Genomic DNA, 110,765 nt, shown 5'->3' with positions numbered 1-110,765 from the left:
GATCCGGGCCGAACGGTCCTTGATCGTCGGATCCTCGATTTCCATCTTCAGGCGCTCATCGGGATAGAGCGGCGTGAGGTTGTCGAAAGCGACCTTGTGGCGCGCCCTCTCCGGCTCCTCGAAGTTGATCCTCTCAACCTTCGTTAACGCGAAATACCGCTCGTTCTCGCCGGGCGCGCGGATCACGCCTTCGACGGTATCGCCGGTGCGCAGGCTGTGCTGGCGGATCATGTCGGGCGAGACGTAGATATCGTCGGGACCCGGCAGATAGTTCGCCTCGGTCGAACGCAGGAAGCCGAAACCATCCTGCAGAACTTCGAGGACGCCATCGCCACCGATGACCCAATCATCCTCGGCATGCTCCTTCAGGATCGAGAACATCATCTCGCCCTTGCGCATGGTCGAGGCGTTTTCGATCTCCCATTCTTCGGCCAGCGCCAGAAGTTCCTTCGGGCTCTTGGCTTTCAAGTCGGAGAGATTGAGGCGTTCATCGCTCATCGGATTACCTGCAGCTGGCGCCTCACCAGAGCGATGGGCGCAAAGATTCGTCTTGTCTCAGAAAAACCGGTCGGCCAGGACGGCCGGGGCTTGGCGAGGCAGATAAGCGCAAAGCGTCGCTGAGTCAACGAAAGTCAGAATTTCACGATCACCGACGCGACGATAACGATCATGAAGATCGTCGGGATCTCGTTCATCATACGGTAGTAGCGCCCGCTGCGGTTCGCCCTGCCCTCTGCAAGCGCCTTGCGTTCCCTCGCGCACCACATGTGGAACCATGTCATGCCCAGAACGGCCGCAGCCTTGGTCCACGGCCAGACGCTCGACCAATCGACGATGCCCGGCGTGAAGACGAGCATCAGACCGAAAAGCCAGCTCGCGATCATCCCCGGGTTCATGATGGCCTTGAGAAGAAGCCGTTCCTGGTGCCGGAACAGAAGCTCCTGATCGCTATCGCGCACCATGCCCGCCTTGTTCAGCCCCTCGACGTGGTAAACGTAAAGCCGCGGCAAATAAAACAAGGCCGCCATCCATGTGATGATCGCCATCACGTGGAGCGCTTTGATCCACAAATACCAAGTGCTCAGGAAATCGGTCATCTCGCCTCCGGCTGACAGCTGCCATCATCTTCAAAAAAGATTCTTTAAAGAAAAAGATGATGATGATGTAGGGCCTGTTGATGATGTGGATTAACACTTTATCAAGAGTTTCTCCACAGGCGGAAAACATCTGGTGGGAAGGAATCTTTCGGCTGGCTAGTTTCTCCTAAAACATTGATACTGCGTGCTTATGTCTCGAAGAGTCTCAACGTCATCCTGTGGATAACTCTTTGGAGAAAATTGTGAAGTCCCCACCGTGTCCCCAACGGCTCGAATCCGAATTCCACAGGTGGACAAGTTTCGTAAATCTGCCATGAAACGTGCCGATCCGGTGGAGTAATCCGCCGATCCGCGTTATGCCCAATTCGACCCCGAGACTTCTGCGCCTGCTTATCCACAAGTTCATGAACATCCTCCTTGCCTCCGCTTCAGAAATCCGCGCGCAGCTTCTGCGCAACGCCGGTCTGTCGGTGACGGTCGCGCCCGCGCGCATTGACGAGGACACGATCAGGCGGAGTTTGGAGGCCGAAGAGGCAAAGCCGCGCGATGTCGCGGACCTTCTCGCCGAGATGAAGGCTGCGAAACTGTCGGCGCGCCATCCCGGAGAACTGGTGGTCGGCGCGGATCAGGTTCTGGAGCTTAAAGGCACGGTCTTGTCGAAGCCGGAGACACCGGAGGACGCGAAATCGCAGTTGCGTGCCCTCTCCGGCCAAACCCACAAACTGCTTTCCGCGATGGTTGCGATCCGGGATGGCGAGCCGCTTTGGCGTCATGTGGGCGAAGTGCGTCTGACGATGCATGAGCTTACTGCGCCCTTCATCGACGATTACGTCGCCCGGAACTGGGAGAGCATCCGCTGGTCCGTGGGCAGCTACAAGCTCGAGGAGGAAGGCGTGCGTCTTTTCTCCCGTGTCCAAGGCGATTATTTTGCTGTCCTGGGCCTTCCCTTGATCGAATTCCTTAACTGGCTTCATGCCCGAGGAGATTTCACGACATGACGGATCATCCGCGCATTCCCCTCGCTGGCGTCATCGGATCGCCGGTCGCGCATTCGCGCTCGCCGCTTCTATTCCGCACATGGTTTGCAGAATACGGGATCGAAGGGTTCTATGTTCCGATGGATGTGGCCAGTGACGATCTGGAAACCGTGCTTCGGACCTTGCCCAAGGCGGGGTTCGTCGGCACGAATGTGACGATCCCGCACAAGATCCGCGCGCTCGAGATTGCCGATGTCATCTCCGATCGCGCGGCCCTTATCGGCGCTGCGAATACCTTGGTGTTCCGCCCGGATGGCAAGATTTACGCAGATAATACAGATGGTTACGGTTTCATCGCTAATCTGAGGCAGAATGCCCCGAACTGGGACCCGAAGTCTGGCCCGGCTGCCGTTCTCGGCGCAGGCGGGGCCGCGCGCGCCATCGTCGCTTCGCTTCTGGAAAGCGGAGCGCCGGAAATCCGTATCTCGAACCGGACGCGGGCGCGCGCCGATGCGCTGCGTCAGGAATTCGGGGCGCGTCTGGTCGTTTACGATTGGGTGCGGGCGGGCAATATGCTCGAAGATGCGGCGACGGTGGTGAACACGACGTCGCTCGGTATGATAGGCAAGTCGGAGTTTCGCGTTCCGCTCGATGCATTGCGTCCCAGCGCGACTTGCTGTGATCTCGTGTATACACCCCTTAAGACCAAATTTCTCACCGAGGCCGAAGACGCGGGATGCACCGTGGTCGACGGGCTTGGCATGCTCTTGCATCAAGCCGTCCCGGGATTTGAGCGTTGGTTCGGCCAGCGCCCGGAAGTCGGCGAAACCGTCCGCAACGCGGTGCTCGGGGGATGAGCAAGCCTTTCCTGCTCGGTCTGACCGGCTCCATCGGGATGGGGAAATCCACGACCGCCGCGATGTTCGCCGAGGCCGGCGTGCCCGTGTGGGATGCGGATCAGACGGTGCATGATCTCTATGCGAAGGATGGTGCGGCCGTTGCGCCGATCGCCGCCGCTTTTCCCTCTGCGATCAAGGCGGGCGCAGTGGATCGGGTGGAGCTGAAAAAACTGCTCGCGAACGACAAAACGGCTCTAAACCGCGTTGAAGAGATCGTTCACCCACTCACGACGGCCTCTCGTAGCCAGTTCATCGCGGATCACTCAGAGGCGGATCTGATCCTCCTCGACATCCCTCTTTTGTTCGAAACCGGGGCTGATGCTGCTTGCGATGCCACTCTTGTCGTTTCCGCGCCGGCGGAGGTTCAGCGCGCGCGCGTCCTGGAGCGGCCGGAGATGACCGAGGCGCAGCTCGATTTCATCCTGTCGCGACAGATGCCGGACGCAGAGAAACGCCGCCGCGCGACCTTCATCATCGAAACCGTCGATCTTGAGCAGACCCGCCAAGATGTGCGAAACCTGATCGCGCAGATCAGGGGTGAGCAAAATGCGTGAAATCGTTCTCGATACCGAAACCACAGGTTTCGAGCCGGAAGACGGCGATCGGATCGTCGAGATCGGCGCGGTTGAGCTGTTCAATCACATGCCCACCGGTAACACCTATCACCAATACATTAACCCCGAGCGCTCGATGCCGCAGGAAGCCTTCCAAGTGCATGGATTGGGCGACGAATTCCTGTCGGACAAGCCCAAATTCGCCCAGATCGGCCTCGATTTCCTGAATTTCATCGGCACGGACTCGGTCCTCGTGATCCACAACGCCAAGTTCGACATGAAATTTCTGAATGCCGAGCTTCGCTGGGCCGGAATGCCTCTGATCCCGGATGAACGCGCGCTCGATACGCTCGCGATGGCACGGCGTAGATTTCCTGGCTCGCCCGCGACGCTCGACGCGCTCTGCCGTCGTTTCGGCATCGACAACTCGTCGCGGACTTTGCACGGCGCGCTGCTCGACAGTGAGATTTTGGCTGAGGTTTACCTTGAGCTGATTGGCGGTCGGCAGCCGGGCTTTGGACTGCAACCCGTTGAAACCGGTCAGAAATTGCAAGCCGGCGCAAATCAAAACTGGCGTCCGAAGCCCCGTCCGGAGCCCCTGCCCCCACGTTTGACTGCTGAAGAAGCAGAAGCCCATGCTGCCTTTGTCGCCAAGCTGGGAGAAGCGGCGATCTGGAACCGTTACGACTGACGTCGGCGCCTTTTCTATCAAAATAAACAAGTTTCCCATTTAACCGAGCGTCAACCTCCCTTAAATCGGGGGCTTCTTAGGGAGAGAGCGGGAGTACCGTCCATGCTGGACCTGACTGAAATGCGTGCCACGCTGGCCGAGACCTATGATCTTGCGCCGTCCATCGAGCTGGCCGAGGAAATGCACGAGATCCACGCAAAGATGGATCGCGTTATCCCCCTTCCGGATTTCGCGCGTTACGCGCCGTATATCCGCGCAATCAACCAGTTGAAGAGAGAGAAGAACGCGGTAATTCTTGCTCACAACTACATGACGCCGGAAATCTACCACGGCGTGGCAGATGTAGTAGGTGATAGTCTGCAGCTTGCTATCGAAGCGACCAAAGTTCAGGCGGGCACGATCGTCCAATGCGGTGTGCACTTCATGGCCGAAACGTCAAAAATCCTGAACCCGGCCAAGACCGTCCTGATCCCAGATATGAAAGCCGGCTGCTCGCTGGCGGAGTCGATCACCGCTGACGGCATTGCGGAGATGCGCTCGAAATACCCGGGCGCGCCCGTGGTAAGCTACGTTAACACAACAGCCGAGGTGAAAGCCGCGTCCGACATCTGCTGCACCTCGTCCAACGCCGCGCAGATCGTGCGTGCGATGGAGAGTGACACGGTCATCATGACCCCGGATCAGTACCTTGCGCAGAACGTGGCGAACGAGGTTCCCGAGAAGAATGTGGTTTGGTGGGAAGGTTCGTGCATCGTCCACGAGCAGTACACTGCCAAGGATATCAGTGACTTCCGCGCGATGCACCCAAATACCCGGATCATCGCGCACCCGGAATGCCCGCCGGATGTTGTCGCGGCCTCCGATTTCTCGGGCTCGACGTCGGGGATCATTAAATACGTCGAAACCAACAAGCCAAAAGAGGCCATGTTGGTGACGGAATGCTCTATGGCATCCAACATCGCCGACGCGCTACCGGAAGTAGATTTTGTGGGTCCGTGCAATATGTGCCCCTACATGAAGAAAATCACGCTCGAAAAAATCCTGTGGTCGCTGCATACCGGGACCGAGGAAGTGATCGTCGACCCGCAGATTGCCGAGAAAGCGCGCGTCGCGGTCGAGCGGATGATCGAACTCTCCCGGACGCTGGCGAAGTGATCGAAACGCAGCGGATCGTCATCGTCGGCGCGGGCTTGGGCGCACTTTACGCGGCCCTAAGCCTCGCGCCCCGCCCCGTTCTCATCATCTCGCCGGAAACTCTGGGCGAAGGCGCATCATCGGCTTGGGCCCAGGGGGGTGTCGCGGCGGCGATGTCGGTCAGCGACACGCCTGCGGCGCATGCACGCGACACGATGATCGCCGGAGCAGGCACTGTTTCACCGCAAATCGCCCATTTGGTCACCGAAGAAGCACGTCAGCACATCCTCGCATTGACCGAACTCGGAACGCCCTTCGATCGCGATCTCGAGGGCGACTACGTGATGTCGCGCGAGGCAGCGCACAGTCACGCGCGGGTCGTCCGGGTGAAAGGCGATCAGGCGGGTCGCGAGATCATGCAGACTCTCGTCGCGGCAGTCCGGCAGGCACCCTCGGTTCAGGTTCTCGAAGGCGTCCTGGCCACGTATCTGGAGACCGAAGACGACCGCGTGACCGGCGTGTGGATCGAACGCGCATTTGAGCCTTCGGGGCCCGTTCTGATCAAAAGCCCGGCGGTTTTGCTTGCGGGCGGCGGGTCCGGCGGGCTGTTTTCCGTTACGACAAACCCGCCTCGGATCCGTGGGCAGGTCATCGGGATGGCTGCGCGCGCTGGCGCGCGGATCGCCGATCCGGAATTCGTACAGTTCCACCCGACCGCGATCGCCAGTGGCGAAGACCCTGCCCCGCTCGCGACCGAAGCGCTGCGCGGTGAAGGTGCAATACTCGTTAACGCGGATGGCGAGCGCTTCATGCTCTCCGTTCATCCCGACGCGGAGCTTGCTCCGCGCGATATTGTGGCGCGGGCGGTTTACCTGGAGCGACAGGCCGGGCGCGAACCCGCTTTGGATACGCGTGCAGCCCTAGGGGCCGAAGTCCTGACCCGCTTCCCCGCCGTTGCCGAAGCCTGCGAACGGGCCGGAATAGACCCTGTTTCCGGCGTCATCCCCGTTGCGCCGGCCGCACATTATCATATGGGCGGAGTGGATACCGATACGGAGGGACGCAGTTCGCTCGACCGGCTCTGGGTTTGCGGCGAGGCCTCGTCGACCGGGCTGCATGGCGCGAACCGTCTAGCGTCGAACGGGTTGCTTGAGGCTTTGGTTTTCGCACGGATTTGCGCTGTCGGTATCGCTGCTGAGCTTGGAGATATCGCCGACGCTGAGCCGGTAACCCCCGCGTTTCCCGACGGCGATGTCCCGGTGAACGAGGCAGCCGTGCAGGTGCTGCGCAACGCGATGACCGATGGTGTCGGTGTCGTGCGCGATGCGGAGGGATTGAAGGCGGCCCTGCGCGTCATTGCGAAGATTGAGGCTGAGGCCCGCACGGAAACGATGCGGAACATGACCGCTACGGCCACGTTGATCGCTGCAGCGGCGCTTGCGCGCCAAGAGAGCCGCGGCGGCCATTTCCGTTCCGATTTTCCGGACATGGACCCAAAATTGGCGAAAAGAACGAAAATCACGCTGGAGGAGGCGCTGAAAATTCGCGCCGCAGCCCTGGAGGACTGATATGTTGCCCGATTTGCTGATCGAACCGATTGTCCGCGCCGCGCTGGTCGAAGACCTTTCGCCGATGGGCGACGCGACGACGAAGGCGGTGATTCCGGCGGGCAAGACCTATTCCGCGCGACTGAAAGCGCGGGAAGATGGCGTCGCTTCAGGGATGCAGGTCGCGGCGATGGCGTTTCGACTGATCGATCCGACGTTGCGCGTCTCGATACTGATCGCGGATGGTAAACCGTGCCAAGCCGGGGAGACCTTGCTGACGGTCGATGGCTCGGCCGCCTCGATCCTGATGGCGGAGCGGGTGGCGCTGAATTTCGCGGGACGCCTCAGCGGGATTGCCACGAAAACCGCGAGCTTCGTCGCGAAAACCGAAGGCACGAAGGCGCGTATCACTTGCACCCGGAAGACCACCCCGGGTCTACGCGCGCTCGAGAAAGCAGCGGTGACCCATGGTGGCGGTTTCAACCATCGTTACGGCCTGTCGGACGCGATCCTGATCAAGGATAACCATATTGCGGCCGCCGGGAGCGTGCGCGCGGTGCTCGAAGCGGCGAAAGCGGCGCGCAGTCACATGATGCGGATCGAGCTGGAAGTCGACACGCTGCGCCAGATGGAAGAGGCGCTGAAAATCGGTGGCGCCGATGTCATCCTGCTCGACAATATGGACAGCGCGGAGCTGCGTGCGGCCGTGGCGCTTAATGCGGGCCGCGTCGTACTGGAAGCCTCGGGGAACATGACGCTCGAGCGGATTGCCGAAGTGGCAGCGACCGGCGTGGATTACATCTCTTCCGGTGCGCTCACCCATTCGGCGCGGACGCTCGATCTGGGCCTCGATTTCTAAGAATTCAGCCGAGATAGTCTCTGAATTCGGCGCGAACGGCCTCGTAGACCGAGCGTTTGAAGGGGACGATCTTCTCGACCAGTTCGTCGAAGGGCATCCACTGCCAGACCGAGAATTCGGGATGGTCGGTGTCGATGCGCACCTGATCGTCGGAGCCGAGGAAGCGCATCAGGAACCATTTCTGCTCCTGCCCGCGCCAGCGACCGTTCCAGATTTTCGGCACAAGATCGTGCGGCAGGTCGTAGCGTACCCAACCGGAGGTTTTCGCGACGATTTCGACGAGATCGGGGTTCACCCCGGTTTCTTCTTCCAACTCGCGCAGTGCGGCTTCTTTCGGCTTTTCACCCTTGTCGATCCCGCCCTGCGGCATCTGCCAGGCCGGTCCAGGATTGTCGATGCGCTGGCCCGCGAAGACGAGGCCCGCGGGGTTCATCAGAACGACGCCGACATTGCGGCGGTAAGGAAGTTTAACGATTTCTTCGGGAGTCATATGAAAAAGGGGCCCGAAGGCCCCTTCCCCTCAATTCTGCTGCGTGTCGGTTTTGCTGTCGGCGCTCGGCGCTTCGGCTTGCTGCGTCGACGCGGTGTCAGCCTTGGCTTCCGGCGCGATGGCCGAGAGGCCTTTGATCAGGTCAATCGCGTAGGACATCTGGAAATCTTCCATCCGGCGCTTCGCGGCCTCTTCGGCTTTCGCGCGCTCGTCCTCGGCCTGTTTCTTCTCGTCCTCGGTCATCGAGTCGTTGGTGATTGCACCTTTCAGATCGGCCTCGGAGGTCATCTTGCGGGCGTTGTCGCCTTCAGCGGCCGCCTTATCCTGCGATTTCGGCTGATCGGGCTGCGGCACGACAACGTCGGGAGCAATGCCCAGCGACTGAATCGAACGACCCGACGGCGTGTAGTAGCGCGCGGTGGTCAGACGCATCGCGCCCTCGCCCTGGATCGGCATGACCGTCTGGACCGAGCCTTTCCCGAAGCTCTTGGTGCCGACGACGATCGCGCGGTGATGATCCTGCAGCGCGCCGGTCACGATTTCCGAAGCCGACGCCGAGCCGCCGTTGATCAGCACGACGATCGGCTTGCCGTCGGCCATGTCGCCCGCGGTCGCGTTGAAGCGCTCGCTATCCTGCGGGTTCCGACCGCGGGTGGAGACGATCTCACCCTTGTCGAGGAACGCATCCGCCGTCTTGATCGCCTGCGTCAGAAGACCGCCGGGGTTGTTGCGCAGGTCGATGATGAAGCCGTCGACCTTGTCCATGCCGCCGACCTCTTTCACCTGCTCCTTGATCGAGGATTCGAGGTTCGGGAAGGTCTGGTCGTTGAAGGTGGTGATGCGCAGAATGACGGTATCGCCGTCATGGCGCCCCTTCACGGCGGTCAGCTTGATCGTGTCGCGGGTCAGCGTGACGTCGAACGGATCCTGCTCGCCTTCGCGGACGATGGTCACGGTGATGTCCGAGCCGACCGGCCCACGCATCTTGTCGACTGCCTGATCGAGCGGGATACCCATCAGGGACTCGCCATCGACCGCGGTGATGAAATCGCCGGACTGAATGCCGGCTTCGGCCGCGGGCGTGCCGTCCATCGGCGAAACCACCTTCACGAAGCCGTCTTCCTGCGTGACCTCGATACCGAGACCGCCGAACGAACCGCGCGTCTGCACGCGCATATCGCTGTAATCGGAAGGCGGCAGGTAGCTGGAATGCGGGTCGAGAGAGCTGAGCATGCCGTTGATTGCGGCTTCGATCAGCTTCTTGCTATCGACCGGCTCGACATAGTCCTGGCGGATCTTCTCGAAGATGTCGCCGAACAGGTCCAGCTGCTGGTAGACGGTTTCGTTGCGTTTCGTTTCCTCGGCCATCAGCGGCGCCGCGACTTGCGTGGACAGAAGCGCGCCCGCAAGCGTCCCGCCAACCGCTGCCATCATGAACTTTTTCATACTCAACCCTTGTCGTCTTTTGTCTGGATGAACCACGGCGTCGGGTCCACGGGCTTGCCGCCCTCTCTCAGTTCCAAATAAAGCGTCTCGCTGCGATCTGCACCAGCGCCATCTGTCGCCGCCTGCACGAATTCCTTGCCGAATTCCTTCGCTCCCGGCTGAATTCCGCCCATCAAGCCGATGGGCGTGCCCTTTGGCAGCACGTCTCCGACCTCACCATAGACGGTTCCGAGGCCCGCAAGAACCAGAAGATATCCATCTGCGGGTTCGAGGACCATCACATTTCCGTAGTCGAGCAAGGGACCGCGGTATCGGATCGTCGCAGCCCAAGGCGTCGTGACCAGAGATCCCGGCTCACTGGCAATCACGAGGCCGGGACGTTTGATCCCTGCCGCATCCGGTTCGTTGAAGCCACGCAGCACCGAGCCGATAACCGGCAAGTTCAGCGTGCCCTTTGCGCCCGCGAAATCTCCGCGCGGCGGACCGATATCGTTTTCCATATCGCTCAACCCGGTCGCGAAGCCTTCGAGCGTATCGGCGCTTTGCACCAGGGCGGTCAGCTCCTCGGGTTCCTCGAGATAGCGCTGCGGCAGCTTTTCGCGGCGCTCGGAAATGGCCTCCGATAGCGCTGTGCGGGCCTTGGTCACCGAGACCATCCCCTTTTCGAGCGTCTCGCGCGCGTTTTCCTGCAGTTTGCGCAGGGTCGCAATTTCCTCAAGGTGGACGCTCAGCTTCTGCGCCTCGTCCTGCAAGGCGGGCGCGACCGAGGACAGTACCATCCCGGACCGCGCCGAGCCTTCGGGACCGGACGGATGCAGCAGCAGCAGCGGCCCGTCGGATTGCTGCATGGTCGACATGACCGCCAGCAAACTGCCAAGCTCTTCGCGTTTCGCGTCGAAGCCTTGCTTGATCTCGCGCTCGCGGATCGCTGCGCGGCGCAACCCGTCGCGCAGCGCGCTCAGCCCTTGTTCATAGGCATGGATCGTTTTCGTTAGTGCTGCAATGCGATCCGACTTCGACTGCGCCGCGTCGAGCGCGGTGATCGCTTTGCGCAGATCGGCCGAGGCCTTGAGTGCGGCGTCGCCCGATCCGTCCGCCCAAAGCGGCCCGGCCGAGATCAGAAGAGCTGCGAGTGCGGCGCGGATCACGATACGATCAGGCTCTTTCCGGTCATTTCTTCGGGTTGGTCGATCTGCATCAGGTCCAGTAGCGTCGGCGCGAGATCCGCAAGCCGCCCGTCGCGCAGCTTGGCGCCCTCCGGCCCGCCAACCAGAGAGACCGGCACGAGGTTCGTCGTATGCGCGGTGTGCGGACCGCCGGTTTCCGGATCGATCATGGTTTCGCAATTGCCGTGATCGGCGGTGATGATCATCGCGCCGCCCGCAGCCTCCAGCGCCTCGACGACGCGGCCGATATCGTGGTCGATCTCTTCCACCGCAGCGATCGCGGCTTTCAGCGAGCCGGTATGCCCGACCATATCGGGATTGGCGTAGTTCACGATGATCAGGTCGTACCCGGTCTCGATCGCCTCGACGAACTTGTCGGTGACTTCCGGCGCGCTCATCTCGGGCTGCAGGTCATAGGTCGCGACCTTGGGCGATTTCGGCATGTAGCGGTCTTCGCCTTCCCACGGCTCTTCCTTGCCGCCGTTGAGGAAGAAGGTGACGTGCGGATATTTCTCTGTCTCCGCCAAGTGGAATTGGCTAAGCCCTTGTTTTGATATCCACTCTCCGAGCGTGTTGACGATTTCGCGCTTCGGATAGGCGGTCTTCATATAGGCGTTATGCTTGTCGGAATACTCGACCATCCCCAGCAGCGCCACCCATTTCGGACGCGTTCCCGTCTCGAATTCCGAGAAGTCCGGCTCGCCGATCGCGCGCAGGATTTCGCGCGCGCGGTCGGCGCGGAAGTTGAGGCAGAAGAAGCCATCGCCATCCTTTGCGCCCTCGTAATCGCCAATCACGGTGGGCTTGATGAATTCGTCCATCTCGTCCTTGTCGTAGCTGGCTTCGACCGCGGCCACGGGGGTGTCTGCCCCCTGCCCTTTGCCGTTGATCATCGCGTCATAGGCAAGGCCGACGCGGTCCCAGCGGTTGTCGCGGTCCATCGCGTAATAGCGGCCATCGACGGTGACGACGGTGCAGCCTTTGGGAAGCCGGTCGCAAAGATCCGAAACGAAGGACTTCGCGCTATCGGGGGCGACATCGCGCCCGTCGGTGATCGCGTGGATCAGCACGGGGACGCCTGCCTCCGAGACCATTTTCGCTGCAGCGAGCGTATGTTCGATATGGCCGTGCACACCACCATCCGAGATGACGCCCATCAGATGCGCGCGCCCGCCGCTCTCTTTCATCGTGTCGATGAAGGACAAGATCGCCTGGTTCTCGAAGAAAGAGCCATCCTCGATCGCCAGATCAATCTGGCCCAGATCCATCGCCACCACCCGTCCCGCGCCGATATTGGTGTGGCCGACCTCGGAATTGCCCATCTGACCGCTCGGCAGACCGACATCGGGGCCGAAGGTCACCAGCGTCGATTTCGCCGGGTTGTTCCACAGGACACGGTCGAGGTTCGGGGTGTCGGCCAGCAAGGGCGCGTTGCCTTCGCGCTCCTTTCGCTCGCCAAAGCCATCGAGAATGCACAGGACGACGGGTTTCGGGCGGGTCATGGCGGCCTCCTAATCTGTTGCCCCCTCATACGCCTCGCGGGCCGTCGCGGCAACCGGGGGCATGCGAGGCTCAGGCCTGGAACATGAACCGCCGGGCCTTCTTCTCGTAGCTGAGTATCTCGGTCTGTCGCGTGACCTCGAGCAGCGAGGCGAGCGCCGCGTCGGGCTTTTCCATATAGCGCCGACGCAGGTCCAGCACGACAGCCCCACCGTCCCGGATCACCCGCATCATCAGGTCGAGATAATCGCCGATCGGATAATGGAAGCCGCAGGAAATCAGGCTGGTGACAAGATCGCCCGTGACTCCGTCCAGCGCATCAGGCTGCTTGACCGGGTTGAGTGTCTCGACCGCGCGGGCGCCATTGTCGCGCAGGAACGCCGCTGCGGCGTCGAGCGAGGCATAGCCTGCACCGGTATCGCTCCAGAAATGATATTGCTCCGGGGTTTCCTCGATATCGATCAGGGTCACGGCGCAATCGTAATCCTTGATCAGCAATGCGTCGTTGAGCCCCTGCCCACAGCCGATGTCGACCACATGGGTCGGACGGCGGCCGGTTTCCTCGAGCGTCTTGCGCAGCGGTAGATACTCGGTGAAGACCTCGGCGAGCGCGCCGCGAAAGATCTCCTCGTTGCGGGTCTCGACTTCTTCGAACGCGGGCCCCCTGTCACCGTCTTCCCAAGCCTTTCGCGCAGTGCCGGAAATGTGGCGGGTGCGCTGGAATCCTAGTAGCATCATTGCCTCGCGGGCAATGGACGCGCCGGATATGTTCATGTCTCGAAGAGTATTCATCGGGCCTGACCTGCTGCACATCATTTTCGGACGCAGCGTAACGTCGTCGTGATCTGGTGCAAGCTGTCGATGGGAGCAGAGGTTAGTGACCTGTCGATCAGACGCGGTGATAGGGTGTGCCGGCGATGATCTGTCCGGCGCGGTAAATCTGTTCGGTCAGCATGACGCGGGCCAGCATATGCGGCCAGACCATCTTGCCGAAGGAGATGGAAAACTCGGCGCGGCTGCGCAGGGCCCGGTCGATCCCGTCCGCACCGCCGATCACGAAAGCCACGTCGCGCGACTGATCGCGCCAGCCTTGCAGTTTCGTGGCGAATTCCGGCGATGAGATCAGGCTGCCGCGTTCGTCGAGGGTGACGATGACCGATCCCTCGGGAATGGCGCGGCTGAGCAACTCTGCTTCCGCGCCCTGCCCCAAGCCTTTCTTGTCTTCGACCTCGACGACGGAAGCCGGGCCGAGCCCGAAGGCGCGCCCGGATTTCTCGAAGCGTTTCAGGTAGTCGTCGATCAGCTCGCGCTCGGGCCCCTTGCGCAAGCGGCCCACCGCGCAGATCGTGATCTTCATGCAGCCGAACTCAGACGGGGGCGCCCGCAGGCATCCACATCTTTTCCAGCTGATAAAACTCGCGCACTTCCGGGCGGAAGACGTGAACGATGACGTCGGAGCTGTCGATCAGCACCCAGTCGCCCTGATCCTTGCCCTCGACTTTGCAAGCCCGGTCGAATTCGTGCTTCAGCCGCTCGGTCAGGTTTTCGGCTATGGCGCTGACCTGACGCGTGCTGCGCCCGGAACAGACAACCATATAGTCGCCGATCGAGGACCGACCGCGCAGGTCGATGGTCACGATATCTTCGGCCTTGTCGTCTTCGAGGGAAGAGATGACGCGCGCGAGGATTTCTTCGCTCGTCGCTTCGGCGTTGACGGCCCGTGTATTCATGGCCGCTGCCTTTGTGCCGGCATCACTCGGCACGAGGGAAAGATGAGACAGGACATGGTCCTCCAGATGTTACGCGCCACAATAGTCCCGGCGCTGGACGTCTTTCAAAAGTAGCATTCCGCAGGTCCGATTTCAATTTTCCTGCGGCGAATTTTCGCTATGCGTTTCCGGAGCCTGTTGCAAGTCAAGCTGTGACCCTTCGAGCACGCGCACTTCGCGCTGCGGGAACGGGATCGAAATGCCGTTCGCCTTGAACGTATCCCAGAGCGCGAGAAACACTTGGCCGCGCACATTGGTCAGTCCCTCGACCGGGTCGGTGATCCAGAAGCGCAGGAGGTAATCGACCGAACTGTTGCCGAAACCGGTCACGTGGCAAACCGTCGGGCGGTTCTTCAGGACGCGGTTCACCGATTGCGCGGCCTCCACCGCGAGCTTGCGCACCAGATGCGGGTCGTCGTGATAGGAGGTGCCGAAGGGCAGGTCGATCCGGACGAATTCGTTGGAATGGGACCAGTTGACCACCTGCCCCGTGATCAGGTCTTCATTCGGGATCAGGTATTCCTTGCCGTCGCGCGTGACGACCGAGACATAGCGCGCGCCCAGCGAATTGATCCAGCCGAAGGTTTCGCCAAGGCTGATCACGTCGCCGGGCTTGATCGATTTATCCAGCAGGATGATCACGCCCGAGACGAGGTTTGACACGACTTTCTGCAGACCGAAGCCAAGGCCCACGCCGATCGCACCGGACAGAACCGCAAGCCCGGTCAGGTCGAAGCCTACCGCCTTGATCCCGATGAACAGCGCCGCGCCGTAAAGCAGAACCTGCATCACCTTGATGACCAGCTCCGACATCGACGGGCTGATATCCTCGTTGGTCCGCAGCCGCGCCGAGGTCTGCCCAGAGATGATCCGCGCCACCGACAGAAGGATCGTCGTCAGCACCAGTGCCTTGAGAACCCCGTAGGCCGTGATGCGGAAATCACCGAATTCGACCGCGGTCCCGTTCAAGAGCCGCACCGTTTCGTCCCAAAGCCCGAGGTAATAGAGCGTGACCCAGATCCACGCGCCCCAGCGCACGATACCGCGCAGGAGCGCATTTCGGATCAGCCGCGCGACGAGGCCGACGACGAGCCATGCCGTGACGAGCGTGGCGGCCAGCACCACGAGGAAGCGCCAGGAATAAAAACCCTTGGTTGCCTCGAGCACGAACACCGACGCCCATGCGAACACAATGAAGAGAAATCCGCGCAGACGCTTCCGGAGCAGGATCAGCCAGCGAAGCTGACGGGTCGAGAGCTCACGCCTCCGCCCCCAGTCGTCGACTTTCGGCGCGAGCCAGATGCGCCCGAGATGGGCCAGCGCAAAACACGCTGCGATGATCCCGAATTGCCAGAGCCGCGAGGGCAAGACCATAGAATTGAGGAAGATTTCGATCTGCGCCCAGATCGAACTCAAAATCTTGACGATGTCCCCGTTCGCGAAATCCATGGAAATGACGTTAGCCCGGTTTTGCGATCAGGCCAAACACGGACTCTTCGATTGCCTCAGCGCCGGATTCGCCGTATTTAGCGCCCCATGACACTCGTTTTCGACATGGATGATCGCGCCCGCCTCCGCGAGCGCTTCTACGGCGAAAGCCGCTCGGTGCTGGCACGACTTTGATGCTCTGCGCCCGCGGGCGCATATCTGCGCCTGCTGTCCCATGTCTGACAAACGGCCGTTTTATAGGCCAGCCATCCAAAGAAAGTGAGAGCCATGTCTGCTCCGAAGACCCTCTATGACAAGATCTGGGACGCGCATGTCGTGTCCGAAGACGAAGACGGCACCAGCCTGCTCTATATCGACCGCCACCTCGTCCACGAAGTGACCTCGCCGCAAGCCTTCGAAGGGCTGCGCATGGCGGGCCGCAAGGTGCGCGCGCCGGAGAAAACCATCGCCGTACCGGATCACAACGTGCCGACCACGCTCGACCGCGCGAAGGGGATCGAGAACGAGGAAAGCCGGATTCAGGTCGATGCGCTCGACAAGAACGCCAAGGACTTCGGGGTGAACTATTACCCGGTCTCCGACGTGCGTCAGGGCATCGTGCACATCGTCGGTCCTGAACAGGGCTGGACGCTGCCGGGCATGACGGTCGTCTGCGGCGACAGCCACACCGCGACCCATGGCGCGTTCGGTGCGCTCGCTCACGGCATCGGTACCTCGGAAGTGGAGCATGTTCTGGCGACCCAGACGCTGATCCAGTCGAAGTCGAAGAACATGAAGGTCGAGATCACCGGCAAGCTGCGTCCGGGCGTCACCGCCAAGGACATCACGCTGTCGGTCATCGGCGCGACCGGCACTGCCGGCGGCACTGGTCATGTCATCGAATATTGCGGCGAAGCGATCCGCGAGCTGTCGATGGAAGGCCGCATGACCGTCTGCAACATGGCGATCGAAGGCGGCGCGCGCGCTGGCCTCATCGCGCCGGACGAGAAGACCTTCGAATACGTCAAAGGCCGGGCTCACGCTCCGAAAGGCGCGCAATGGGAGGCGGCTCTGCATTGGTGGAAGCAGCTCTACACCGACGAGGGCGCGCATTTCGACAAGGTCGTCACCATCAAGGCCGAAGAGATCGAGCCCGTCGTGACCTGGGGCACTTCGCCCGAGGACGTGCTGCCGATCTCGGGCTCCGTGCCCGCGCCGGAAGACTTCAAGGGCGGTAAGGTCGAAGCGGCCAAGCGCGCGCTCGACTACATGGGCCTCGAAGCGGGCACCAAGCTGACTGACATCAAGATCGACGTGGTCTTCATCGGCTCGTGCACCAACGGCCGGATCGAGGATCTGCGCGCCGCCGCCGAAGTCGTCAAAGGCCGCAAGCTGGCCGACGGCGTCCGCGCGATGGTCGTGCCGGGCTCGGGTCTCGTGCGGGCTCAGGCCGAAGAAGAGGGTCTGGACAAGATCTTCCTCGACGCCGGGTTCGAATGGCGCATGGCGGGCTGCTCGATGTGTCTCGCGATGAACCCCGACCAGCTGGCAGAGGGCGAGCGTTGCGCGTCGACCTCGAACCGTAACTTCGAGGGGCGTCAGGGCTACAAGGGCCGCACCCATCTGATGAGCCCGGCCATGGCCGCCGCCGCTGCCGTCACCGGTCATCTGACGGATGTTCGGAAGCTGATGGAAATGGAAGACGCGTAAGGAGCGACGAGAATGGAAAAGTTCGAAAAAGTTACCGGGATCGCCGCCCCCATGCCGCTGGTCAATATCGACACCGATATGATCATCCCCAAGGGTTTCCTGAAAACCATCAAGCGTACCGGGCTCGGCGTGCATGCGTTCGACGAGATGCGTTACGACCGTCAGGGCAACGAGAACCCCGACTTCGTTCTCAACAAGCCGCAATATCGGGAAGCGCAGATCCTCGTGGTCGGCGACAACTTCGGCTGCGGCTCCTCGCGTGAGCACGCCCCGTGGGCGCTCGCGGATTTCGGCATCAAGGTGATCATCTCGACCTCCTTCGCCGACATCTTCTACAACAACTCGTTCAAGAACGGGATGTTGCCGATCGTGCTGCCGCAGGAGCAGGTCGATATCCTGATGAAGGATGCGGAGAAGGGTTCGAACGCGCGGATGACCGTCGATCTCGAGAACCAGGAGATCACGACCTCGGAAGGCGAGACGATCAAGTTCGATGTCGACGCTTTCAAGAAGCATTGCCTGCTCGAAGGTCTCGACGATATCGGCCTGACGCTTGAAAAGGCCGCAGCCATCGACAGCTTCGAGACGCAGATGCATCAGGCGCGTCCCTGGGTGTAATACCCGATACGATAAGAACAGGAAAAGCCGCCCCGACCCGGGCGGCTTTTTTCGTGAGGAGGGGGCGCGGGAACGCACCGCCCGTGGTATCGTTCATCATTTGACGTAGACCGAGAGGATGATGCGATGCGCGTTTCGACCCTGTTTCTGATGACCGGCCTCGTGCTGATTGTTCTCGGCGTCGCGGCCATCACGAATCCCTTCGCAACCTCGCTGGCCCTGACTACCTTCGTGGGCATCCTGTTCCTGATCGCCGGGGTGGTGCAGGCGTGGCTCGCCTTCAACGACCGAGACGGGGCGCATCGCGCGTGGCACGGGCTGATCGCGCTTCTCAATATCGTCGTCGGCGTCTGGCTGATCGCCGATCCGATGTCCGGCACAGTCTCGCTCGCAGCGGTGGTCGGCGTGCTCTTCCTGCTGATGGGGGCGTTGCGCCTGCTGATCGGCCTGCGCCTCGCGGCGCCGCGCCTGCGCTGGATGCTGGTCCTGTCGGGCGCGGTTTCGATCCTTCTCGGGCTTTTGATCTTCGCGGCCTTCGATCAGATCGCGACGCAGATCCTCGGGCTTTTGCTGGGCATCCAGCTTCTCGCGGATGGTGTCGGTCTTGCCGCACTCGGCTTTGCCAGTCGCGACTCCTGAGGTCTTTTGACCGGCTAAGCCCTTGATCCACAAAATATGGTTCGGCTCCCTAGTTTGCCACAATTTTGCACCTTTATTGATGCAATGTCGCACCAGGTCTTTCCAGAAAACGCCCGAATACGGCAGAGAGTCTGAAAACAGTATTTGCTTGGATCGGGAACTTGGGCAAAATCATGGCAAGTTTGAGGCGGCGGGTCACATTTGGCGCGCGTCTTGCGGGTAAAAGGATCGGCAATGTATCGAATCCGACCGCAGGGAAGGGTAGGGTAACTGTGTTTTCACGTCTCTCAGGGGCGCTCTTTCGCGCGATCCTCGTTGCGGTGGTGATTTGCATTCCAGCGCTCATACTGCCCGATACCAGTAGCGACACCGCCCAGATCGTGGCGTTGATGGCGCTGTTCGGATTTGCGCTGACCCTGTTCGAATACGCCTCGGTCTATCCCGGTCTGATCGAGTTTCGCGATGCGCCGCCCTTCAACCGCATTCGGTTCATGTCGCTTTTTCTAACCGTCGGCCTGCTCTCTCTCGCGGTACAGTCGCAATATCACGCGTCGACGCTGACCCGGTTGATCGAGGTTCTAGGCACAACGGTCGCAAGCTCCATCGACGTGCCTTACAGCCCCGTGCGCCTGTTACAGCTCGCGCTTCCGGCGGATGCCTCTTTGCATCAGGTCGCGCTGGTGCGCACCGCGGCGGGGATGGCCTACCTGATTTCGCTGCTGACCCTCGGCTATTTCGTCATCGTCATGCGGATCATGGGCTGGCCGCAGGCGCATACCAAATTCAACGTCTGGGTAAATCTGCCGACCTTCGACCCCACCGCGGGCGGCGACGTGGTCGAGCGCCTGCGCCGCGACGCGTGGTTCAACATTGCACTCGGATTTCTTTTACCCTTCCTTATTCCGGCGGTGCTCAAACTCGTTTCGGTCAGTTTCGTGATCGTGACGCTGGAAGTGCCACACACGATGATCTGGATGGTGACGGCATGGGCCTTCCTTCCCGCAAGCCTGTTCATGCGCGGCATCGCGCTGGCCCGGGTTGCGCAAATGATCGAGAACAAGCGTCTCGCCTCCGGGGCGAGCGATTACTTGCCGGCCTGATCGCGCTCTGTTTCGCACTGCCAGCCATGGCCGAGACTCTGCGCGTGGCGACATGGGATACGGGGCTGTCGCGCCGGGGTCCGGGCCTTCTTCTGAAAGATATCCGCAAAGGCGAGGCGCAGGTCGCGGCGGCGACGCGGATCGTGGACACGATCGCGCCGGACGTTCTGCTGCTGACCGGGATCGACTGGGATCTCGACGGGCTGTCGCTGGAGGCGCTGAACGAACGCTTCGCGCAGCCCTATCCGCACCTTTTCGCGCCGCGCCCCAATAGCGGCTGGCCGAGCGGGGCCGATCTCGACGGCAACGGAAAGCTTGGCGAAGCGCGGGATGCCCAAGGCTACGGACGATTTCCGGGGCAGGGCGGCATGGCGCTTCTGTCGCGTTATCCGATCGAGGCCGACCGTGTGCGCGACTTCTCCAGGATGCTGTGGAAGGACCTGCCCGACGGGAGGATCGCCGGGGCGAAGCTGTCGCCCGAGGCGATGGCGGTGCAGCGCCTCAGTTCGACGGGGCATTGGGACGTGCCGCTCAAGTTGCCGTCGGGCGAGCGCCTTCATCTTCTGGCCTTCTCCGCGACGCCGCCGGTGTTCGATGGGCCGGAAGATCGCAACGGACGCCGCAATCGTGATGAGATCGCCTTCTGGCTGCGCTATCTGGATGGGGAGCTCGACGCGCTGCCGCCCGAAGCGCCGGTGATCCTGATGGGCGACGCCAACCTCGACCCGAAGGACGGGGAGGGGCGGCGCGATGCGCTCGATTTGCTGCTGAACGGTCCGCATTTCCAAGACCCCCAGCCGCGGAGCGCGGGGGCGAAAGCTGCGGCGGATCCTGATCATAGGGGCGACTCGAGCCTTGATACCGCCGATTACGACGGCCCGGGCAACCTACGGCTCGACTACGTTCTGCCGTCGAATGATCTGCATGTAGAGGCGGCGGGCGTCGTCTGGCCCGAGCCGGGCGCGCCCTTGGCGGAGGCGGCACGCGCCGCCTCGCGTCACAAGATGGTCTGGCTCGACATTGTATTGCCCTGATCGGGCACGACCTTGAGGCCCCGGATATAGAGATGCTCGAACACCACGCGCTGCAGCGTCTTCGGCGTGAATTCCGGGAAGCGTGCGTGGAAATCGGTGCCGTCGATTTCGTGGCTCATGTCGAACAGGTAGCGCATCTCGCGTAGTTCGCGTGCCAGTTCCCACGCGGGCGATGCGAGCAGAAGCGCCGTCCACGGGAATTTCTTGATCGAGATGTCGCGCCCCATCTGGCGGGAGAATTCCTCGGCCAGCTCGCGAACGGAGAACCGGGTTCCGGGGAACCCGAGATCGAGAAGACCGGGCGAGTGATCTTCGGTCTCGGCCAGTTGCACCGCGACACGCGTCATGTCCTCGAGATCGGCGTAGACGCGCTGCGCATCGGGCTTGCCGAGCGCGGTGATCTTGCCCTTGCGCAAATCCTTCAGCATCACCCGGTTGAGTAGTGTGTCGGGCGCCTCGGCATTGATGAAATCGCCGCCGCGCAGGATCACGACCGAACGGCCCTCCTCGGCATGGGCGCGATAGCGCGCCTCCATCTCGGCGCGGATATTGCCCTTGCGGGTGCAGGCGTGATGCGGGGTCGAGGCGCTCCACGGAGACGGCTCGCGCCCGTAGACATAGACGTTGCCCGGCACCATCACCGATGCGCCGCTATCGCGCGACGCGGTCAGAACCTGCTTGGTGATCTGCGGGATCTGGTTCGCCCAGTCGTGGTAATTCGGCGGGTTCATCGCATTCACGATCCACCGCGCGCCGCGCGCCGCGATCGCCATATCGGTGCCCCGGCGATAGCGATCGACGTCCCAGCCAGCCGCTCGGAAGGACCGTGCCGCAGCTGATCCGAACAAACCGCCCATTCCCAGGATCAGTACCCTGCGATTCATTTCGCCCTCATGTGTCGTCTGCCTGCTCTAAACTCTAGCATGCGCTCATACGCGCGCGGGGGCCACTCGCCAACCACTTGATCCGCAAAAGCCCGCCGAAGCCTCGGCAACCGCTTGCCGATCGTCCAGACACGGTTTCGCGACCTGTGCCGCTTGACCAGGGGGCGGGCAGGGGATACCCCCTTCGAGACCCTGTTTTCTCGGGAGATTATCCTAATGACCAACCCTTCCATCCTCATCCTGCCCGGCGACGGGATCGGCCCCGAAGTCATGGCCGAGGTTCGCAAAGTCATCGATTGGTACGGTGCCAAGCGCGACCTCGCCTTCGACGTGAGCGAAGACCTCGTCGGCGGCGCGGCCTATGACAAGCACGGCGTGCCGCTGGCCGATGAGACGATGGCGAAGGCGCAGGAAGTGGACGCGGTTCTGCTCGGCGCCGTGGGTGGTCCGAAATACGACACGCTCGACTTCTCGGTGAAGCCGGAGCGCGGCCTGCTGCGTCTGCGCAAAGAGATGGACCTGTTTGCGAACCTGCGCCCCGCGCAATGCTTCGACGCGCTCGCCGATTTCTCCTCGCTGAAGAAGGACGTGGTCGCAGGTCTCGACATCATGATCGTGCGCGAACTGACCTCGGGCGTCTATTTCGGCGAGCCGCGCGGCATCTTCGAAGAAGGCAACGAGCGCGTCGGCATCAACACCCAGCGCTACACCGAGTCCGAGATCGAGCGTGCCGCGCGCGCCGCGTTCGAACTGGCGATGAAGCGCAACAAGAAGCTCTGCTCGATGGAGAAAGCCAACGTGATGGAGTCGGGCATCCTCTGGCGCGAAGTCGTGACCCGCGTCGGTCAGGACTATCCGGAAGTCGAACTGAGCCATATGTATGCGGACAACGGCGCGATGCAGCTCGTGCGCGCGCCCAAGCAGTTCGACGTGATCGTCACCGACAACCTGTTCGGCGACATCTTGTCTGACTGCGCGGCGATGCTGACCGGTTCGCTCGGGATGCTGCCCTCGGCGAGCCTCGGCGCGCCGATGGCGAATGGTCGCCCGAAAGCGATGTACGAGCCCGTTCACGGTTCCGCGCCCGATATTGCGGGGCAGGGCAAGGCCAACCCGATCGCCTGTATCCTCAGCTTCGCGATGGCGTTGCGCTACAGCTTCGATCAGGGCGACGAGGCGACCCGCCTGGAAAACGCGATCGAGAAAGTGCTGGCCGATGGCGTGCGCACCGCGGACCTGATGGGCCCCGAAGGCGGCACCCCGGTCTCGACCACCGAGATGGGCGACAAGATCATCGAAGCGCTCGACGCCTCGCTCTGATCCAAGAGAAAAGTCTCATGAAAAAGGCGCGGGTGAAAGCTCGCGCCTTTTTCATGCCGCGGCCTTGCAACTCCCGAACATCCGCCCAAGATGCGAGCGATAACACCGGGAGCCTTCCATGCCCGATTTCGGCGGAAAATCAAACGCGCGCGGCGCCGCGCTTGGCCTGACATCGATGGCGATCTACGCCACGCATGACGTCATCATCAAACATCTGGGCCAGACCTATTCGCCGGTTCAGATCGTGTTCTTCGCGGCGCTTCTATCCTTCCCGCTGCTCTCGGTGATCCTGCTCAACGACAAGCGCGAGGGCAGCCTGCGCCCGGTTCATCCCGGTTGGGTCGTGGGGCGTGTCGTCACCACCGTCGTCACTGGGCTCTGCGCGTTCTACGCCTTCTCGACCCTGCCACTGGCGCAGGTCTATCCGCTTCTCTTCGCGATGCCACTGCTGGTCACCGTCTTCTCGATCCCGATCCTCGGCGAGCGGGTCGGTATCCACCGCTGGGCCGCTGTCATCCTCGGCCTGATCGGCGTGGTGATCGTGGTCCGCCCCGGACAGGCAGAACTCGCGCCGGGCCATTTCGCGGCGATGACGGCGGCGGTGACCGGCGCCCTCGCCTCGGTGATCGTGCGCAAGATCGGTTCGGAGGAGCGCTCGGTCGTCCTCCTGCTGTCGCCGCTTCTGGGCAACGTGATCGTCATGGCGATCCTTCTCCCCTTCGTCTGGCAGCCGCTTCAGATTACCGATCTCGGCCTGATGGCGGTGATCGCGATGTTCGGCCTGACCGCGTCCTTCCTGCAAATCCTCGCCTATCGGGCGGGAGAGGCCGCAATCGTCGCGCCGATGCAATATTCACAGATCCTCTGGGCGGTCTTTTACGGCTGGATCATTTTCCACGAGAGCGTGGATATCCCGACGCTCGTCGGCGCCGGCGTCGTAATCCTGTCCGGCATCTACATCGTGATCCGCGAGACCCGCGTCTCCACGAACCAGCCGGTGCTGCGCACGCGGGGACGTTCGGAAACCGCGACCGCGCCGCGTTCGTCGCTTCTGGGCCGCGTTTTGGGCCTTCGCGCACCCAATTCAAGAAGCTGATCAAGACCCCCTTGCAAAACCCCGCGCAAGCCGCTAATTCCCCGCCCACGGTCGGAGCGTAGCGCAGCCTGGTAGCGCACCTGCTTCGGGAGCAGGGGGTCGGAGGTTCGAATCCTCTCGCTCCGACCATTTCCCGATTTTCCCTGATTTCTTGGCTTTTGGCGATGTCGCTGGCCTTTCGGCCCGTGCTTTGGCACAACTTTCCCGAAGCAATGAAGGCAGGGCGCATGCAGGTCGAAGCAACACCCCTTAGCGGCGTTCTTGTGATCACCCCGAAGCGATTCGGCGATCACCGCGGATTTTTCTCGGAGAGCTATTCGGCGAAGCGATTTGCCGAGGCCGGGATCGATATCGAGTTTGTGCAGGATAACCATTCGGTCTCGGAGGCCGTGGGCACGGTGCGCGGGCTGCATTTTCAGGCGCCACCCCACGCTCAGGCGAAACTGGTGCGCTGCGGACGTGGGCGGCTCTGGGATGTCGCGGTCGATATCCGTGAGGGAAGCCCGACCTTCGGCCAGTGGTTCGGCACCGAGCTGAGCTTCGAGAACGGCAAGCAGCTGCTGATCCCGGCAGGCTTCGCGCATGGGTTCGTGACGCTCGAGCCGGGGACCGAAATTGTCTATAAGTGCTCGGATTACTACGCGCCCGAGTGTGAAGGCGCGATCCGCTGGAACGATCCCGATCTGGGCATCGATTGGCCACTTTCCGCAGGAATAGAGCCTGTTTTGTCCAGCAAGGATGCCGAGGCGCCGCTGTTTGCTACTTTCGATGGCCCCTTCAGCTGGGAGGGCGCAGCATGAAGATCCTCGTCACCGGGGGGGCCGGGTTCATCGGCTCCGCCGTCGTCCGCCTCGCCGTCTCGCGCGGCCATGAGGTCGTGAATCTCGACGCGCTGACCTATGCCGCCTGCCTCGAGAATGTCGCGCCCGTCTCGGGCAGCCCGCTTTATGCGTTCGAACAGGCCGATATCCGCGATCCCCAAGCTTTGGCGGCGATCTTCGCCCGTCACAAGCCCGACGCGGTGATGCATCTCGCCGCCGAAAGCCACGTGGATCGCTCGATCGACGGTCCCGGCGCTTTCATCGAGACGAACGTGATGGGCACCTACAACATGCTGCAGGCGGCGCGCAGCTTTTGGGAGGGAGCGGGCCGCCCCGAGAGCTTCCGCTTCCATCACATCTCGACCGACGAGGTCTATGGCACGCTTGGGGCCACCGGCCAGTTCACCGAAGAGACGCCTTACGCCCCAAATAGTCCCTATTCCGCCTCGAAAGCGGGCTCGGACCATCTCGTGCGCGCCTGGCACGAGACCTATGGCCTGCCGGTCGTGCTCACGAACTGCTCGAACAATTACGGCCCCTATCACTTCCCGGAAAAGCTGATCCCGGTCGTGATTTTGAACGCGCTCGCGGGCAAGCCGCTGCCGATCTATGGCGACGGGTCCAACGTGCGCGACTGGCTCTATGTCGAGGACCACGCCGATGCACTGCTTCTGGTGCTGGAGAAGGGCACTTTGGGCCGCAGCTACAATATCGGGGGTGAGAACGAGCGGTCGAACCTCGAACTGGTCCAGACGATCTGCACCATTCTCGACAAGCTGCGTCCGGGCGACGCGCCCTATGCCGATCTGATCACTTTCGTCACCGACCGCCCCGGCCACGATGCCCGCTACGCGATCGACCCCACCCGCATCCGCGAGGAGCTGGGCTGGCGGCCGAGCGTCACCGTTGAAGAGGGGCTCGAGCGCACCGTGCGCTGGTATCTCGAGAACGAGGACTGGTGGCGCCCGCTGCTGGACCGGCACGGCGTCGGTGAAAGGCTGGGCAAGGCATGATCCTCGTCTTCGGACAGACCGGCCAAGTCGCGCAGGAGTTGCAACGCCTCGCCCCCGATGCGGCGTTCTTAGGCCGGAATAGGGTCGATTTGCGTGATCCCGGTGCCGCCGCAGAGGCGATCCGGGAAGCCAAGCCCGAGGCGGTGATCAACGCCGCCGCCTATACCGCCGTGGACAAAGCTGAAGAAGAGGAGGCGCTCGCCCAGGTGGTCAATGGTGATGCGCCCGCGGCGATGGCCAAGGCCTGCCGCGACCTCGACATCCCGCTCATTCACATCTCCACCGATTACGTCTTCGACGGCTCGGGCGACGCGCCGTTCGAGCCGACCGATCCGACCGATCCGCTGGGCGCCTATGGCCGCACCAAGCTCGCCGGAGAACAGGCGATCCGGGCCGCAGGCGGCCCCTTCGCCATCCTGCGCACGAGCTGGGTCTTCTCATCCCATGGCGGGAATTTTGTGAAGACGATGCTGCGCCTGTCGGAAAGCCGCGAGCGCCTGACGATCGTCGCCGACCAGATCGGTGGACCGACACCGGCCAAGGCCATCGCCGAGGCTTGCCTGACCATCGCGAAGGAACTGCAGCGCGCGCCCAAGAAGAGCGGCGTTTACCATTTCTCAGGCTCTCCCGATGTAAGTTGGGCAGGCTTCGCGCGGGAGATCTTCGCGCGGGCCGGGCGCGGCGTGACGGTGGAGGATATCCCCACCGCCGATTATCCGACGCCCGCGAAACGGCCGCTCAATTCGCGGCTCGACTGCAGCGATCTGGCCGTGTTCGGCCTGAACAGACCCGATTGGAGTTCGGGATTGGACGAGGTTTTGACCGAATTGGGGGCGATATGACGCGCAAGGGGATCATTCTGGCGGGCGGCTCGGGCACGCGACTCTATCCGATCACGATGGGCGTCTCAAAACAGCTTCTGCCGGTCTACGACAAGCCGATGATCTACTACCCGCTGACCACCCTGATGCTGGCCGGTATTCGCGAGATCGCGGTGATCACCACGCCGCATGATCAGGAGCAGTTCATCCGCACGCTCGGCGATGGCAGCCAATGGGGGCTGAGCCTGACCTATATCACCCAGCCCTCGCCCGACGGTCTGGCGCAGGCCTATCTGCTGGCTGAAGATTTTCTCGCGGGCAGCCCTTCGGCGATGGTTCTGGGCGACAACATCTTCTTCGGCGCGGGTCTCGGCAAGATCCTGAAAGCGGCGAATGCGACCACAGAGGGCGGCACCGTCTTCGGCTACCGCGTCCGCGATCCCGAACGCTACGGCGTGGTGGATTTCGACGACAGCGGCAAAGTGCGTGCGATCATCGAGAAGCCCGAAGTGCCGCCCTCGCAATTCGCGGTCACGGGGCTCTATTTCCTCGACGAGACCGCTCCGGACCGCGCCAAGACGATCACGCCGTCCGCTCGGGGCGAGTTGGAGATCACCTCGCTTCTGGAAACCTACCTACATGACGGCGCGCTCTCGGTCACCCAGATGGGCCGGGGCTTTGCCTGGCTCGACACCGGAACGCATGGCAGCCTGCTCGATGCGGGGAACTTCGTGCGAACGCTGGAAGAGCGACAAGGCCTGCAAAGCGGTTCGCCCGACGAGATCGCCTTCGAGAAAGGCTGGATCAGTGGCGAGCAACTGAAAGATCGCGCTAATGAGTTCGGCAAGAACAGCTATGGCGAGTATCTGCTGCGCCTGATCGAGTGATGGTCAATGGCACGGGTCACGATCCTGATGGCGACACGCGATCCGGGCCCGGAGTTGCGCGATCAGCTCGAAAGCCTCGCGACGCAGACGCATCCTGAGTGGCGGCTGATTGTTGGGGACGACAGCCGAAGCGATGCCGCACACGATCTATTGGCAGAGTTCGCGCGGAGCCATGAGGTAAGGATTGTAGCCGGGCCGCAAAAAGGAGCGGGGGTGAATTTCCTATCTCTTCTGAGCGGCGTGGACCCCGCCACGACCGAGTTCATCGCCTTCTGCGATCAGGATGATGTTTGGTTGCCGGATCGGCTCGCGCGGGGGATTGCGGCCTTGGACGAGGGTAAACCTGCTCTCTATTGCAGCCGCACATGGGTCTGTGACGCTAATTTGGGAAACAAACACCTTTCGGCGCGACATCCACATCGGCCATCGTTCCGTAACGCTCTGGTCCAGAATATCGCGGCCGGTAACACGATCCTCCTGAACCCGGCCGGGGCCGAGCTCGCCATCTCTGCGGCGCGCGAATTGCAGGTCGCGCCGCGCCATGACTGGTGGATTTATCAACTGTTCACTGGCTGCGGCGTCCGGGTCGTCTATGATGCGGAACCTACGCTTCTCTATCGACAGCATGGCCACAACGCGGAAGGTGCGAACCTCACGATGCGTGCAAAGCTCTCTCGGTTGAAGCGGCTGCTGAAGGGTGAATGGCGTGGTTGGATCGATGTCCAATGCGCGGCGCTTACCGCCTCCGCGCATCGGTTCACGCCCGAAAACCGGACCATTTTCAACCGCTTCTTGAATATGCGCGAGGCAGGTTTTTCGACCCGAATGAAAGAGGCCGCCCGGCTGAGGCTCTATCGCCAAAGCCGGGCGGCTACGCTTGCCCTTTGGATTGGGGCCGTGTTTCGCCTGATTTAGGGTCTCAAATCCGGAAAATCGGCTGCAGTAGGCGCGGCAGGAGCCCCTTGAACTTCAGCGGCGCATCGGTCGCGGCGAGGCAGATGCAGACATCTTCCATCCCCGCGATCGGCGTGTGGTCGAGATCGTCATCCGCCACTTCCACATCGCCCACGCCAAAGCGCCCGGTTTCGTCCGAGAAGGAGCCCTGCAGAACCATGGTCAGTTCCAGGCCGCCATGGGTATGATCGGGCACCGCCATTCCTGGCGGGATGTAGAGAAGCCGGGCCGACCCCTCTTTGTCCTCGCTCAGAATGGCCTGCTTGATGCCGCCGCCCAAGGCACGCCAGCGCGGGTTGTCCGCGCCCATCGCCTCGACCACGGCGCCCGGATAGATTCCTGCGCGCGCGGGTTGCGCCGCGACGATCACATCGTCGTCGTCCAGCCCATCAAACACACGTCGCCGCAAATCGTCGCTCGGCGCCATGCCTTCAAGCTCGTCCAGAACCAGCCCGCCTGCCAGTTCCTCTGCTTCAAGCCGTGCGCGACACTCGTCGCACTGGCTCACATGCGCCGCGACGACCAGCGAAAACGCATGACCCAGCGAGCCGGTCGCGTAAGACCGAACCAACCAATCGGGCAAATGATGCGTAATCTCCGTCATTCGTCTCTCAGATCCCTTAACTCGTGTCTAAGCTTCTCCAGCGCGAGCCGGATCCGCGATTTGATCGTCCCAAGTGCGAGGCCGGTTGCCTCGCGTATTTCGGCCTGTGTGAGTTCCCCCACGTAGGCCCGCTCGATAATGTCGCGCTGCGCTTCGGGCAGAGCCTTGATCGCTTCACGCAGCTGCGCCGCTTCCTGTTCCAACCCGATCGCCGCGTCGGCTTCTCGGGTTTCCCGCGTTTCCGCTTCGGCGACCAGCTCGTCTGGAACGGGCCGGGGCCGTCTTCGGATCACATCGATCTGCCGATTGCGCGCAATTCGGTAGATCCATGCCGAGGCGCGCGCCCGCGTTTCGTCATAAAGATGAGCCTTGCGCCAGATCGTGAGCATCACGTCCTGCACCACATCCTCCGCCGCCGCCTGCGACATGCCAGAGCGCACCAGCATCCCCTTCAGCCGCGGCGAGAAGTGATCGTAAAGCCGCGCGAAGGCCATCTTGTCACGCCTGTCACGAACGGCGACGAGCCAGTCGGTCTGCTCGCATGCCGCCTCTGGCGTCGGTTTCGCTGAATTCTTGTCGTCCATACTCTTCCCGGCAAAGGTATGTCCCGCCGCGATTGGCGGGGTCCCCGTGGTGTCGAAGTTGATGGTCGCATCTCTCAGCATGTGACCGATACGCAGCTTATGGGAATCTGGTTCACATGAGTCGCGAAAAAACTTCTGATCCAAACGGTAATATGCACCGTTAAGCCTTCAAGAGCTTGGGAGAATTCGAATGTCATTTGATGCCGTGCATCCACAGGCGCAACGCATCGCGATCATCGGCTCGGGGATTTCCGGTCTGGCCGCGGCTTGGCAACTCGCGCCGCAGAACCGCGTTACCGTCTACGAGGCGGAGCCGCGGCTCGGTGGGCATTCGCGGACGATCGTCGCGGGGCGCAACGGCGATCAGCCGGTCGATACCGGTTTCATCGTCTTCAACTACGCGAATTATCCCCATCTGACGCGCCTGTTCTCCGAGCTCGACGTGCCCGTCGAGAAATCCGACATGAGCTTTGGCGTGACGATCGATCAAGGCCGCCTCGAATATGCGCTGCGCGATCTGAACAGCCTTGTGGCGCAAAAGCGCAACCTCGCCCGGCCGGGCTTTCTGCGGATGGTCGCGGATATCGCGAAGTTCAATGCGAAAGCCGTCTCGGTCGCGCAGAGTGACGACGTGACGATCGACGGCCTGCTGGACGAGTTGAACTTAGGCGACTGGTTCCGGCGCTATTACCTGCTGCCGATTTGCGGGGCGATCTGGTCCACGCCCGCCGATCAGATCGGCGCGTTTCCCGCGAAAAGCCTGCTGCGCTTCTTCGAGAACCACGCGCTGTTGTCGGCGACCGGTCAGCATCAGTGGTGGACAGTCTCGGGCGGGTCGATCGAATATGTAAAGCGGCTGGAGGCGGCCTTGCGTCTGCGTGGTGTCGAATTCCGCACCGGTACCCCGGTCACCGCGATCAAGCGGGAGCGAAATTCGGTGGCCATTTTGGCGGAAAAGGCCCTTCCGGATCAGTTCGACCAGGTGATCATCGCCACCCATTCCGATCAGGCGCTCAAGCTGCTGGCCAAGCCGACCCCGCAGGAGCAGGCCGCGCTTTCGGCGGTCCGCTATCAGCCAAACGATGTATATCTTCATCGCGACGAGGCGCAGATGCCGCGTCGGCGCGCTTGTTGGTCGAGCTGGGTCTACCAGGCGCAGACCCGTGCGAGCGAGACGCGGCTTGGTGTGACCTATTGGATGAACAAGTTGCAGAACATCCCCGAGCGCGATCCGCTCTTTGTCACACTGAACCCCGACACACCAATTGCCGAGGAAAAGATCTACGACCACGAGGTCTTCTGGCACCCGGTCTTCGACCGCGCGGCGTTGCGGGCGCAGGGCGAAATCCAGGCGATACAGGGTCTGAATCGGACCTGGTTTGCAGGGGCGTGGCTACGTCATGGCTTCCACGAGGACGGGTTCGCCTCGGCGGTTCGGGTTGCGCGCGAGCTCAATCGCGGGGCGCAGCCGCAGATCAAGTTCGAGAAGGTGCCCGCATGAGTGGCGAATTCTGTCCCGGTCACACGGTCCATGCCCGGCGGGGCGCAATTGCGCACCAGTTCCGCTATCACGTCGATTACGTGCTGATCGATCCGGATTCGCGGGGCCCCTGGCCAAGAGTATTCTCACGACGTGGGCGCAACCTCGCGACGGTGCAGGACAAGGACTATGGTGGGACGCCTCATCATGGGGAAGGCGCGGAGTGGGTCCGCAAGCAGCTCTCTCGGCTCGGTGCGCCGGAGATCGCGAAGCTCCGCCTTCTGACCCAACCGAAAATTCTCGGGGCTGGGTTCAACCCTGTGAATTTCTGGCTGGCCTATGATGCGCAAGACGACCTGCGCGCCGTTATCGCGGAGGTGAACAACACTTTCGGTGATCGTCACTCCTATCTCTGCGCCACCCCAGATTTCGACCCTATTTCTGCGGAAACCGAGCTTCACGCCGCGAAGATCTTCCATGTTTCCCCGTTCCAGACGATCGCGGGTGAGTATCGCTTCCGCTTCGATATCCGGACGGAACATATCCGTATCCGCATCGACCACCGAAATGGAGAAGAAGGCGTGGTTGCGACCCTCGTGACCGACCGGCGTCCACTCACCTCGGCGGCACTTCTCGGGATGGCGCTGCGCCGTCCGCTCACCCCAATCCGCACGCTCGGCCTGATCTACTGGCAGGCCCTGCGGCTCAAGCTCAAAGGCGCCCGCTACCTGCCGCGGCGCACACCCCCGACCGAGGAGATCAGCCAATGATGCCTTTCCTGACCAACCGCATCCGCAGCGAATTCCTCGCCACATGCGAGAAGATCGAGCATGGGACCCTCTATTTGCGCCTGCCCGACGGCACCGCTCGCCGCTTTGGTCACGGAGAGCCGCAGGCCGATATGGAAATCCGCGACTGGCAAGCCGTGGTGGCGATGGCGTCTCGCGGCGATGTCGGCCTGGGCGAGGCCTATATTGCGGGGCTATGGGAGACCTCCTCGATCGAGGCGCTTCTTTCTCTCGCGCTGAAGAACCTCGATGTGGTCGACGGCTATGCCTATGCGGGCTTCTGGTCGAACCTGAAATTCCGCCTGATCGACCGGTTGATGCGGGCCAATTCGCTGCGTGGCGCTTCGCGCAACATTCGGGCGCATTACGATGTCGGAAATGAGTTTTATCAACTCTGGCTCGATGAAGGGATGAGCTATTCGTCGGCGCTTTTCGCGCCGGGCGACAGCGATCTGCACCGGGCCCAAAACCGCAAGCTCGATCGCATTCTCGACCGGATGGGTGAGGGGGAGCAGGTGCTGGAGATCGGCTGCGGCTGGGGACATTTCGCCGAACGCGCGGCCGAGCAGGGGCGCCACGTCACCGGCATCACGATCTCTCCCAGTCAGAAAGGCTATGCCGATGCGCGGCTCGACGGGCGCGCGGATATCCGGCTTCAGGACTATCGCCGTACGCCGGGGCAGTTCGATCATATCGTCTCCATCGAGATGATCGAAGCGGTCGGAGAGCGCTACTGGCCGAACTATTTCCGTACTCTGAAAGAGCGGCTGGCGGAGGGCGGTTCGGCAATGATTCAGGCCATAACAGTGTCTGATTCCTACTTTCCGAAATATCGCCAGACCTCGGATTTCATCCGGCAATACACCTTCCCCGGCGGGATGCTCCTGTCGGACGGCGTGATACGGGATCAGGCGGCGAAGGCGGGCCTGGCGGTGAAGGACAGCTTCGCTTTCGGGCAAGACTATGCCGAGACCTGCCGGCAATGGGCCGCCCGCTTGAAAGAGCGCAGCGCGCGGGCTGCCGAGCTGGGCTTTGGCCCGGAATTCCTGCGCAACTGGGCCTACTATCTCGAAGCCTGCGCGGCGGCTTTCGCGGTCGGCCATACCGATGTCGTTCAGGTGCAACTGGCACATGCGAGGGCGTAACATGATGCTGAAATTGTTAATTGTCGTCGCGGCCCTGATCTTTGCGGCTTTGCTGGTCCGACACTTCTTCTTCTCTTTCCCGGCGCAGAAATCTGCGGATTACGCGGCAGAGAGTCCGGAATTCGACATCCGGCGGGCCTTCGACGGTCCTGTCGAGGCGCACGGCATGATCTACGGGCCCGACGGCCGCGTCACCTCCCGCTTCCGCGCTGTGATGACGGGGCGGTTCACCAATGACGGTGGCGTAATCGAGGAAGAGTTCGAATATGCCTCGGGGCGGCGCCAGAGCCGGGCATGGAATATTCAGTTCGGGCCGAACGGCGAGATCAGCTCGACCGCCGACGATATCGAAGGCCGCGCCGAGATGGAGCAGTCGGGCAACGCGCTGCGGATGCGGTACCGGCTGCGGCTGCCGGAAGACGCGGGCGGCCATGTGCTCGACGTGACCGACTGGATTTACCTGATGCCGGACGGGACGCTTCTGAACCGTTCGCAGATGCGCAAATTCGGCATCAAGGTGGCGGAGCTGTTCGCGGTCATGCGGCCGATGACAGAACCGGCCGAATGATCACTCGAAGCAACTGGCGCGGCCGTCTTTCTGGATCGTCGCCGCGCCATCCATGATCGAACGCGCGCGGCGCGACAGGAAGCTGCCGGGCTTCGCTGCCGAACGGTCCTTCGGGTCCGGCAGGACGCCTGCGATCAGCGCGGATTGCCGGGCGCTCAGCTTGTCGGGTGTGCTGCGGAAATAGCGATGCGCCGCAGCATCCACCCCGAACGCTCCCTCATCGAACTCGGCGACGTTAAGATAGATTTCCAAAATCCGTCTCTTGCCCCAGATCGCTTCGGCGAGCGGTGTCATAGACGCCTCCAGCGCCTTGCGCAGCCAGCTTCGGCCCTGCCAGAGGAACACGTTCTTCACGGTCTGCTGGGTGATCGTCGAGGCGCCGCGATTGGCGCCATCGTCGATCGCCTTGCGGATCGCGCGCATGTCGAATCCCCAGTGATTGCAGAAATTGGCATCCTCCGCCGCGACGACCGACCGGGCAAGCACCGGCGCAATATCCTCGAGCGGCACCCATTTCTGATCCACCGCACCGAGCCGCTGGCGTTCGCTCCAAATCGTCCAGGTGGTCGGTGGGTTAACGAACTTGAAAAGAACCATAAGCACGAGCACGAGCGCGACGAGACCGAGCAGGCCGCGCAGCGCCCATTTAAGAGCACCGCGAAACGGCGCTCGCATGCGGGTGGAGACACTCGATTTCGTGCTGCGTTTGGCGGGCTTTCTGCCCGTTTTTTTCGTGCTCTTTGCCATGCGCGTATAAGTCACAGCGTGCCCCGAGGGGTCAAGCGACAAGGAGCGCCAATTCCGGCCCGCGTGCCACCTGTCGCGCCGTTACCATGGTTTCGATCGGTGCGTCTGAGACGGCTGTCCACGCGGTGCGGATCTCCTGCGCGAGGTCGCGATCTTCGTCGAGGATCATATTCCCTGGAAAGAGGCTCTCGCTCGGCGCACCTTCGGCAATCAGAATATGATGCCGCGCGAAAAGCAGATGGCGATAGCGGACGGTTGCCCTCGGCTCGATCCGCACGCTTTTGCCATTCACCAGATGCTTTGCGGCGATCAGCACCTCGCTATCCGCGCAGGCGATCTCGGCGCGCCAGCCGCGCAGCAACATCCGGTGTTCCTGCGATACGTAGAGCGGACGTTCGTTGCCAATGGCACCGGCGGCGAAGCGGACCGGCGCGTAAAGGCCGGCGCCACGGCAGACCCGTCCCCCCGCCCAAAGGAGCGGCTGCGGCCCTTCGTCTTCGGTTGAGACGAGATCGCCTGCCGAGAGCGTTTCGACCGCACGCGGACCAGTGGGTGTCTCGATCCGCGTGCCGGCGAGAAAACAGGCGGGTCCGAGGTCGCCGACAGGGGCCTGCGTGCTTTGCGTGACGTAGGTCGAGCTGACGAAGGTCGCGTTGTGGAGGATCGTACCGTCCGAGGGCGTAAACACGGCCGTCCCGTCGCGCAGGTAGAACGTATCGCCGGTGATCGTTTCCTGTACGCCGTTCGCACGTTCGATCGTGATCGTGTCGCCGCGCCAGACATCGGTGACGCGTTGGCCGTTGATCGTGTCGCGGGCACCGTTGCTGCTTGATATCCAGTTGTCGTTGTTCCTGTCGACGATTTCAAATGTCGTCGGAGACAGGGCGGTGCCTGCGGTGGGCGGATTGCCCGGGTCCATGACGTAGAACTGATCGTAATAAGTCGCCATCTTTACTGCCCTGGTAACGTTATTATTGGTTATTCGTTACGTGGTAAGCAGCGATCTGGGCGACACGAAGGCGCCTGCAAGGCGCAAAATTAACATAGGATTAAAAAGTGGCAGCCCGGCGACGGGCCAATTCAGAGCGCAGAGGGGCCGACCATACGAGCAAGGCTGCCGGTCGAGCCTTCGCTGATTTCCTCGCCGGTGAAGGCCGTGGTGCCCCCGGAGGAGAGCGCGACTTCCAGCCGTTCGTGGAAATCTTCCGGGAGGGGAATCTGCAGCACGCGGCCGCTTGCATGGCCCAGTGTCCGCATTCGGTCGAGCACTTCGGCGGCGCTGGCTTTCTTAAGCATGATGAAAACCGCAGAGCCGCCTTCCGGCAGGCTCTCTCCCGCCTCGCGCAGGAAGGAGGTATTCAGCCCGACATCCGTGAATTTGCCCGAGATCACCCCGGCCCCGGCGCCCACCACTGCCCCGACCAGTGGCGACAGGAAAACCAACCCGAGGACGCCGCCCCAGACCGCGCCGCCGATCGCGCCGAGGGCGACCGTATTGCTGTTCTCATGGACCCGGACCGCGCCGCTTTGCTCGCGGGTCACGACGACAATGTCCTGCGACCGGAAAAATCCCTCTTTCTCGAGGGCGGTCAGTTCCTCGCGCATCGCGAAACCGGCGGCTTCCGTTTCATGCGCCATCACCAGTAATTCGGACATCGTTACCTCCAGACAGAACAAAGGGCGAGACATCTGTCTCGCCCTTTGAAACGGTTCCGTGAGGGGGTGGGTTCCCTTATTCCGCCGGCACTGCCTGCGGCTCGTCGCTGAGCGGATAGGACAGATGCGCCAGCATTTCCTTCGGGCAGACCTGCAGGAAGTTGGCCTTCTCGGTCTCCCAGTGCTGGAGAATATCTGCGCCTTTGCGCGATCCCGTTTCGGCGACGTGACGCTCGATCAGGCCTTTCAGCTCGGCTTCCCAATGCTCGTGGCCCAGCCCGCAGGTGACGAGGCTTTCGAGATTGATCAGCTCTTCCGCCGTATTGTCCGGATCGTAGAGATAGGCCATGCCGCCGGTCATGCCCGCACCGAAGTTCGGGCCGATCGAGCCGAGGATCACCGCGACGCCGCCGGTCATGTATTCGCAACCGTTGGAGCCGCAGCCCTCGATCACCACTTTCGCACCCGAGTTACGCACCGCGAAGCGCTCGCCTGCGCGGCCCGCCGCGAAGAGGTAACCCTCGGTCGCGCCGTAAAGCACGGTGTTGCCGATGATCGTGTTCTCGGAGGCCACCAGCGGCGAAGCCATGGGCGGACGGACGACGATCATGCCACCCGAGAGACCTTTACCGACATAGTCGTTGGCATCGCCCGACACTTCGATCTTCAGACCCGGGGCCGCGAAGGCGCCCAGCGACTGACCGCAGGAGCCGGTCAGCTTCACCGTCAGGTGGTCCGATTGCAGCGCGTTGCGCATCCCGAAGTTCTTCACGATGTGCGAAGAGGCGCGCGTCCCGATGGTGCGCAGCGTGTTGCGCACCGCGTAGGAGAGCTGCATCTTCTCGCCATCCTCGAAGAAGCGGTGACCGTCCTTGATGATCTCGGCGTCGAGCGTGTCCGAAACCCAGTTACGCGGCTTCGAGCGGTCGTAGACGATCTTGTCCCAGCCATCGACGGTGATCAGGAGCGGATTGAGATCCAGATCGTCGAGATGCGCCGACCCGCGGCTCACCTGGCTGAGAAGATCGGCGCGACCGATCACCTCGTCGAGCGAACGCGCACCGATCGAGGCGAGGATTTCGCGAACTTCCTGAGCGTAGAAGGTGATGAGGTTCACCACCTTGTCCGCGGTGCCGGTGAACTTGGCGCGCAGCTCCGGATCCTGGGTGCAGACGCCCACCGGGCAGGTGTTCGACTGACACTGACGGACCATGATGCAGCCCATCGCGATCAGGGCGGCAGTGCCGATGCCGTATTCCTCGGCCCCCATCATTGCCGCCATCACGATGTCACGCCCCGTGCGCAGACCGCCATCGGTCCGCAGCGTGACGCGTTCGCGCAGGTTGTTCATCGCGAGAACCTGATGCGCCTCGGTCAGACCCATCTCCCACGGGAGACCGGCATATTTGATCGAGGTCGCGGGCGATGCGCCCGTGCCGCCGTTGTGGCCCGAGATCAGGATGATATCGGCCTTCGCCTTCGCGACACCGGCCGCAATCGTGCCGACGCCCGAGGACGCCACCAGCTTCACCGTCACTTTGACCTTCGGGTTGATCTGCTTGAGGTCGTAGATCAGCTGCGCGAGGTCTTCGATCGAGTAGATGTCGTGGTGCGGCGGCGGCGAGATCAGGGTCACGCCCTTGGTCGAGTGCCGCAGACGCGCGATCAGGTCGGTGACTTTCATCCCCGGAAGCTGGCCGCCTTCACCGGGCTTGGCACCCTGAGCGACCTTGATCTCAAGCTCTTCGCAGTGGTTGAGGTATTCGGCGGTGACACCGAAACGGCCCGACGCCACCTGCTTGATCTTCGCCGACGGGTTGTCGCCGTTCGGCTCGGGCACGAAATGCGCCGGGTCTTCGCCGCCTTCACCCGAGTCCGATTTCGCGCCGATCCGGTTCATCGCGACGTTCAGGAGCTTGTGCGCCTCGGGCGAAAGCGCGCCCAACGACATGCCCGGCGTCACGAAACGCTTACGGATCGAGGTGATCGACTCGACCTCTTCGATCGGCACCGGCTTGCCCAGCGACTTGATGTCCAGCATGTCGCGGATGTGGATCGGCGGGTTCGCCCGCATCATCGCGGAATACTGCTTCCACAGGTCATAGCTCGCGCGGTTACAGGCCGATTGCAGCATGTGCATCGACTGCGCACCCCAGGCGTGGCTTTCGCCGGTGCGGCGCGCCTTGTAGAAGCCGCCGATCGGCAGCACGTCCTGACCGCCTTTCCAGCCCTTCGCATGCACGCCTTCCAGCGCGTGCTGGATGCCGTGCAGACCGATGCCGGAGATGCGCGAGTGCATGCCGGGGAAATATTCCGCGACCATCGCGCGCGACAGACCCACGGCTTCGAAGTTGAGACCGCCGCGATAGGAGGAAATCACCGAGATCCCCATCTTCGACATGATCTTCAGCAGACCGGCGTCGATCGCATCGCGATACTTGCGCATCGCATCGACGAGCGAGCCGCTCAGCAGCCCACGGTCGATCCGGTCGGCGATCGTGTCCTGCGCGAGATAGGCGTTCACTGTGGTCGCGCCCGAGCCGATCAGCACCGCGAAGTAATGCGGGTCGATACATTCCGCCGAGCGGACGTTGATCGAACAGAAAGTCCGCAGACCTTTCTGCGTCAGCCAGCTATGCACCGCCGAGGTCGCGAGGATCATCGGCATCGCGACCTTGTTCTCGTCCTGCTCCTCGTCGGTCAGCACGATATGCAGCGCACCCGAGCGCACCGCGTCTTCGGCTTCCTGACGGATCCGGGTCAGACCCTCGCGCAGCGCATCCTGATCCGCATTGGCCGGGAAGGTGCAGTCGATCATCGCCACCTGCTCGCCGAATTCCTTGAGCATGTGGTCGAATTCGGAATTCGCGAGGAACGGGCTTTCGAGGATCCAGATTTCGGTCTGCGAGCTGTCCTCGTCGAGAACGTTCTTCAGGTTGCCGAAGCGCGTCTTGAGCGACATCACCCGGCTTTCACGAAGCGAGTCGATCGGCGGGTTGGTCACCTGGCTGAAGTTCTGACGGAAGAAATGGCTCAGCGGACGGTATTGCTTGGACAGAACCGCAGGCGGCGTGTCGTCGCCCATCGAGGCGATGGCTTCCTTGCCGTCCTCTGCCATCGGCGCGAGAATCTGTTCAATCTCTTCGACCGTGTAGCCCGCTGCGACTTGACGCTTGCGCAGCGTGCCGCCGGAGAATTTCGGCTCTTCCGGCACGTCCACGAGGATCGCGTTCAGATCGGTAACCTTGCCGACCCATTCGCCGAAGGGCTGTGCCGCGGCCAGTTTGTCCTTGATTTCGGTGTCGTGGTAGAGCTTGCCCTCGCGCATATCGACCGCGATCATCTGACCCGGGCCAAGCGCGCCCTTTTCCACGACCGTCGCCTCATCGATCGGCACCATGCCGGCTTCCGAGCCTGCGATCAGGACGCCGTCACCGGTAATGACATAGCGCAGCGGGCGCAGGCCGTTGCGGTCGAGACCGCCGCAGACCCAGCGGCCATCGGTCATCGCCAGCGCGGCGGGGCCGTCCCACGGCTCCATCACGGCGTTGCAATAGGCATACATGTCCTGCCACGCGGAGGGCATCGTATCGGTGGATTTCGACCACGGCTCGGGCACGAGCATGGTCTTCACCATCGGCGCGTTGCGGCCCGAGCGGACCATCAGTTCGAACACCGCATCGAGCGCACCGGAATCCGACGCACCTGCCGGGATGATCGGCTTGATGTCTTCGGCGCTGTCGCCGAAGGCCGAGGAGGCCATGCGGATTTCATGGCTCTTCATCCAGTTGGTATTGCCCTTGATCGTGTTGATCTCGCCGTTATGCGCCAGCATCCGGAACGGCTGCGCCAGCCACCACTGCGGGAAGGTGTTGGTGGAATAGCGCTGGTGATAGATCGCGAAGGCGGATTCGAAGCGCTCATCCTTCAGATCGGGATAGAATTCCGCGACCTGCTCGGCCAGCATCATGCCTTTGTAGATGATCGAGCGCGTCGACAGCGAGCAGATGTAGAGCCCGTTGATCTGCGCAGCGATCGCCGCTTTCTCGATGCGGCGACGGATGATGTAGAGCTCGCGCTCGAACTGCTCCTCGTCGATGTCCTTGTCGTTGCGGATCAGGATCTGCTCGATCTCGGGACGCGTTGCGTTGGCCTTCTCGCCCAGCACTTCGGTGTTCACCGGAACGTGGCGCCAGCCGTAGATGTAGTGACCCATCCGAAGAACTTCGGATTCGACGATCGTGCGGCAGCGCTCCTGCGCGCCGAAATCGGTGCGCGGCAGGAAGACCTGACCGACGGCAACCATTTTCTCCATGTCCGGCTCGTGGCCGGTGCGGCGGATCTGGTCGTAGAAGAAGGGGGCCGGGATCTGGACGTGAATGCCCGCGCCGTCGCCGGTCTTGCCGTCGGCATCGACCGCGCCGCGGTGCCAGATCGCCTTCAGCGCGTCGATGCCGTTCTCCACGACGCGGCGCGAGGCCTTGCCGTCGATCGACACCACGAGACCGACGCCGCAGGACGCCTTCTCGTCATCTTCCTTCCACAGCGAATTCTCGTTCATCCACTGGCGTTTCGCTTCCTCGGCGGCCACCCAGGCTTCGTCATATTTGGTCATTGCAGTGCCTCCTTGGAGAAAGAGCGGGAAAGGGGGGCGAGGCTGACGCGCGTGGGCCGCAGATCGGCCTCCGTCATCATCAGGTCGCAGTCATATTCAGGCGTCTCGGTCGAAAAACCGGGATCGCCGGGAAAGTCGAAGCGTACCGGGCTGTCGTCATAACTCACGACATCGCCCTGATCGTTCTCGAACCGCTCGGCACCGCTGAAGAACACGCGATACTTGCGTGAGATATATTGCGTGCCGGTGCGGGTCGCGACGGTTTGGCCGTTCTGGTCGTCTTCGCGCAGGTCGAAGGTGATTGTCTCGAGCGGAACATCGTCGATGCTGAGCGAGTTGCCGGTGAGGGCATCGCTGCCGACATAGCGGCGCAGGCCCCGATAATTCGACCGCGTGACGAAATCGTAATCGTCCTTGCCATCCGACAAGAGCGCCGAGAACGAGGGGGCGTCCTTCGACGCGCCCGGATCGAACATCTCGATCTCGCCGGTATCGGTCGACACGCTTTCGAGCCAGCGAGTTTCGGAATCTATATGGCTCAGGTAATAGATGCCCTCGCCATCCGCGAACGCGGTCCAGAGATCGCCCTCGGGATCGGCGGCGCAGCGATAGTAATTGGCGACCTGACAGTTATGCATCTGCACGGTCATGAAGACCTCGCAGCCCTGCGGCGGCTTGAAGTCTGCGGCATGGGCGGGCAGGGCGCTGAAGAGCCCCCCGCAGATCGCCATGCCGAGAAAATTCGACCGCATCGCATGCATTCCTTTTCAGATCGACAGGGCGCGGATCACTCCGCTGCCACCGCCGCCACGTTTTCGAGATAGCTCAGGATCGAGCCAGCCGCTTCGCGCCCGTCGCGGATCGCCCAGACAACAAGGCTAGCACCGCGCACGATGTCGCCGACCGCGTAGACGCCGGGGATCGAGGTCGCGTGGGTGCCGAACTCGGCCTTCACGGTGCCCCAGCGGGTTGTCTCCAGATCGTCGGCGTCCCACGCGCCGGGCAGGTCTTCGGGCTCGAAACCGAGCGCCTTGATCACCAGGTCGGCCTCTTCGTCATAGATGCCGCCCTCGATCTTCTCGGGGCTCTGACGGCCCGACTTGTCCGGAGCGCCCAGACGCATCCGCTGCACCGAGCAGTTGGTGACGGGATTGCCCGAGAAGCCGGCCGGTGCGGAGAGCCAGACGAATTCCACGCCTTCTTCCTCGGCATTCTGCACTTCGCGCTGCGAGCCCGGCATGTTGGCGCGGTCGCGGCGATAGAGACATTTCACCGAAGTGGCGCCCTGACGGATCGCGGTGCGCACGCAGTCCATCGCGGTGTCGCCCCCGCCGATGACGAGGACGCGCTTGTCCTTGGCGTTGAGCGTGCCGTCCTCGAATTCCGGCACCTCGTCGCCGAAGCTCTTGCGGTTCGAGGCGGTGAGATAGTCGATCGCGCGCACGATGCCGGCCGCGTCCGACCCCTCGTCGGTCAGTTCGCGCGTCTTGTAGACGCCCGTCGCGATCAACACCGCGTCATGCTTTCCGCGGATCGCGTCGAAGGAGATGTCGGTGCCGACATTGCAGTTCAGCACGAATTCGACGCCGCCATCTTCCAGCTGCTTCACGCGCTGCATGACGATGTCTTTCTCGAGCTTGAAGCCGGGGATGCCGTAAGTCATCAGGCCGCCCGCGCGGTCGTAGCGGTCATAGACGGTGACCTGAACGCCTGCGCGACGCAGCATGTCGGCCGCTGCCAGGCCGCCCGGACCCGCGCCGATGATGCCGACGCTTTCGGCACGCTCGGTCGCCGGTTTGATCGGCTTCACCCAGCCCATGTCGAAAGCGGTGTCGGTGATGTATTTCTCGACCGCGCCGATGGTGACGGTGCCGTGGCCCGACTGTTCGATCACGCAGTTGCCTTCGCACAGACGATCCTGCGGGCAGATGCGACCGCAGATTTCCGGGAAGGTATTGGTCGCCTGCGACATCTCATAGGCTTCCTGCAGACGGCCTTCGGCGGTCAGGCGCAGCCAGTCGGGGATGTTGTTATGGAGCGGGCAATGCGTGTGGCAATACGGCACGCCGCACTGGCTGCAGCGGCTCGCCTGCTCGGCAGCCTTCTCGTCCGCGTATTCGCGATAGATTTCGTTGAAATCATGGGAGCGCACGTTCGCGTCGCGCTTCTGAGGCATCTCTTTCGCCGTCTTGACGAACTTGAGCATCGGTTGCTTGGCCATTGTGGCGCCTCCCTAGAAAACCGGTGGGTGCGCATGACTACACCGCTTGCCGCAGCAATAAAAGTAAGCAAGGCTGACCTAAATGTGCGTTTTTTGTGTGAGGTGCGCGAGAAGGCCTCTCAAAATCACTCAAACTAGGTCAGCTTAGTTTACGTTATTGCGGCTTTTCCCTGATTTTCCTGAAGATGACGCACCGCCAAAAAGCGATTCGCGCTTCGTCAGCCTAGCACACCGACCGCCGCGAGGCTCAGCAAGAGCCCACCGAAGATGATCCGGTAGATCGCGAAGATGGTGAAACGGTGCCCCTGAATGTAGCCAAGGAGCCATTTCACCGCGACAAAGGCCGTGATTGTCGAGACGATGAAGGCGACGCTGAGCGCGGTCCAGTCCTCGTTGCCGCCGGCACCGTCCTTGAACTGTTTGAGCAATTCGTAACCGCTCGCCGCATACATGGTGGGGATGCCGACGAGGAAGGCGAATTCCGTCGCGGCCGCGCGGTTCGAGGTGCCCAGAAGCATCGCTACGAAGATCGTCGTGGCGGAACGCGAGGTGCCCGGGAAGACCCCGGCCACGATCTGCGCGATCCCGACTGCGATCGCGACACGCCAGAAAACGTGGCTGCTATCGGGCTGACGATCCGCGACGCGTTCGGCAAAGAGCATCCAGAAGCCGCCGATCACCAGCGCCCAGGCGACTGGCTGAATGGCCGTCGGCAACTCGAAGCCCATCTTCTTTACGATTAGGCCCAGAACGGCCGTGATCAGGAAGGCAACGGTCAGCTTCGCTAAATAGTCGCGGTTTTCAGGATCGCGCCAGTTGAACAGCAGTTCCATCAGGCGGCGCCAGTAGATCAGTGTGACGGCGAGGATCGCCCCGGCCTGAATGACGATATTGTAGGTGTCCGAGCGCGTACCGAGCCAATGTTCGGCGAGAATGAGGTGGCCAGTGCTCGAAATCGGGAGGAACTCGGTGATCCCTTCAATCACACCGAGCAGAACATCGTTCAGATAGCTCAAGAATACCGCCTATGTCAGAACTGCGCCGCACGCGACGCTTGGAGGTGGGTCAGGTCTTGCGAAGGTTCTTCGCGGAAGCCTTGATGTCGTCATACTGGCCACCGGGACGGAAGCGCCACAGGTAGCCGGGCATCACGGCTTCCATTGCCATAGGATGGATTCCGAGATCGGAGAAGCCTTTCGCCCCCTCGGACACGACATTGTCAGCCTGCAGGTTCTTCACCTGATCGCGCGTGAGGATGCGGTTGGTGAACAGCCCGCCGGTGACGGCCTGGCCCAGATCGAAGACGCCGCCCATGATGCTTGCGATCCAGCGCGGCAGCGACAGCACGAGCCGACGACGGTGGATCACTGCCAGCATCTGCTTCATCAGGTCGTGGAAGGTTTCTACATCCGGCCCGCCGAGTTCATAGATGCCGGGCGCGACTTTCCCGTCGGCGCCCATGACCGCCACCTTCGCGACATCGTCGACGAAGACCGGCTGGAACTTGGTCTTGCCACCGGTGATCGGAAGGATCGGGGTGAAGCGCGCCATCGAGGCGAACTTGTTGAAGAAACCGTCCTCGTTGCCGAAAATGATCGAGGGACGCAGGATCACGGCCTGCGGATAGGCCTCCAGAACCGCTTTCTCGCCCGCAGCCTTGGTGCGGGCATATTCGCTGGGGCTGTCCGGATCGGCGCCAATGGCCGAGATCTGCACCAGTTTCGGCACGTTCATCTCTGCGGCGATACGTGCCACGCGGCCTGCGCCTTCGGCCTGCACCGCCCCGAACTTGTTCTTGCCTTCGTTCACCAGGATGCCGACGCAGTTGATCACCGCATCCGCGCCCTGCATCGCCGCGCGCACGCTGGCATCGTCGCGAATGTTACAGAAGACCGGCTCGACTTGCCCGACCGCACCGTAGGGTTTGACGAAGAGCGCCTCGTTCGGACGCCGGACCGCAACGCGAATCCGCCAACCGTCCTTTGCCATGCGCCGCGCGATATACCGCCCGACGAACCCCGAACCGCCGTAGATCGTAACCAGCTTGGACATGGGCAGAGGCCTTTCCTTGCAAGAATTTCGTCCTTTGATTACCGCCTCGCCCCCGCGGGAACAAGGCCAAAGACCCGAAGAGTGAAAGCTTGCGAATTTTTCGTGTCGATCCCCGTTGACAGTCCCAGCGCCGCTCTGTATCTCGCGCTCCACGGCACCTGCCCAGGTGGCGGAATTGGTAGACGCGCACGGTTCAGGTCCGTGTGCCGCAAGGCGTGGAGGTTCGAGTCCTCTCCTGGGCACCACTACTAAAAAGTCGCGCAACTCATCTGGGTTGCGCGACTTTTTCGTTTTCGGGTGACGCGTCCTCGTGCAGCGGCCCGCGCTTTGCTTTATTTCCTGCGGAAAAAGCGCGCGCGATCGTAAAGCGCCTCGAGCCTAGCCATGCGGGCCGAGGTTTCCTCCCAAGTGAGCGACTGGATCGCAGCCATGAACGTTTCGACCAGAACCTGAATCGCGACCGTCGAATCCCATGCCGAGGGCGCTTCGATCTGCGCCGAAAACCGATAGCGCGCATGCGCCGCGGCAGGCGAGACCCAGGGATCGGTGATCAGCACGACTTCCGCGCCCTGCTCGACCGCCATCTCCACCAGTTGCAGCACGCTCGATTCATAGCGGCGAATGTCGAATACCAGCAGCACGTCGCCCTTCTGCATCTCCAGAAGCGCGGGCGGCCAGCTGTTCGATAGCGGTTCGAGCAGCTCGACCCCGGGCCGGATCACCTTCATATGTGCCACGAAATAAGCTGCGATCGGGCCGGTGATCCGGCCCCCGGTCGCGAAAATGCGCCGCTTCGGATCGGCCATCATCGCGGCGGCGGCGTCGAACTCGGCATGGTCGATCTGCTTCAGGGTCGCCTGCAGGTTGCCCAGAACCGTATCGGCGAAGCGGTTGATCATATGGGTATCGGGCGCATCCCCCGCCCAGCGGTCATGTTTGACGAGCGGTGAGACAAGCTGCGCCTCCAGCTCGTCGCGCACCGCCTGCTGCAGTCCCGGATAGCCACCATAGCCCATCTTCTGGGCAAGTCTCACGACGGTGGGAGAGGAGACCTCGGCGGCGCGCGCCAGCTGCGCGACAGATCCCAGAAGCGCCATCGGATAGTGACGCAGGATATGTCCGGCGAGCTGCTTCTCGGTCCGGGTCATCTCTTCGATGCCCGACCGGAGCCTGTCTTCGATGCTTTGCGTGGCTGCTGACAAATCGGGCACTCCCGTGCGAATCACGTTAGAAATGATTGTAACAGAATTTTCTTCTCTGAAATTTTCTTGACAGACACGAGGTGCCGGGGCGAGCCTGACGCCAAGGACGCGACGCAGAATCGCGCCTTGCAACAGGAAGGGACCAATTTGAACAGCGCGCATGCAGCGGTGGACATCGAAGGCGCAGAGCGTTCGGGCCAGATCGTTCTGGTCTGCGAACATGCGTCGAATGCCTTTCCCGCGCCTTGGGGCGAGCTGGGATTGACCCCCGATCAACGCGACGCGCATATCGCCTGGGATCCCGGCGCGCTGGGCCTCGCGCGCGGTCTGGCCGCGAAATTGGAGGCGCCGCTGGTTGCGGCCTGCCAGTCGCGGCTGATCTACGATCTCAACCGCCCGCCGCATCATACCGGAGCCATGCCCGTGCAATCGGAGATCCACGAGATCCCCGGCAATGCGGGGCTGACACCGGACGACCGCAGCGCCCGCACCGAGGCGCTTTATCTTCCGTTCCACGCGGCTCTGGGCGGTCTCGTTGCCGAACGGCTGGCGCGCGGGCAAGCTACTGCACTGGTCACGGTGCATTCCTTCACGCCGATCTGGTTCGGTCAGCCCCGCGCGGTAGAGTTCGGCGTGATCCACGACGCCGATCCGAGCTTTGCGCAGGCGGTTCTCGAGGAAGCCCGCCGTGTCACCGAGCTCGATACGCGTCTTAACGAACCTTACTCAGGCGCCGATGGCGTCTGTCATACGCTGGCGCTGCAAGCGACGCCGATGGGGCTGCCGAATGTCATGCTGGAACTGCGCAACGATCTGATCGCCGATCCCGCCGCGCAGGAGGCGATGGCCGCGACGCTTGCGCCGGTACTGCAAGCCGCGCTGTCACGGATCACCGCAAATAACGGGGAGGCCGCCTGATGCCACGCTGGAGTGTCGCCTATGTCCGCCTGATCGACGGGTTCAATCGCAAGCTCGGCAAACTGGCGATGTACCTGCTCTACGTCATCATGGGCATCATGCTGTTCTCGTCGGTGACGAAGATTGTTCAGATCCCCGCACTCTGGACGCTGGAAATGGCCCAGTTCACGCTGGTGGCCTATTACATGCTGGGCGCGCCGTGGACGCTGCAGGGCGATACCAACGTGCGGATGGACCTGCTATATTCCCGCTGGTCGGCGAAGGGGCAGGCGTGGTGGGATGCTTTCACCGTCTTCGCGCTGCTCTTCTATCTCGGGATCATGGTCTACTCGGCCTATGACTCGACGGTCTATTCCTTCGAATACAACGAGCGAAATCCGACCGCGTGGCGTCCGGTGCTGTGGCCGATCAAGGTCATCATCACGACGGGCTTCGCGCTTCTGTTCCTGCAGGCCGTGGCGCTTCTGATCCGCGATGTCGCGACTATTCGCGGAGAGGAAATCTGATGGATCACAACACCATCGCCCTTTTGATGTTCTCGACGATGCTGCTGATGATGCTGACCGGCCAGCGCGTCTTCGGCGCGATCGGCTTCGTCGCGGTCGTCGCGGCCTTCTGGCTCTGGGGGCCGGGCGGCACGCAGATGGGCTTCGGCTCGGTCATGAAGCTGATGAAATGGACGCCGCTGCTGACGCTGCCGATGTTCGTCTACATGGGCTATGTGATGTCCGAGAGCCGTCTGGCCGAAGACCTATATCGGATGTTCCACGTCTGGTTCGGGCCATTACCGGGGGGCCTCGCCATCGGGACAATCATGTTGATGGTGATGATCTCGGTGATGAACGGGCTGTCGGTCGCGGGCATGGCGATCGGGGCGACGATCGCGCTGCCGGAACTGCTGCGCCGGAACTACGACAAGTTGATGATCTCGGGCGTCATTCAGGCCGGGTCGAGCCTCGGCATCCTGATCCCGCCTTCGGTCGTGCTGGTGCTGTTCTCGCTGATCGCACGCCAGCCGGTCTCCGAACTGTGGCTGGCCGGCGCTGTGCCGGGGCTTCTGATGGCCACGCTTTTCGTCGCCTATATCGTGATCCGCTGCAAACTGAACCCCGACCTCGCGCCGCCGATGGATGCGGAAGAGCGCGCGATGATCACCATGCGCGAGAAACTGCGTCTGCTGCGTGCGGGCCTGATGCCGGTGTTCATCTTCATTGCGATGATGGTGCCATTCCTCAAAGGCTGGGCGAGCCTGACCGAAGCTTCGGTGATCGGCGCGCTGGCCGCTGTCTTCGCGGCGGTGATCAAGCGGCGCTTCACCTGGCAGGTGTTCCAGGTCGCGACCGAGAACACGCTCAAGATCACCGTGATGTTCATGCTGATCATTACCGCGGCGCTCTCCTTCGGGGCGGTGTTCGACGGTCTGGGTGCGGGCCGCGCGATCGAGGATTTCTTCACCGACAGCCTCGGTCTCGGCCCGTGGCAGATCCTGATCCTGATGCAGCTGAGCTTCCTCGTGATGGGGATGTTCCTCGACGACACGGCGATGCTGGTGATCGTGGCTCCGGTCTATGTCTCGCTCGCCCGGCATCTGGGCTTCGACATGATCTGGTACGGTGTCCTTTATACCATCACCTGTCAGGTTGCCTATCTCACGCCCCCCTTCGGCTATAACCTGTTCCTGATGAAGGCGATGGCGCCGAAGGAATTCACGTTGCCTGTGATCTACGCCTCCGTGATCCCCTTCGTGGGCGTGATGGTCCTGACGCTGATCCTAGTGATGATCTTTCCGCAGCTGGCGCTCTGGCTGCCGCATGCGGTGCTTGGAAGATAACCATAACCCGGAAAAACCGGGATCAACCAACAAGGAGAGAGTGATGACGACAAGAAGACAGTTCCTCACCACCGGTGCGGTGGGTGCGGCTGCGGCGGGCCTTGCGGCCCCGGCCGTCGCGCAAACCACGCCGATCAAGTGGCGGATGCAGACCTATGCCGGCCCCGCGCTGGCTGAACAGGTCGTGGATAACTGCATCAAGACCTTCAACGAAATCGCCGATGGCGAGATGGAGATCGAACTTTACTACGCCGACCAGCTGGTGCCGACCTCCGAGCTGTTCCGCGCGATGCAGTCGGGCACGATCGACGCCGTGCAATCCGACGACGACTCGATGGCCTCGCCCACCGAAGTCACCGTCTTCGGCGGCTATTTCCCCTTCGGCCTGCGCTACTCGCTCGACGTGCCGACGCTGTTCAACGAATGGGGTCTCAACGAGATCTGGGACGAGCAGTATTCGGCCGTGGGCGTGAAGCACATCTCGGCGGGCTCGTGGGATCCGTGCAACTTCGCCATGAAAGAGCCGGTGAAGTCGCTCGACGATCTGAACGGCAAGCGGGTCTTCACCTTCCCGACCGCCGGGCGCTTCCTCGCGCAATTCGGCGTGGTGCCGGTGACGATCCCGTGGGAAGACGTGGAAGTCGCGCTGCAGACCGGCGAGCTTGACGGCGTCGCGTGGTCGGGCATCACGGAGGATTACACCTCGGGCTGGGGCAAGAACGCGCCCTACTTCCTGACCAACAACATCTCGGGTGCGTGGATCGGCCACTTCTTCGCCAACATGGATCGTTGGAACGAAGTGCCGGATCGTCTGAAGACGCTGATGAAGACCTGCTTCGATCAATCGCATTACCACCGCCAGTACTGGTACTGGTCGGGCGAGGCGAAGCTGCGCGTCGATGGCGAGGACATGCAGCTCACCACGATCCCGGATGCCGAATGGCAGAAGGTCGAGGATGCGGCGCACAAGTTCTGGGACGAGATCGCGGCCGAGAGCGAGTTGAAGGCGAAAGTCGTCGACATTTTCCGCAAGTATAACGAGACGATGCGCAAGGCAGGCCCGCCCTACCGTTGCGGTTGATCTCGTCGGCGGGCAGCCCGTCCTGCCCGCTCTTATTTGCCCTCTTGTAGGGCCTTGCACCGCGCGGCACTCTCGCGCGGTGACCCTGATCCCGGAGGAACTCATGTCGCGAAAAATGTCGTTCGACGCGCTCAAGAAGGCGGTCAATGCTGGCGAGGTCGATACCGTCATCGCAGCCCTTGTGGATATGCAGGGACGGCTTCAGGGCAAGCGGTTCCACGCGGCGCATTTCATCGACAGCGCATGGGAAGAGACCCATTGCTGCAACTACCTGCTGGCGACCGACATGGAGATGGTCACGGTGCCGGGCTATGACGCGTCCAGCTGGGAACGCGGCTACGGCGATTACGTGATGAAGCCCGACATGGAGACGCTGCGGCTGATCCCTTGGGTTCCGGGCACGGCGCTGGTGATCTGCGATCTGCTCGATCATCACAGCCACGAGCCGATTCCCCATGCGCCGCGCCAGATGCTGAAATCGCAGCTCAAGCGCGCGAAGGACATGGGCTATGACGTGATGATGGCGACCGAGCTGGAGTTCTTCCTGTTCGAGGAAAGCTATCCGCAGCTCTTCGACGCGGGCTATCCGGAGCCGACCCCGGTCGCGCGCTACAATGTCGATTACTCGATCATGGGCAATTCGCGCGCCGAACCGGCGATGCGCGCGATGCGCAACGCGCTTTATGCGGCGGGCGTGCCGGTCGAATGCTCCAAGGGCGAGGCCGAGCGCGGTCAGGAAGAGCTGAACGTGAAATATGCGGCCGGTCTGCAGACCGCCGACATGCATGTGCTGGTAAAGCAATGCGCCAAGGAAGTCGCCCAGTCCCACGGGCTGTCGGCGACGTTCATGGCGAAATACCACACCGACAAGGCGGGCAGTTCGAGCCACGTGCACCAATCGCTCTGGAAGGGTGGCAAGCCTGCCTTCTTCGACAAGGACGCGCCCAATGGCATGTCCGAGCTGATGCGGCACTATCTCGGCGGGCAGATGGCCCATGCGCGTGACATCACCTATTTCCTCGCGCCCTACACCAACAGCTACAAGCGTTTCTGCGAGGGGCTTTTCGCGCCGACGAAAGCGGTTTGGTCTTTGGACAACCGCACGGCGGGTTTCCGCATCTGCGGCGAGGGCACGAAGTCCATCCGCGTCGAATGTCGCATCGGCGGCGCCGACCTGAACCCCTATCTGGCCTGCGCCGCGCTTCTGGCGGCGGGGCTCGCCGGGATCGAGCAGCAGATGGACCCGGGCCCGGAAGCCGCGGGCGACATCTACAAGGCGGGCGAAGTGACCGAGGTGCCGAAATCGCTGACTGAGGCGCTGGGCGCTCTGGAAGGTTCGGACATGCTCAAATCCGCCTTCGGTGAGGACGTGATGGCCCATTACGTGCGCGCCGCCCGCTGGGAAATCGAAGAACAGAACCGAGTTGTGACCGACTGGGAGCGGATGCGCGGTTTCGAACGCGCCTGAGTTTTGACAGACCCGCGGGGCCCTACACCCCGCAAGGAGACATGATGACCAAGACCCTGAAATGTATCTCGCCCGTCGACGGGCAGGTCTATGCCGAACGCGAGGCGCTGAGCGCCTCCGACGCGCAGGCGCTGGCCGCAGGCCTGCGCGCCGCGCAGCCGGCATGGGCCGAGCGCCCGCTGTCCGAGCGTATCGCGCTCGTCGAGGCGGGCATCGCCAAGCTCAACGAGATGAAAGACCTCGTAGTCGAGGAGCTCGCGTGGCAAATGGGCCGCCCGACCCGCTATGGCGGTGAATTCGGCGGCATGAACGAGCGCGCGGGCTACATGGCCTCGATCGCTGAAGAGGCGCTGGCCCCGATGGTGGTCGAGCAGAGCGACAGCTTCCTGCGCCAGATCGCGCGCGAACCCGTAGGCGTCGTCTTCATCATCGCGCCGTGGAACTACCCCTACATGACGGTGATCAACTCGCTGGTCCCGGCCCTGATCGCGGGCAACACGGTGATGTTGAAGCACGCGACGCAAACGATGCTGGTGGGCGAACGCATCGCCGAAGCCTTCCACGCGGCGGGCGTGCCGCAGGACGTGTTCCAGAATGTCTACCTCACGCATGAGGTGTCGGAAGAGTTGATGGGCGCGAAGGCGTTCGATTTCGTCAACTTCACCGGCTCGGTCGGCGGCGGTCGCGCGGTGGAGCGCGCGCTGGCGGGCACCTTTACCGGGTTAGGCCTCGAGTTGGGCGGCAAGGATCCGGGCTATGTCGCCGCAGACGCCGACCTGGACGCGGCGGTCGACGGGTTGATGGATGGTGCGCTGTTCAACGCGGGCCAGTGCTGCTGCGGGATCGAGCGAATCTACGTCCATGCGAGCCTCTACGACGCTTTCGTCGAAAAGGCCGCAGCCTGGGCAAGCAAGCTGACCCTCGGCAATCCGTTCGAGCCGGAAACGACCCTCGGCCCGATGGCGAACAAGCGTTTCGCCGAAGTGGTGCGCGGCCAGATCGAGGACGCGATCACCGATGGCGCGAAGCCGCTGCTCGATCCTTCGTTGTTCCCGGCAGACGATGGCGGCGCCTATCTCGCGCCGCAGATCCTCGTCGACGTGAACCACGAGATGCGCGTGATGCGCGAGGAAAGCTTCGGTCCCGTCGTCGGCATCATGCCGGTGAAGGATGACGAAGAAGCCATCGCCGCGATGAACGATTGCGATTACGGGCTGACCTGCTCGATCTGGACCGCCGATCCCGCCCGCGCCGAGGCGATGGGCAAGCGGCTGCAGACCGGCACCGTCTTCATGAACCGCTGCGACTATCTCGACCCGGCGCTGTGCTGGACCGGCTGCAAGGAAACGGGCCGTGGCGGCTCGCTCTCGGTGCTGGGCTATCACGCGCTGACGCGTCCGAAATCCTACCATCTCAAGAAGGTGACGAAATGACTGCCCCCACCGCAAACTGGTCCTATCCGACCACGATCAAGTTCGGCCCCGGCCGGATCTCGGAACTGGCCGATCACTGCAAATCCGTGGGCATGAACAAGCCGCTTCTGGTGACCGACAAGGCGCTGGCGGCGCTGCCGATCACCGCTGCCGCGCTCGACGTTCTGGACGGCGCGGGTCTGGGCCGCGCGGTTTTCTCCGAGGTCGATCCGAACCCGAACGAGGGCAACATGGCCGCCGGGATCGAGGTCTATAAAACGGGCGGCCATGACGGCGTGATCTGCTTCGGCGGCGGCTCGGCGCTCGACCTGGGCAAGATGATCGCGCTGATGGCGGGGCAGGACAGCTCGCTCAGCGTCTGGGATCTGGAAGATATCGGGGACTGGTGGACGCGCGCCAATGGCGACGCCATCGCGCCGATCATCGCCGTACCGACGACCGCCGGGACCGGCTCGGAGGTCGGGCGCGCGGGCGTTTTGACCAATTCCGAGACTCACAAGAAGAAGATCATCTTCCACCCGAAGCTGATGCCCGCGATCACGATTTGCGATCCGGAGCTGACGGTCGGCATGCCGCCCTTCATCACGGCGGGCACCGGGATGGACGCGCTGGCGCATTGTCTCGAGGCGTTCTGCAGCCCTCATTACCACCCGATGAGCCAGGGTATCGCGCTTGAAGGGATGCGGCTGGTCTTCGAGAACCTGCCGCGCGCCTTCACGACGCCGGACGATCTGGAAGCGCGCGCCAACATGATGTCGGCGGCGGCGATGGGGGCGGTGGCCTTCCAGAAGGGGCTCGGCGCGATCCACTCGCTCAGCCATCCGGTCGGCGCGGTCTACGGCACCCATCACGGCACGACCAATGCCTGCGTGATGCCGATGGTGCTCGACTTCAACCGCGCCGCCATCGAAGAGCGGATCAACCGCGCGGCGGCTTACCTTGGCATCCCGGGCGGTTTCGACGGCTTCAAGGCCCGCATCGAGAGCCTGCGCACCGAACTGTCCATCCCGGCTAACCTGACCGAGATGGGCGTGAAGCGCGAGGATCTCGACATGCTGGTCGAGATGGCACTGGAAGATCCGTCCTGTGGCGGCAATCCGGTCGAGATGACCGCCGACAATACCCGCGCGCTCTACGAGGCGTGTCTATAAAATCTGCGTGCGGCGGCCGGAAGGTCGTCGCACGCGCCTGCGGCTCACGCATCTGTGGCTCGTGTTGATAAGTAAATTGACTGCATGATCAATCTTGCCAAAATTCTGTTACAAGACCCGCATAAAGGGACGCCGATGCCGGAGCCAACCGGACGGCACAATCGTCGAAAGACATAGCTCGGGGGACAGGACCGCATGATGCGGCACCGCCCTCCATCAACGGGGAGAGACCTGAATATGACCTTCAAGTTCCGTTATCTTGCGGCAGCCAGCGCGATGGCCCTCGCTGCCAGCACCGGCACCAGCTTCGCCGACAGCATGGATGACCTCTACGCCGCCGCTAAGGAAGAAGGCAGCCTGACCACGATCGCGCTGCCGCATTCGTGGTGCAACTACTCGGGCGTGATCGACGGCTTCAAGAAGAAGTACCCCGGGATCACCGTGAACGAGCTGAACCCCGATGCGGGCTCGGCCGACGAACTCGAGGCGATCCGCGCCAACAAGGACAACAAGGGTCCGCAGGCGCCCGACGTGATCGACGTCGGTCTTTCCTTCGGCCCGGCGGCCAAGGACGAAGGTCTGATCCAGCCCTACAAGGTCTCGACCTGGGACACGATCCCGGACAGCGCCAAGGATTCCGAAGGCTACTGGTACGGTGATTATTACGGTGTGCTGTCGTTCGCGGTGAACAAGGACATCGTCGACAACGTGCCGCAGGACTGGTCGGATCTGCTCAAGCCGGAATACGCGAACTCGGTGGCTCTGGCGGGCGATCCGCGCGCCTCGAACCAGGCGATCCTCGGCGTTCTGGCCGCGGGCGTCGCAGCAGGCGGCGAGCCGGGCAAAGCCTCGGGTGAAGCTGGCCTGAAGTACTTCGCCGAGATGAACAAGAACGGCAACTTCGTGCCCGTCATCGGCAAGACCGGGACGCTCGCACAGGGCGCGACCCCGATCGTCATCGAGTGGGACTATAACGCTCTGGCCGGTCGCGACACGCTGAACGGCAACCCGCCGGTCGACGTCGTCGTGCCGAAATCGGGCGTGGTCGCCGGTGTCTACGTTCAGGCGATCTCGGCCTACGCGCCGCACCCGAACGCAGCCAAGCTCTGGATGGAATACCTCTATTCGGACGAAGGTCAGCTCGGCTGGCTGGAAGGCTATTGCCACCCGATCCGCTTCAACGACCTGTCGGCCAACGGCAAGGTTCCGCAGAAGATGCTCGACGCGATGCCTCCGGCGGAAGGCTATGCCAAGGCGATCTTCCCGTCGCTCGACGCGCAGGCTGCGAACAAGGAAGTCGTGACCGGCGGCTGGGACAGCGTCGTCGGCGCGAACGTCCAGTAACCGAACCGGCATAAGAAAACGCCCCGCGCTTGATCGCGCGGGGCGACTTTATTGGAATTTCTGTAAGGCGAGGCCCGATGCAAAGCCGCAAGCTGCCGCTGACTTGGGTGGGGATGGTTCCCTTCACGCTCTTCGCGCTTTTGTTCCTGATCGCCCCGACGATGTATATCGTGGTGGGCGCGTTTAGGACGAGTGACGGGGGTTTCACACTGTCGAACCTCGTGAACCTGTTTCAACCGACGATCCTCGCGAGCTATTGGATTTCTATCAGGATCAGCCTCGCCACTGCGCTTGTAGGCTGCCTGATCGGGTTCGCGCTCGCTGCGGCCGTCACGCTGGGCGGCCTGCCGAAATGGCTGCGCGGTCCGGTGATGACCTTCTCGGGCGTGGCCTCGAACTTCGCGGGCGTGCCGCTGGCCTTCGCCTTTCTCGCGACGCTGGGGCGTCTGGGTCTCGTGACCGTGCTGCTGAAGTCGTGGTTCGGCTTCAACATCTACACGCACGGCTTCAACCTGCTCAGCTTCTTCGGTCTGACGATCACCTATCTGTTCTTCCAAATCCCGCTGATGGTGCTGATCATCACCCCTGCGCTGGACGGTCTGAAGCGCGAATGGAAAGAGGCGGCGAGCATCCTCGGCGCGACCGGCTTCCAGTATTGGCGCATCGTCGCGCTGCCGATCCTCTGGCCCTCGCTGCTCGGTACGCTGGCGCTGCTGTTCGCCAATAGCTTCGGTGCGGTGGCGACGGCCTATGCGCTCACCGGTTCGTCGATGTCGATCGTGCCGATCATGCTTTACGCGCAAATCCGTGGCGATGTGCTGCAGGACCCGCATCTGGGCTACGCGCTGGCCTTCGGGATGATCGTCATCACCGGCCTAGCCAACCTCGCCTATGTCTGGCTGCGCGTACGCTCGGAAAGGTGGATGCGATGAAATCCAAGAAACTCTGGTCATGGCTCGCGCTGGCGTTCGGGGCGCTCTATTTCGCCCTGCCGCTGCTCGGTACGCTGGAATTCTCGCTGCGGGCGCGGCGCGGGGTGTATTCGCTCGACGCTTACCGCTCGGTGCTGGCCGATCCGCAATTCCGCGAGACCTTCAGCTACTCCGTCGTGATGGCGATCTTCACGATCCTCGTGGGGGCGCTGATCGTGGTGCCGACCGCCTATTGGGTGCGGTTGCGCCTGCCGCATTGGCGCCCGGTGGTTGAGTTCATCACGCTGCTGCCGCTGGTGATCCCGCCAATCGTGATCGTTTTCGGCTATATCCGGCTCTATAACACGTCGTCTATCCTGCCGCTGACCGGCACGACGACGGGCACCAATGTCCTGCTGATGCTGGGCTATGCCACGCTCTCGCTGCCCTACATGTATCGCGCCGTCGATACCGGCCTGCGCACCATCGATGTCGGTACGCTGACCGAGGCGGCGCAAAGCCTCGGCGCGGGATGGAGCACGATCCTTGCCCGCGTCATCCTGCCGAACGTGCTGGTCGCGGTGCTCTCGGGCGCCTTCATCACCTTCGCTATCGTCATCGGCGAGTTCGTCCTCGCCTCGCTCCTCAACCGGCCGGCCTTCGGCCCCTACATGCAGCTGACCGGCGCGAACAAGGCTTACGAGCCCGCCGCGCTTGCGGTGATCGCCTTCTCGATCACCTGGATCTGCATGGGGCTCATTCAACTCGTCACCCGGTTTTCCAAACATACGAACGCAAAGCGGTAACCCATGGCCTCTCTCGAGATCGAACATCTGGAAAAATCCTTCGGCGCGAACCGCGTTGTGAAGGATTTCAACCTCTCCATCGAAGAGGGCGAATTCATCTCGCTCCTTGGCCCGTCGGGCTGCGGCAAGACGACGGTGCTGCGGATGGTGGCAGGCTTCGAGTCCCCCTCGGGCGGTGCGATCCGCATCGGCGGGCAGGACGTGACGCATATGGGGGCGAACCAGCGCAATATCGGTATGGTGTTCCAGGCCTACGCGCTGTTTCCCAACCTGACAGTCGCGCAGAACGTGGGCTTCGGGCTGCGCGTGGCGAAACGTCCGCGCGCTGAGATCAAGGCACGTGTCGCCGAGATGCTGTCGCTGATCGGCCTGCCCGATCTGGGCAATCGCTACCCGTTCCAGCTGTCGGGCGGACAACAGCAGCGTGTGGCGCTCGCACGGGCGCTCGCGATTCAGCCGCGCGTGCTGCTGCTGGACGAGCCGCTCTCCGCGCTCGATGCCAAGATCCGCGTGAGCCTGCGTGAGGAAATCCGCGACATTCAGCGACGTCTGGGCATCACGACGATCTTCGTCACCCACGATCAGGAAGAGGCGCTGTCGATCTCGGATCGCGTGGTGGTGATGAATGGTGGCGTCGCCGAGCAGATCGGTGCGCCTTTCGAAATCTACAATCAGCCGAAGACCCGGTTCGTCGCGCAATTCGTGGGCACGCTGAACGCGCTGGAGGCCGAGGTGGCCGATCCCGCGCGGGGCGCATTGCGGGTCGGCGATACCGAGGTGATCCTCGCCGAACCGGTCGCCATGGGGCAGGGGACTCCGGTGACGCTGGCCGCACGGCCCGAGGTTCTGGCCTTGGGCCGCCGCGAGGGCAATGACACGGTGTTCACCGGGCGGATCGTCGAGACGCATTTCCTCGGCTCGATCCTGCGGGTGAAAATGGAAGTGGAAGGGCAGCTCATCGCGCTCGACACGTTCAACCGCCCCGGCAACCCGCCGCCCAAGGTCGGCACCGAAGCCGAGGTCAGCGTAGCGAGCCGTGATCTGCTGGTTCTTGCCGACTGACGAGGCAAAACCGGTCCTGCGCTCCTCATTTCTTCAGGTTTCCGGACCCGGACGCCCCTCTGCCGCGTTGCCGATAGAACACTACGTGCGACCGATGCAGAAGGATGAAGATGGAGTGGCTTGTCGACCATAATCAGGTTGTAAGCATCGCGGTGCAGATCGTCACCGCGTTCGTCTGGCTGGTCTACCTGCAACTTCTACTGCAGAATTTTCGGCGTGAACGGCGCTCGAAACTGCTGCTCACCCGGGTCGCGGGCGGCCATGAACGCGGGCATCTGATGCTTGGCAATATGGGTGCCGAGCCAATCTTCGTGAAAGCGCTTCTCGCCGATCTCGTGGTCGACGGGAAAACCTATCACTCGATCGCCAGCGACTCCGGCGGCTTCGCTCCTTTCGGGGATTCCCAACCCGACGAGTCGATCAAGGGCCCGTTGAACACTGCGGAGTACCGGGATTTGGGCCGGATTTCAGATCTCGTGGATGTCGCACTGGAATTCTCCAGCCTGCCTGACGACGCGAAAGAGATGGAAACCGTGGTATTCACCGTTCTGGCGGAAAGCAGTCGCGACAATATCCTCGTCGCCGGACGCCTCTCTCTCGACGTTTATAACGCCGGGGAGCATCAACGCTTCTTGCCGCAGAGCCTGTCGACCGAGCAGCTGCGCAGTTTTCGCAAGCGTCGGGAACTGGCGTCGCGGCTGGAGGAGATGCTGGAGCAGGAAGCCCGCGCCTACCTGACCGGCGAAGACGGCAAACGCCGGGGGCGCGGCGCCGAGTTGGGGCAGCTACGCCTGAAACAACGCGGCGACGGGCGCCAAACAAAGGCTCCGCACGAGGCCGCTGAATGAAGTGGACAGATACCTCAGTTTAACCCACCCGACCAAGACGCGCCGTTCCGGTTTTCGTCGCCAAAGGAGACAACATGTTCAACTGGATTACCGGCGTTATCGCGTCCTTCGGCTATTTCGGCATCGCGGGGCTGATGTTGCTGGAAAACGTGTTTCCTCCGATCCCGTCGGAGCTGATCATGCCGCTCGCGGGGTACATGGCGGCGCAAGGGAAATTCTCGCTGATCGGTTTGATCGTCGCGGGGACGATCGGCTCGGTCATCGGGGCGCTTCTCTGGTACTGGATTGGTCTGAAGATCGGGATCAAGCGTCTGTGTCACCTCTCGAGCCGCCACGGTCGCTGGATCGGCATCACCCCCCGCGACATTACCCGGACCAAGAAATGGTTCGACAAGCACGGCTGGGCAGCGGTGTTCTTCGGGCGGATGCTGCCCGGCGCGCGTACGCTGATCTCGGTGCCGGCTGGCATGGCGCGGATGCCCTTCCTGCCGTTCCTCGCCTACACCACGGTGGGCAGCGCGCTCTGGACGGCATTGCTGACCGTTGCGGGCTATCTGCTCGGAAAGCAGTACAGCGAAGTCGCAAGCTGGGTGAACCCGGTCTCGACCGGCGTGATCGTGATCCTCGTCCTGCTCTACATCTACCGCGTGATTACCTGGAAGCCGCTGGAAGACCCCGACGAGTCGAGCGGCGCCATGCCGTCACGCGAGAGCTGATCGGCGAAGCAAGCGCCATAACTCGGCTGCCTTTCGCCATCTCGCGTTGGCAAGAACGCGGCAAAAGGCTTATATGCCCGGCAAGACGTTAAAGAAGGACACGCCGTGGCAATCCACCTGCATCAAAACGACCTTCCCGACGGGCTCGATCTCGGTCCCGTCGTGGCCATCGACTCCGAAACGATGGGCCTTGACCCGCGCCGCGACCGGCTCTGCCTCGTGCAGCTTTCGGCGGGCGATGGCGACGCGCATCTGGTGAAGATCGCCCAAGGTCAGACCGAAGCGCCGAACCTGTGCCGCATGCTGGCCGATCCGTCGGTGGAGAAGCTGTTCCACTTCGCGCGCTTCGACGTGGCGGCCCTCTACAACGCGTTCGGGGTTGAGACGAAGCCGGTCTTCTGCACCAAGATCGCCTCGAAGATGGTGCGGACCTTCACCGATCGCCACGGGCTCAAGGTGCTGGTGCAGGAGCTTGTCGGCGTCGACATTTCCAAGCAGCAGCAAAGCTCGGACTGGGGCGCGGCGGAGCTGACCGACGCGCAGATGGAATACGCGGCCTCGGACGTGCTCTACCTGCACCAGATCAAGGCTGAACTGGTCAAGCGGCTGGAGCGCGAGAACCGGATCGGGCTGGCGCAGGCCTGTTTTGATTTCCTGCCGACGCGTGCGAAGCTCGATCTGCTGGGCTGGGATGAACCCAATGACATCTTCCACCACTGATTATTCCGACATCGCCCGCCGCGTGATCGGCATCGAGGTCGCCGGGCTCGAAGCCTTGGCGGCGAGCCTCGATGGCGAGTTTTCACGCGCGGTGGCGATGATCCTCAAGACCGAGGGGCGCGTGATCGTTTCCGGCATGGGGAAATCGGGCCATATCGGGCGCAAGATCGCGGCGACGCTGGCCTCGACCGGGACACCGGCGCATTTCGTGCATCCGGCGGAGGCGAGCCACGGCGATCTGGGCATGGTCACCCGGCACGATCTGGCGCTGGTGCTGTCCAATTCTGGCGAGACGCCGGAGCTGGCCGATCTGATCGCCCATACGCGGCGCTTCCGGATTCCGCTGATCGGAGTGGCGAGCCGCCCGGATTCGACCCTGTTGCGGCAATCGGATCTCGCGCTGGTGCTGCCCAAGGCCGAGGAAGCCTGCGGGACGGGCGTGGTGCCCACGACCTCGACGACGATGACGCTCGCGCTGGGCGATGCGCTGGCCGTCGCGCTGATGGAGCATCGCGAATTCACCGCCGAGCATTTCCGCACCTTCCATCCCGGCGGCAAGCTGGGCGCGCGCCTGTCGAAAGTCTCGGACCTGATGCATCGCGATATGCCGCTTGTCGCGGAAGACACGCCGATGCCCGATGCGCTGTTGATGATGAGCCAGAAGGGCTTCGGCGTCGTCGGCGTCACCGATGAGGCGGGCCGTCTGACCGGGATCGTCACCGATGGCGATTTGCGGCGCCATATGCAGGGGCTGCTGGAGCATAAGGTCTCGGAAGTGATGACCGCCAATCCGCGCACCATCGCGCCGGGACAACTGGCCGAGGCTGCCGTGGCGCAGATGAACGAGCGCAAGATCACCGCGCTTTTCGTCGTCGAAGACGAAAAGCCCGTGGGCTTCTTGCAGATCCACGACTGCCTGAGGGCCGGGATCGTCTGATGATGTACAACAATAGCCATACGCGACTGGTGAACTGGGCGAAGATCGTCCTGCCGCTGCTCGCGCTGGCGCTGTTGTCGACGATCTTCCTCGTTTCACGTCGGATCGATCCGAGCGCCGCGATCCCCTATGCCAAAGTCGATGTCGAGAAACTCGCGCGGGAAAACGCGGTGACGCGACCGGAATATTCCGGCGTAACCGATACCGGCGCGACGCTTTCGGTGACCGCGGCGATGGCGCGCACGCAGCCCGCGCAGGACCAGGGCGCGAGTGCCGATCAGGTCGCGGCAAAGCTGACCGCACCCGATGGCCACGTTACCGATCTGAGCGCGAATGAGGGTCTGTTTCAGCCCAATTCGAACCGTATCGATCTGACCGGGAAGGTCGCGATGCAGACCTCCGACGGCTATCGGGTGAATTCCGAGAAAATTGAACTTCAGACCGATAGCAGCGTTCTGACCTCGCCCGGCCCCATTCACGGGACATCCCCTTTCGGAACGCTCGATGCGGGCTATATGCAGATCGTCCCGACGGCGGATGGCAGCGGTCACGATCTTGTTTTCAAACAGGGTGTGAAGCTGGTATATCAGCCGCAACAATGAGGGTGTGGATGTTTCGAGCGCGTTTTTTCACCGCCTGCGCGATGGTGGTTTCGTTCCCGGTTCTCGTGATGGCGCAAAGCGTCAATTTCGGCGGTCTGCGCGCCGACAAGACCGCCCCGGTCGAGGTCACGGCCGACTCGCTCAACGTCGATCAGCAAAGCGGCCAGGCGGTGTTCTCCGGCAATGTGGAAGTCACCCAAGGCGATATGCATATGAAAGCGGCCGAGCTTGAGGTGTTCTACGCCAGCGACAAACGCTCCGAGATCACGAAGCTGCATGCGACCGGCGGTGTCACGCTGGTGTCGCCCACCGAAGCCGCCGAGGCAGAGGAAGCCGTGTACGACGTGAAGGCGGGCACCGTCGTGATGACGGGCAAGGTTCTTCTGACCCAAGGCAACAACGTGATGTCGGGCAACAAGCTCAATGTCGATCTGAGCACCGGCACGGGCACGATGGATGGACGTGTCCGCACGCTTCTGAAGCCCGCCGGGAGCAAGTGATGGTCGAGGATGCCGCCAAGAGCGACGCCGGGTTGGCCCCGGTCGCGGGTCACGGCGGTTTGCAGATCCGCGGGCTGCGCAAGAGCTACAAGCGCCGCCCCGTGATTCGCGATGTCTCGCTCGATCTGTCGCGCGGGGAAGTCGTGGCGCTTTTGGGGCCCAACGGTTCCGGGAAAACCACCTGTTTTTACAATATCGCCGGGCTGATCCGTCCCGATGCGGGCGAGGTGCTCATCGACGGACGCGATGTGACGGGCCTGCCGATGTATCGCCGCGCGCGGCTCGGGATCGGCTATCTGCCGCAGGAAGCCTCGATTTTCCGCGGGCTTTCGGTCGAAGAGAACATCATGGCGGTTCTCGAGGTCGCCGTGCCGGACCCGCACACGCGGCGGGAACGTCTGGAGGAGCTGCTGGGCGATTTCTCGATCGGCCACCTGCGCCACGCGCCCGCGCTGGCGCTGTCGGGCGGTGAACGCCGTCGCTGCGAAATCGCGCGCTGTCTGGCCGCCGATCCGAAATATCTGTTGCTCGACGAGCCTTTCGCGGGCGTCGATCCGATCGCGGTGTCGGAGATTCGCGCCCTCGTCGGTCAGCTCAAGGATCGCGGTATCGGGGTTTTGATCACGGATCACAACGTCCGCGAAACACTCGAGATCGTGGATCGGGCCTACATCCTGCATGACGGGACGGTGCTGATGTCGGGCACCGCAGAAGAGGTTGTGCAGGACGAAAACGTGCGCCGCGTCTATCTCGGGCAGCATTTCCGCATCCTCTGAGCATGCTCTACGGATCGCCCAAGCGACTCCGACCCTCGGCAGTTTTGCACCGCAGCGAGGGTCACCCGTTGACACCCCCTGCGATCCATCCCCAAATACATAAGAGATGCGTGATGTTCGCCCCCACTCCCCGGGCGCGCTTGCGGCCCCCGAGAGGGGTCCGGCGCGCGAAAGGTCCCCGAAAGAGGGCCCGGGCGAATTCAGACTCGACGCGACTTTTCAAGAGATTAACCGGCCCGAAACACCTCAGCCCCAAGGCTGGGGTCACTGGCCCAATGCGTGAAGGAGGAAATCCATGCGTTACCAAATCACCGGCAAACAAATCGATGTCGGAGAGGCCCTGCAATCTCACGTCAAGTCGGAGCTGGGCGAAGTCGCCGAGAAATACATGCAGCGTCCCACCGACGCGCAGATCACCTTCTCGCGCGATGCGCATGAATATATCTGCGAAGCGACGGTGCACCTGTCGACCGGGCTGACCGCCTCGGCCAAGGGGCATGCCACCGAAATCTACGCGGCCTTCGATGCGGCCCGCGAAAAGATGGACAAGCAACTGCGGCGCCACAAACGCAGATTGAAAGATCATCACCGCGACCGTGCCGAACCAGTTGAATTCGAAGCTGCAGGTCTATATGTGCTCGCCTCGGAAGAGGATGACGATACCGGCGAGACGCGCGAAGGCGCTCCGATGATCGTAGCCGAGATGGAAACCAAGGTTCCCACGCTCTCGGTCGGTGAAGCGGTCATGCAGATGGAGCTGTCCGACGCGTCGCTACTCGTCTTCCGCAACGAGAAACATGGCGGGGTCAACGTCGTTCATCGGCGTGAAGACGGCAATGTCGGCTGGATCGACCCGCGCAACAGCAAATGAGCGGCCCGGAACGGGCGCGGAGTAGACGAGTTCATGGACCTATCTAAACTTCTCGTGCCTGGCGCGGTCAAAGTGCTGTCGAATGTCACGAGCAAGAAACGCCTGTTTCAGGATCTCGGTGACATCGCGGCGGCGTGCTACAAGATCGACGCCTCGGAAACCGTCGATGCGCTGCAGGAGCGTGAGAGCCTCGGACCGACCGGCGTCGGCCATGGTGTTGCGCTTCCGCATGCGCGGCTCGACGGGCTGAGCGAGGTCGTGGGTGTCTTCCTGCGTCTGGAAAAGCCGCTCGATTTCGACGCGGTGGACCGGCTGCCGGTCGATCTGGTTTTCGCGCTGTTCGCGCCGAAGGATTCCGGCGTCGAGCATCTCAAGGCGCTGGCCCTCGTGTCGCGCACGATGCGCGATCCGGAAACCTGCGAGAAGCTGCGGGCGAATACCGATCCCTCTACGCTGCACGCAGTGCTGACGGAAGCGCAAAGCCGTCAGGCGGCCTGAATCGCTCTCGAATGAAAATCAAAAAGCGCGTCGGTCCTCCCGGCGCGCTTTTTTCATGGCCCAAGATCAGTCTCGCCAGTTTCCGAAGCCGAACTGCATCATGTCGCGCGTATAGGTCTCGCGCGCGGCGGCCTCGAGATCGGGCGTCCAGATATCAGCGAGCTTGATCGCCGCGGTGTCGGTCTCTCCGGGCGCGAACGTAGGCGCCTCCACCCCGGCCATGCTGGCGAGATACGCGAAGTCCTCGGCCATCCGTTCTTCGCGCACCAGCAGGTCGGGAAGCGCGAACTGGCCGATGCCCTGAAGCGCCGCGGATTGCGTGGCCCAGAGCGTGTTCACCGGAAGGCTCGTCTGGTTCGCGAGATTGGATTTGAGCCAGCCCAAGAAAGCGATCAGCGCCTCGGCGTAGTCGTCTTGCGCGATGCTCTGCCCTTCCTTCGGGATTGGCAGCTTGTAGCTTTGGCGCAGAACGGCGCGCGTCTCGTCCATAGTGTCCCAGTTCAGCACCGCGTTGAACGCCAGATGCGCGCGCATCAGGGGATGGCGTAGCACGGTGAAGCTGCGATGGCCGGAATGTCGACGCTTCCACTGGCGCAGGGTTTTCTGGCTGAACCCTTCGACCAGATCGCCGGTCGCGGCCAGCCAGTCGCGGATCGGCGCATCCATCGCGGGCCGGAGTGGCATATAAAGCAGCCCCGCCTCGCTCGCGATGAAACCGGGCACGCCGGGACCGCGCCGGGGCTCGAAATTCGGGGTCTTCGACAGGTTGAACCGGTCGAGTCGCGCCAGCGACGCCTCCATCCCCGGGAAATTTGCGACCTTTGCCTCCAGCGGCTCCGGGTTCTGCACCTTGAGGTTCTCGGGCAACTGTTTCAGCCGCCCCGAGACGCCCAGCCAATTCGCCAGACCGTTAAGCAGTTCGACGGACTGTGCATCTTCATAATCGATATAGAAGGCTGTCTGTCCCGAGCGTTGCAGAGCGTTCAGTAACGTCACCTGAAAATCCTGCAGCCCTTCAAGATGCGCCTCGAATTCCTCCGCATCGAAGCGCGCTTTCGTGGCCTTGCGGTGTTTCGCATCGCCCAGCTTCCATTGGCCCGTCGCGCGCGCGATCATCAGGCTGACATAGCTTTCGATCGGGTTACGGGTCAGCACGATCTTCGCGCATTTCGGATCGTTCACGAAGACCGCCAGCATCCGCGGGTCATGATCGTGGAAATAGCGGCAGCCGTTCAGCCCATCCTGAGACTTGATCGCATTCCACAGCACCAGAGGATTGTCGTCGCGCTGCGCCTTGGTGACTCCCACCAGCTCCTTTCGGTTCGGGTACCCGATCAGCGCCGGGTTGAACGCCTCACCATGGCACGTCACGCAGTCCAGATCGTTCAGCGCGGCTTCCACGAGGTTGGAGCCGGTGCGCATCTCGGCGAAGACGACGAAACTCTCAAACTTGGGCATGGGTTATTTCACCAGATAGGGGCGGCCCCGGCGGACGGCGTCGCGCTGCCCGCTTTGCTCGAGCGGGAAATCCCCCATCACGAGTGGCTGCATCCCTTGGTTCTTGAGATTTTGCAGGAATTGGTTGAACCCCGACAGATCGACCATCTGCGGCGCTTCGGTCAGGCGGCGCGTGGCGCGGGGGCTGATCTCGTCGATGATGGTCTGCAGGGGCTCCATCGGGTTCTCGATGAAATCCGCGACGGTCCAGATCCGCACCCGCGCCTTCACATACATCGAGCGGAGAATATCCAGATGCTCCAGCTCGCGCTTTTGCAGCATCGCGGCCTCGCGCCGGATCGTCGTGAAATTCTCGTTGCGGCGCGACAGCGGCAGGGCCCAGGCCCCGGTGATGACCGAGATTTGCGCATTCGGATCGGTCGCGGTGAACCAGTTATTCGCCTGATTGTCGCGCGGCGAGAACATGTAGCATTGCCGTTCCCCGCGCGAGTTCCAGATCAAGTTCGTCAGGAAGGCACGCGGGTTGTAATCGCGCAGCGCCGCGTCGTCGGTCAGGCAACCGTTGAACATCCGCTCGCCACCCGCGAACTCGGCGCGTTCGGGGGCGAAGAGATGTCCGTGAACCCGGGCACCGACGTATTTCGCGAGCCAGCCGTCGAAATTCTCGAAGAGATCCGAGAAGCCGTGGAAGATCGAATAGGGTGCCGAGGTCTTGCCGTTCTCGTGGTCCTTTCTGGGAAAACGGCTTTGCATGTAGAGGCCGGGCCGCCCGCGTGTGCGCCGCTCGATCGACTTGGAAAACAGCCGGTCGATCTTGGCCGGGTTCGGCTCCGCCATGACGGACCGCCCGGGGCTTTTGTCGAGGAAGGTCCGATAGAGCTTGTCCGCCTTGGGCCAGATTTTCCGCGCCACGAAACAGTCCGACCGCCGCAGAAGCTGCAGGTGATCGTCGTAGAAGATGTGCGGCTTTCCCTGAAAATCGAACTTGGTCAGCGTCAGCGAGCGGCTCTCGATCGAGGTGGAATAGAGCCTTGCGAGGGTCTGGAAATAGCTCTCATCGGGGATCCAGACGCGCTTGAAATAGCGGTCGTAAAGCGCGCGATCCGGGTCTTCCAGAATGGCCGACAGGGTCTGGCGCGTCAGGCACCACCACTGGCTGCCCAAGTGCGGCACCAGCCCGTCGGGAATGCGCCGTTTGAAGCCGACGCGGCGCTGAAACTCGACATAGCGGTCGAACATCCGCCGCTGTTTTTTCCACGAGAAGGGGAAGCGCAGCGTGAAGCGTTCGATGTCGATCCCGCCAACCGTCCAGCCAACTTCCGTGGTGGTCACACTCTCGATGAAATCGGTATAGGGCCGCGCGTCGAGATAGTCGGTCAGCTCGTGCAGCGGGCGCAGCGGCAGGCAGGAGCCCGACGCCAGATAGACGTGGCGCACGTCGGCATGCAGTGCCAGCATCTGTTCTGCCGCAGCTTGGCTGGCGGCGACCAGCGACCACGTGCCCCACTCGCATTTGTAGCGCCGCGAGAAAGAGACATTCTCCAGATCGGCGAGCATCTTCTTGAAGCCGTTATAGTCATGCGCGGTGACGCGGGCATCGACATGGATCACCACGGGCGATCCGCCCTCCGACCAGAACCGCGCGACCTGCGCGGCCCGGTCGAGCGCGGTGTGGCACATCATGATGAATCCGACTGTCACGCGCCTTGTTTCCTCACGCCCAATTGCCCTTCGACATCAGCCCGAGGATTTCGAGCTGGCGCCAGTTGATATATTTCTCCGACCATTTGCACCACAAATCGGGCTCTTTTGAGATCGTGCGGGCATAGGCGTGATATTCGCGCGAGCCTGCGTAATGCTGTTTGCGCTCCAACTCTTCCTCGACCTTGTCGGTTAGCGGCGAGAGGAACTTCGCGTGCAGCAGGCACCCCGAGACCATCTCTCCGCCGATCGTGTCGTAGACCTGGTTGAGGCCGCGCGGCAGCAGCGCATGGGTCGAGGAGATATAGACATTCCCGCGCTCCCATTTGACGAGCGGTATCTTGTTGAGCGAGGGGGCCTTCTTCGGCGCGTCGGGAAAAAAGATGCGTGCCCGCGGTCCGCCCTGGATCCACAGATTATTGGTCTCGGAGTTCTGCGAGATCATGTAATTGCCCGCATCGAACCAGCAGGCCAGATCGAACGGGTTCTGCCCCTCGCGATAGGGCTGCGCGTCGATCGGTCCTTTCGGATACATATCGAGCAGCATCGCCGGGAAAGACCGGATGCCATAGGTATCGAGCCAGTCGGTCAGCGCCTGAATGGGCCGCGTGTCGCAGAACGGGTAGACGAAGAACTCGTCCGGATCGAGCGTCAGCGTCCAATGCCCGGTGCCGTGTTTGCGCAGCAGCCAGTTCATCCAGTCGATGCCGAAATTCGACGCCTTGTAAGACGCCTCCGTGCGCCAGACCGAGCAATCCTCCTGCTGCGCGAGATACTCGGCGCTGCCGTCGTCGCTGCCATTGTCGACAAACAGGAAGTGGCCGACCCCCATCTCGCGGTAATAGCGCAGGAAATAGGGCAGGCGGATGCGTTCGTTGCGGGCGGTGACGAAGACGAGGATATCCTCGGGGTGGATGTCGCCGGTGCGATCGGAATAGAGAGAGAGTTCGCGGCTTTTCCGGAAAGCCCGAATCTGCCGAATTCTGCGCTTGCGGCGCAGTCTGGCGATTTCTCTCAGTCCCAATATCCGTCCCTCTTCGACGTCGCGGTCATTTCGTGCCGCTTCGGTCCCGTGATGCTCGTATCGTAGTTTTCAAATCGTTAAAGGTCGCCCGGTTCAAATCGGCAAGTTTTTAACGGGTTATCAATATCTTCCGATACTTACCCGGTTTGCTTGCAACTGAGAAGCCCGCGCTTCACGCTCACGTCAGTATTGTTGCCCCCAAGTCAACAAATTTACATCCACCCGCCGCGCGACATCAGCCCCTGAGCCTCCAGTTGTCGCCAGTCGCCGAGCCGCGTCGAATGCGGCGTCCAGAGCTCCGGATCGGCGGCCAGCGCGTCGTAATACTGGTCGAATTCCGCGGGCTGGCCGAAATGCTCGCCGCGCGATTTCTCCTCCTTCGACTTGTCCACGATCTCGTCGAGAAACTTCGTGTGCAGCAGCAGCCCCGAGATGGCCTCGCCGCCCTCCGTGTCGTAGGTCTGGTTCAGGTGGCGGGGCAGCAGCGCATGGGTCGAGTTCAGATAGGCCCACCGGCGATGCCACCGCACCAACGGGATTTTCGAAAGGGTCGGCGCTTGTCGGGGGGTGTGGGCAAAAAACGCCCGTGCCCGGGGTCCGCCCTGAATCCACAGCGCGTCGGTCCGGTCCTGCCGGGTCATCATGTAATTCCCGGCATCGAACCAGCTCAGGATCTTGCGCGGGTCCTGCCCCGCCTCATAGCGCTGCGCGCCCAGCGGCCCCTTCGGGTAGAGGTCGAGCATCATCGCCGGGAAACAGCGCTGCTCGGACCGGTCGAGCCAGTCGGTCAGCGCGGGCAGGGGGCGGCTGTCGTGATAGGGGTAGATCAGCAGCTCATCCGCATCGACGGTCAGGCACCAGCGATCGTGTCCGTAGCGCAGCATCAGCCATGTCACCCAATCGAGCCCGAAACGCGAGGCCCGGTAGCTGCCCGCCGTCTGCCATAGCGAGACGTCGCGCGCTTCCGCCAGCAGCGCGGCGGTGTCATCCGTGCTGCCATTATCGACGATCAGGAAGTGATCGACGCCCAGCTTGCGGTAATGCTTGAGGAAAAAGGGCAGCCGCCGCGCCTCGTTGCGCATCACCGCGAAGGCGAGGATCGCACAGGGCTTTATCTTGCCGGTGCGGTTGGTGACGCTGTCGAGCTGATGTCGCTTGCGCAGGGCGCGCCACAGGAAGTGCTTGCGCTTGAGGCGCAGCCTGTAGCTCTCCCAAAGCTCATGGCGCGATGGCATCCATACTCCTGACCCTGCCTCGGGGTCAGTATTCATACTCTTTCGCCTGATGCCAACGCCATGCATCGGAAATCATGGTGGACAGGTCCGACCGCTTCGGCTGCCAGCCAAGCTCCTCGGTCGCCCGTTTCGAGCCCGACACAAGCGACGCCGCATCGCCCGGTCGACGGTCCCCCTCGACGATCGGAACATCGCGATTGGTTACCGCGCGCGAGGCGTCGATCACTTCGCGCACCGAGAACCCGTTGCCAGAGCCGAGGCAGAAGACCCGCGAGGGTTTGCCATCCTCGAGCCATTTCAGACCCAGCACATGCGCATCGACCAGATCGGAGACATGCACGTAATCGCGGATGCAAGTGCCGTCGCGCGTCGCGTAATCCGAGCCGAACACGGTCAGCGCCGGGCGTTTGCCCGCGATCGCGTCGAGCATCAGCGGGATCAGATGCGTCTCGGGGATGTGCTGCTCGCCGACTTCTGCGTCGGGATCGGCGCCCGCCACGTTGAAATAGCGAAAGATCACGGAGTTCATCCCGTGGCTCGCGCCGAAATCGCGCAGCATGTCTTCGATGGCGCGTTTCGATCCGCCATAGGCGTTGATCGGGCGCTGTTCTGTGTTCTCATCCAGCACCACCCCGTCCTGATCGCCGTAGGTCGCGCAGGTCGAGGAGAAGACGAAGTTGCGGCAGTCTGCATCGACGGCCGCCTCGATCAGGTTCAGCGCGCAATTCACGTTGGCGCGCCAATATTTCGCCGGATCTTTCATCGACTCGCCGACGAGGCTGAGCGCCGCGAAATGCATTACAGCGATGGGCTGATACTTGGCGAACACTTCGTCGAGCCGGGCACGATCGGCCAGATCGCCCTCCTCGACGGGGCCGAATTTCACCGCTTCTTTCCAGCCGGTCGAGAAATTGTCGAAACAGACCGGGACGTAGCCCGCCGCGGCCAGCGCCTTGCAGGCGTGCGAGCCGATATAGCCCGCACCGCCCGTCACCAACACATGCTTCATCGCTTACTCGGCAGCCTGCCGCATCGCGGAGAGATCGGAGAGATACTCTCCGAACTCGTCCTTCAGATCCGGGCGCTGGAGGCCGAAGGCCACCGTTGCCTGCAGGAAGCCCGCTTTCGATCCGCAATCGTAACGTTGGCCGTCGAAGCGATAGGCGTAGACCGAGTTGCCGCCGTGGATTTCCTGCGCGATGGCGTCGGTCAGCTGGATCTCTCCACCGGCTCCCGCCTTGCGCGCATCGAGGTTCCACATGATCCGCGGGGTCAGGATGTAACGACCGATCACCGCGAGGTTCGAGGGGGCGTCTTCAGGCTTGGGCTTCTCGACCATGCCATTGACGGGCAGGCGCGGACCGTCGCCCGGGCCCACATCCAGAACACCGTAGGAGGCGGTCTTGTCGGCGGGGACTTCCATCGCCGCGACATAGTTCCCGCCGGTCTCGTTATAGGCTTCCATCATCTGCTGCAGACAGGGCTTGTCGGCGGCGATGACGTCGTCGGTCAGGATCACGGCGAAGGCTTCGTCATGCACCAGACGGCGCGCGCACCAGACCGCATGGCCCAGACCCAGCGGCTGGTTCTGGCGGACATAGGCAATCGCGCCGCTATCCATGTTGGTCTTCTTCAACTCGTCGAGAATCTCGGTCTTGCCCTTCTGCGAGAGCGCGCTTTCGAGCTCGGGGGCGTTGTCGAAGTAATCCTCGAGCGCAGATTTGCCGCGCGAGGTGACGAAGATGAATTCCTCGATACCGGCCGCGCGCGCCTCGTCGATGGCGTATTGGATAAGCGGGCGGTCCACCAGCGTGAGGATCTCTTTCGGGATCGACTTCGTCGCGGGCAGGAAGCGGGTTCCGAGGCCGGCCACCGGGAAGATCGCCTTCGTCACCTTGCTTTTCATTCGTCACCTATAGGGTTGCTACGATCAAATCGTCAGAAGTTGGTTTATTGTGTCCCCAAAGCCTCAATCCAACAAGGGACCCGTTTTCGCGTTGAGCACTCCAAAAGGAAGAAATGCTGCAAACGCGAAAATTGTTTCGTTCAACGCCGTGAAAATTCGCGGTTTACGCGTGTTCGGCGATAAATCGCCGCAGTCAGGGGAGCTGCATCCGCTGCATCATGGATTCTATACGGGCCACGTCTGATGGATTGTTGAGTTCCCAGAATTGCCGTCCGCGCGCCTCGACCTCTGTGCAGAGCACTGCACGCCCGTTCTCTAGGAAACGCAATTGCTCCAGCCCTTCGAGCGTCTCCAGAGGCCCGATCGGCCAGCCTGCATAGGCCGCCAGCGTGTCCGGTCGGTAAGCATAGACGCCCACATGGTGGAACACCGGCGTCGGGGCTTCGTCCGCGTAACTCTCGGAGGTGAAAGGAATGACCTCTTTCGAGAAATAGAGCCCGCGATTGCCTGCGCCGAACACCGCCGTGGTGCCGCCCACCCGCCCGTTCTGGCGATCTTCCAGCAGGCTTTTCAGCATTGCGCCCTCGCAGCGCAGCACCGGGGTCGCGAGTTCGGCCCAGTCATTGGCGCGCAGCCCCGTCACGAGGTCTTCGATGAACCAAGCGGGAGTCAGCGGCGCGTCGCCTTGCAGGTTCACCACGATATCGTAGTCACCGCCAAGCGTTGCGGCAGCTTCGGCGCAGCGCTCGGTCCCGTTGCGGCAGCTCTCCGAGGTCATCACCACCTCCGCGCCGAAGGCCTGGCAGGCGTCGCGGATACGGGCGTCATCGGTGGCCACCACGACCCGGTCGACGCCGCCGACCTGCGTCGCCGCCTCCCAGCTGCGCTGGATCAGGGTCTTTTTCTCGCCCGTGGCGCCGGTCAGTTCGACCAGCGGCTTGCCGGGATAACGGCTCGACGCGTAGCGCGCCGGAATGACGATGAGGACAGACATCACTTCACCAGCAGAACGCCGGGAGCGTAGGCGATGAAGAACGGGTTCTCGAAGCCAGGCTTGCCATAGGTGAAGGGCGCGTGATCTTCGAAGCGGATCATCTCGCCGCCCGCGCCGCGCAGAACCGCGTCACCTGCCGCCGTGTCCCATTCCATCGTGCGGCCCAGACGTGGATAGAGGTCTGCCTCGCCCGTCGCGACAAGGCAGAATTTCAGCGACGACCCGGCCGAGGCCATATCCTTCACCGCGTATTTGCCGATGTATTCGTCGGTCGCCTGATCGCGATGCGATTTCGACGCAACCACCATCAGACCGCGATTGTCGGGCATCGAAACCGTGATCGGCTGCTGCTTGCCGGGGCGCTCCTTGTCGAAGGGGCCGTCTTCTTCGACCGCGCGGCCCTCGGCCAGTGTGTAGAACAGCCGCCCCTTGGCGGGCGCATAGACCACGCCACGCACCGGCTTGCCATTCTCGACATAGGCGATGTTGACGGTGAAATCGCCGCGGCGCTTCACGAATTCCTTCGTGCCGTCGAGCGGATCGACGATGAGGAAGGTCGACACCTCCTGCGAATGGCTCGCGGCCTGTTCCTCGGTGACGAGCGGCACGTCGGGAAATTCGGCGCGCAGCCCGGCGGAGATCAGCGCGTCGGCGGCCTCGTCGGCTTCGGTCACCGGCGAGTTGTCCGACTTCGACTTCACCTCGAAATCCGGCGAGTCGTAGATCTCCATGATCTTGTCGCCTGCCTCGAGCGCCAGTCGCCGCATCACTCGCATCAGATGTTCGAAATCCATCGTCACGCCTCTCCCGGCCTTGTTAAGGCCCAATTGCTATGCTCCAACTCCCCCCTTATGATGCGGCGACAAGGGTTGAGCAAGCAATCCGACCTAGCTTGGGCCGCAACGCGCCCGAATCGGCAGGAACATGTTCAGACCGGAGACGAAAGCGACCAAGCTCGGGACGACCTTCAGCCTGCTGGAGTTGATCTACCATGCGACCGTGCGCAATCTGCGCAAGACCCACGGCAATGCGTTGATCGGCCTGCTGCTGAACATGGTCCAGACGATGATGCTGGTCATTTCTTTCTACGTCATGTTCAGCATATTGGGGATGCGGTCCAGCTCGGTGCGCGGCGATTTCCTGCTCTACATCATGACCGGCATTTTCCTCTACATGACCCATACCAAGACCCTGGGCGCGGTCTTCGGATCTGAGGGGCCGACCTCGGCGATGATGAAACACGCGCCGATGACCACCGCGGTCTCGATCTCCGCGGCGGCGCTGAGCGCGCTCTACATCCAGGTGCTGTCGATGGTGACGGTGCTCTACATCTACCATGCGGCCTTCAAGCCGATCGAGATCTACGATTGGGTCGGTGCCTTCGGGATGGTGTTGCTGGCGTGGTTCACGGGGCTCGCGGTCGGGGTTGTGCTGTTGGCGGCGAAGCCCTGGGCGCCCGAAGTGGTGGGCGTGATCCAGCAGGTCTACACCCGTGCCAACATGATCGCCTCGGGAAAGATGTTTCTCGCGAACAATCTGCCGCACAAGATGCTGATCCTGTTCAACTGGAACCCGCTGTTCCACACGATCGATCAAGCGCGCGGCTTCACCTTCATCAATTACAATCCGCATTTCTCGAACTGGGAATATCCGCTCTATGTCGGGCTAGCGATCCTGATGATCGGCCTTCTGGGCGAATTCTACACGCGTCAATACGCCTCGATCAGCTGGGGGGCGCGGCGTTAGTGCCTTTTCAGGCAGGCTCGTTTCGAAAAGGAGCGCTATTATGGCCGCGAATACCATCCGAACGATTGGCCTCGGTCTGGCTCTTGCGATGAGTTCTGCCGGATCCGTTCTGGCAGAGGACTTTCCCCACTACGCGGCGGTCACCGGCGTCGCTGCCGACGATGTTCTCAATCTCCGGGCGGAGCCGACCGCATCGGCGCCCGTCCTAGGCACATTGTCCCCCGGAGCGACAGGCATCGAGATAACGGGCGCATCCGCGGACGAAAAATGGCTGAGGTTGAATGTCGATGGACGCACGGGGTGGGCTGCGGCGCGATTTCTCAAGGACGTTCCGATGCCGCCGTGGTGGACCGAACAGGTGCCGCTCGCCTGTTCCGGGACGGAGCCGTTCTGGTCGCTGCGCTACGCGCCGGGGCTCTTTCGGTTCGAGATGGCGGGGGAGGCTGCGCAAAACCTCGATGTCGAATGGTCAGGGGCTCCGCAAAACGGAAAGGCCGAGACGGTGGGGATGAAACTGTCGAGAAAAGGTACGGAGGGCTTCGTGGTGTTCAAGGGCGGCACGTGTTCCGATGGCATGAGCGATGCGCTTTACGCGATCGGGCTCGATCTCTTCCTGAAGACATCCGCAGGTCGTCGCGCGCTGACCGGATGCTGCCGCCTCGACTGATCAGACTTTACGGATCGTGTCGCCGGGATCGAGGGTCGGCTCCAGCTCGATCACCTCGCCGCCGATCATCCCGCTTTGCGAGCGACCCGAAATGATCTGCGCCGCCTTGCGCCCGATCTCGGCCCGGCAGGCGTTCATCGTGGCGAGCCGCACCGACAGACCGTCGAGCAGTTCGAGCCCGTTGAACCCGGCCAGACCCATCTTTCCCGGCACGTCGATCCCGTGATCGAGGCACCAAAGCAGACCGCCGGCGCCGATCATGTCGTTCGAGTAATAGAGAAAATCGAGATCGGGCGAGCGCTTGAGCATTGTCTCCGTCATCTCGCGGCCCTTCGCGAGTGCCGATCCCCCGCCGTAGAACTCGGTATCGGCCAGTTCGATCCCTGCCTTGGCGAGCCCTTCCTTGAACCCTTCGAGCCGTTTGCGCGCCCGGTGATCCTCGGGCATTTTCGTGCCGAGAAAGCCGATCTTGCGATAGCCCGCGGCGATGATCGCCTCGGCCATGTGCAGCCCGGCGCGGCGATGCGAGATACCGACGACCGAGTCGATCCCCTCACCATCGACATCCATGATCTCGACCACCGGAATGCCCGCGTTCTGCAGCATAGCGCGAGAGGCAGGCGTGTGTTCGACCCCCGCGATGATCACCCCCGAGGGGCGCCACGAGAGCATCTCATAGAGAACCTGCTCTTCCTTCTCGGGCGAGTAATTCGTCACGCCCACGACCGGCTGCAGCCCGGTATCCTCAAGCTCGTCGGATACGCTCGACAGGACTTTCGGGAAGACGAGGTTCGACAGCGACGGGATGATCACGGCCACGAGGTTCACCCGCTGCGAGGCGAGCGCGCCGGCGATCTTGTTGGGCACGTAGCCAAGCGCCTTCGCGGCTTGCAGGACCTTTTCGCGTGTCGCATCAGAGACATCGCCGCGATTGCGCAGCACGCGGCTCACGGTCATCTCGGAGACGCCGGAGGCTTCGGAGACATCGCGCAGGGTCAAGGGGCGGCGGGTTTCGATGGGGCGGGACAAGGGCAGTTCCTCAAGGTTCACCTCTTGTTAGCGCCAAACATTTCCCTTGCGCAAGCGAATGATGACCAGTATGTTAGCGTTAACGGTTATAGGGTCGGATAATCTCCGCTCAATACCTGGACAGACCCGCGCCACTGTCGGATTCGTCAGGGCGAGGGACGCGAAAGGGGGCGCAGTGGGCCAATTTGCGCTCCCTTTTCTTTCTTCCCAACCAGTTCCCGAATTCACGACCGCACTAGATGCGCGGCATAGCGGCTGCGGTTTTTCGCAGCACCACCGCGATGGACTTGCGCCACAAGCTCTTTGGCGGCATCAAAGGCGCTGTGCGGTCCCGTGGCTCAACTGGATAGAGCAGCCCCCTCCTAAGGGGCAGGTTGCAGGTTCGAATCCTGCCGGGATCGCCAATCAGACATGAAAAAGGCCCGCGCTATGCGGGCCTTTCGTGTTTCTGGTGCGACCGCTCAAACCTCGGTCCAGGATTTGTCCTCGCCCTTGAGGCCGCCGACCATCACGCGGGTCGGAAGGCCCATGCGGTCGAGCTCGGTGAAGAAGGGTTTGGGGTCCATCTCTTCGACGTTCTTCATCGTCTTCGCATCCCAGTCGCCCTGCGCGATCAGGATTGCGGCGGCGACCGGCGGCACACCTGCCGTATAGGAGATGCCCTGCGAGCCGACCTCTTCGTAGGCTTCTTTGTGATCGGCGACGTTATAGACAAAATACTCCACGTCCTTGCCGTCCTTCGTGCCTTTCACCAGATCGCCGATGCAGGTCTTGCCGGTGTAGTTCGGCGCGAGGCTCGACGGGTCGGGCAGCACGGCCTTCACCACTTTCAGCGGCACGACTTCCAGACCCTCGGCGGTTTTCACCGGCTGTTCCGACAACAGGCCGAGGTTCTTCAGCACGGTGAAGACGTTGATGTAGTGATCGCCGAAGCCCATCCAGAAGCGCACGTCGGCCTGCGGATAGTTGGTGGCGAGCGAGTGCACCTCGTCATGGCCCGACTGGTAGGCCTGCGACGGGCCTACGACGGGCAGATCCCATTCGTGGCCCGAGGCGAACATGCTCGTCTCTTTCCACTGCTGGTCTTCCCAGTAATAGACGACTCCGGTGAATTCGCGGAAGTTGATCTCCGGATCGAAATTGGTCGCGAAATACTTGCCGTGCGAGCCCGCGTTGATGTCGACGATGTCGATCGATTTCACCTCGTCCATCTGGTCGATGGCGAAACGCGCATAGGCGTTCACCACGCCCGGATCGAAGCCCGCGCCGAGGATCGCAGTCACGCCATGTTCGGCGCACAGGTCGCGCTTCTTCCATTCGTAATTGGCATACCAAGGCGGGGTTTCGCAGATCTTGTCGGGCTCTTCATGAATCGCGGTGTCGATATAGGCGGCGCCGGTGGCGATGCAGCCATCGAGGACGTGCATGTTCACGAAGGCGGTGCCGACGTTGATCACGATCTGGGACCCGGTCTTGCGGATAAGCTCGGCGACGGCCTCGGAATCGGTCGCATCCACCGCATGCGCCTCAAACGTGCCCTCGACCTTCATCGCGCCTTTCTCATGCACGCTTTCGATGATCGCATCGCATTTCGATTTGGTGCGCGAGGCGATGTGCAGATCGCCCAAGATGTCGTTGTTCTGCGCGCATTTATGCGCCACGACCTGGGCGACGCCGCCCGCTCCGATGATGAGCACGTTCTTTTTCACTTCGGCTGTCTCCTTTGTTTGCGGACAGGGGAAGGGGGCTCTTGGGGGCCCTCAGGACAATGAGGCGCGATAATCCTCATAGGTGAAGTCGCGAATCCGGTCGATGTTCCCATTTTCGCGGCGGATGGCGATAGCAGGCATCGCAACGCCGTTGAACCAGTTCTTCTTTACCATCGTGTAACCGGCGGCATCGGCAATCGAGATACGGTCGCCGATTTCGAGCGGTTTGTCGAACCGCGCCTCTCCGAAGATGTCGCCCGCGAGGCAGGTTTTGCCCGCGATCTGGTATTCGTATTCGCCCTGTTGCGGCAGCTTCGCGGTCTCGCGATAGATCAGCAGGTCGAGCATATGCGCCTCGATGCTGCTGTCGACGATGGCGATCTTCTTGCCGTTGTCGAGAATGTCGAGCACCGTGACTTCGAGCGAGGCACTCTGCGTGATGGAGGCCTCGCCAGGCTCGAGATAGACCTGCACGTCGAAATCTTCGGAGAATTTCTTCAACCGGTCGGCCAGATCGTCGAGCGGGTAATCTTCGCCGGTGAAATGGATGCCGCCACCAAGGCTCACCCATTTCAGGCGCTTCAGAATATCGCCGAACTCGGCTTCGATCCGCGAAAGCTGATGGTCGAACAGCGCGAAATCGGCGTTCTCGCAATTGTAGTGGATCATCACGCCCGAGATGCGATCCATCGCCGCCTCGAGCCGCTCGGCATCCCATTCGCCCAGACGCGAGAACGGCCGCGCCGGGTCCGCCAGATCGAAACCGGAGGTCGAAAATCGCGGGTTCAGGCGCAGGCCACGCTCGATATGCGCCGCCTTCTCGCCAAAGCGATCCAGCTGGCTCAGCGAGTTGAAGATGATCTTGTCGGCATACCCGATGGCCTCGTCGATCTCGTGATCGGCCCAGGCGACCGAATAGGCATGGGTTTCCTTGCCGAATTTCTCACGTCCCAGATGCAGCTCGAACAGCGAGCTGGAGGTCGTGCCATCCATGTAGGGCTTCATGATGTCGAAGGCCGACCACGTCGCGAAACATTTCAGCGCCAGCAGGGCTTTCGCGCCGGAACGTTCGCGCAGACGCTCGATCTTGCGCATATTCTCGCGCAGTCGGGCCTCGTCGATCAGGTAGAAGGGCGTATCGGACATGGCTCCCCCGCAGGTCAACAGACCCTGCGATATAGGGCCCATGTGACAGTGGCGCAACCGGATCAGTCGACTCGGATCGCATCCTTGGCCACGCTAAGCGCATAGCCTTTGCGGGAAATGTTGCGCACCAGAAGCTCGCTGACGAGCTGATTTCCGAGGCTGTCGCGCAGCCGTTTGATCCGCGTGGCGCCCGCCGCCTCGTCGCAATCGGCCTCGTCGCGGCCCGAGATCATCGCCTCGATCTGCGCGCCGGTGAGGATGTCGTCATCCATCCGCGCTTCGGCCAGAACAGACAGCGTCTCGATCGCGGCCGGGGTCAGTGTGAAGCCCATATCGTTGAGCATCACCGCGTTTTCGCCCCGCAGGATGCGCAGGCTCTGCACTTCGATCCCGGCGCGGCGGATTTCGGTCATGCGCTTGTTCAGCGCGATCAGCAGCAGCAGGAAGACGATCGTCGCGATCAGCAACGCGGCGGCGAAGATCAGCAGGATGAAGATGATTACCCGGTAATTCGCCAGCACATCAGAGAACGCGGTGCCCGATTGCGCGAGCACCTCCAGCAGTTTGATTTCGGCCTGCGAGGTCAGGTTGTCGTTTTGCACGAAGATCTGCTCGACTCGCGCGTTGAACGCATCCGCATTCGGCAGGTTCGCGAATAGTAGCACCGCAGCGACCGCGAGAATCGCAACCACGGCGACGATCCCGCCCACGACCGCGCGCGAGCCCAATCGCAAACTGTCAGTAACGGAGGAAATATTGTCCGGCACTGGCCTTCCTTTGCTCCAAGCCATCGGGGCCGAATGTGGAGAGAACCGTCAGCAAGGTCCACCCATCGGCTTTCAGCTTCGGCGCCAATTCGCGCGCCGCCGCCTTTTTCGAACAGGCCGAGTCCGAGACCTGCGCAACCCCGTATTGCAGCTGCAACGGGTTGTCGCGCTTGGCCTTGTAGTCGGCATAGCACTCGGCCTGCGCGGCCGAGGCAGAGGCGAGAAACGCCAATATGAGGACTGCATGTTTCATGTGGAACACGCTGCGCGCAATGCCCGTGTTATTCAATAGCCAAAGGGGGTTGGCCGGTCTGTTATCCGATAGCAGGGGGCCGTTATTGCCTGACTTTCGACCCCCGGCCCAATCTCGGTTCATCGACGTCACGCGGCCTTCGGGCTGCCGAGTGAAAGGACCGAAGCCATGAGCCTCAAGACCAAGGCCACCGCCGCCATCACCGCCCTCGCCCTCGCGCTGGGCTCCGTCGCGATCAGTGCCACGCCCGCCGCCGCGCTGGGCAAGAAGGACCGTCAGGCGCTAACCATCCTGCTTGGGGTCGGTGCCGCCGCGTTGCTGCTCGACGGTATGAACAAGAACGACCACAAGGCGAAGAAGGCGCAGCCGCGCTATGAAAGCTGGCAGGACCGGCAGCGCCGACTGGAGCGTGAACGCCGCGAGCGCGAGCGTCGCGCCGCCGAAGCCCGCCGCAAGCGCGCGCAGGAACGCTACGACCACGACCGCTATCGCCATGACCGAGACCGCATCTACCTGCCTGCGGAATGCGTGCAGCGCGTGAAGACCCGCCGCGGCTGGGGCGAGGTGGTTTCCGCCTCCTGCCTCGACCGCCGCACAGAGCGTACGCTGCCCGCCAACTGCGCCTTCACGATGCGCACCGGGCGTCACGGGGTCGAGAAAGTCTACGGCAGCAACTGCCTGGAGGATCGCGGTATCCGTCTCCGCCGGCGTTAAGACATGCGGCAGACGCCAAGAAGAGCGTCGTCGAGCAGTGCGGGGGCCTTCGGGTCCCCGCTTTTTCATTGAACAGACCTGCCGGTTCGGGGCATTCCCAACGCATGGCAGACTCACCTGACTTCTCCTTCGAAGAAGCCGCCTTCGCGCGCGGCCTGATTGTCGTCGCGGGCGTGGACGAAGTCGGCCGCGGACCGCTTTGCGGGCCCGTCACCGCTGCCGCGGTAATTCTCGATCCAGCCTGCATTCCCGAGGGGCTCAACGATTCGAAGAAGCTCAGCGCGAAGCGCCGCGCCGATCTGGCGGCCCGGATCATGGACTGCGCCGAGTTCTGCGTGGCCCATGCCAGCGTCGAGGAGATCGACGAGCTTAATATCTATCACGCCTCGCATCTCGCGATGTGCCGGGCGGTCACAGGCCTCGCCCGGATCGCCGATCACGTCCTCGTCGATGGCAACCGCGTGCCGTCCGATCTGCAACTTTCCTGCGAGCCGGTCGTGAAGGGCGACGCGCGCTGCCTGTCGATCGCGGCGGCCTCGATCCTCGCGAAAGAGGCCCGCGATTTGCTCATGGTGGATTTGGCGCAACAGTATCCTGGCTACGGCTGGGAACGAAATGCGGGCTACGCGACCAAGGATCATCTGCAGGCGCTTCTAGATTTAGGGGTTACCCCCGTTCATAGACGAAGCTTCAAGCCGGTCCACAATATCTTGTGCCAAGCGAATTATATAAGCCCTTGATTCAAAAAAGAAATTGACGATGAATCGGCTTTGACTCATTTTTATAGCCATAGATCGGCACAAAGCCGGCACCCAGATATTGGGCCCTGAGGCGGGCAGTTAAGAGGCTAAAAATGGCAAAGACCAAGACTCCGGTGGTGCGCAATGCACTGCCCCTGAACGAAATTCTCGCAGGCGATTGCATCGAGATGATGAACTCGCTGCCCGAGGACAGTGTAGACCTGATCTTCGCCGATCCACCCTACAACCTTCAGTTGCGCGGCGACCTGCATCGCCCCGATAATTCCAAGGTCGACGCGGTCGATGACGCGTGGGACCAGTTCGGCTCCTTCGCGCATTACGACAACTTCACCCGCGAATGGCTGAAGGCCGCACGCCGCATCCTTAAGCCGAACGGCGCGATGTGGGTGATCGGCTCCTATCACAACGTGTTTCGCATGGGCGCAGAGCTGCAGAACCAAGGCTTCTGGATTCTGAACGACGTCGTGTGGCGCAAATCGAACCCGATGCCGAACTTCCGCGGCAAGCGCCTGACGAACGCGCATGAGACGCTGATCTGGGCGTCGAAATCCGAAGGCGCGAAATACACCTTCAATTACGAAGCGCTGAAATCGCTCAACGAAGGGGTGCAGATGCGCTCCGACTGGGTGATCCCGATCTGCAATGGCGGCGAGCGTCTGAAGGATTCGAACGGCGAGAAAGCCCACCCGACCCAAAAGCCCGAGGCGCTGCTGCACCGCGTGCTCGTCGGCACCACCAACCCCGGCGACGTGATCCTCGACCCGTTCTTCGGCACCGGCACGACCGGCGCCGTGGCGAAGATGCTGGGCCGCGATTTCATCGGTATCGAACGCGAGGAAGCCTATCGCGAAGTCGCGCTCAAGCGCCTCGCCAAGATCCGCAAGTTCGACAAGGAAGCTCTGGAGGTTTCCACCTCGAAACGCGCCGAGCCGCGGGTGCCCTTCGGCCAGCTGGTCGAACGCGGGATGCTGCGCCCTGGCGAGGAGCTCTACTCGCTCAACGGTCGCCACAAGGCGAAGGTCCGCGCCGACGGCACGCTGATCGGCGACGACGTGAAAGGCTCGATCCATCAGGTCGGTGCCCATCTCGAAGGCGCGCCCTCCTGCAACGGATGGACCTACTGGACTTTCAAGCGCGACGGCAAACAGGTCCCGATCGACCTGCTGCGCCAGCAGATCCGCGCCGAGATGAACTGAGGCTCTGCTCTCTCAAGAATTAGAAGTTACCGCCGGTGCCTGAGGACCGCTCCTCGGCACGCGCCTTGCCCCGCCGTGCGAAACGGCGGGGTCTTTTCGTTTTCGCAACGTTGAAAGGGGGCTCCGCCGCCGTCGCCGGAGGACGACAATCAAAAGGGAAAAAGGGAACTCCGACCTCAAGCGTACCGCGCTCTCCTAGGGTATTTGAAGAAGAGCGAAAATCCGGATTTCGGCTTGGCGGAAATATCCCGGGGTGAATGGCCGCAGGCCAGAGGGGCAGAGCCCCCCGATCCGTTCAGGCCTGACCGAGGCGGGCGCGCAATTCGCGGAGCACCGGCAGGGTGGCTCGGACCTTTTCGGGACCGAGGTCGCGCACGATCCCCCCGATGATCGGCATCAGCGAGGCCAGCGCGGCATCACGCGCGCGCCGTCCCGAGGGCGAGAGCGAGACCCATTTGCGCCGCGCATCGTCCCAGTCGGGCCGGATATGCACATGCCCCGCCCATTCCAGCTTGGCGAGCGTGTTGGTCATCGCACCGCGGGTGACATGCAGCGCCTCGGCCAGTTGGGCGGGCGTGCGTTCCTCGTTGATATGGGCCAGCAGGTTAAGCACCGAGAAATGCGAGATTTCCATACCCTTCGGCAGGGCGCGGCTCACCACGTTGCGCGCCAGTTGATCGGCCATGAAGACCTCGGCGAACAGCGTCGCGGCGAGCGGATCGTTCTCGGGCAAGGTGCTCACGGTCCGTCGAAGCTCCGGTCATGGAACAAGGAGCGCAGCCGCGAGCGCACCGCGTCCACCTGGTCGAGATCGAGATCAACGAGCGTCACGCCGGGCTCGGTGCCGCCATCGGCCAGCACCTTGCCCCATGGATCGACCGCCAGCGAATGGCCCCAAGTCCGGCGCGGTCGACCGCCATGCGCGGCATGGGTGCCGCATTGCGCGGGCGCGAGCACGAAGCATGTGTTCTCGATCGCGCGGGCACGTACCAAAACCTCCCAATGGGCGGCCCCGGTCGTGTCGTTGAACGCCGCTGGGATCGTCAAGACCTGCGCCCCGGCCTGCGCCAGCGTCCGGTAGAGATGTGGGAAGCGCAGATCGTAGCAGACCGACAGGCCCAGCTGGGCGTATTTCGTGGCGCCCAGAACCGCCTCGCGCCCGGGCCGGTAGGCTTCGGATTCGCGGTAGCGTTCGGTCTCGGACACATCCACGTCGAACATGTGGATCTTGTCGTAGCGGGCTTTGATATTGCCCTTGCGCCCGATCAGGAAGGAGCGATTGGCGAAGCGCGCATCGTCTCCGGATTTCAGGCAGAGCGAGCCGATCAGGATATAGACGCCGAGGCGCTCTGCCTCGTTGCAAAGCGCCTCCAGCGTCGGATCGTGATGCTCGTGCTGCAGGACCGCGTTCTGATGGGCGCGATCCGACGAGATCAGGTTGGTGCACTCGGGCGTCGCGATCAGTTGCGCGCCTTTCGACGCGGCATCGCGGATGAAATCGATCGTGACCGGCAGGTTCCGTGCCGGATCATCCGTGACCGAAAGCTGAACGAGCGCCGCCTTCATCGTCAGCCCGCCAGCATCTGATCGAGTTTACCCGCATGCTCGAGCGCATGCAGCTCGTCGCAGCCGCCGATCGGCTCGCCGCCGATGAAGATCTGCGGGACGGTCCGGCGGCCATTGGCACGTTGGGTCATCGCGGCGCGCAGTTGCGGCTCGCGGCCCACATCGGTTTCCTCGTAGGAGATGCCCTTCTTGTCCAACAGGCGCTTGGCCCGGATGCAGAAGGGGCAGGTGCTGGTGACGTAGATTTCGACGCGTTTCATAGTGTATTCCCTTTGGTCTGCGAGACTATAGGGATTTAGGGCGCCTTCGCAACGCGTGCCAGTGTCACAGCACAGATCCGCTCTGCCCCGGCATTTTGCGCTGCCTCCGTCGCAGCGGAAAGCGTGGCCCCCGAAGTCATCACGTCATCGACGATGAGAAGCGGGCGCCCCTGCAGCAGCGCGGCGCGGCGCGGCGCGACGGTGATCGCACCGTCGAGATTGGTGCGGCGCTCCTCGCGGCTTTTCCCTTTCTGGCTCGCGGTGGCGCGGGTGCGGGTGAAGAGATCGGCGCAATAGGCGTGCCCGGTGCGCCGGGCAAGCGCGCGCGCGAGTTCCGCCGCTTGGTTGTAGCGTCGTCGCAGCAGTCGCAGCCGATGCAGCGGGATCGGCGCGATCAGCGTGTCGGGTGTCAGAAGCGGCGCGGCGGCGCGTGCCATCCAGTCGGTCAGCGGCGGCACCAGATCGAGCCGGTCGCCATGTTTCAGCGCCAGTACCAGATCGCGCCCGGTGCCAGAGTAATGCATCACCGTGCGGCCCTGCGCCCATGGGCGCGGATGGGTGAGGCAGTCGTCGCAAAGGATGGCGGTCTCGCTTTCCCCGGGCAGGGGCGTACCGCAGGCGTCGCAGACCGTGCCGCGCGCGAAAGTGGCGTCCGACCAGCAGGCGCTGCAGAGGCCAAAATCGGTGCCCACCGCGTCGCCGCAGGCGATGCAGAGCGGCGGGAAGAGGGCGCGCAATCCCAGACGTCCCGCCGCTAGCATCCGGCCCCGAACCTCGTTAAGGGTGTCTGCCATGGATACGCCGCCCCTTCTGACCGACCGCGAGGCGCTCGAGCGCCACAGGAAACGCGCCGCCCGCGCGCCCGAACTGTTCCTGCACGAGGACGCGGCGGCTGAGCTCGAGGAAAGACTGCTAGAGGTTAACAGGACCTTTACGGAGCCGGCCCTGATCTCCGCTTTTCCCGAACCTTGGCTCGAAATCCTTCCCGACGCGAAGGTGGTGGCCGATACGGATGTGCTCGATCTCGAGGAAGGCGCGCATGATCTCGTGGTTCACGCGCTGTGTCTGCATTGGGCGAACGATCCGGTCGGACAGCTGGTGCAGGCGTCGCGTGCGCTGAAACCCGACGGGCTGTTCATCGGCGTGATGTTCGGCGGCCAGACGCTCAACGAGCTGCGCGCGGCGCTGGCGCAGGCAGAAGCCACGATCACCGGAGGCTTGAGCCCGCGGATCGTGCCGATGGGCGAAATCCGTGATCTCGGCGCGCTGATCCAGCGGGCCGGGTTGGCGCTGCCGGTTGCCGATGCGGTGACGCGCAAGGTGACCTACGAGACGCCGCTGCGCCTTCTTTCGGACCTGCGCGCGATGGGCGAGACCAATGCGCTCGCCGCCCGTGATCGCCGCTTCCTGCGCCGCGATGTGCTGACCGAGGCGTTGCGTCTTTATATCGAGACCTATCAGGAGCCCGATGGCCGGGTGCGCGCGACCTTCGACATGGTCTGGCTCACCGGCTGGAAGCCGCATCCCGATCAGCAGAAACCGTTGCGGCCGGGGTCGGCGGCGCAGAGGCTGGCCGATGCGCTTGGCACGACCGAGCGGCCGAGCGGCGACAAGCCCGGCTCAGCCTAGCGCGTCGAGGAAGGACTTCGACCACCAATGCACGTCATAGGTGGTCAGCCCTTCCATCAGCGACCGATAGCGTTCCCGCCGCTCGCCGCGCGACATCATCAGCGCAGTCAGCATCGAGGTCGCGACCTGTTCCGGGTCGTGCGGGTTCACCATCAGCGCCGCGTCCATCTGCTCGGCCGCGCCGGCAAATTGCGACAGCATCAGCACGCCGGGATCGTCGGGGTTCTGTGCTGCGATGAACTCCTTCGCGACGAGGTTCATCCCGTCCATCAGCGGCGTCACCAGCGCGACATGCGAGGCGCGATAGAGCCCCGCCAGAACCTCGCGCGGCACCGCCCGGTTGATGAAGCGGATCGGAACCCACTGGATGTCTGCGAATTGGCCGTTGATGCGGCCCGAGAGATGCTCGGTCTCTTCGCGGATATCGTCATAGGCCTGCACGCCCTCGCGGGTCGGCGGTGAGATCTGCAGCAGCGAGACGTGGCGATGCCAATCCTCGTGCCGCTCCAGAAATTCGCCGAAGGCACGGAAGCGGTGCGGAACGCCCTTGGAATAATCCAGCCGGTCGACGCCTATCACCAGCCGGCGATGATCCTTCACGATCCCGGCGGGGAGGTTCTCGAACTCGGCCTCTGCCAGGTCCTGGAATTCCCGCGCATCAATCGAAATCGGGAAGGCGGCGATCCGACATTGGCGCGGCGAGAGATGCACATAGCCCGCGCCCAGATCGGAAGCCCCGGCGATCTCGATCATCGAGTGGAGGCAGGCCCGCACGTCGCGCTCTGCCTGCAGCCCCACGAGGTCGTAATTCGCGATCCACTGGCAGACTTCGCGCCCGTTGGGCAGCGCCTGCATCGCGGTCGGCCCGGGGAAGGGCGTGTGAAGGAAGAAACCGATCGGGTTGGTCGCGCCCATCAGGCGCAGCTCGTAGGCCAGCGGCAGCAGGTGGTAATCCTGCACCCAGATCCGGTCGTCGGGCTTGAGAAACGGCGCCACGAGCTTCGCGATCCGCCGATTCACCTGCTTGTAGACGCCCAGATAGAGGTGGTGGATATCCATCAGATCGGCGCGCCCGTGGAACAGCGGCCAAAGGACCGAATTGGAATAGCCCGCGTAATAGTTGTCCTGCTCTTCCTGGGTCAGATCGAAGCAGTAGCGCCTGAACGGCCCGCCCTCGATCTCGCGTAGCTCCGCGGCGGGTTTCTCCGCGATTTCGCCGGAGGTGCCGATCCAGATGCCGCCGGTCTCCTCCAGCACGTCGCCAAGCGCCACGACCAGCCCGCCCGAAGGATTGGCCCCGGTCGGAATACGGTTCGAGATGCAGATCAGGCGACCCATGTGACGTTCCTCATTCAACGCGCAACGCGGCGGCCAGCCAGTCGCGCACATTCGTCGGTGCGGCGAGGTGATAGCGTGCGACGCTCTCTCCGTCGCCGACCTTGATTCCGAAGCCGCCATGTTCCTCGGCCCAGGCCAGCGCGGGCTCGTCCGTCGTGTCGTCGCCCGCATAGACCGGCTTGCGCCCGTCGAACTGCACGAGGTCGGACAGGATCGCCAAGGCGCCGTCCTTCGAGAACCCCTGGGGGCGGATTTCGACGGCCATCTTCGCGGGCTGGATCATGAAGCCGTCATAGCGCTCGGTCAGCGCCTCGGTGAAGGCTTCGACCTGACCCTGCTTGGCGGGGTTGGAGCGGAAATGGATCGCGGCGCCGTGGCTCTTGTCCTCGAAGATGAGATCATGCTCCTGCGCGAAGCCCGCCAGATCCTCTTTCACTGCGCCCAGATGCTGCGGCGCCTCGGCCATCGGCGGCTCCATCCCGCGCGCCTCCGAGCCGTGCGATCCGACCATCAGGCCTTCGAAGCCCTCGAGAAACCGTTCCAGTTCGTGCAGCGACCGCCCCGAGACGACCGCGAGCGCGCCGTCGAGCGCCTCTGACAGCTCGGTCAGGATGCCGGGCAGATCGCGCGGCACGATAACCGCGTCCGGGCGCGGCGCGATATCCACGAGACATCCGTCGAAATCGAGGAACAGCGCGTCCCGTGACGGGTCGAGCGCGGGCGGTGCCGGTTTTTTCCCGGTCATGTCATCCATTGCCATGTGAAGACCGTAAGTGATCCTGTCCCGGTTGAATAGGCCGCATTGGCACAGATCGGGAAACCCGTTAAGTCGGGTGGAAGTTCCGCGATAATTGACGACAGGACAGTGACACGATGACCAACGCCGCAAATCCGCGCCTTGCCCACGCCCCCGCCGATCATCCGCCCGTCAAGGAAGCGAAGATCGGTCTGCTCGTCGCCAACCTCGGAACCCCGGACAATACCGATTACTGGTCGATGCGCCGCTACCTGAACGAGTTCCTCTCGGACCGGCGTGTGATCGATTATCCGGCATGGAAGTGGCAGCCGCTGCTGCAGCTGATCATCCTGTCGCGGCGGCCTTTCACCTCCGGCGCGAACTACAAAACGATCTGGAACAACGAGGCCGACGAAAGCCCGCTGATGACGATTACCAAGCAGCAGGTCGCAAAGCTGCGCGATGCGGTCTCGGCGCGCTACGGGCAGGAAGTCGTCGTCGATTACTGCATGCGCTACGGCAACCCCTCGACCCAGTCGGTGGTCGACAAGATGGTCGAGCAAGGCTGCGAGAAGATCCTGTTCCTGCCGCTTTATCCGCAATATGCGGGTGCGACCTCGGCCACCGCGAACGACCAGTTCTTCCGCGCGCTGATGAAACAGAAGCGCCAGCCCGCCGCCCGCGTCGCGCCTGAATATTTCGACCGGCCCTCCTATATCGACGCTCTCGCGCAATCGGTGGAGCGGGTCTACGCGACGCTGGACGAAAAGCCCGACGTGCTGGTCGCGTCCTATCACGGGATGCCCAAGCGCTACCTGATGGAGGGCGACCCCTACCACTGTCAGTGCCAAAAGACCTCGCGCCTGCTGCGCGAACGGCTCGGCTGGGACAAGGACGGGATCGACACCACCTTCCAGTCGGTCTTCGGCCCCGAGGAATGGCTCAAGCCCTACACCGTCGAGCATGTGGCGGAACTGGCGAAGGCCGGGAAGAAGAATATCGCGGTGATCTCGCCCGCCTTCAGCGCGGATTGCATCGAGACGCTCGAGGAGATCAACGGCGAAATCCGCGAGGCGTTCGAGCATGCAGGCGGCGAGAAATTCACCTATGTCCCCTGCCTCAACGACGACGATCTGCACATCAAGGCGCTGATGGACGTCGTGCAGGAAAACCTCGCCGGTTGGCTGGACTGATACGACTTTCGCAATCTGCGACGACCTGTCTCACAGATTAGTGGGGCTCTCTTCCCATATGTTCCTGACGTTGGGGAAAGGGATCGCCGTGAAGGCGCATCCTGCGGACCGGCAACGATCGGGACGCGCAGAGCAGAAAGGAACGAGAATGATCAAGACTATCGGACTGGCCGCTCTGGCGGCTCTCCATGCTGGCGCGTCCTGGGCCGGCCATGCAAATCCGTGGGCGACGGAAGACGACGTGATTTACTCGCAAAATCACGAGGAAAACCTCGTGCAATCGGTCGACGCGCCCGGCGAAGACGAGATGCTCGGCGTCATGGTGCAAAGCGCCCGTGGCAAGCTCGACGGCTTGTCGAGCGGTTCGGGAGCCGGCGATGCTTCGGGCGATGGCTCGGGCGGCGCGTCCGACCACGCCCACGCCGAGGGTGGACACGACTGACCGCTACGCAGATTGAATAGCCCCCGGTCCTACGCGGAGCCGGGGGTTTCCGTGTCGGTCGAGCGGCGCGCCTCAGATCAGCAGCACCTGCGTTCCGATCTTCGCGAAGCCGAACAGCTCCTGGATATGTTCGTTGTAAAGCCCGATGCAGCCGTTCGAGCTTTTACGGCCGATCTTGCGCGTGTCATGGGTGCCGTGGATGCGGTAATAGCGCCACGATAGGTAAAGCGCGTGGGTGCCCAGCGGATTGTCCGGACCCGGTGGCACGTAATCGGGCCATTCCGGATTGCGCTTCTTCATCGAAGGCGTCGGCGCCCAGCTCGGCCCCTTCACCTTGCGGATCACCTCGGTGCGGCCGCGCCGGGTGAGTTCCTCGGAGACCGGCACCGAGGTCGGGTAGAGCCGGTAGATCGAGCGATCCTCCGACCAGTAATGCAGCGCCCGCGAATGGGTGTCGACGAGGATCGCGCCGTTGCGCAAATTCGAGAAATAGGACTGCCAGTCTCGGTTCTGGAAGCTCGAGATATTGCGCCGCTGATTGGTGAAGGCCGTGGTCTCGAACTGCTCCTGCCCGGCATCGGGCGTCTGCGCTCCGGCGGGCAGCGCGAGCCCCGCACCAAGGCAGGCGGCGGCGCCGAGAAAGGCGCGGCGGTCGAAGGGCTTGCGCGTGTGGGACATCTCAGGCTCCGGGTTCGCGACGGGGACGATTGCGATAAATATAATGTGATCGCACGGCCGCGGCAAATCAAACTGGCGGGGATCGGCCCGCAAATCGACAGAGGGGTTTGCGCGGCTGAGTACAAGCGTGTAATGCGGATTGACGGTTTAACGAGGGACTGACCAAAGATGTTGCGCGCTACCGTATTTGCGATCTCTGCGACTGTGGCTCTGGCAGCTTGCCAGCCGACCGACACGCAGCCGAAGCTTGGCCCCGATGGCCTGCCGCTGCCGAAAGTCTACAACATCACCGCGAGTGACCGCTCGGTGATCCCGCAGCGTGTGCTGGAATCTGTGAACAGCCTGCGCTCGGCGCGCGGGGCCGCGCCGCTGGTGCTGAACGACGCACTGACGACGGCGGCACTCGCGCATTCCAAGGACATGGCCGCGCAGAACCGCCCGTGGCACTGGGGTTCCGACGGCTCCTCGCCGCTGACCCGGGCACAGCGTGCTGGCTATCCGGGGCAGGTGCTGGGCGAGAATATCTCCGAGACCTACGAAACCGAGATGGAGACCCTCGCGGCTTGGATGAAGGTCGCGGATACGCGCGACGTGATCCTGAACCCGGCGGCGACCCAGATGGGCTTCTCGTGGTATCAGGAGCCCTCCGGCAAGATCTGGTGGACGATGGTCACGGGCAACTGAGCCGAAGACCCGCCGCAAGCAAAAAAGGGCCCCGTGCGGGGCCCTTTGTAATTTTCGGGGGGCAATCAGGGGAAGATGAAGATCGGCGTTCCGTCGCGGACCATCGCGTAGATGTCGCGGATTTCCTTGTCCTTCACCGCAATGCAGCCAGCGGTCCAGTCTCGGCCCTTGCCCTTGTTCTTGCCGTCGCGGCCATGGATGAAGATGTCGCCACCCGGCTTCTTGCCCTGCGACTCCGCGAAGGCCACCTGCTGCGGGTTCGGATAGCTGATGCCGATCGACAGGTAATAGGCAGAATTCGGATTGCGCCGGTTGATGTAATAGAGCCCTTCCGGCGTCTTGCCGTCACCCTCGAATTGCTTCGGTCCGACAGGATCACCGCCAAGGCCGACCTTGTAGCTTTCCAGCACCTTGTCGCCATGCAGCAGATACATCATCCGCTGCGACTTGAAGAGCTGGATCTGGGTCACGGCGGGGCCGTTATAGGATTTGAATTTGCTGGAATCGCCGCAGGCGGCCAGCGTTGCGAGGGCGCATCCGCCCAAGAGGAGGGTTCGACGATTCATGTTCGGCCTGTATTCGAAAGCTGCTGTTTTGCCACATTTCTAACCGATTTTCGGCCTCGCATCTAGCGGGTGAAAAGCGCCGCGAGCTCCACATGAGCGGAAAACCGGAACTGATCCACGACCAGTAGTTTATCGAGCGTGAAGCCCGCCGCGATCAGCGTCTCGGCGTCGCGCGCGAAGGTCACAGGATTGCAGGAGACATGGACGAGGCGCTTGAGCTTCGAGGTCGCGATCTCGGCGATCTGGGCCTGCGCGCCCGCCCGCGGCGGATCGATCAACACCGCGTCGAATTTCGCCAGTTCGTCCGGCAGAAGCGGTCGGCGGAACAGGTCGCGCGCCTCGGTGGAGACCCGGTGCAGGCCCTGCGACTGACGCCAGCCCTGATCGAGCGCTTCGGTCATCGCTGCGACTCCTTCGACCGCATGCACTTCGGCAAGCTCGGCCAGCGGCAGAGAGAACGTCCCGCAGCCCGCGAAGAGATCGGCCACCTTTTTCGCATCGCCAATCGCCGCCTTGGCGAAGGCGGTCAGCACCGCTTCGCCGTGATGGGTGGCTTGCAGGAAAGCACCCGGCGGCGGCACGACCTTGGCTTTGCCGAATTGCTGGATCGCCGGCCGCCGCCCCGCGATGATCTGCCCGTTCCAGCTGAGCCGTGCGAGATCGTGGCGATGCGCCAGCCCCGACAAATCCTCGAATTGGGCCCTATCAGGGTCTTTACCACCCTCTGCCGCGAGTTCCAGACCTGCCTCCGAAAGCGTCAGCGTGAAAGCGATCTCGCCTTTGCGCGAGCCTGCGATCGCGGTCGCCTCGTGCAGCATCGGTATCGCGGCCAGCAGTTCGGGCCGCAGGATCAGGCAGTTCGGAATCTCGACGACCGTGTCCGAGGCGCGGGCGTGAAAGCCGACCAGCGTGCCTTTCTTGGTGCGCCGCCCCGACAGCGTCGCCCGCCTGCGGGAATTCAGCGGCGAGGTCGCGATGGTCATCTCCGGCACGGGCAGGTCGCGCGCGGTCAGCGCCTGACGTACCACGTCCATTTTCCATTCTGCGGTGAACGCCTCCGACGCGTGCTGCATCGAGCAGGCCCCGCAGGAGCGGTAATGCGGGCAAGGCGCCTTGACGCGATCAGGCGAGGGCGTCACGATCTTCGGCTGAGCGATGCGGCCGTCGACCACCTCGCCCTCGACCACTTCGCCGGGAAGCGCCATGGCGACATGCACGGTCCCCTCGGGGGCATGGGTCACGCCGTCGGCATGCAGGGACAGTCGCTCGATTTCATAGGTCATGCGCATTCTCTAGCGGCGTGGCGTCGGTCAGAAAAGACCCTATTCCGCCGCATCCTCCGCGTCGTCGCAGGTCAGGAAGCCCCCGGACTGACGCGCCCAGTAGCGCGCGTAGAGGCCGTTCATCGCCAGCAATTCGTCATGGCTGCCCTGTTCGACGATCCGCCCTTCCTCCAGCACGACGATCCGGTCCATCTCGGCGATGGTGCTGAGGCGGTGCGCGATCGCCAGAACAGTCTTGCCCGCCATGACCCGGTGAAGCGCGGTTTGGATTTGCGCCTCGACTTCCGAGTCGAGTGCCGAGGTCGCCTCGTCCAGCACAAGGATCGGCGCGTTCTTCAGGAAGGCGCGCGCAAGGGCGATCCGCTGGCGCTGCCCGCCCGACAGCTTCACCCCACGCTCGCCCAGCTTGGCGTCGTAGCCACGATTGCCTTCGTGATCGGCGAGGCCGCGGATGAAGTGATCCGCCTCGGCCTGTTTCGCGGCGGCGATCATCTCCTCCTCGGTCGCGTCGGGCTTGCCGTAAAGGATGTTCTCCCGCGCCGAGCGATTGAACATCGCGGTTTCCTGCGTGACCATCGCGATATTGCGGCGCAGGCTTTCCTGCGTGACCTCGCGAATATCTTGCCCGTCGATCCGAATAGACCCTTTTTCAGCGTCATAGAGCCTTAGCAGCAACGCAACGAGCGTCGATTTCCCTGCACCCGAGGCCCCGACGATCCCGATCCGCTCGCCATCCGCGATGGTCAGGTTGATATCCGCGATCCCGCCGCTGCGACGGCCGTAGGCGAAGTCGACATTTTCGAACTGGATCTCGCCTTCGACATGGCGCAACGTCCGGGCATCGGGCGCGTCGGTCAGGTCATGCATATGGGCAAGCGTCCGCATCCCGTCTTCGGCCTCGCCGATATGGGTCCAGACGGACATCAGCGCCTGGCTCACCCAGCCCGACATCTGCGACAGCCGGATCGCGATGGCGCCTGAGGTCGCGATGGCCCCCGCAGTCGCCTCGCCCTGTGACCAGAGCCAGATCGCGCCGCCGACCAGCATCACCGGAACGATCCCTGCATAGGCCATCTGCACCACGCGATAGAGGCTCTGAACCATGCCGAAGGAATAGGTTTTCTGGCGGAACTTCTGCATTGCCTCTAGCGCCGCGCGATCCTCGTGCTCGGCATGGGCGAACAGCTTTACCGTCTTGATATTGGTGACCGTGTCGACGACCTGCCCCGTCACCATCGCCCGGGCGGACGCCCGCTCACGCGAGCGTCCGCGGATATGCGGCAGGAAGAGGCGGATGATCAGGTAGAGCCCGAAGGTCCAGAATACGAGGCCCACGGCCCCCCAGCGGTCGATCTGGGCCAGAACGATCAGCGAGCCGACGATTGAGGCCAGCGCGAAGAGGCCGGTGTTGATGATCTCGGTGACCGTGTCGGTTACCGCACGGGCGGTCTGCATCTGCTTTTGCGCGATGCGGCCGGCGAAGTCGTTGTCGAAGAAGGTGACCGACTGGCCCATCGTCCAGCGATGCAGCCGCGAAAGCACGAGCGGCATCACGTTGGGGCTGATCAGCAGGTTGTTGGTGGCAGAACTGATGCCGAAGGTCAGAGGGCGGATCAGCAGGAAGAACGCGACGAACAGGACGAGAAGCCCGACATTTGCCCCGATCACTGCGGCCCGTTCGCTGTTCAGTGCAGCGTCGATCACCTGTCCCAGAAGCCAGGCCGAGACGACTTCCATCACGCCGGCGATGGTCGTGCCGAAGCTGGCCACGGCAATCGCGCCCCAGCTGCCCTTGAGGCACCAGCGGAAGAAGGCGCCAAGCTGGCGCGGCGGGGCGCCTTCGGCGGGGGAGAAGGGATCGAACATGGGTCTCTCTTTCCTCTCCCGATATAGTCGATTGCGGCGCGGTTCAAAGCGCGGCGAGCAGATCCTCGCGCGTCAGCGTGAAACCGGAGTCGATCCAGCGCGCCTCGAGCGTCTTCAGCGTATCGCCCAGAGCCTTACCCTCATAGGGGGGCATCAGATCCCGCGCTTGCACCGGAAATTGCTGTTTCGCGCCGAAATAGACCCTGTTTTGCCAGCCCTCCGGCATTTCCTGCCCCATCAGCGCATGGCGCAGCAAAAACGCATCGGCCCCAGTGTCGGCGCCGAGCCGATAGCCGAGGACAGCCGGGTCGTCGCTGTCGGACAGCGAGGCGCGTAGGGCCTCGAGCTGCCGTGTGTCCTTCTTCGACAGACGCAGCCGCTCGGCCACGTCCTCGCCGCCAATCGCTGCCAGCCTGCGGATCGGATCTGCGGGGCGATCTTCGAGATGCACGAGCGGCCCGAGCGCGGTCGCATCAGCGCCGGGCAGCACGGCTGTGAGAACCCCGCATTGCGCCATCGCCGCCACAGCGTGAACGGGATCGGGTGCGGCCAGCAATTTGAGCATTTCGCCGCCAAGGCGTTCGCGCGAAAGCGTCTCTATTCCAGCGGTATTCGCGGCACAGGCGGCCAGCCCGTCAGGGTCGAGATCGTGCCCATACCACGCGGTAAAGCGGAAGAAGCGCAGGATACGCAGGTAATCCTCGCGGATACGTTCTTCGGCCTCGCCGACGAAGCGCACATGACGCGCCGCCAGATCCTCCAGCCCCGTGCCGAGCGGGTCGAGAACCGTGCCGTCTGAGCGCGCATAAAGCGCGTTCATCGTGAAATCGCGCCGCGCGGCGTCCTCTGCGATGTCGTCGGAAAACGCGACCGTGGCGTGCCGCCCATGGGTCTCCACATCGCGGCGGAAGGTGGTGACCTCATGCGGATGCCCGTCGGCGACCACCGTGACCGTGCCATGATCGACCCCGGTCGGCACCGGCTTCAGCCCGGCCGCCTTCGCAAGTTCGATCACCCGTTCGGGCCGGGCATCGCTGGCGATGTCGATATCGTTGACCGGCGCGCCCAAGGCGCTGTTGCGCACGCAGCCGCCCACCAGAAGCGCCTGATGCCCGCCCTCGTCGAGCATCTTCAGCACGCGTTGGGTCGGCTCTGCCTCGATCCAGTCTCCGGTCAGTCTCATCCCGCCATCCGGTCCGCCAATGAGCGCAATATACGCGCGGTGGCGCCCCAGATGTAATAGGGCCCGTAAGGCGCCACGAAATAGCTGCGCCGTGTGCCGCGCCACCGGCGCGACTCGACGCGGAAATTCTCGGGCGTGATATGCGACAGCGGCACGGTGAACACCTCGGCCACTTCGCCCGCTTCGGGGATGACCTCGAACGGGGTATGGATGCGTGCGAGCACCGGCGTCACCAGAAAGGACGTCACCGTCTCATGGGGAGCGAACGTGCCCAGCACCTCGACATGGTCAAGAGGCAGGCCGATCTCTTCCTGCGCCTCGCGCAGCGCCGCGCCGACCGGGCCTTCGTCATCGGGATCCACCTTGCCGCCGGGAAAGGCGATCTGGCCGGGATGGTGGCGCAGATGCGAGCTGCGCTTCGTCAGATGCAGACGCGGCTCCGGCCCGAACGTATCGAAGGCAACGAGAACGCCCGCGGGCCGCAGCTTGCGTCCCTCGGGCAGGATCACTTCCGGGTTCAGATCGTAATCCGAAGAGGGCCGCCCCGGTCGCGCCAAGGCGTCCAGAACCGGGGCGAGCGGATCACTCATTCGTTCCCTCGCCTCCCGCTTCGCGCAGCGACCCGTCGGGGTTCTTCTGCGCCTCGAAGCCAAGCGTCAGCGGATCGAAAATGTAATGCGCGCCGCAGAACTGGCAGTCAGCGGTAACCGTGCCCTCATCGGTGGTCATATGCGCGATGTCGCGCGCCGAGTAGATCGAGAGCGACTGGCGCACGCGGTCAGCAGAGCAGGTGCAGCCGAACTCCACCCGCTGCGGATCAAAGACGCGCGGCCGCTCTTCGTGGAACAGGCGCACCAGCAGCTCGGTCGGCTGCACGGTCGGGCCGATCAGTTCCATATCCTCGACCGTGTCGAGCAGGATATTGGCGCGGGCCCAGTTCTCGCCTTCCTCGCCATCGAGGATGTCGTCGGCGGTCAGTAGGCCCTGATCGCCCGAGCCTTCCTGGGCGGCGAAGGGCGAGGCTGGGGGCATATGCTGCAGCATCACGCCGCCCGCGCGCCAGCTCTCGCCCTGACCGGGCAGGATCGAGCGCCCGAAGGACAGCGAGAACCGCGTGGGCAGCTGCTCGGATTGCGCGAAATACGCCTCGGCGCAGGCGCGCAGCGAGCCCTCGGTCAGCGGCGTGATACCCTGATAGGGGGTCGTGCCTTTGCCCTGATCGATCAGGATCGCGAAATAGCCCTGCCCGATCTGTTCGAACGGGTCGGCCTTGGGATCGAGCTTCTCGTCATCGAAACTCGCCCATGCGCGGATGCGGGCGGGCGCGCCCTCCTTCTCGGGGGCGTAGTAGTCGGTGGCGATGATGCGGATCGGGCCGTTGCCGCGGATTTGCAGCGACAGCTTCCAGCGCAGTTTGACGGTCTGGCCGATCAGCGCGGTCAGAAGGGCGGCTTCGGCCACCAGCATTTCGACCGCGCGGGGGTAATCATGTTGCGACAGGACGGTGTCTAGCACGCCGTCGAGGCGGGCAACCCGGCCGCGGATGTCAGAGCGGTCGAGCTGAAACGGCAGAACTGTATCGTCCCATGCGATTTGGGATAACTTGGACATGGTGCTCCTGAGAGGCTCAGAGGGGTTTTCGGGCAGCGCGGAGCCTGCCATACAGCCCCAATATAGGCGCGGCAACCGCAGACCCAAGGGAGAGCACATGATCGCGAGGTTCGGAGAGCGGGTGGAATCCGGTCAGCGGTATCGTTTGCGCCCCGGTGCCTACGCGATCCTGATCCGCGACGGCAGGGTGCTTCTGACCCATCAGTCCCATCCCGTGCCGGAGTTTCAATTGCCGGGCGGCGGGATCGATCCGGGCGAGGGGCCGATCGAAGCGCTGCACCGTGAGGTCTTCGAAGAGACCGGTTGGGCGATCACCGGGTTGCGCCGCGTTGGGGCCTATCGGCGTTTCACCTACATGCCCGAATACGAGTTCTGGGCGGAGAAGCTGTGTTCGATCTGGCTGGCGCGCCCGGTGTTGAAGCGCGGCCTCCCGCCGGAGCCGTTTCATACGGCGCATTGGGCCGATCCCGAGGAGGCGCTCGGTTTGCTTGCAAATGAAGGCGAGCGCGCGTTTTTCCGACGGGTGCTTCGCCGCTGAAAAGCAGGGGTCGTTTCATTCGGTGGGAGCTTAGTTGCGGTGGTTCATCCTCCTGTCGTTTCTGCAATCGGGTCACATTCGCCATTGTCCGAAACGAGCACCGATCGTCGCGCGGTGCTGCCGGGGCCGTGAAATTCCAGAACGCCCGCCGAGACATCGTCCGCGATTTCGCCCTCGGCGAACTGCTCGGTTTCGCGATATATCGCATCCAGCAGCGCTGGGCCCGCTATCCCGGAAAACTTGCGGAGCATCCGGGCCAGTCGGGTCTGATCGATCATCTCGCCGTCTCGGTCACAGGCTTCGGTGATTCCGTCCGAAACCAGAACCAGCCTGTCTCCCGGGGTCAGTTGAACGGTGAAGGTTTCGTAGGTGGCGCCTTCGATCAGACCAATCGGTAGTCCTCCCTCGCCGAGAAACTCCACCGTACCGTTGCGCCGTTGCAGGACCGGATAGGGGTGCCCGGCCTGCACCAGCTCCGCCTTGCCGGTGCGCAGGTCGATATCGGCATAGATTAGTGTGAAATATGTTTCGGTGTTCATCTCGCTCAGCACGAGCTCGTTGAGATGTCGCGCAAGGTCCGCCGGGCGTCGGCCGCGCAATTCACCCTGTGCGTTGCGGTAGATTGCGAGGTTCTGGCTGGGGGTGGCGGCGGAGAAGTAGCCCGCGATCCGTGCCATCATCAGAGCCGAGGTGATGCCATGTCCCGACACGTCGATGCCGTAAAGGCCGACCCGGCGTTCGTTGATCGGAAAGTACCCGACGAGGTCGCCGCCGACATGGCCCGCCGGTCGCAAGAGCAACGAGACCTCCGCCGCTTCGAACTGTGCGTGACGTACCCGCACCAAGCTCTGCTGTAGCTTGCGTGCCTCCTGCAGGTCGCGGTCGATCACCTCCTGCGCCGCGCGCAGCAGTCGGTTCTTCTCGGTCAGTTCCTCTTGCATCTTGAGGATGCGGGTTCCCGCGCTGAGCCTTGCGCGAAGCTCCTCTCCGTTGACTGGTTTCGAGAGGAAATCGTCGGCCCCGCTTTCCAAACCGCGCGTGACGTCCTTCTTCTCGGCCTTGGTGGTCAGAAGGATGAAATAGCCGTAGCTGCGTCGCGGCAAGTCGCGGAAGATACGGCAGAATTCGGGGCCGCTCATCCCCGACATCATCCAGTCCGAGATCACGATATCCGGCTCGCACTGGGCGCAGATCGCGATTGCCTCTTCCGCACTTTCAGCCTCGCTCACCTGATAGCCGGAGCGCGACAATTGCGCCGACAGAATGCGGCGCTGCATCCGGCTGTCGTCCACGACCAGAACGTGCCGCGCCGTGCCCGCCAAGGGTGGTCGGCTCGCGCCAACGGGAACCTCGTGTCTTTGCGCCATCTGCATCATCCGAAACCTCTGCATCCAATGAAACCGCAGAGACCCTAAGATTCGGTGAAAACCGGCCGGCTCAGGCGTTAAGAAAATCGAAAGGGTGCGGCCCTATGGTCAGCGTCGGGTGGTGTCGGATCGATTGGCCTGGAGGGCGCGATGATTGATTGGGAACGGGTACAGGAATTGCGCTCTGAAATAGGCGCAGAGGGCTTTTCCGAGGTCGTGGATCTATTTCTCGACGAGGTCGAGGCCGTCGTGATGGCGCTTGGCGGGCGCCCCGATCGGGTCGAAGAAGATCTGCATTTCCTGAAAGGCTCTGCCTGGAATCTCGGCTTTCGCGATTTCGGCGGTGCCTGTCAGAAAGGAGAGCGCATGGCGGCCGCCGGACGCTCCGCGGAGGTCGATCTGGGCGCGATCCGCGAGACCTACAGCTTGTCCAAACTGCAATTCATGGGGCGGCTATCGGAATTCACCCCGGCCGCATAGGTAAGGCGCCAGGTAGATCGCGCCAAGCGCTGCATTGCGCAGAACGGAAGATCACAAGCGTGGTTACGGCCAGAGTTCGAAAATTGGTTCGGCTACCGAAGCGGGGCCGTAACTATCGAACTGCGGACGCATCAATGCGGCGCAGTGCAAGGACAACGAAAATCTAACGCCCCCATATGATGGGCGGCCTATCGGAAAGGAGGCGTTAAATAAGAAATTCGGCCAAGGTCTCGTCTTCGGTGATGTCGCGCCAAACGAAGCCCTCGGCGTCGAGCTTAGCGAAGAGCTCTGTGAAGTTCTCGGCGCGTTTGGTCTCGATCCCGATCAGGACCGAGCCGAAATTCCGCGCCGACTTCTTCAGGTATTCGAAGCGCGCGATGTCGTCGTCGGGGCCAAGCATCTGAAGGAAATCCTTCAGGGCACCGGGCCGTTGCGGCAGGCGAAGGATGAAATACTTCTTCAGGCCCGAATAGCGCTGGGCGCGTTCGCGCACTTCCGGTAGCCGCTCGAAATCGAAATTGCCGCCCGAGGTCACGCAGACCACGCGCTTGCCGCGGATCGTATCGGCCAGTTCCGGGAGAATATCGACCGACATCGCGCCGGCGGGTTCCAATACGACGCCTTCGACATTGAGCATCTCGAGCATCGTGATGCAAATGCGATCCTCCGGCGCAAGATGGACTTGCTCGGGCGTGACCCAGCCAAGCTCCGCAAAGGGGCGCGCGCCGATCCGGGCGACTGCGGCACCGTCGACAAAACTGTTCACCTGCGAAATCGTCACGGGCTCATGCGCCTTGACCGCTGCGGTCAGGCTCGCACCGCCCAAGGGCTCGACGAAGCGGAATTCCGTCCCGGGGGCGGTCGCGCGAAGATAGCCGGTGACGCCCGCGGCCAAGCCCCCGCCGCCCACGGGCAGGATTACCATATCCGGCGCGCCGCCCAGTTGGTCGAGGATCTCCACCCCGACCGAGGCCTGTCCCTCGATCACATCCGGATCGTCGAACGGGGCGAGGAAATGCGCTCCGGCGTCGCGGCAAAATTCCTGCGCCGAGGCGAGCGTGTCGTCGAAATAGTCGCCGGTCAGAACGATCTCGACCGCATCGCCACCAAAGGTCTTGGTCTTGTCGATCTTCTGCTGCGGCGTCGTGACCGGCATGAAGATCGTGCCTTTCACCCCGAAATGCCGACAGGCGAAGGCCACGCCCTGCGCATGGTTTCCGGCGCTCGCGCAGACGAAATGCGCCGCCGACGGGTCGCGTTCGCGCAATTTCCGCATGGCGGTGAAGGCGCCGCGAATCTTGTAGGAGCGCACCGGCGTCAGGTCCTCGCGCTTGAGCCAGACCTCCGCCTCGAAGCGTTTCGACAAATGCGCATTGAGTTGCAGCGGCGTCGGCTCGAAGAGCGCACGCAGCGCGCGGGTGGCGGCTTGGGCGGAAAGGGCGAACTCACTCATAAGGAAAGCCATGACGAAGCTGCACCGCTCTTGCAAGGGGGAAGGCCGTTCGGCGGGACTACGCGCAACCCGGGGGCGCTTTGGGCGAAGCTTTGCGCATTTTGCAAAGGCCGCCGCTTTTTTGCCCACTTTCGACGGTATTCGTGCTGAAAACGTGTCGCGAGCAATAAAAATAGGAGGGCCGCATGCGCCTGAGAAAAACTTCGATCGTCGCCCTTGTCGCGGCGAGCTTCGTCGTCGCCCCGGTGGCGACCAGCCATTTCACCGGCGCGGATGCCGCGTTTGCCAAGAACGGCAATGGCGGTGGGAACGGTGGCGGAAATGGCGGTGGCCATGGCGGCGGCAACGGGGGCGGCAACGGCCACGCGGGCGGCAAATCCGGCGCGGCGGGCAAATCCGCATCGGCCGGGCGTCCCACGAGCCCGGGCAATTCCGGCAAAGCTGCCACGCATGGCGGCGGCCCGGCGAAATTCCTCGACGATCTCTTCTCCGGCAAACTTAACAACAAGTCGCAACACACCAGCCGCTCCACCGTGAAGACGGCGTCGCGCGGTACGACCGCGACGAAGAAACGCTCGACCACCCCAACCGAATACGCGGTCAACGAGTCGCCGCGTCCGAACGGCAAGCCGAGCCTGAGCGAGGATGAGCTGCGCAATCACGGCGAGCTGGCCTCCGAGCTGAAAGGCCTGAATGCCGCCCATGCCAGCGCGACAGCGCTCGCCAACGCCTCGCCGAACAGCCAGGTGGGTCGGATTGCAGCCTATCGCGACACGGTTCTGGCTGCGGCCGAGGCCGAGCAGAACCTGACCGACGCGCAGGATGCGCTGGCGGCACTTGAATCGCAGGATGTCCGCAGCGTGGAGGATATCCAGGCAGCGATCGATGAGCTTAACCCCGAGGCGGAGGGCTATGATGCGCAGCTCGCGCCGCTGGAGGAAGAACTGGCGGCAGCGACGACCTATGAGGCCGATCTGGCCGCTGCGCAGCAGAAGGTCACCGATCTGGAAACCGAGATCGCGAACTCCGCTACGAACGAAAACGATGCGCTTCTCGCCGCTTCGAACGGTCGCGAGCTTTCGCCCGAGGCGCTCGCCTATCTGCACCAACTGCTTGACCTGCCCCCGCCGGAGACCGCGACGACAGAGCCGCCCGCCGATGGCGATGTGGCGACCGGCGACGGCACGACGGGGGACGGCACCGTCGAAGGCGATCTCGCCGCGACCGGGGAAACCACCGATCCGCTCGTGGATCCGTCCACCGAGAGCTGATCTCGCTTAAAGCCAATGCGAAAGGGCCGTCCTTCGGGGCGGCCCTTGTTCATTGGAAAAAAAGCTTCTATTCCGTCGCGGAACAAGAAAACCGGGAGATGCCGTATGTCCGCGCCCAAGAAAGTCGTGCTTGCCTATTCGGGCGGCCTCGATACCTCGATCATCCTGAAATGGCTGCAGACCGAATACGGCTGCGAGGTCATCACCTACACCGCCGATCTCGGCCAAGGCGAGGAACTCGAGCCGGCGCGCAAGAAGGCAGAGATGCTCGGCATCAAACCCGAGAATATCCATATCCTAGACGCGCGCGAGGAATTCGTCCGCGATTTCGTCTTCCCGATGTTCCGCGCCAATGCGGTCTACGAGGGGCTCTATCTGCTGGGCACCTCGATCGCGCGCCCGCTGATCTCCAAGCATCTCGTCGAGATCGCGCATCAGCACGGCGCCGATGCGGTGGCGCATGGCGCGACCGGCAAGGGCAACGATCAGGTCCGCTTCGAGCTGTCGGCCTATGCGCTCGACCCGTCGATCAAGGTGATCGCGCCGTGGCGCGAATGGGATCTGTCCTCGCGCACCAAACTCTTGGAATTCGCCGAGGCCAACCAGATCCCGATCGCAAAGGACAAGCGCGGCGAAGCGCCTTTCTCGGTCGATGCGAACCTGCTTCACACCTCGTCCGAGGGGAAGGTGCTGGAAGACCCGGCAGATATGGCGCCCGATTACGTCTACCAGCGCACCGACGATCCGATCACGCAGGCTCCGAACGAGCCCGAATATATCGAGATCGGTTTCGAGAAGGGTGACGCGGTCTCGATCAACGGCGAGGCGATGTCGCCCGCGACGATCCTCACCAAGCTGAACGAATACGGCAAAAAGCACGGCATTGGCCGTCTCGATTTCGTCGAGAACCGCTTCGTCGGCATGAAGTCGCGCGGCGTCTACGAGACTCCCGGCGGCACGATCCTGCTGGAGGCCCACCGCGGCATCGAGCAGATCACGCTCGACAGCGGCGCGGGCCACCTGAAGGATTCGATCATGCCGCGCTATGCCGAGCTGATCTATAACGGCTTCTGGTTCTCGCCCGAGCGTGAGGCGCTGCAGGCGCTGATCGACAAGACGCAGGAATATGTCACCGGCACGGTGAAGCTGATGCTCTTCAAGGGCGCGGCCCGGACCGTGGCGCGCTGGTCGGATTATTCGCTCTATTCCGAGGCCCATGTGACCTTCGAAGAAGACGCAGGTGCCTACGATCAGAAAGACGCGGCGGGCTTCATCCAGCTCAACGCGCTGCGCCTGAAGCTGATCGCAACCCGCAACGCGCGAGTGAAGAAATGAGTTTTTCGCAGCCCAAGGCCGCCATCGTCACCGTCTCCGACCGCGCGTCCCGGGGCGAATACGAGGACAAGGGCGGTCCGGGCTGCGAGGACTATCTCCGCGGCGTGGTCACCTCGCCGCTGGAGATCGAGCGTCACATCATCCCCGATGGGCGCGAGAGCGTCGCGGCAAAGCTGCGCGAGCTGGTCGAGGCGGAAGCCGATCTGATCCTGATCACCGGCGGCACCGGTCCCGCGCCGCGCGACGAGACGCCCGAGGGCTGCTTCGACGTGATCGAGAAGGAACTCGCGGGCTTCGGCGAAGAAATGCGCCGCGCCTCGCTGCTCGAAGTGCCGACCGCCATTCTGTCGCGCCAGTCGGCAGGGATCGCGGGAAAATCGCTGATCATTATGGTGCCGGGAAAACCCTCGGCCATCGCGACCTGCCTCGATGCGGTCTTCGCCGCCGTGCCCTATTGCCTCGACCTGATCGGCGCGGGCTATATCGAGACCGATCCTGCCCGGATCAAAGCCTTCCGTCCGAAGAAGAAGTAAGAGGGGGCGCTGCCCCCGTCTCTTTCAGAGAGTCCCCCGGGATATTTGACCCGGGGCGAAAATCGCCTCTCTTCGCGTTGGCCGAAATATCCCGGGGGTGAATGCCGAAGGCAGAGGGGCAGCGCCCCTTACCGCTTCACCGCTGCGATGGCGTAATTCACCGAAAGATCGCGCTCCGAGAGTGACCATGTCCATGCCAGCGGGTTGAACACCATTCCGCGGCGGTCGACCGGGTCGAGGCCTGCGTTGCGCGACAGCTCGTAAAGCTCGTCGGGCGTGACGAATTTCGACCATTCATGCGTGCCCACCGGCAGCCAGCGCATCACCCGCTCGGCGCCGATGATCGCGACCATGTAGCTTTTCGGATTGCGGTTCAGCGTCGAGCAGATCATCAGCCCGCCCGGCCTCATCAGGCTCTGGATAGTGTTCACGAAGCCCTGCGGATCGGCGACGTGTTCGATGATCTCCATCGCGAGGACGACATCGAATTGCTCACCCTTCGCGGCCAGATCTTCCGCCGCGCAATGGCGGTAATCGATTTCGAGCCCCGACTGTTCGGCATGCAGCCGCGCCACGGGGATATTTCGCTCGGCGGCATCCGCCCCCACGACCTCGGCCCCGAGCCGCGCCATCGGTTCGGACAGAAGCCCGCCGCCGCAGCCGATATCCAGCAGGCGCAGCCCCTCGAACGGGCGCGGCGCTTTCAGGTCACGACCGAACTGGGTGGCGATCTGGGTGGTGATGTAGTCGAGACGGCACGGGTTGAGCATATGCAGCGGTTTGAACTTGCCGTTCGGGTCCCACCATTCGGCGGCCATTGCTTCGAATTTGGCGACTTCGGACGGGTCGATGCTGTTTGCCGGATCTGCCATTGCTCTCCTCGCATTGATTTTAGGGCAGCCCATGGCGGGCGCGCCTTTTGCTCTATATAGTCCGGATATGGACAGAACTGCAGGGCAAAAGCGCGCATCGGGCGCCCATCTTTATCCGCCGATCGAGCCTTTCGATCAGCGCCGGATCGACGTGGGCGATGGCCATATTCTTTATGTCGAGCAATCCGGCCATCCCGAGGGCCAGCCGGTCGTCGTCTGCCACGGCGGACCGGGCGGCGGCTGCTCGCCGACGATGCGGCGATTCTTCGATCCGCAGCATTACCGGGTCATCCTGTTCGATCAGCGCGGCTGCGGTCTGTCGCGCCCGCATGCCAGCGTCGCCGACAACACGACATGGCATCTGATCGCGGATATGGAGCAGATCCGCCGGACGCTCGGCATCGACAGGTGGATGGTTTTCGGCGGCAGTTGGGGGGCGACACTGGCGTTGCTTTATGCGCAGGCGCATCCCGACCGGGCCTCGAACCTGATTCTTCGGGGCGTCTTTCTTGCGACGCAGGCGGAGCTCGACTGGTTCTACGGCGGCGGCGCGGGGAATTTCTATCCCGACCTCTGGGCGAATTTCCGGCGTCCGATTCCGGAGGACGAGCAGCACGATCTGATCGGCGCCTATCACAAGCGGCTCTTTTCGGGCGACTACATGGCCGAAGCGCGCTATGCGCGGCACTGGGCGATGTGGGAGAACGCGCTGGCGTCGGTGCGCTATGACGGTCCGCCGGGCGAAGCCTCGCCCGATTACGCGCGTGCCTTCGCGCGGCTCGAGAACCACTATTTCCAGAACGCGGCCTTCCTTGAAGAGGACGGCCAGATCCTGCGCGACCGCTACAAGATCGAGCATATCCCGACGACGATCGTGCAGGGGCGGCTCGACATGATCTGTCCGCCGACTTCGGCCTATCGGCTGGCGCAGGGCTGGGCGCTGGCGAAGCTTCAGCTGGTGCCGATGGCAGGACATGCGCTTTCCGAGCCGGGGATCACGGCCGGGCTTGTCCGCGCGATGGATGAGCTTAGATCCTGATCTGACACCGGATTTCCATCGAGGCCGCCATGACGCTCACCTATTTCCTGCTGTTTCTCGCGGCCTCCGCGGCTGCGGCTGCAACCGGCATCATCTTCAAGCCGGGCGAATGGTATGTCGGCTTGAAGAAGCCGGACTTCACGCCGCCGAACTGGGTGTTTCCCGTGGCCTGGACTTATCTCTATGTCTCGGTCGCCTACGCTGCGGCGCGCATCGCCCCCGAGGCCGGAAGCCAGATCGCGCTTGCGCTGTTTGCGGTGCAGATCGCGCTGAACACGCTCTGGACGCCGGTGTTTTTCGGGGCGCATCGGTTGTGGCTCGGGCTCCTCGTCCTGATCTGTCTGTGGGTCGCAGTAGCGGCGATGATGCTGGCATTCCTGCAGCTCGATATGCTGGCCGGATTGCTGGTCTTCCCCTATCTCGTCTGGCTGACATTGGCGGGCGCGCTGAACTTCCGCGTCTGGCGCGACAACCCGAGGGCGGGTGCCCAGACCTGATTCCACTTGCGGAATCTGCGATACAGGACTATATCGCCTTCAACAGCGGCGCGCCGGGGTCCAAACCTGACGCCCACCGGAAACGTGTGACGGGCCGCAACGGCCCGTTTTTTGTTTTTGTAGGATCGGAAAGAGAGACATGACCGACCTGATCGCCAAGACCGCCATCGACCGGCGTCTGGCCGAGATCGTGACCCCCGTGATCGAGGGGCTGGGCTTCGAGCTCGTGCGGCTGCGGCTGCAGGGCGGCAAGACGGCCACGCTTCAGATCATGGCAGACCGCCCCGATGGCGGCATCGTCGTGGACGATTGCGCCGCGATCTCGACTGCCGTGTCCGCGGCCCTCGACGTGGAAGACCCGATCGAGGACAAATATACGCTCGAAGTGTCGTCGCCCGGCATCGATCGCCCGCTGACGCGCTTCAAGGATTTCGACATCTGGGAAGGCTACGAGGCGAAGATCGAGACTTCCGAGCAGATCGACGGGCGCAAGCGCTTCAAGGGTATCCTGCGCGGCACCGAAGGCTCGGAAATCCTGATCGAGCTGGACGAGAACGGCGAAGACGTCGTGATCGGCCTCCAGTTCGACTGGCTCGCGGATGCGAAGCTGGTGCTGACCGATGAGCTGATCGACGAGATGCTGCGCCAGAAGAAGGCGACCGAAGGCGTCGACGAAGCTGAATTTGACGAGATTGACGATTCCCCCGAGGAGGAGAACTGAGATGGCCATCACGGCAGCCAACCAGCTTGAGCTTCTGCAGACCGCCGAGGCGGTGGCGCGCGAAAAGATGATCGACCCGGATCTGGTGATCCAGGCGATGGAAGAGAGTCTCGCGCGTGCGGCGAAGTCGCGTTACGGCGCGGAGATGGACATCCGCGTCTCGATCGATCGCAAGACCGGCAAGGCGACCTTCACCCGTGTCCGCACCGTCGTCGAAGACGAGGATCTGGAGAACTATCAGGCCGAGCTGACCGTCGAGCAGGCGAAGCAGTATCTCGAAAATCCCTCGGTCGGCGATGAGATCGTCGACGAGGTGCCGCCGGTCGATCTGGGCCGCATCGCCGCGCAATCGGCCAAGCAGGTCATCCTGCAGAAGGTCCGCGAAGCCGAGCGTGATCGCCAGTACGAAGAGTTCAAGGACCGCGTCGGCACGATCATCAACGGCATCGTCAAGCGCGAGGAATACGGCAACATCATCGTCGATGTGGGCCGTGGCGAAGCGATTCTGCGCCGCAACGAGAAGATCGGCCGCGAGAGCTATCGCCCGAACGACCGTATCCGTGCCTATGTGAAAGACGTGCGCCGCGAGACCCGTGGCCCGCAGATCTTCCTCAGCCGCACCGCGCCGGAATTCATGGCCGAACTGTTCAAGATGGAAGTGCCGGAAATCTACGACGGCATCATCGAGATCAAGGCCGTGGCCCGCGATCCGGGTTCGCGCGCGAAGATCGGCGTCATCTCCTATGACAACTCGATCGATCCGGTCGGCGCCTGTGTCGGTATGCGCGGTTCGCGCGTGCAGGCCGTCGTCGGCGAGCTTCAGGGCGAGAAGATCGACATCATCCCGTGGAACGAAGATCAGGCGACCTTCCTCGTGAACGCGCTGCAGCCGGCCGAAGTGTCGAAAGTGGTGATCGACGAGGAAGCGCAGAAGATCGAAGTCGTGGTGCCGGACGAGCAACTGTCGCTCGCCATCGGCCGCCGCGGTCAGAACGTGCGTCTGGCCTCGCAGTTGACCGGTCTCGACATCGATATCCTGACCGAGGCCGAGGAATCGGCACGCCGTCAGGCCGAATTCGCCGAGCGCACCAAGCTGTTCGTCGACGCGCTGGACCTCGACGAGTTCTTCGCGCAGCTCCTCGTGGCCGAGGGCTTCACCTCGCTCGAGGAAGTGGCCTATGTCGAGATGGACGAGTTGCTGTCGATCGAAGGCGTGGACGAGGACACTGCAGGCGAACTGCAGGCCCGTGCCCGCGACGTGATCGAAGAGCAGAACCGCAAGGCGCTGGAGGCGGCGAAGGAAATGGGCGTCGAGCAGTCGCTGTTCGACTTCGAAGGCCTGACCCCGCAGATGATCGAGGCGCTCGCGAAAGACGACGTCAAGACGCTGGAAGATTTCGCGACCTGCGCCGACTGGGAACTGGCCGGCGGCTGGACCACGGTCGACGGTCAGCGCGTGAAGGATGAAGGTCTGCTCGAGAAATTCGACGTGAGCCTCGAAGAGGCGCAGAACCTGATCATGACCGCGCGTATTCAGTTGGGCTGGGTCGACCCGTCCGAGCTGGAAGGCGACGCGGAAGACGAAGGCGAAGAGGAAACCGCGGAGGAGGCCGAGGCGTAAGCCTCGGTCCCGACCGGAGAGGAGCTTAGATGAGTCGCGGCGGAAAGCCGAAAAATCACGACGAGCCAGAACGGCGCTGCATCGTCACCGGCGATGTTCAGCCGAAGGCGGGGCTTGTCCGCTTCGTGGTCGGACCCGACGGGATGGTCTACCCGGACGTGGCGGGCAAGCTGCCCGGCCGCGGAATCTGGGTGACGTCCGATCGCGGCATCATCGAGACGGCGATGAAAAAGGGATTGTTCCCCCGTGCAGCCAAGCAGGCGGTCAAAACCCCTGAGAATCTGGTGGAATTGGTGGAACAAGCCCTTGCCTCTCGCGTTGTGGAGCTTATTTCTCTGGAGCGAAAGGCCGGCAAAGCGATTGTCGGCTTCGAGAAGGTCAAGGGCTGGCTGGCCGAGGGGCGCGCGAAAGTGCTGCTACAGGCAAGCGACGGCTCGGACAGGGGCAAGGGCAAGCTTTGGACGCCCGAAGGCGGGCGCTGGTTCGGCTGCCTCACCTCTCAGGAATTGGGTTTGGCATTCGGCCGCGATCGTGCGATACACGGCGCGCTTGCAGCCGGTGGCCTCACCCGGCGCGTAATTGAAGACGCATCGAGGCTTGCGGGCGTACGCAAGCAGGACGGCGGCAAGACCGCCATGAAGGATACGAAGACGGCATGAGCGATACGGACGGCAAAAAGACTCTCGGACTGGGCGGCGGGCGCCCCGGGCAGGTGAAGCAAAGCTTCTCGCACGGGCGCACTAAGAACGTCGTGGTCGAGACGAAAGGCAAGAAGCGGGTGCTGAACAAACCGGCGGCAGGCGCTGGTAAGGGCGGGGGCAACAAACCCTCCCTTGGCGATCCGTCGAAGCGCCCCGCCGGGATTTCCGACGCCGAGATGGAGCGTCGCCTGAAGGCGCTTCAGGCCGCGAAGGCGCGCGAGGCCGAAGAGGCCGCCGCCCGCGAGGCCGAGGAAAAAGCCCGCGAAGAAGAGCGCGAGCGTCGTCGCGCCGAGGCTGAGGCCAAGGAGCGCGAGGAGCGTGAACGCGAAGCGGCCCTGAAGGCCAAGGAAGAAGAGGACGAGCGCAAGAAGCGCGAGGCCGAACTTCGCGACAAGAAGAAAGAAGAG

General features: G+C 62.8%; 114 protein-coding genes and 3 tRNA genes (2 of these 117 cut by a window edge). 66 read left to right on the top strand and 51 right to left on the bottom strand.

Features of this window, described 5'->3' with window-relative positions; all coding sequences use genetic code 11:
- Both rho and BMG03_RS01950 read right to left on the bottom strand, forming a co-directional pair.
- A protein-coding gene (gene rho, locus BMG03_RS01955) for a transcription termination factor Rho (RefSeq protein WP_075776732.1) crosses the window boundary here: on the bottom strand, positions 1-498 show its beginning. It extends 774 nt beyond the left edge of the window; 498 of the gene's 1,272 nt are visible here — the first part of the coding sequence; it begins with the start codon at positions 496-498; the stop codon falls past the left edge of the window.
- 134 nt (positions 499-632) lie between these two features.
- Entirely contained in the window at positions 633-1,097 is a 465-nt protein-coding gene (locus BMG03_RS01950) for a CopD family protein (protein ID WP_075776733.1), read from the bottom strand.
- Positions 1,098-1,453: 356 nt separating this feature from the next.
- Here BMG03_RS01950 and BMG03_RS01945 point away from each other — a divergent pair, with 356 nt between their 5' ends.
- The 7 genes from BMG03_RS01945 to nadC all read left to right on the top strand — a co-directional run bounded on the left by BMG03_RS01945 (position 1,454) and on the right by nadC (position 7,758).
- Positions 1,454-2,095: a Maf family protein gene (locus BMG03_RS01945; protein ID WP_233243065.1), complete on the top strand. Its 642-nt coding sequence runs from the start codon at positions 1,454-1,456 to the stop codon at positions 2,093-2,095.
- A complete protein-coding gene (locus BMG03_RS01940; RefSeq protein WP_075776734.1) occupies positions 2,092-2,931 on the top strand; it encodes a shikimate dehydrogenase in 840 nt (279 codons plus the stop codon). Before BMG03_RS01945 ends, BMG03_RS01940 begins: the two co-directional genes overlap by 4 nt.
- Entirely contained in the window at positions 2,928-3,527 is a 600-nt protein-coding gene (coaE, locus tag BMG03_RS01935; RefSeq protein ID WP_075776735.1) for a dephospho-CoA kinase, read from the top strand. The genes BMG03_RS01940 and coaE overlap by 4 nt, the downstream gene beginning before the upstream one ends.
- Positions 3,520-4,218, top strand: a complete 699-nt coding sequence (gene dnaQ / locus BMG03_RS01930) for a DNA polymerase III subunit epsilon (protein ID WP_075776736.1) — start codon at positions 3,520-3,522, stop codon at positions 4,216-4,218. The genes coaE and dnaQ overlap by 8 nt, the downstream gene beginning before the upstream one ends.
- Before the next feature lie 102 nt (positions 4,219-4,320).
- Entirely contained in the window at positions 4,321-5,373 is a 1,053-nt protein-coding gene (gene nadA, locus BMG03_RS01925) for a quinolinate synthase NadA (protein WP_075776737.1), read from the top strand.
- Entirely contained in the window at positions 5,370-6,920 is a 1,551-nt protein-coding gene (locus tag BMG03_RS01920) for an L-aspartate oxidase (RefSeq protein ID WP_075776738.1), read from the top strand. Before nadA ends, BMG03_RS01920 begins: the two co-directional genes overlap by 4 nt.
- 1 nt (position 6,921) lies before the next feature.
- Positions 6,922-7,758 (top strand): carboxylating nicotinate-nucleotide diphosphorylase, encoded by an 837-nt coding sequence (nadC, locus tag BMG03_RS01915; protein WP_075776739.1) that lies wholly within the window; start codon positions 6,922-6,924, stop codon positions 7,756-7,758.
- Between the two features lie 4 nt (positions 7,759-7,762).
- Here nadC and BMG03_RS01910 read toward each other — a convergent pair whose 3' ends face one another.
- From BMG03_RS01910 to BMG03_RS01875, 8 genes are all read right to left on the bottom strand, one after another.
- Positions 7,763-8,248 (bottom strand): RNA pyrophosphohydrolase, encoded by a 486-nt coding sequence (locus BMG03_RS01910; protein ID WP_075776740.1) that lies wholly within the window; start codon positions 8,246-8,248, stop codon positions 7,763-7,765.
- 30 nt (positions 8,249-8,278) lie between these two features.
- Entirely contained in the window at positions 8,279-9,694 is a 1,416-nt protein-coding gene (locus BMG03_RS01905; protein WP_077701052.1) for a S41 family peptidase, read from the bottom strand.
- A gap of 2 nt (positions 9,695-9,696) precedes the next feature.
- Positions 9,697-10,842 carry a murein hydrolase activator EnvC family protein gene (locus tag BMG03_RS01900; RefSeq protein WP_075776741.1) on the bottom strand — a complete coding sequence of 382 codons (1,146 nt, stop codon included), beginning with the start codon at positions 10,840-10,842 and terminating at the stop codon, positions 9,697-9,699.
- Positions 10,839-12,362 (bottom strand): 2,3-bisphosphoglycerate-independent phosphoglycerate mutase, encoded by a 1,524-nt coding sequence (gene gpmI / locus BMG03_RS01895; RefSeq protein ID WP_075776742.1) that lies wholly within the window; start codon positions 12,360-12,362, stop codon positions 10,839-10,841. The genes BMG03_RS01900 and gpmI overlap by 4 nt, the downstream gene beginning before the upstream one ends.
- 70 nt (positions 12,363-12,432) lie before the next feature.
- Positions 12,433-13,095: a class I SAM-dependent methyltransferase gene (locus tag BMG03_RS01890; protein WP_075776743.1), complete on the bottom strand. Its 663-nt coding sequence runs from the start codon at positions 13,093-13,095 to the stop codon at positions 12,433-12,435.
- Between the two features lie 154 nt (positions 13,096-13,249).
- Positions 13,250-13,717 carry a 23S rRNA (pseudouridine(1915)-N(3))-methyltransferase RlmH gene (rlmH, locus tag BMG03_RS01885; RefSeq protein ID WP_075776744.1) on the bottom strand — a complete coding sequence of 156 codons (468 nt, stop codon included), beginning with the start codon at positions 13,715-13,717 and terminating at the stop codon, positions 13,250-13,252.
- 10 nt (positions 13,718-13,727) lie between these two features.
- The gene (rsfS, locus tag BMG03_RS01880) at positions 13,728-14,090 is read right to left on the bottom strand and encodes a ribosome silencing factor (RefSeq protein WP_075776745.1); all 363 of its coding nucleotides are present in this window, start codon (positions 14,088-14,090) and stop codon (positions 13,728-13,730) included.
- Between the two features lie 132 nt (positions 14,091-14,222).
- Complete coding sequence (locus BMG03_RS01875; protein WP_075776746.1) at positions 14,223-15,578, bottom strand: mechanosensitive ion channel family protein; 1,356 nt, start codon at positions 15,576-15,578, stop codon at positions 14,223-14,225.
- 267 nt (positions 15,579-15,845) lie between these two features.
- Between BMG03_RS01875 and leuC the strand changes: the two genes are divergently transcribed.
- From leuC to BMG03_RS01850, 5 genes are all read left to right on the top strand, one after another.
- Positions 15,846-17,267, top strand: a complete 1,422-nt coding sequence (leuC, locus tag BMG03_RS01870) for a 3-isopropylmalate dehydratase large subunit (protein WP_075776747.1) — start codon at positions 15,846-15,848, stop codon at positions 17,265-17,267.
- A gap of 12 nt (positions 17,268-17,279) precedes the next feature.
- Complete coding sequence (gene leuD / locus BMG03_RS01865; protein ID WP_075776748.1) at positions 17,280-17,885, top strand: 3-isopropylmalate dehydratase small subunit; 606 nt, start codon at positions 17,280-17,282, stop codon at positions 17,883-17,885.
- Between the two features lie 126 nt (positions 17,886-18,011).
- Positions 18,012-18,524 carry an HdeD family acid-resistance protein gene (locus tag BMG03_RS01860; RefSeq protein WP_075776749.1) on the top strand — a complete coding sequence of 171 codons (513 nt, stop codon included), beginning with the start codon at positions 18,012-18,014 and terminating at the stop codon, positions 18,522-18,524.
- Between the two features lie 161 nt (positions 18,525-18,685).
- Positions 18,686-19,624 (top strand): hypothetical protein, encoded by a 939-nt coding sequence (locus BMG03_RS01855; RefSeq protein WP_341865717.1) that lies wholly within the window; start codon positions 18,686-18,688, stop codon positions 19,622-19,624.
- Between the two features lie 26 nt (positions 19,625-19,650).
- Positions 19,651-20,658: an endonuclease/exonuclease/phosphatase family protein gene (locus tag BMG03_RS01850; protein ID WP_075776751.1), complete on the top strand. Its 1,008-nt coding sequence runs from the start codon at positions 19,651-19,653 to the stop codon at positions 20,656-20,658.
- Here BMG03_RS01850 and BMG03_RS01845 read toward each other — a convergent pair.
- A complete protein-coding gene (locus BMG03_RS01845; RefSeq protein ID WP_075776752.1) occupies positions 20,622-21,542 on the bottom strand; it encodes a Rossmann-fold NAD(P)-binding domain-containing protein in 921 nt (306 codons plus the stop codon). The two genes, BMG03_RS01850 and BMG03_RS01845, sit on opposite strands and share 37 nt — an antisense overlap.
- 216 nt (positions 21,543-21,758) lie before the next feature.
- Here BMG03_RS01845 and leuB point away from each other — a divergent pair, with 216 nt between their 5' ends.
- The 8 genes from leuB (at position 21,759) to BMG03_RS01805 (ending at position 28,415) form a co-directional block, all read left to right on the top strand.
- Positions 21,759-22,862: a 3-isopropylmalate dehydrogenase gene (gene leuB, locus BMG03_RS01840; RefSeq protein WP_075776753.1), complete on the top strand. Its 1,104-nt coding sequence runs from the start codon at positions 21,759-21,761 to the stop codon at positions 22,860-22,862.
- 118 nt (positions 22,863-22,980) lie between these two features.
- The gene (locus BMG03_RS01835; RefSeq protein ID WP_075776754.1) at positions 22,981-23,958 is read left to right on the top strand and encodes a DMT family transporter; all 978 of its coding nucleotides are present in this window, start codon (positions 22,981-22,983) and stop codon (positions 23,956-23,958) included.
- A gap of 52 nt (positions 23,959-24,010) precedes the next feature.
- Positions 24,011-24,087: transfer RNA gene (locus tag BMG03_RS01830), tRNA-Pro, on the top strand.
- 98 nt (positions 24,088-24,185) lie between these two features.
- Positions 24,186-24,758 (top strand): dTDP-4-dehydrorhamnose 3,5-epimerase, encoded by a 573-nt coding sequence (rfbC, locus tag BMG03_RS01825; RefSeq protein WP_075776755.1) that lies wholly within the window; start codon positions 24,186-24,188, stop codon positions 24,756-24,758.
- Positions 24,755-25,792 (top strand): dTDP-glucose 4,6-dehydratase, encoded by a 1,038-nt coding sequence (gene rfbB, locus BMG03_RS01820; RefSeq protein ID WP_077701048.1) that lies wholly within the window; start codon positions 24,755-24,757, stop codon positions 25,790-25,792. The genes rfbC and rfbB overlap by 4 nt, the downstream gene beginning before the upstream one ends.
- The gene (gene rfbD, locus BMG03_RS01815; RefSeq protein ID WP_075777681.1) at positions 25,789-26,634 is read left to right on the top strand and encodes a dTDP-4-dehydrorhamnose reductase; all 846 of its coding nucleotides are present in this window, start codon (positions 25,789-25,791) and stop codon (positions 26,632-26,634) included. Before rfbB ends, rfbD begins: the two co-directional genes overlap by 4 nt.
- Positions 26,631-27,500, top strand: coding sequence for a glucose-1-phosphate thymidylyltransferase RfbA (rfbA, locus tag BMG03_RS01810; RefSeq protein ID WP_077701047.1), 870 nt, complete (start codon positions 26,631-26,633; stop codon positions 27,498-27,500). Before rfbD ends, rfbA begins: the two co-directional genes overlap by 4 nt.
- A gap of 6 nt (positions 27,501-27,506) precedes the next feature.
- Positions 27,507-28,415: a glycosyltransferase gene (locus BMG03_RS01805; RefSeq protein WP_075775154.1), complete on the top strand. Its 909-nt coding sequence runs from the start codon at positions 27,507-27,509 to the stop codon at positions 28,413-28,415.
- Between the two features lie 4 nt (positions 28,416-28,419).
- Here BMG03_RS01805 and BMG03_RS01800 read toward each other — a convergent pair whose 3' ends face one another.
- Both BMG03_RS01800 and BMG03_RS01795 read right to left on the bottom strand, forming a co-directional pair.
- A complete protein-coding gene (locus BMG03_RS01800) occupies positions 28,420-29,058 on the bottom strand; it encodes a ChrR family anti-sigma-E factor (RefSeq protein ID WP_075775155.1) in 639 nt (212 codons plus the stop codon).
- Positions 29,055-29,786 carry a sigma-70 family RNA polymerase sigma factor gene (locus BMG03_RS01795; protein ID WP_276206157.1) on the bottom strand — a complete coding sequence of 244 codons (732 nt, stop codon included), beginning with the start codon at positions 29,784-29,786 and terminating at the stop codon, positions 29,055-29,057. Before BMG03_RS01795 ends, BMG03_RS01800 begins: the two co-directional genes overlap by 4 nt.
- Before the next feature lie 46 nt (positions 29,787-29,832).
- Here BMG03_RS01795 and BMG03_RS01790 point away from each other — a divergent pair, with 46 nt between their 5' ends.
- The 4 genes from BMG03_RS01790 to BMG03_RS01775 are packed head-to-tail and all read left to right on the top strand — an operon-like array spanning position 29,833 to position 33,623.
- Positions 29,833-31,143: an NAD(P)/FAD-dependent oxidoreductase gene (locus BMG03_RS01790; RefSeq protein WP_075775157.1), complete on the top strand. Its 1,311-nt coding sequence runs from the start codon at positions 29,833-29,835 to the stop codon at positions 31,141-31,143.
- Complete coding sequence (locus tag BMG03_RS01785) at positions 31,140-31,892, top strand: DUF1365 domain-containing protein (RefSeq protein ID WP_075775158.1); 753 nt, start codon at positions 31,140-31,142, stop codon at positions 31,890-31,892. Before BMG03_RS01790 ends, BMG03_RS01785 begins: the two co-directional genes overlap by 4 nt.
- Positions 31,892-33,055 (top strand): SAM-dependent methyltransferase, encoded by a 1,164-nt coding sequence (locus tag BMG03_RS01780; protein WP_075775449.1) that lies wholly within the window; start codon positions 31,892-31,894, stop codon positions 33,053-33,055. Before BMG03_RS01785 ends, BMG03_RS01780 begins: the two co-directional genes overlap by 1 nt.
- A 1-nt stretch (position 33,056) precedes the next feature.
- On the top strand, positions 33,057-33,623 hold the full coding sequence (locus BMG03_RS01775; protein WP_233243064.1) for a DUF3833 domain-containing protein: 567 nt from the start codon (positions 33,057-33,059) through the stop codon (positions 33,621-33,623).
- Here the strand turns inward: BMG03_RS01775 and mtgA are convergent, their stop codons facing one another.
- The 8 genes from mtgA to BMG03_RS01735 all read right to left on the bottom strand — a co-directional run bounded on the left by mtgA (position 33,624) and on the right by BMG03_RS01735 (position 44,914).
- Complete coding sequence (gene mtgA, locus BMG03_RS01770; protein ID WP_075775159.1) at positions 33,624-34,370, bottom strand: monofunctional biosynthetic peptidoglycan transglycosylase; 747 nt, start codon at positions 34,368-34,370, stop codon at positions 33,624-33,626. It lies immediately after the preceding gene.
- 31 nt (positions 34,371-34,401) lie between these two features.
- Positions 34,402-35,319: a Hint domain-containing protein gene (locus tag BMG03_RS01765; protein ID WP_075775160.1), complete on the bottom strand. Its 918-nt coding sequence runs from the start codon at positions 35,317-35,319 to the stop codon at positions 34,402-34,404.
- A gap of 131 nt (positions 35,320-35,450) precedes the next feature.
- A complete protein-coding gene (locus tag BMG03_RS01760) occupies positions 35,451-36,026 on the bottom strand; it encodes a DUF1269 domain-containing protein (RefSeq protein ID WP_075775161.1) in 576 nt (191 codons plus the stop codon).
- Between the two features lie 76 nt (positions 36,027-36,102).
- Positions 36,103-40,641, bottom strand: a complete 4,539-nt coding sequence (gene gltB, locus BMG03_RS01755; protein WP_075775162.1) for a glutamate synthase large subunit — start codon at positions 40,639-40,641, stop codon at positions 36,103-36,105.
- Positions 40,638-41,393 carry a hypothetical protein gene (locus BMG03_RS01750; RefSeq protein WP_233243063.1) on the bottom strand — a complete coding sequence of 252 codons (756 nt, stop codon included), beginning with the start codon at positions 41,391-41,393 and terminating at the stop codon, positions 40,638-40,640. Before BMG03_RS01750 ends, gltB begins: the two co-directional genes overlap by 4 nt.
- Before the next feature lie 35 nt (positions 41,394-41,428).
- The gene (locus BMG03_RS01745; protein ID WP_075775164.1) at positions 41,429-42,862 is read right to left on the bottom strand and encodes an NAD(P)-dependent oxidoreductase; all 1,434 of its coding nucleotides are present in this window, start codon (positions 42,860-42,862) and stop codon (positions 41,429-41,431) included.
- Between the two features lie 218 nt (positions 42,863-43,080).
- Positions 43,081-43,878 carry an undecaprenyl-diphosphate phosphatase gene (locus tag BMG03_RS01740; protein ID WP_075775165.1) on the bottom strand — a complete coding sequence of 266 codons (798 nt, stop codon included), beginning with the start codon at positions 43,876-43,878 and terminating at the stop codon, positions 43,081-43,083.
- Positions 43,879-43,927: 49 nt separating this feature from the next.
- The gene (locus tag BMG03_RS01735) at positions 43,928-44,914 is read right to left on the bottom strand and encodes a complex I NDUFA9 subunit family protein (RefSeq protein ID WP_075775166.1); all 987 of its coding nucleotides are present in this window, start codon (positions 44,912-44,914) and stop codon (positions 43,928-43,930) included.
- 160 nt (positions 44,915-45,074) lie between these two features.
- Here BMG03_RS01735 and BMG03_RS01730 point away from each other — a divergent pair.
- A tRNA-Leu gene (locus tag BMG03_RS01730) sits at positions 45,075-45,159 on the top strand.
- An 87-nt stretch (positions 45,160-45,246) separates the two neighbouring features.
- Here BMG03_RS01730 and BMG03_RS01725 read toward each other — a convergent pair.
- Positions 45,247-46,116, bottom strand: coding sequence for a MurR/RpiR family transcriptional regulator (locus BMG03_RS01725; RefSeq protein ID WP_075775167.1), 870 nt, complete (start codon positions 46,114-46,116; stop codon positions 45,247-45,249).
- Positions 46,117-46,263: 147 nt separating this feature from the next.
- On the opposite strand from BMG03_RS01725, the gene BMG03_RS01720 reads away from it, so the two are divergent.
- From BMG03_RS01720 to BMG03_RS01625, 20 genes are all read left to right on the top strand, one after another.
- Positions 46,264-47,034 carry an N-formylglutamate amidohydrolase gene (locus BMG03_RS01720; protein ID WP_075775168.1) on the top strand — a complete coding sequence of 257 codons (771 nt, stop codon included), beginning with the start codon at positions 46,264-46,266 and terminating at the stop codon, positions 47,032-47,034.
- Positions 47,034-47,540, top strand: coding sequence for a TRAP transporter small permease subunit (locus tag BMG03_RS01715; RefSeq protein WP_075775169.1), 507 nt, complete (start codon positions 47,034-47,036; stop codon positions 47,538-47,540). The genes BMG03_RS01720 and BMG03_RS01715 overlap by 1 nt, the downstream gene beginning before the upstream one ends.
- On the top strand, positions 47,540-48,865 hold the full coding sequence (locus BMG03_RS01710; RefSeq protein WP_075775170.1) for a TRAP transporter large permease: 1,326 nt from the start codon (positions 47,540-47,542) through the stop codon (positions 48,863-48,865). The genes BMG03_RS01715 and BMG03_RS01710 overlap by 1 nt, the downstream gene beginning before the upstream one ends.
- Positions 48,866-48,908: 43 nt before the next feature.
- The gene (locus BMG03_RS01705; RefSeq protein ID WP_075775171.1) at positions 48,909-49,946 is read left to right on the top strand and encodes a TRAP transporter substrate-binding protein; all 1,038 of its coding nucleotides are present in this window, start codon (positions 48,909-48,911) and stop codon (positions 49,944-49,946) included.
- A gap of 103 nt (positions 49,947-50,049) precedes the next feature.
- The gene (locus tag BMG03_RS01700; protein ID WP_075775172.1) at positions 50,050-51,414 is read left to right on the top strand and encodes a glutamine synthetase family protein; all 1,365 of its coding nucleotides are present in this window, start codon (positions 50,050-50,052) and stop codon (positions 51,412-51,414) included.
- Between the two features lie 44 nt (positions 51,415-51,458).
- Entirely contained in the window at positions 51,459-52,847 is a 1,389-nt protein-coding gene (locus BMG03_RS01695) for an aldehyde dehydrogenase family protein (RefSeq protein WP_075775451.1), read from the top strand.
- Positions 52,844-53,998, top strand: coding sequence for an iron-containing alcohol dehydrogenase (locus BMG03_RS01690; RefSeq protein ID WP_075775173.1), 1,155 nt, complete (start codon positions 52,844-52,846; stop codon positions 53,996-53,998). Before BMG03_RS01695 ends, BMG03_RS01690 begins: the two co-directional genes overlap by 4 nt.
- Positions 53,999-54,235: 237 nt before the next feature.
- The gene (locus tag BMG03_RS01685) at positions 54,236-55,342 is read left to right on the top strand and encodes an ABC transporter substrate-binding protein (protein ID WP_075775174.1); all 1,107 of its coding nucleotides are present in this window, start codon (positions 54,236-54,238) and stop codon (positions 55,340-55,342) included.
- A 77-nt stretch (positions 55,343-55,419) separates the two neighbouring features.
- Positions 55,420-56,274: an ABC transporter permease gene (locus BMG03_RS01680; RefSeq protein ID WP_075775175.1), complete on the top strand. Its 855-nt coding sequence runs from the start codon at positions 55,420-55,422 to the stop codon at positions 56,272-56,274.
- Positions 56,271-57,059: an ABC transporter permease gene (locus tag BMG03_RS01675; RefSeq protein ID WP_075775176.1), complete on the top strand. Its 789-nt coding sequence runs from the start codon at positions 56,271-56,273 to the stop codon at positions 57,057-57,059. Before BMG03_RS01680 ends, BMG03_RS01675 begins: the two co-directional genes overlap by 4 nt.
- 3 nt (positions 57,060-57,062) lie before the next feature.
- Positions 57,063-58,121, top strand: coding sequence for an ABC transporter ATP-binding protein (locus BMG03_RS01670; protein ID WP_075775177.1), 1,059 nt, complete (start codon positions 57,063-57,065; stop codon positions 58,119-58,121).
- A 152-nt stretch (positions 58,122-58,273) separates the two neighbouring features.
- Complete coding sequence (locus BMG03_RS01665; RefSeq protein ID WP_141104917.1) at positions 58,274-58,969, top strand: hypothetical protein; 696 nt, start codon at positions 58,274-58,276, stop codon at positions 58,967-58,969.
- Between the two features lie 74 nt (positions 58,970-59,043).
- Entirely contained in the window at positions 59,044-59,685 is a 642-nt protein-coding gene (locus BMG03_RS01660; protein WP_075775179.1) for a DedA family protein, read from the top strand.
- A gap of 105 nt (positions 59,686-59,790) precedes the next feature.
- Complete coding sequence (locus BMG03_RS01655) at positions 59,791-60,405, top strand: ribonuclease D (RefSeq protein WP_075775180.1); 615 nt, start codon at positions 59,791-59,793, stop codon at positions 60,403-60,405.
- Complete coding sequence (locus tag BMG03_RS01650) at positions 60,386-61,342, top strand: KpsF/GutQ family sugar-phosphate isomerase (protein ID WP_075775181.1); 957 nt, start codon at positions 60,386-60,388, stop codon at positions 61,340-61,342. The genes BMG03_RS01655 and BMG03_RS01650 overlap by 20 nt, the downstream gene beginning before the upstream one ends.
- On the top strand, positions 61,342-61,944 hold the full coding sequence (gene lptC / locus BMG03_RS01645; protein ID WP_157771534.1) for an LPS export ABC transporter periplasmic protein LptC: 603 nt from the start codon (positions 61,342-61,344) through the stop codon (positions 61,942-61,944). Before BMG03_RS01650 ends, lptC begins: the two co-directional genes overlap by 1 nt.
- Positions 61,945-61,952: 8 nt before the next feature.
- Positions 61,953-62,444: a lipopolysaccharide transport periplasmic protein LptA gene (gene lptA, locus BMG03_RS01640; RefSeq protein ID WP_075775183.1), complete on the top strand. Its 492-nt coding sequence runs from the start codon at positions 61,953-61,955 to the stop codon at positions 62,442-62,444.
- Entirely contained in the window at positions 62,444-63,220 is a 777-nt protein-coding gene (gene lptB / locus BMG03_RS01635) for an LPS export ABC transporter ATP-binding protein (RefSeq protein ID WP_075775184.1), read from the top strand. The genes lptA and lptB overlap by 1 nt, the downstream gene beginning before the upstream one ends.
- Before the next feature lie 295 nt (positions 63,221-63,515).
- Complete coding sequence (gene hpf, locus BMG03_RS01630; RefSeq protein WP_075775185.1) at positions 63,516-64,091, top strand: ribosome hibernation-promoting factor, HPF/YfiA family; 576 nt, start codon at positions 63,516-63,518, stop codon at positions 64,089-64,091.
- A 33-nt stretch (positions 64,092-64,124) separates the two neighbouring features.
- A complete protein-coding gene (locus tag BMG03_RS01625) occupies positions 64,125-64,589 on the top strand; it encodes a PTS sugar transporter subunit IIA (protein WP_075775186.1) in 465 nt (154 codons plus the stop codon).
- A 66-nt stretch (positions 64,590-64,655) separates the two neighbouring features.
- On the opposite strand, the gene BMG03_RS01620 is transcribed toward BMG03_RS01625, so the two are convergent.
- The 8 genes from BMG03_RS01620 to cysQ form a co-directional block, all read right to left on the bottom strand.
- A complete protein-coding gene (locus tag BMG03_RS01620) occupies positions 64,656-66,047 on the bottom strand; it encodes a nodulation protein NodH (protein WP_075775187.1) in 1,392 nt (463 codons plus the stop codon).
- 3 nt (positions 66,048-66,050) lie between these two features.
- The gene (locus BMG03_RS01615) at positions 66,051-67,748 is read right to left on the bottom strand and encodes a DUF5927 domain-containing protein (protein WP_075775188.1); all 1,698 of its coding nucleotides are present in this window, start codon (positions 67,746-67,748) and stop codon (positions 66,051-66,053) included.
- 13 nt (positions 67,749-67,761) lie between these two features.
- Positions 67,762-68,772 carry a glycosyltransferase family 2 protein gene (locus tag BMG03_RS01610; protein ID WP_075775189.1) on the bottom strand — a complete coding sequence of 337 codons (1,011 nt, stop codon included), beginning with the start codon at positions 68,770-68,772 and terminating at the stop codon, positions 67,762-67,764.
- 212 nt (positions 68,773-68,984) lie between these two features.
- Positions 68,985-70,007 (bottom strand): glycosyltransferase family 2 protein, encoded by a 1,023-nt coding sequence (locus BMG03_RS01605; RefSeq protein WP_075775190.1) that lies wholly within the window; start codon positions 70,005-70,007, stop codon positions 68,985-68,987.
- 25 nt (positions 70,008-70,032) lie between these two features.
- A complete protein-coding gene (gene galE / locus BMG03_RS01600) occupies positions 70,033-71,016 on the bottom strand; it encodes a UDP-glucose 4-epimerase GalE (RefSeq protein WP_075775191.1) in 984 nt (327 codons plus the stop codon).
- A 3-nt stretch (positions 71,017-71,019) separates the two neighbouring features.
- On the bottom strand, positions 71,020-71,913 hold the full coding sequence (gene galU, locus BMG03_RS01595) for a UTP--glucose-1-phosphate uridylyltransferase GalU (RefSeq protein ID WP_075775192.1): 894 nt from the start codon (positions 71,911-71,913) through the stop codon (positions 71,020-71,022).
- Positions 71,914-72,106: 193 nt separating this feature from the next.
- Positions 72,107-72,907: a 3-deoxy-manno-octulosonate cytidylyltransferase gene (locus tag BMG03_RS01590; RefSeq protein ID WP_075775193.1), complete on the bottom strand. Its 801-nt coding sequence runs from the start codon at positions 72,905-72,907 to the stop codon at positions 72,107-72,109.
- Positions 72,907-73,701, bottom strand: coding sequence for a 3'(2'),5'-bisphosphate nucleotidase CysQ (gene cysQ, locus BMG03_RS01585; protein WP_075775194.1), 795 nt, complete (start codon positions 73,699-73,701; stop codon positions 72,907-72,909). Before cysQ ends, BMG03_RS01590 begins: the two co-directional genes overlap by 1 nt.
- Positions 73,702-73,831: 130 nt before the next feature.
- Between cysQ and BMG03_RS01580 the strand changes: the two genes are divergently transcribed.
- Positions 73,832-74,653 carry an ABC transporter permease gene (locus BMG03_RS01580; RefSeq protein WP_075775195.1) on the top strand — a complete coding sequence of 274 codons (822 nt, stop codon included), beginning with the start codon at positions 73,832-73,834 and terminating at the stop codon, positions 74,651-74,653.
- Positions 74,654-74,693: 40 nt separating this feature from the next.
- On the top strand, positions 74,694-75,320 hold the full coding sequence (locus BMG03_RS01575) for an SH3 domain-containing protein (protein ID WP_075775196.1): 627 nt from the start codon (positions 74,694-74,696) through the stop codon (positions 75,318-75,320).
- On the opposite strand, the gene BMG03_RS01570 is transcribed toward BMG03_RS01575, so the two are convergent.
- Positions 75,321-76,349 (bottom strand): LacI family DNA-binding transcriptional regulator, encoded by a 1,029-nt coding sequence (locus BMG03_RS01570; protein WP_077701044.1) that lies wholly within the window; start codon positions 76,347-76,349, stop codon positions 75,321-75,323.
- A gap of 327 nt (positions 76,350-76,676) precedes the next feature.
- Here BMG03_RS01570 and BMG03_RS01565 point away from each other — a divergent pair.
- Positions 76,677-76,753 (top strand) — tRNA-Arg (locus tag BMG03_RS01565).
- Between the two features lie 57 nt (positions 76,754-76,810).
- Here the strand turns inward: BMG03_RS01565 and BMG03_RS01560 are convergent.
- From BMG03_RS01560 to BMG03_RS01545, 4 genes are all read right to left on the bottom strand, one after another.
- The gene (locus tag BMG03_RS01560) at positions 76,811-78,058 is read right to left on the bottom strand and encodes a saccharopine dehydrogenase family protein (RefSeq protein WP_075775197.1); all 1,248 of its coding nucleotides are present in this window, start codon (positions 78,056-78,058) and stop codon (positions 76,811-76,813) included.
- A gap of 51 nt (positions 78,059-78,109) precedes the next feature.
- On the bottom strand, positions 78,110-79,204 hold the full coding sequence (gene nspC / locus BMG03_RS01555) for a carboxynorspermidine decarboxylase (protein WP_075775198.1): 1,095 nt from the start codon (positions 79,202-79,204) through the stop codon (positions 78,110-78,112).
- 62 nt (positions 79,205-79,266) lie between these two features.
- Positions 79,267-79,971: a helix-turn-helix domain-containing protein gene (locus tag BMG03_RS01550; RefSeq protein WP_098409595.1), complete on the bottom strand. Its 705-nt coding sequence runs from the start codon at positions 79,969-79,971 to the stop codon at positions 79,267-79,269.
- On the bottom strand, positions 79,943-80,224 hold the full coding sequence (locus BMG03_RS01545; protein WP_075775453.1) for a hypothetical protein: 282 nt from the start codon (positions 80,222-80,224) through the stop codon (positions 79,943-79,945). The genes BMG03_RS01550 and BMG03_RS01545 overlap by 29 nt, the downstream gene beginning before the upstream one ends.
- A 168-nt stretch (positions 80,225-80,392) precedes the next feature.
- Here BMG03_RS01545 and BMG03_RS01540 point away from each other — a divergent pair, with 168 nt between their 5' ends.
- The 3 genes from BMG03_RS01540 (at position 80,393) to BMG03_RS01530 (ending at position 82,895) form a co-directional block, all read left to right on the top strand.
- Positions 80,393-80,938, top strand: a complete 546-nt coding sequence (locus tag BMG03_RS01540) for a hypothetical protein (protein WP_075775200.1) — start codon at positions 80,393-80,395, stop codon at positions 80,936-80,938.
- Between the two features lie 104 nt (positions 80,939-81,042).
- Positions 81,043-81,678 carry a ribonuclease HII gene (locus BMG03_RS01535; RefSeq protein ID WP_075775201.1) on the top strand — a complete coding sequence of 212 codons (636 nt, stop codon included), beginning with the start codon at positions 81,043-81,045 and terminating at the stop codon, positions 81,676-81,678.
- A 113-nt stretch (positions 81,679-81,791) separates the two neighbouring features.
- The gene (locus tag BMG03_RS01530) at positions 81,792-82,895 is read left to right on the top strand and encodes a site-specific DNA-methyltransferase (protein ID WP_075775202.1); all 1,104 of its coding nucleotides are present in this window, start codon (positions 81,792-81,794) and stop codon (positions 82,893-82,895) included.
- A gap of 295 nt (positions 82,896-83,190) precedes the next feature.
- On the opposite strand, the gene BMG03_RS01525 is transcribed toward BMG03_RS01530, so the two are convergent.
- Genes BMG03_RS01525 through BMG03_RS01510 form a run of 4 tightly spaced genes read right to left on the bottom strand, consistent with a single transcriptional unit; the run spans position 83,191 to position 85,515 of the window.
- A complete protein-coding gene (locus BMG03_RS01525) occupies positions 83,191-83,580 on the bottom strand; it encodes a MarR family winged helix-turn-helix transcriptional regulator (protein WP_075775454.1) in 390 nt (129 codons plus the stop codon).
- 53 nt (positions 83,581-83,633) lie between these two features.
- Positions 83,634-84,461, bottom strand: a complete 828-nt coding sequence (locus tag BMG03_RS01520; protein ID WP_075775203.1) for a carbon-nitrogen hydrolase family protein — start codon at positions 84,459-84,461, stop codon at positions 83,634-83,636.
- A gap of 2 nt (positions 84,462-84,463) precedes the next feature.
- Positions 84,464-84,721 (bottom strand): glutaredoxin 3, encoded by a 258-nt coding sequence (gene grxC / locus BMG03_RS01515; RefSeq protein WP_075775204.1) that lies wholly within the window; start codon positions 84,719-84,721, stop codon positions 84,464-84,466.
- A gap of 35 nt (positions 84,722-84,756) precedes the next feature.
- Positions 84,757-85,515 (bottom strand): ComF family protein, encoded by a 759-nt coding sequence (locus BMG03_RS01510; RefSeq protein WP_244270979.1) that lies wholly within the window; start codon positions 85,513-85,515, stop codon positions 84,757-84,759.
- Between BMG03_RS01510 and BMG03_RS01505 the strand changes: the two genes are divergently transcribed.
- Complete coding sequence (locus BMG03_RS01505) at positions 85,514-86,350, top strand: methyltransferase domain-containing protein (protein WP_075775206.1); 837 nt, start codon at positions 85,514-85,516, stop codon at positions 86,348-86,350. The two genes, BMG03_RS01510 and BMG03_RS01505, sit on opposite strands and share 2 nt — an antisense overlap.
- Here the strand turns inward: BMG03_RS01505 and BMG03_RS01500 are convergent.
- Both BMG03_RS01500 and otsB read right to left on the bottom strand, forming a co-directional pair.
- A complete protein-coding gene (locus tag BMG03_RS01500) occupies positions 86,342-87,688 on the bottom strand; it encodes an alpha,alpha-trehalose-phosphate synthase (UDP-forming) (RefSeq protein WP_075775207.1) in 1,347 nt (448 codons plus the stop codon). The genes BMG03_RS01505 and BMG03_RS01500 overlap by 9 nt on opposite strands.
- Positions 87,689-87,698: 10 nt before the next feature.
- Positions 87,699-88,448, bottom strand: coding sequence for a trehalose-phosphatase (gene otsB, locus BMG03_RS01495; RefSeq protein WP_077701043.1), 750 nt, complete (start codon positions 88,446-88,448; stop codon positions 87,699-87,701).
- 113 nt (positions 88,449-88,561) lie between these two features.
- Here otsB and hemH point away from each other — a divergent pair, with 113 nt between their 5' ends.
- On the top strand, positions 88,562-89,617 hold the full coding sequence (hemH, locus tag BMG03_RS01490; protein WP_075775208.1) for a ferrochelatase: 1,056 nt from the start codon (positions 88,562-88,564) through the stop codon (positions 89,615-89,617).
- Between the two features lie 148 nt (positions 89,618-89,765).
- On the top strand, positions 89,766-90,059 hold the full coding sequence (locus BMG03_RS01485; RefSeq protein WP_075775209.1) for a hypothetical protein: 294 nt from the start codon (positions 89,766-89,768) through the stop codon (positions 90,057-90,059).
- 72 nt (positions 90,060-90,131) lie between these two features.
- Here the strand turns inward: BMG03_RS01485 and BMG03_RS01480 are convergent, their stop codons facing one another.
- Positions 90,132-90,737, bottom strand: coding sequence for a L,D-transpeptidase (locus tag BMG03_RS01480; RefSeq protein WP_075775210.1), 606 nt, complete (start codon positions 90,735-90,737; stop codon positions 90,132-90,134).
- Between the two features lie 168 nt (positions 90,738-90,905).
- On the opposite strand from BMG03_RS01480, the gene dalA reads away from it, so the two are divergent.
- Complete coding sequence (gene dalA / locus BMG03_RS01475; protein ID WP_075775211.1) at positions 90,906-91,421, top strand: divisome-associated lipoprotein DalA; 516 nt, start codon at positions 90,906-90,908, stop codon at positions 91,419-91,421.
- Between the two features lie 65 nt (positions 91,422-91,486).
- On the opposite strand, the gene BMG03_RS01470 is transcribed toward dalA, so the two are convergent.
- The 6 genes from BMG03_RS01470 to hslO form a co-directional block, all read right to left on the bottom strand.
- Complete coding sequence (locus BMG03_RS01470) at positions 91,487-91,987, bottom strand: L,D-transpeptidase family protein (RefSeq protein ID WP_075775212.1); 501 nt, start codon at positions 91,985-91,987, stop codon at positions 91,487-91,489.
- 62 nt (positions 91,988-92,049) lie between these two features.
- The gene (locus BMG03_RS01465) at positions 92,050-93,270 is read right to left on the bottom strand and encodes a class I SAM-dependent RNA methyltransferase (RefSeq protein ID WP_077701042.1); all 1,221 of its coding nucleotides are present in this window, start codon (positions 93,268-93,270) and stop codon (positions 92,050-92,052) included.
- Between the two features lie 39 nt (positions 93,271-93,309).
- Positions 93,310-95,136: an ABC transporter ATP-binding protein gene (locus BMG03_RS01460; RefSeq protein WP_075775214.1), complete on the bottom strand. Its 1,827-nt coding sequence runs from the start codon at positions 95,134-95,136 to the stop codon at positions 93,310-93,312.
- 43 nt (positions 95,137-95,179) lie between these two features.
- Positions 95,180-96,319, bottom strand: a complete 1,140-nt coding sequence (locus BMG03_RS01455; protein WP_075775215.1) for a CCA tRNA nucleotidyltransferase — start codon at positions 96,317-96,319, stop codon at positions 95,180-95,182.
- Complete coding sequence (locus BMG03_RS01450; protein WP_075775216.1) at positions 96,316-96,909, bottom strand: CoA pyrophosphatase; 594 nt, start codon at positions 96,907-96,909, stop codon at positions 96,316-96,318. Before BMG03_RS01450 ends, BMG03_RS01455 begins: the two co-directional genes overlap by 4 nt.
- A complete protein-coding gene (hslO, locus tag BMG03_RS01445; protein WP_075775217.1) occupies positions 96,902-97,930 on the bottom strand; it encodes an Hsp33 family molecular chaperone HslO in 1,029 nt (342 codons plus the stop codon). Before hslO ends, BMG03_RS01450 begins: the two co-directional genes overlap by 8 nt.
- A gap of 97 nt (positions 97,931-98,027) precedes the next feature.
- On the opposite strand from hslO, the gene BMG03_RS01440 reads away from it, so the two are divergent.
- Complete coding sequence (locus BMG03_RS01440) at positions 98,028-98,468, top strand: NUDIX domain-containing protein (RefSeq protein WP_075775218.1); 441 nt, start codon at positions 98,028-98,030, stop codon at positions 98,466-98,468.
- Positions 98,469-98,512: 44 nt separating this feature from the next.
- Here the strand turns inward: BMG03_RS01440 and BMG03_RS01435 are convergent, their stop codons facing one another.
- A complete protein-coding gene (locus tag BMG03_RS01435; RefSeq protein WP_099049374.1) occupies positions 98,513-99,835 on the bottom strand; it encodes a fused response regulator/phosphatase in 1,323 nt (440 codons plus the stop codon).
- Positions 99,836-99,985: 150 nt separating this feature from the next.
- On the opposite strand from BMG03_RS01435, the gene BMG03_RS01430 reads away from it, so the two are divergent.
- A complete protein-coding gene (locus tag BMG03_RS01430; protein ID WP_075775220.1) occupies positions 99,986-100,315 on the top strand; it encodes an Hpt domain-containing protein in 330 nt (109 codons plus the stop codon).
- Between the two features lie 205 nt (positions 100,316-100,520).
- On the opposite strand, the gene ilvA is transcribed toward BMG03_RS01430, so the two are convergent.
- Positions 100,521-101,768 carry a threonine ammonia-lyase IlvA gene (gene ilvA / locus BMG03_RS01425; RefSeq protein ID WP_075775456.1) on the bottom strand — a complete coding sequence of 416 codons (1,248 nt, stop codon included), beginning with the start codon at positions 101,766-101,768 and terminating at the stop codon, positions 100,521-100,523.
- Between the two features lie 185 nt (positions 101,769-101,953).
- On the opposite strand from ilvA, the gene BMG03_RS01415 reads away from it, so the two are divergent.
- From BMG03_RS01415 to mog, 3 genes are all read left to right on the top strand, one after another.
- Positions 101,954-103,039: a hypothetical protein gene (locus tag BMG03_RS01415; RefSeq protein ID WP_075775221.1), complete on the top strand. Its 1,086-nt coding sequence runs from the start codon at positions 101,954-101,956 to the stop codon at positions 103,037-103,039.
- Positions 103,040-103,144: 105 nt separating this feature from the next.
- Positions 103,145-104,374 (top strand): argininosuccinate synthase, encoded by a 1,230-nt coding sequence (locus BMG03_RS01410; protein ID WP_075775222.1) that lies wholly within the window; start codon positions 103,145-103,147, stop codon positions 104,372-104,374.
- A complete protein-coding gene (gene mog, locus BMG03_RS01405; RefSeq protein WP_075775223.1) occupies positions 104,371-104,907 on the top strand; it encodes a molybdopterin adenylyltransferase in 537 nt (178 codons plus the stop codon). Before BMG03_RS01410 ends, mog begins: the two co-directional genes overlap by 4 nt.
- A gap of 128 nt (positions 104,908-105,035) precedes the next feature.
- Here the strand turns inward: mog and ubiG are convergent, their stop codons facing one another.
- Positions 105,036-105,779 (bottom strand): bifunctional 2-polyprenyl-6-hydroxyphenol methylase/3-demethylubiquinol 3-O-methyltransferase UbiG, encoded by a 744-nt coding sequence (gene ubiG, locus BMG03_RS01400; RefSeq protein WP_075775224.1) that lies wholly within the window; start codon positions 105,777-105,779, stop codon positions 105,036-105,038.
- 67 nt (positions 105,780-105,846) lie between these two features.
- Between ubiG and pip the strand changes: the two genes are divergently transcribed.
- The 6 genes from pip to infB all read left to right on the top strand — a co-directional run.
- Positions 105,847-106,818 (top strand): prolyl aminopeptidase, encoded by a 972-nt coding sequence (gene pip / locus BMG03_RS01395; protein WP_075775225.1) that lies wholly within the window; start codon positions 105,847-105,849, stop codon positions 106,816-106,818.
- Between the two features lie 29 nt (positions 106,819-106,847).
- Positions 106,848-107,315 (top strand): tryptophan-rich sensory protein TspO, encoded by a 468-nt coding sequence (gene tspO, locus BMG03_RS01390; protein ID WP_075775226.1) that lies wholly within the window; start codon positions 106,848-106,850, stop codon positions 107,313-107,315.
- A gap of 139 nt (positions 107,316-107,454) precedes the next feature.
- Positions 107,455-108,036: a ribosome maturation factor RimP gene (gene rimP, locus BMG03_RS01385; RefSeq protein ID WP_075775227.1), complete on the top strand. Its 582-nt coding sequence runs from the start codon at positions 107,455-107,457 to the stop codon at positions 108,034-108,036.
- A 1-nt stretch (position 108,037) separates the two neighbouring features.
- A complete protein-coding gene (gene nusA, locus BMG03_RS01380; RefSeq protein ID WP_075775228.1) occupies positions 108,038-109,657 on the top strand; it encodes a transcription termination factor NusA in 1,620 nt (539 codons plus the stop codon).
- A 29-nt stretch (positions 109,658-109,686) separates the two neighbouring features.
- On the top strand, positions 109,687-110,316 hold the full coding sequence (locus tag BMG03_RS01375) for an RNA-binding protein (RefSeq protein WP_075775229.1): 630 nt from the start codon (positions 109,687-109,689) through the stop codon (positions 110,314-110,316).
- On the top strand, positions 110,313-110,765 hold the 5' portion of the coding sequence (infB, locus tag BMG03_RS01370) for a translation initiation factor IF-2 (RefSeq protein ID WP_075775230.1). 2,076 nt of this gene lie beyond the right edge of the window; 453 of the gene's 2,529 nt are visible here — the first part of the coding sequence; its start codon is at positions 110,313-110,315; its stop codon lies off the right edge, out of view. Before BMG03_RS01375 ends, infB begins: the two co-directional genes overlap by 4 nt.

Source organism: Thioclava nitratireducens (genome assembly GCF_001940525.2).
In the GTDB taxonomy this organism is placed as follows: Bacteria; Pseudomonadota; Alphaproteobacteria; order Rhodobacterales; family Rhodobacteraceae; genus Thioclava; species Thioclava nitratireducens.
Note: the sequence above shows the minus strand (reverse complement) of the source record. Positions and strands in the feature narration are given on the sequence as shown.

Excerpts from the sequence above, each read along its gene's own strand:
- BMG03_RS01950 (WP_075776733.1), bottom strand. The coding sequence starts at position 1,097 with ATGACCGATTTCCTGAGCACTTGGTATTTGTGGATCAAAGCGCTCCAC.
- BMG03_RS01945 (WP_233243065.1), top strand. The coding sequence starts at position 1,454 with ATGCCCAATTCGACCCCGAGACTTCTGCGCCTGCTTATCCACAAGTTC.
- BMG03_RS01940 (WP_075776734.1), top strand. The coding sequence starts at position 2,092 with ATGACGGATCATCCGCGCATTCCCCTCGCTGGCGTCATCGGATCGCCG.
- coaE (WP_075776735.1), top strand. The coding sequence starts at position 2,928 with ATGAGCAAGCCTTTCCTGCTCGGTCTGACCGGCTCCATCGGGATGGGG.
- dnaQ (WP_075776736.1), top strand. The coding sequence starts at position 3,520 with ATGCGTGAAATCGTTCTCGATACCGAAACCACAGGTTTCGAGCCGGAA.
- nadA (WP_075776737.1), top strand. The coding sequence starts at position 4,321 with ATGCTGGACCTGACTGAAATGCGTGCCACGCTGGCCGAGACCTATGAT.
- nadC (WP_075776739.1), top strand. The coding sequence starts at position 6,922 with ATGTTGCCCGATTTGCTGATCGAACCGATTGTCCGCGCCGCGCTGGTC.
- BMG03_RS01910 (WP_075776740.1), bottom strand. The coding sequence starts at position 8,248 with ATGACTCCCGAAGAAATCGTTAAACTTCCTTACCGCCGCAATGTCGGC.
- BMG03_RS01905 (WP_077701052.1), bottom strand. The coding sequence starts at position 9,694 with ATGAAAAAGTTCATGATGGCAGCGGTTGGCGGGACGCTTGCGGGCGCG.
- gpmI (WP_075776742.1), bottom strand. The coding sequence starts at position 12,362 with ATGACCCGCCCGAAACCCGTCGTCCTGTGCATTCTCGATGGCTTTGGC.
- BMG03_RS01890 (WP_075776743.1), bottom strand. The coding sequence starts at position 13,095 with ATGCTACTAGGATTCCAGCGCACCCGCCACATTTCCGGCACTGCGCGA.
- rlmH (WP_075776744.1), bottom strand. The coding sequence starts at position 13,717 with ATGAAGATCACGATCTGCGCGGTGGGCCGCTTGCGCAAGGGGCCCGAG.
- rsfS (WP_075776745.1), bottom strand. The coding sequence starts at position 14,090 with ATGAATACACGGGCCGTCAACGCCGAAGCGACGAGCGAAGAAATCCTC.
- BMG03_RS01875 (WP_075776746.1), bottom strand. The coding sequence starts at position 15,578 with ATGGATTTCGCGAACGGGGACATCGTCAAGATTTTGAGTTCGATCTGG.
- leuC (WP_075776747.1), top strand. The coding sequence starts at position 15,846 with ATGTCTGCTCCGAAGACCCTCTATGACAAGATCTGGGACGCGCATGTC.
- leuD (WP_075776748.1), top strand. The coding sequence starts at position 17,280 with ATGGAAAAGTTCGAAAAAGTTACCGGGATCGCCGCCCCCATGCCGCTG.
- BMG03_RS01860 (WP_075776749.1), top strand. The coding sequence starts at position 18,012 with ATGCGCGTTTCGACCCTGTTTCTGATGACCGGCCTCGTGCTGATTGTT.
- BMG03_RS01850 (WP_075776751.1), top strand. The coding sequence starts at position 19,651 with ATGGCCGAGACTCTGCGCGTGGCGACATGGGATACGGGGCTGTCGCGC.
- BMG03_RS01845 (WP_075776752.1), bottom strand. The coding sequence starts at position 21,542 with ATGAATCGCAGGGTACTGATCCTGGGAATGGGCGGTTTGTTCGGATCA.
- leuB (WP_075776753.1), top strand. The coding sequence starts at position 21,759 with ATGACCAACCCTTCCATCCTCATCCTGCCCGGCGACGGGATCGGCCCC.
- BMG03_RS01835 (WP_075776754.1), top strand. The coding sequence starts at position 22,981 with ATGCCCGATTTCGGCGGAAAATCAAACGCGCGCGGCGCCGCGCTTGGC.
- rfbC (WP_075776755.1), top strand. The coding sequence starts at position 24,186 with ATGCAGGTCGAAGCAACACCCCTTAGCGGCGTTCTTGTGATCACCCCG.
- rfbB (WP_077701048.1), top strand. The coding sequence starts at position 24,755 with ATGAAGATCCTCGTCACCGGGGGGGCCGGGTTCATCGGCTCCGCCGTC.
- rfbD (WP_075777681.1), top strand. The coding sequence starts at position 25,789 with ATGATCCTCGTCTTCGGACAGACCGGCCAAGTCGCGCAGGAGTTGCAA.
- rfbA (WP_077701047.1), top strand. The coding sequence starts at position 26,631 with ATGACGCGCAAGGGGATCATTCTGGCGGGCGGCTCGGGCACGCGACTC.
- BMG03_RS01805 (WP_075775154.1), top strand. The coding sequence starts at position 27,507 with ATGGCACGGGTCACGATCCTGATGGCGACACGCGATCCGGGCCCGGAG.
- BMG03_RS01800 (WP_075775155.1), bottom strand. The coding sequence starts at position 29,058 with ATGACGGAGATTACGCATCATTTGCCCGATTGGTTGGTTCGGTCTTAC.
- BMG03_RS01790 (WP_075775157.1), top strand. The coding sequence starts at position 29,833 with ATGTCATTTGATGCCGTGCATCCACAGGCGCAACGCATCGCGATCATC.
- BMG03_RS01785 (WP_075775158.1), top strand. The coding sequence starts at position 31,140 with ATGAGTGGCGAATTCTGTCCCGGTCACACGGTCCATGCCCGGCGGGGC.
- BMG03_RS01780 (WP_075775449.1), top strand. The coding sequence starts at position 31,892 with ATGCCTTTCCTGACCAACCGCATCCGCAGCGAATTCCTCGCCACATGC.
- BMG03_RS01775 (WP_233243064.1), top strand. The coding sequence starts at position 33,057 with ATGATGCTGAAATTGTTAATTGTCGTCGCGGCCCTGATCTTTGCGGCT.
- mtgA (WP_075775159.1), bottom strand. The coding sequence starts at position 34,370 with ATGGCAAAGAGCACGAAAAAAACGGGCAGAAAGCCCGCCAAACGCAGC.
- BMG03_RS01765 (WP_075775160.1), bottom strand. The coding sequence starts at position 35,319 with ATGGCGACTTATTACGATCAGTTCTACGTCATGGACCCGGGCAATCCG.
- BMG03_RS01760 (WP_075775161.1), bottom strand. The coding sequence starts at position 36,026 with ATGTCCGAATTACTGGTGATGGCGCATGAAACGGAAGCCGCCGGTTTC.
- gltB (WP_075775162.1), bottom strand. The coding sequence starts at position 40,641 with ATGACCAAATATGACGAAGCCTGGGTGGCCGCCGAGGAAGCGAAACGC.
- BMG03_RS01750 (WP_233243063.1), bottom strand. The coding sequence starts at position 41,393 with ATGCGGTCGAATTTTCTCGGCATGGCGATCTGCGGGGGGCTCTTCAGC.
- BMG03_RS01745 (WP_075775164.1), bottom strand. The coding sequence starts at position 42,862 with ATGGCCAAGCAACCGATGCTCAAGTTCGTCAAGACGGCGAAAGAGATG.
- BMG03_RS01735 (WP_075775166.1), bottom strand. The coding sequence starts at position 44,914 with ATGTCCAAGCTGGTTACGATCTACGGCGGTTCGGGGTTCGTCGGGCGG.
- BMG03_RS01715 (WP_075775169.1), top strand. The coding sequence starts at position 47,034 with ATGCCACGCTGGAGTGTCGCCTATGTCCGCCTGATCGACGGGTTCAAT.
- BMG03_RS01710 (WP_075775170.1), top strand. The coding sequence starts at position 47,540 with ATGGATCACAACACCATCGCCCTTTTGATGTTCTCGACGATGCTGCTG.
- BMG03_RS01705 (WP_075775171.1), top strand. The coding sequence starts at position 48,909 with ATGACGACAAGAAGACAGTTCCTCACCACCGGTGCGGTGGGTGCGGCT.
- BMG03_RS01700 (WP_075775172.1), top strand. The coding sequence starts at position 50,050 with ATGTCGCGAAAAATGTCGTTCGACGCGCTCAAGAAGGCGGTCAATGCT.
- BMG03_RS01695 (WP_075775451.1), top strand. The coding sequence starts at position 51,459 with ATGACCAAGACCCTGAAATGTATCTCGCCCGTCGACGGGCAGGTCTAT.
- BMG03_RS01690 (WP_075775173.1), top strand. The coding sequence starts at position 52,844 with ATGACTGCCCCCACCGCAAACTGGTCCTATCCGACCACGATCAAGTTC.
- BMG03_RS01685 (WP_075775174.1), top strand. The coding sequence starts at position 54,236 with ATGACCTTCAAGTTCCGTTATCTTGCGGCAGCCAGCGCGATGGCCCTC.
- BMG03_RS01680 (WP_075775175.1), top strand. The coding sequence starts at position 55,420 with ATGCAAAGCCGCAAGCTGCCGCTGACTTGGGTGGGGATGGTTCCCTTC.
- BMG03_RS01675 (WP_075775176.1), top strand. The coding sequence starts at position 56,271 with ATGAAATCCAAGAAACTCTGGTCATGGCTCGCGCTGGCGTTCGGGGCG.
- BMG03_RS01670 (WP_075775177.1), top strand. The coding sequence starts at position 57,063 with ATGGCCTCTCTCGAGATCGAACATCTGGAAAAATCCTTCGGCGCGAAC.
- BMG03_RS01660 (WP_075775179.1), top strand. The coding sequence starts at position 59,044 with ATGTTCAACTGGATTACCGGCGTTATCGCGTCCTTCGGCTATTTCGGC.
- BMG03_RS01650 (WP_075775181.1), top strand. The coding sequence starts at position 60,386 with ATGACATCTTCCACCACTGATTATTCCGACATCGCCCGCCGCGTGATC.
- lptC (WP_157771534.1), top strand. The coding sequence starts at position 61,342 with ATGATGTACAACAATAGCCATACGCGACTGGTGAACTGGGCGAAGATC.
- lptA (WP_075775183.1), top strand. The coding sequence starts at position 61,953 with ATGTTTCGAGCGCGTTTTTTCACCGCCTGCGCGATGGTGGTTTCGTTC.
- lptB (WP_075775184.1), top strand. The coding sequence starts at position 62,444 with ATGGTCGAGGATGCCGCCAAGAGCGACGCCGGGTTGGCCCCGGTCGCG.
- hpf (WP_075775185.1), top strand. The coding sequence starts at position 63,516 with ATGCGTTACCAAATCACCGGCAAACAAATCGATGTCGGAGAGGCCCTG.
- BMG03_RS01625 (WP_075775186.1), top strand. The coding sequence starts at position 64,125 with ATGGACCTATCTAAACTTCTCGTGCCTGGCGCGGTCAAAGTGCTGTCG.
- BMG03_RS01620 (WP_075775187.1), bottom strand. The coding sequence starts at position 66,047 with ATGCCCAAGTTTGAGAGTTTCGTCGTCTTCGCCGAGATGCGCACCGGC.
- BMG03_RS01605 (WP_075775190.1), bottom strand. The coding sequence starts at position 70,007 with ATGCCATCGCGCCATGAGCTTTGGGAGAGCTACAGGCTGCGCCTCAAG.
- galE (WP_075775191.1), bottom strand. The coding sequence starts at position 71,016 with ATGAAGCATGTGTTGGTGACGGGCGGTGCGGGCTATATCGGCTCGCAC.
- galU (WP_075775192.1), bottom strand. The coding sequence starts at position 71,913 with ATGAAAAGCAAGGTGACGAAGGCGATCTTCCCGGTGGCCGGCCTCGGA.
- BMG03_RS01590 (WP_075775193.1), bottom strand. The coding sequence starts at position 72,907 with ATGTCTGTCCTCATCGTCATTCCGGCGCGCTACGCGTCGAGCCGTTAT.
- cysQ (WP_075775194.1), bottom strand. The coding sequence starts at position 73,701 with ATGGATTTCGAACATCTGATGCGAGTGATGCGGCGACTGGCGCTCGAG.
- BMG03_RS01580 (WP_075775195.1), top strand. The coding sequence starts at position 73,832 with ATGTTCAGACCGGAGACGAAAGCGACCAAGCTCGGGACGACCTTCAGC.
- BMG03_RS01575 (WP_075775196.1), top strand. The coding sequence starts at position 74,694 with ATGGCCGCGAATACCATCCGAACGATTGGCCTCGGTCTGGCTCTTGCG.
- nspC (WP_075775198.1), bottom strand. The coding sequence starts at position 79,204 with ATGTCCGATACGCCCTTCTACCTGATCGACGAGGCCCGACTGCGCGAG.
- BMG03_RS01545 (WP_075775453.1), bottom strand. The coding sequence starts at position 80,224 with ATGAAACATGCAGTCCTCATATTGGCGTTTCTCGCCTCTGCCTCGGCC.
- BMG03_RS01540 (WP_075775200.1), top strand. The coding sequence starts at position 80,393 with ATGAGCCTCAAGACCAAGGCCACCGCCGCCATCACCGCCCTCGCCCTC.
- BMG03_RS01535 (WP_075775201.1), top strand. The coding sequence starts at position 81,043 with ATGGCAGACTCACCTGACTTCTCCTTCGAAGAAGCCGCCTTCGCGCGC.
- BMG03_RS01530 (WP_075775202.1), top strand. The coding sequence starts at position 81,792 with ATGGCAAAGACCAAGACTCCGGTGGTGCGCAATGCACTGCCCCTGAAC.
- BMG03_RS01525 (WP_075775454.1), bottom strand. The coding sequence starts at position 83,580 with ATGGCCGATCAACTGGCGCGCAACGTGGTGAGCCGCGCCCTGCCGAAG.
- BMG03_RS01520 (WP_075775203.1), bottom strand. The coding sequence starts at position 84,461 with ATGAAGGCGGCGCTCGTTCAGCTTTCGGTCACGGATGATCCGGCACGG.
- grxC (WP_075775204.1), bottom strand. The coding sequence starts at position 84,721 with ATGAAACGCGTCGAAATCTACGTCACCAGCACCTGCCCCTTCTGCATC.
- BMG03_RS01505 (WP_075775206.1), top strand. The coding sequence starts at position 85,514 with ATGGATACGCCGCCCCTTCTGACCGACCGCGAGGCGCTCGAGCGCCAC.
- BMG03_RS01510 (WP_244270979.1), bottom strand. The coding sequence starts at position 85,515 with ATGGCAGACACCCTTAACGAGGTTCGGGGCCGGATGCTAGCGGCGGGA.
- BMG03_RS01500 (WP_075775207.1), bottom strand. The coding sequence starts at position 87,688 with ATGGGTCGCCTGATCTGCATCTCGAACCGTATTCCGACCGGGGCCAAT.
- otsB (WP_077701043.1), bottom strand. The coding sequence starts at position 88,448 with ATGGCAATGGATGACATGACCGGGAAAAAACCGGCACCGCCCGCGCTC.
- hemH (WP_075775208.1), top strand. The coding sequence starts at position 88,562 with ATGACCAACGCCGCAAATCCGCGCCTTGCCCACGCCCCCGCCGATCAT.
- BMG03_RS01485 (WP_075775209.1), top strand. The coding sequence starts at position 89,766 with ATGATCAAGACTATCGGACTGGCCGCTCTGGCGGCTCTCCATGCTGGC.
- BMG03_RS01480 (WP_075775210.1), bottom strand. The coding sequence starts at position 90,737 with ATGTCCCACACGCGCAAGCCCTTCGACCGCCGCGCCTTTCTCGGCGCC.
- dalA (WP_075775211.1), top strand. The coding sequence starts at position 90,906 with ATGTTGCGCGCTACCGTATTTGCGATCTCTGCGACTGTGGCTCTGGCA.
- BMG03_RS01470 (WP_075775212.1), bottom strand. The coding sequence starts at position 91,987 with ATGAATCGTCGAACCCTCCTCTTGGGCGGATGCGCCCTCGCAACGCTG.
- BMG03_RS01465 (WP_077701042.1), bottom strand. The coding sequence starts at position 93,270 with ATGACCTATGAAATCGAGCGACTGTCCCTGCATGCCGACGGCGTGACC.
- BMG03_RS01460 (WP_075775214.1), bottom strand. The coding sequence starts at position 95,136 with ATGTTCGATCCCTTCTCCCCCGCCGAAGGCGCCCCGCCGCGCCAGCTT.
- BMG03_RS01455 (WP_075775215.1), bottom strand. The coding sequence starts at position 96,319 with ATGAGACTGACCGGAGACTGGATCGAGGCAGAGCCGACCCAACGCGTG.
- BMG03_RS01450 (WP_075775216.1), bottom strand. The coding sequence starts at position 96,909 with ATGAGTGATCCGCTCGCCCCGGTTCTGGACGCCTTGGCGCGACCGGGG.
- hslO (WP_075775217.1), bottom strand. The coding sequence starts at position 97,930 with ATGTCCAAGTTATCCCAAATCGCATGGGACGATACAGTTCTGCCGTTT.
- BMG03_RS01440 (WP_075775218.1), top strand. The coding sequence starts at position 98,028 with ATGATCGCGAGGTTCGGAGAGCGGGTGGAATCCGGTCAGCGGTATCGT.
- BMG03_RS01435 (WP_099049374.1), bottom strand. The coding sequence starts at position 99,835 with ATGGCGCAAAGACACGAGGTTCCCGTTGGCGCGAGCCGACCACCCTTG.
- BMG03_RS01430 (WP_075775220.1), top strand. The coding sequence starts at position 99,986 with ATGATTGATTGGGAACGGGTACAGGAATTGCGCTCTGAAATAGGCGCA.
- ilvA (WP_075775456.1), bottom strand. The coding sequence starts at position 101,768 with ATGAGTGAGTTCGCCCTTTCCGCCCAAGCCGCCACCCGCGCGCTGCGT.
- BMG03_RS01415 (WP_075775221.1), top strand. The coding sequence starts at position 101,954 with ATGCGCCTGAGAAAAACTTCGATCGTCGCCCTTGTCGCGGCGAGCTTC.
- BMG03_RS01410 (WP_075775222.1), top strand. The coding sequence starts at position 103,145 with ATGTCCGCGCCCAAGAAAGTCGTGCTTGCCTATTCGGGCGGCCTCGAT.
- mog (WP_075775223.1), top strand. The coding sequence starts at position 104,371 with ATGAGTTTTTCGCAGCCCAAGGCCGCCATCGTCACCGTCTCCGACCGC.
- ubiG (WP_075775224.1), bottom strand. The coding sequence starts at position 105,779 with ATGGCAGATCCGGCAAACAGCATCGACCCGTCCGAAGTCGCCAAATTC.
- pip (WP_075775225.1), top strand. The coding sequence starts at position 105,847 with ATGGACAGAACTGCAGGGCAAAAGCGCGCATCGGGCGCCCATCTTTAT.
- tspO (WP_075775226.1), top strand. The coding sequence starts at position 106,848 with ATGACGCTCACCTATTTCCTGCTGTTTCTCGCGGCCTCCGCGGCTGCG.
- rimP (WP_075775227.1), top strand. The coding sequence starts at position 107,455 with ATGACCGACCTGATCGCCAAGACCGCCATCGACCGGCGTCTGGCCGAG.
- nusA (WP_075775228.1), top strand. The coding sequence starts at position 108,038 with ATGGCCATCACGGCAGCCAACCAGCTTGAGCTTCTGCAGACCGCCGAG.
- BMG03_RS01375 (WP_075775229.1), top strand. The coding sequence starts at position 109,687 with ATGAGTCGCGGCGGAAAGCCGAAAAATCACGACGAGCCAGAACGGCGC.